Genomic DNA, 112,700 nt, shown 5'->3' with positions numbered 1-112,700 from the left:
ACGTCCGGTCTTCCTGGAGCAGCACCCGCGCCGACGCGTTCGTGAACCCGTAATAGAACGCCGTGCCGCACGCCCCGACCGCGAACGCCGTGGACGTCGGCAACGCCAGGAACGCCACGGCGGCCAACGCGACCGAGACGACCTCCAACGGCCACTGCGCCCGGATGTTCGGCAGGTCGCCGTGCTCCACCAGGCCGACGAGCGTCCGCCGCGCCCCGCCCAGCACGAACACCAGCACCGACACCGCCGCCACCGCCGCGCCGATGCCCAGCACCGGCACCAGCGCCCGGCCGTCCGCCGCCACCAGCGCGTCCCGCAGCGGAGCCGGCGACAGCGCCAGCCGTGCGGGCCCGAGCTGGTGCAGAACCGCCGCGCCGAGCCCCAGCACGACCACGAACACCACGCCGACCAGCACCGGGACGGCCACCTTGAGCACCGAGGCGGAGAACACCCGCTCCCCGCGCGCCGGCGCGGTGATCCGCTCGAAGCCGGTGAACGCGGCGAACATCAGCCCCGCCGCGCCCATGATCCCGTCGAACCCGGCGGGCTCGACCGGCCCGCCCGGCACCACCGGACCGGCCGCCGGCGTCACCGAGAAGCACACCAGCACGACCACCGCCAGCACCGCGACCACCACCAGCACCGACGCCCAGCCGACGTACCCGGCCAGGTGCCGCCCGACGACCGCCGTGAGCACCAGCACCCCGAGCCCGGCCAGGACCCGGTCCGCCGGGAACGCGTACGCGCCGAACGCGCCGGCCACCGCCGCCGCCAGCCCGGCCCGGCCGACCAGGTGCGCGCTCGCGCCGATCCGCGCGGGCCACGGCCCGAGCTGGTGGCGGATGTAGGCGTAGCCGCCGGCCGCCTCCGGGTACGCGCGGTGCTGGTCGGCGGTGGAGTAGGCGCAGCACAGCGCGGTGAGCGCGGCGAGCATCAGCGCGAGGAGGAACCAGGGACCCGCGACGGCGGCGGCCGGGGCGAATCCGACGAGGATTCCGGCACCCAGGGTCGCGCCGAGAGCGAGTACCACGGCCCCGGCACGGGGCGTGACAGTCACCGCTACACCGTCCCATATAGCCCGCGCGACAACTAACGCCCGGCCGGTCGACCCACGATCGTGTTAATTGTTACTCCCCGCTATCGAAGGTGCGGCGGCCCCCTCTCTGAACAAGACCTTTAGCATTCGTCACGATCCACCCCACCCACGTTCCCGCCGCACGACCAGGAAGTGCCGGGAGGACCCCCGTCAAGGAGCCGCAGTGACCGCCCCCAAACTGGCCATCACCGACAGTGACCTGAGCACCACAGCCGTAGACGCGGTGGTGGTGGGCACCACCCAGGGACCCGACGGCCTCGCCCTCACGGGTGCCGCCGAGGCGGTGAACGCCGCGTTCGACGGCGGATTGCTGGACGTCCTCGCCACCCTGGGCGCGACCGGCAAGGCCGAAGAAGTCGTCGCCGTCCCCACGTTCGGCAAGCTCGCCGCGCCCCTGGTGATCGCCGTGGGCCTGGGCAAGCCGACCGGTGACGAGGTCGGCGAGGAGCAGGTGCGCCGCGCGTCCGGTGCCGCCGTCCGCGCCCTGACCGGCAAGAAGCGCGCCACGTCCACGCTGTCCGCGATCCACCTCGGCGCGGCCGTCGAGGGCACGCTGCTCGGCGCGTACCAGTTCACCGCGTACAAGTCGTCGGCCGGCGAGGAGCCGGTGGCCCGCGTCGACCTGGTCGCGCCCGCCGAGGGCACGGCCAAGGCGCACCGCGCGACGGTGAAGGCGTCCACCGCGATCGCGGAGGCCGTCGCCGCGACCCGCGACCTGATCAACACCCCGCCGAACGACCTGTTCCCGGCGTCCTTCGCGGAGCGGGCGACCGCGCTGGCCAAGGGCATCGACGGGCTGGAGGTCGAGGTGCTCGACGAGAAGGCGCTGCGCAAGCAGGGCTTCGGCGGCATCCTGGGCGTCGGCGGCGGCTCGTCCCGCCCGCCGCGCCTGGTCCGGGTGACCTACCGGGGGCCGAAGGCCGGCAAGAAGGTCGCGCTGGTCGGCAAGGGCATCACCTTCGACACCGGCGGCATCTCCATCAAGCCGGCGGCGGGCATGGACGAGATGACCTCGGACATGAGCGGCGCGGCGGCGGTCGTGGCGACCGTCGTGCTGGCCGCGAAGCTGAAGTACCCGCTGGAGGTCACCGCGTGGGCCCCGCTGGCGGAGAACATGCCGTCCGGCACCGCCTACCGGCCCGGTGACGTGCTCACCATGTACGGCGGCAAGACCGTCGAGGTGCTCAACACCGACGCCGAGGGCCGCCTGGTGCTGTCCGACGCGATCGTGCGGGCGTGCGAGGACCAGCCGGACTACCTGATCGAGACCTCCACGCTGACCGGCGCGCAGGTCGTGTCGCTGGGCAAGCGGACGGCCGGCGTCATGGGCTCCGACGAGTTCCGCGACCGGGTGGCCGCGCTGGGCCGCGCGGTCGGCGAGAACGCCTGGGCCATGCCGCTGCCGGACGAGCTGCGCGGCGACCTCGACTCGCGGGTCGCGGACCTGGCCAACGTCGCCGGGCACCGGTTCGGCGGGATGCTGGTCGCCGGGATCTTCCTGCGCGAGTTCGTCGCCGACGGCGTGCCGTGGGCGCACGTCGACATCGCGGGCCCCGCGTTCCACAGCGGTGGGCCGCACGGGTACACCACCAAGGGCGGCACCGGCGTCCCGGTCCGCACGCTCGCCGCCGTCCTCGCGGACATCGCCGCGAACGGCTGATCTCTTCTCCCGACCACGAAGGGGCCCCCGCCGCGGGCCCCTTCGTGCTTTCTCCTCCCTGTTCGCCGACCCCCGCCCGCACCGCACCGGGCAGCCCTCGGGTCAGTACCCGATCGCGATCGCCTGCCCTGCCGTGGACGGGTCTTCGAGGCAGACCACGATCAGGTCCGCCAGGTCGGCGCGCGAGATGTTGTTGCCCCGCCGCAGGTTCGTGCCCACCGCCGTGCGGTACTTCCGGGTGTGCGCGCCGCCGGTCAGCCGGGGCGGCCGGACGATCGTCCACTCCAGACCGCTCGCCCGGACGAGCCGCTCCATCCCGGCCATGTCGCCCCAGGCATCCTTCAGCAGCCGCCGCAGGAGGGGTTTGACCAGGTACCGGCTCGGCACGGTGTCCTGGTCGTCCACGGTCATGCCGCTGTTGCTGACCGCGATCAGCCGCCGCACCCCCTGCTCCCCCATCGCCGCCACGATGTTCGCCGTGCTGTCGGTCTGCACGCTGGTCGGCCCGCGCCCGCGCGCCCCGATCGCGGTCACCACCGCGTCCGCGCCCGCGATGGCCGCGCCGATCGACGCCACGTCCGCCACGTCGGCCACCACGTCCCGCCCGTTCGCCGTCCGCACGACGGCCGTCACGTCGTGCCCGGCCGCCCGCGCCTGCGCCACGACCTGCGCGCCGGTGCCCCCGCTCGACCCGAAGACGGTGATCTTCACGTTGAACCCCCTGCAGTGGTTGGTGAGTACTCACTAACCACTATGATTACCACATGACCACACGCGACCGCATCCTCGACGCCGCGGCCCACGTGATGCGGACGAAGGGCCTCGCCCGCACCACGACCAAGGAGATCGCCAAGGCGGCGGAACTGTCGGAAGCGGCGCTGTACAAGCATTTCCAGGACAAGACCGGCATGTTCCTGGCGGTCCTGAAAGAACGCGTGCCGAGCGATCTCGGCGCACTGCTGGCGGGCCTGCGCGCGGGCGCGGGCGACGTCCGGGAAAATCTCGTGGAAGTCGCCCGGACCGCACTCGGCTTCTACGCCGACACGTTCCCGATCGCCGCGTCGGTCTTTTCCGAGCCGACCCTGCTCGCCGCGCACAACGACCTGCTCAGGCAACGCGGCGCGGGCCCGCACGTGGTGGTCGAGGCGCTCGCGCGCTACCTCGCCGAGGAACAGGAAATCGGCAGGCTGCCGGCCACGGCGCAGCCCCGCGCGGTGGCCGCGATGCTGCTCGGGGCGTGCCACTACGACGCGTTCCTCGGATTCTTCACCGAGTGGCCCGCCGACCCCGACGAAATCGTCGGCACCCTCTACTCGGGGCTCTCCTGAGTCCGCGCGGCCGCACCGCGCGGGACGCTCAGCCGTTCTGGTTCTTGCGGCGGGAGTACTCGCGCATCCGCTTCGGGTAGCCCACGATGCCCGCGTCGTAGATCGGGATGCCCAACTTCTTCGCGAGTTTCTTCGCCGCGTCCGCGCCCTCGATGCGCCGGCGGGTCCACTCGCCGTCGTGCGCGACCAGCACCACCGTGGTTTCCGTCACGGTCGTCTTGGGCTCCACGTACGCCTCGACACCGCGCCGTTGCGCCGCCCACTTCTCCAGGTGGCCGGCGTCGGTGGACGTGGCCGACCGCAGCACTCCCGGGCGCTGCTTCCTGCGAAAACGGTCGAACAGGCCCACCGGGCCACCTCCTGACGCGACTCCTGGCGACCATGGTGCCGGCGTCGGTGTGAAGGTGTGGGCAAATCCTCCCAAGAGGACACCGCGTCGCCGCCCCCCGTGAAGTAGTGACAAGATGGCAATCACCCGCGCGCACCCGCGCGATGTAAGGCAACAAGCTCTCCAGGGAGATCCCGTGACCGACACCTCCGCCGACCTTGTGATCCTCGGTGGCGGCTCGGGCGGCTACGCCTGCGCGTTCCGCGCGGCCGAGCTCGGCCTGTCCGTCGTCCTGGTCGAGAAGGACAAGCTGGGCGGCACCTGCCTGCACCGCGGCTGCATCCCGACCAAGGCCCTGCTGCACGCGGCGGAGGTCGCGGACAACGCCCGCGAAGGCGACCAGTTCGGCGTGAAGTCCTCCCTTGAGGGCATCGACATGGCCGGCGTGAACTCCTACAAGGACGGTGTGATCAGCCGCCTCTACAAGGGCCTGCAGGGCCTGGCGAAGGCGAACAAGGTCACCCTCGTGGAGGGCGCGGGCACGTTCGTCGGCCCGAACACCGTCGAGGTGGACGGCGACCGGTACACCGGCAAGAACGTCGTGCTGGCCACCGGTTCCTACGCGCGCAGCCTGCCCGGCCTGGAGATCGGCGGCCGGATCATCACCAGCGACCAGGCGCTGAACCTGGACTACGTGCCGGAGAAGGTCGTCGTGCTCGGCGGCGGCGTGATCGGCGTGGAGTTCGCCAGCGTGTGGGCCTCGTTCGGCGCGGACGTGACCATCGTGGAGGCGCTGCCCCGCCTGGTCCCCGCCGAGGACGAGTACGCCTCCAAGCAGCTGGAGCGCGCGTTCCGCCGGCGCGGCATCAAGTTCAAGACCGGCGTGAAGTTCACCGGCGCGACCCAGACGGAGTCCGGCGTCTCGGTGACCCTGGAGTCCGGCGACGTGCTGGACGCCGACCTGCTGCTGGTCGCCGTCGGCCGGGGCCCGAACACCGCGGGCCACGGCTACGAGGAGGCCGGCGTCAAGATCGAGCGCGGCTTCGTGATCACCGACGACCGGCTGCGCACCAACCTGCCGAACGTCTACGCGGTCGGCGACATCGTGCCCGGCCTCCAGCTCGCGCACCGCGGGTTCCAGCAGGGCATCTTCGTCGCGGAGGAGATCGCCGGGCAGAACCCGAAGGTCATCGACGAGGCGGGCATCCCGCGGGTCACCTACTGCAAGCCCGAGGTCGCCTCGGTGGGTCTGTCGGAAACCGCGGCCAAGGAGAAGTACGGTTCGGTCGAGACGTTCGTCTACGACCTGGCGGGCAACGGCAAGTCCCAGATCCTCAAGACCGCCGGCGGCGTGAAGCTGGTCAAGGCGCCCGACGGCCCGGTGGTCGGCATCACCCTGGTCGGCGAGCGGGTCGGCGAGCTGATCGGCGAAGCCCAGCTGATCTACAGCTGGGAGGCTTACCCCGAGGACGTGGCTCCGCTGATCCACGCCCACCCGACCCAGACAGAAGCCCTCGGCGAGGCCTTCCTCGCCCTGGCCGGCAAGCCGCTGCACGTGCACGGCTGACCGTCGCACCCCAGTCAGCCGATCCCCGACCCACGCACGAGGAGTCAGCGAACGATGGCCTTCTCCGTCCAAATGCCCGCACTCGGCGAAAGCGTCACCGAGGGCACGGTCACCCGTTGGTTGAAGCAGGAGGGTGACCGCGTCGAGGTCGACGAGCCGTTGGTGGAGGTGTCCACCGACAAGGTCGACACCGAGATCCCGTCCCCGGCGGCGGGCGTGCTCCAGAAGATCGTCGCCCAGGAGGACGAGACCGTCGAGGTCGGCGCGGAACTCGCCGTCATCGGTGACGGCGACGCCGCCCCGGCGCAGGAGTCCGCCCCGCAAGAGCAGGCCGCCCCGGAGCCGCAGGCCCCGGCCGAGCAGGCCGCGCCCGCCCAGGAGCAGGCCCCGGCGCAGGAGTCCGCCCCGGAACCGGCCCAGGAGCCGACCCAGGAGTCGGCACCGTCCGGCGGTGCCGCCGAGGGCACCCCGGTGACCATGCCGGCGCTCGGCGAGAGCGTCACCGAGGGCACCGTGACCCGCTGGCTCAAGCAGGTCGGCGACTCGGTCGAGGTGGACGAGCCGCTGCTGGAGGTGTCCACCGACAAGGTCGACACCGAGATCCCGTCCCCGGTCGCCGGCACCCTGCTGGAGATCACCGCGGGCGAGGACGAGACCGTCGAGGTCGGCGGTCGGCTCGCGGTCGTCGGCTCGGGTTCGCCCGCGCCGGCCGCCGCCCCGAAGGCCGCGCCCGCCCCGGAGGCCAAGCCCGCCGAGGCCCCGAAGCCCGCGCAGCAGGCCCCGGCCCAGCCCGCGCAGCCCGCCCAGGCCCAGCCCGCCCCGGCCCAGCCGGCGCAGCCCGCGCAGCCGCCGGCCCAGCCCGCCCAGCGGCCCGCCGCGTCCGACGACGCCAACGGCGCGCCGTACGTGACGCCGCTGGTCCGCAAGCTGGCCTCGGAGAACGGCATCGACCTGGGGTCCCTCAAGGGCACCGGCGTCGGCGGCCGGATCCGCAAGCAGGACGTGCTGGCCGCGGTCGAGGCCGCCAAGGCCCCGGCTCCCGCGCCGGCCGCCGCCCCGGCCCCCTCCGCCCCGGCGCAGCGGGTCGCGACCACGCCGGCCGTGGACACCAGCGGCAAGCGCGGCACCGTGCAGAAGCTGCCCCGCCTGCGGCAGATCGTGGCGCAGCGCACCCGCGAGTCGTTGCAGGTCTCGGCGCAGCTCACCCAGGTGTTCGAGGTGGACGTCACCAAGATCGCCCGGCTGCGCAACCGCGCCAAGGCGGCGTTCGAGCAGCGCGAGGGCACCAAGCTCACGTTCCTGCCGTTCTTCGCGAAGGCCGCCGTCGAGGCGCTCAAGCAGCACGCGGTGCTCAACGCGTCCATCGACGAGGAGAAGAAGGAGGTCGTGTACCACGGTGCCGAGCACCTGGGTATCGCGATCGACACCGAGCGCGGCCTGCTCAACGCGGTGATCGCGAACGCGGGCGACCTCAACCTGGCCGGCCTGTCGCACAAGATCGGCGACTTGGCGGCGCGCGCCCGCAGCAACAAGCTGACCCCGGACGAGCTGACCGGCGGCACGTTCTCGCTGACCAACCTGGGCAGCAACGGCGCGCTGTTCGACACCCCGATCATCCAGCAGCCGCAGGTCGGCATCCTGGGTGTCGGCGTGGTCAAGAAGCGCGCCGTGGTGATCACCGACGAGAACGGCGACGACACCATCGCGATCCGCTCGATGGCCTACCTGGCCCTCACCTACGACCACCGCCTGGTGGACGGCGCGGACGCGGGCCGGTTCCTCACCACGATCAAGAACCGCCTGGAAGAGGGCGCGTTCGAGGCCGACCTCGGCCTCTAGGCACCACCTGTCGCCGAAGCCGCCCCGGGCACCGCCCGGGGCGGCTTCGGCCGTCGCGGGGCGGCTCCCGGCCGTCGCGAACGCGAGTGGCGCGCGCTACACCGGGGCCGCTGTGCACCGGGTCGGTCACTGCGAGACGATCAACCCATGCGGGTAGTGGTCGCGGGTTCGTCCGGTTTCATCGGCACCAGTCTGGTCGCCGCGCTGCGCGGCGCGGAGCACGAGGTCGTCCGCCTGGTCCGCCGCCGGCCGACCGCGCCGGACGAGCGCGGCTGGGACCCGCCCGCCGGGCACCTCGACCCCGGTTCGCTCGACGGCGCGGACGCCGTGGTCAACCTGTGCGGCACGGGGGTCGCGGACAAGCGCTGGGACCACGCCCGCAAGCAGGTGCTGCTGGACTCCCGGACGGTGCCGACCGAGGTGCTCGCGGCGGCGGTCGTCGAGCACGGCGTGCCGACCCTGGTGAACGCGAGCGCGGTCGGCTACTACGGCGACACCGGCGACGAGGTGGTGGACGAGTCCGCGCCGTCGGGCACCGGGTTCCTCGCCGACATGTGCCGGCAGTGGGAGGCGGCCACCGAGGCGGCGGCGTCGCAACGGGTGGTGCGGCTGCGCACCGGTCTGGTGATCAGCCCGTCGGGCGGGCTGTTCGGCAAGGTCAAGCCGCTGTTCCAGTTCTTCCTCGGCGGGCGGCTGGGCGACGGCCGGCAGTACATGCCGTGGATCTCGCTGGACGACGTGATCTCGGCGATCCAGTTCGTGCTGGAGCACGACGACGTCGAGGGCCCGGTGAACCTGACCGCGCCCGGCCCGGTGACCAACGCCGAGTTCACCCGCACGGTCGGCCACGCGCTGCACCGGCCGACGCCGTGGGTGGTGCCCGCGTTCGCGCTCCGGGCGCTGCTCGGCGAGATCGCCGACGAGGGCGTGCTGGCGGGCCAGCGCGCGGTGCCGAAGGTGTTGGAGCGCCACGGTTTCCACTTCCTGCACCCGGCGCTGGGCGCGGCGGTGGCGGCGGCCGTCGCCGGATGACCGACCGCCCGCGCGCGGTGCGGGGCGCGGCCGTCCGGCTCGGCGCGGTCGGCGTCGGGCTGGTGCTGGCCTCGGTCGTGCTGGGGATCGCGGTGCGCGCGACCCCGCCGGCGCTGGACGTCGTGCTGCGCGACCACGCCCGCGGGCTCGCCCCGGCGTTCGGGCGGGCGGCGACCGCGATCAGCTTCGTGCTCAGCCCCGGCCTGGCGGTGATCGCCCTGGTGTCGCTGGTGCTGCGGGCGGTCTTGGCGCGCGAGGTGCTGGTGTTCAAGGCCGCGGTCCTGCTCGCGGTCTCGTGGTGCGCGCTGCTGGCCCGGTTCGGGTACGGGCGGGTGCGGCCGGTGGCCTACGACCTGCCCTCGTACCCGAGCGGGCACGTGACGGCGGTGACCGCGGTGGCGTTCACCGGGGTCGTGCTGTGCGCCCACCTCGCCCGCCGGCACCTGCGCGAAGCCGTGGCGCTGGCGGTCGTCGCGGTGGTCCTCGTGGCGGCGAGCCGGGTGGTGCTGACCGTGCACTGGTTCACCGACACGGTGGGCGCGGTGCTCGCCACGACGGGCGTCGGCCTGCTCGCGGCCCTGGCCCTGCGGCTGCTGCCGGCAGGCGTAGGGTCGAGGCGTGAGCAGTCCTGAACTCTCCTGCCGCACCTCGACGGACCCGATCGACGTGCGTGAGCTGGGCACCATCGACTACCTGGCCGCGTGGGACCTGCAACGCGAACTCAACGACGCCCGCGCGGACGGCGACATCGGCGACACCATGCTGCTGCTGGAGCACCCCCCGGTCTACACCTGCGGCCGGCGCACCGAGGACGAGGAGCGGCCCAGGGGCGGCGACATCCCGGTGATCGACGTCGACCGCGGCGGCAAGATCACCTGGCACGGTCCCGGCCAGCTGGTCGGCTACCCGATCATCGCGCTGGCCGAGCCGATGGACGTGGTGCAGTACGTGCGGCGCCTGGAGCAGGCGCTGATCCACGTGTGCGACCAGCTGGGCGTGCGCACCGGCCGGGTGGACGGCCGCAGCGGCGTGTGGATCGCGGCGGACGACCGGGGCGTGGAGCGCAAGATCGCGGCGATCGGCATCCGGGTGCAGCGCGGCGTGACCATGCACGGCTTCGAGATCAACTGCGACGCGGACCTGGCCGGGTTCGGCGCGATCATCCCGTGCGGGATCCGGGACGCGGGCGTCGCGTCGCTGTCGCGCGAGCTGGACCGCGAGGTCACCGTGGACGAGGTGCGCCCGCTGGCCCGCCAGGCGGTGATCGACGCGCTCAACGGCGATCTGCCGTTGACCGACCGCACGCTCATCCGTGAACAACCGGTCGCGGCCGGCGTCACGTTCGCGGTGCGAACCTCCTGACAACCCCGAATCGCCCCCTCTAGTATTCCGGAATTACGGACTACCAGAGGGGAGATTCGTCGTGCTCCTGACTCGACGGCACCTGCTCTCCGCCTGTGGTGTGGCGGGCGGCACCCTGCTGCTGCCCGCCCTGCCCGCGGCGGCCGATCCCGCCCCCGACGACTGGCCGGGGTGGTTACGCGCGAACCGCGGGCACGTCGCCGCGGTGTTCGACGACGGCAACGGCGGCCGGCTCGCCCACCGCCCCCACGCGCGGCAACCCCTGGCGTCGGCGGTGCAGGCCGTGCACCTCGCCGGCTACGACCTCGCGGTGCGGCGCGGCGAGGCCGACCCGGGCGAGCGCGTCCGCGTCGGCGACTGGGAGGCCCACCACCTCGGCCCGGACGACGGCGCGCACCAGCGGTCCCTGCGCACGCTGAACCTCAAGTCCTCCGGCGGTCGCACCGCCGACGACCCGAACGCCGCGATCACCCTGGACGACCTGGCGGCGGTGACCGCCCGGCACGGCGACCACGCGGCGGCGGACTACCTGCGGCACCGGCTGGGCGAGCGGACCCTGCGCGCGGCGGCGGTGCGCGGCGGCTGGCCGGACGCGCCGGTCCCGTCGCTGCTGGGCGAGCGGCTGCGGTTCGTGCTCGGCCGCGAGGTCGACGTCCGGCAGTACCTCGCCGACCCGCGACTGCAGCTGGAGGTCATCGGCCGGCTGCCCGGCGCGCCGGCCGACTACGAGGGACAACGCCCGTTCGCGCGCACGACCTGGCGCGGGACGGCAGCCGGCCTGCACCGGCTGCACCGCAACCTGGACCGGTTCCCGCGCGCGTCGGCGCACCTGGAGCACGGCCGGACCGGGCCGGACGGCGTGGCCGGCATCGCGGTCATGGGCGGTGCGCTGCCCGGCGTGCTCACCATCGGGTCCCGGGTCCGGTGGCGGGACGGTCGGATCGGCACCGCCGCCGTGCTGGTCGAGGAGGTCGACCAGGCCGGGTCCGACGCGGCCGGGCGGCTGGTCGACCTGGTGGTCCGAGCCCTGCTGGACCCCGCTGCGCTGGGGGTATTCCAGGTGAGCCTCTCGTAGGATGACCACGGTGGACCTGGTGCAGCGACTTGCCGAGCTGGAGCAGCGCGTGGCGGCCCTGGAGGGCGACGAGCGCGAGACCGAGGTGCTGCCCGAGACCGAGGACGGCGGCGGCGCGTTCGGCTACGGCGGGCGGGTGTCGCTGGGCGGCGGGCGGGTGACGTGGCAGATGGACGTCACGCCGGAACGCGCGCTGTCGCTGGCCGACCGGCCCCGGATCGAGGTGCTGGCCGCGCTGGCGCACCCGGCGCGGGTGGACATCGTGCGGTCCCTGCTCGCGCAGGGCCCGCAGCCGGCGGCGGTGCTCCAGGAGGCCGCCCGGCTCGGCTCGACCGGCCAGCTCTACCACCACCTGAAGGCGCTCACCGGCGCCGGCGTGGTGGAGCAGGACAAGCGCGGGAGCTACCGGCTGCGCGGTGCGGCCACCATCCCCGTGCTCGTCCTGCTCACCGCCGCGTCCGACGTCGCGGGTCAGCTGCGCAGCTGAGGCGCGACCTCGGCCGCCACCAGCTCCAGGTGGTCGAGGTCGGCCAGGTCCAGGACCTGCAGGTAGACCCGGCTGATCGCGGTCCCCTCCCGCCACCGGCCGAGCTTCTCGACGACTTCGGCGGGCGTGCCGGCCAGGCCGTTCTCCTTCAGCTCGGCCACGTCGCGGCCGATCGCCGCGGCCCGGCGCGCCACCTCGGCGTCGTCGCGGCCCACGCACAGGACCAGACCCGCCGACCGGGTCATCGTGGCCGGGTCGCGGCCGATCTCCCGGCACGCCGCGTCGACCCGGGCGAACTGCTCGGCGGCGAACCCGGGGTCCACGAACGGCAGGTTGAACTCGGTGGCGTACCGGGCGGCCAGCGCGGGCGTGCGCTTCGCGCCCGTGCCGCCGACCACCACCGGGACCCGGGACTGCGCGGGCTTGGGCAGCGCGGGCGAGTCGGCCAGGGTGTAGTGCTTGCCCTCGAAGGAGAACTTCTCGCCGACCGGCGTGCCCCACAGGCCGGTGATGACCGCCAACTGCTCCTCGAACAGCTCGAACCGCTCGCCCAGCGACGGGAAGCGCAGGCCGTAGGCGGTGTGCTCGTCCTCGAACCAGCCGGACCCGAGGCCGAAGTCGACCCGGCCGCCGGACATCACGTCGACCTGCGCGACGGCGACCGCCAGCGGGCCGGGGTGCCGGAAGGTCGCGGCGGTGACCAGCGTGCCCAGCCGGATGGTCTTGGTCTCGCGGGCCAGGCCCGCCAGCGTGATCCACGCGTCGGTCGGGCCGGGCAGCCCGTCGCCGGGACCCATCCGCAGGTAGTGGTCCGACCGGAAGAACGCGCCGTAGCCCGCGTCCTCGGCGGTGCGGGCGACGCGCAGCAGGTCGTCGTAAGAAGCCCCCTGCTGGGGCTCGGTGAAGATGCGAAGCTCCAGTTCCACGGCTCAACGCTAATCGCAGCCCGCCGGTGCCCGCGATCCGACGCCCGCGAACCGCGCCCCTCGGCCCCGGCCCGGGACCGCCCCCTGCGCGTAGTCGTCCAGGTGGCGGGCCGCCCACAACGTGAACGGCACCGTGGCGTGGGCGGCGGTGCAGCGGCCGTTGCCGAGTTCGTGCAACGGCGATCGCCGGCGACGGCACGTGCGCCTGGCCCGGTGACCCCCGGCTCGGCACCTGGTCGAGGAAAGACGCGGGTGCCGGCGGGTCGAGTTGCGCGGCCAAGGCGACGGCGACCGCATCGGCCACCCCGTCCGGGTCGTCGGCGAACCCGGCCCCGGTCGAAGTCGTGGCGGGCGGAGCCTGCGGCCAGGCGTTCCTGGTCCAGCACGGCGAAGACGGAGAACTCCGGAGCCCGGCGCGTCGCCGAGGGCGAGTCCGTGCCGGCGGTCGAGCGCGGTGGGTCAGCGGCGGCGGGAGCGGGAACGGGGGTCGGGGGTCACCCGGGGCGGGGGCTCGGTGACCCGCAGGCCCTCGACCACCCGCACGATGGTGCGCTCCACCTCGGCACTGGCCTTGCGCGGGTCGGCGGCGCCGGCGATCGTGCTCGCGCCCGCCGACAGCGCGCCGAACAGCAGCCGCGCCATGGTCTCCACCGGCAGCTGCTCCAGCTCGCCGTTGGTGATCAGCACCTCGATGGTGGAGCGCAGCAGGCCGTAGCTGAAGTGCTCCTCGGCCTCGCGCCACCGCTCCCAGCCCATCACCACCGGGGCCTCGTGGATGACGATGCGCTGGTAGGAGGGCTCCAGGCAGACCCGGACGTAGGCGCGCAGGCCCGCGATCGCGGTGTCCCACGGGTCGCCGGGCGCGCTGACGATCTCGCCGAGCTTGCGCATGAACGCGTTCTCGACCGAGTCGAAAGCCGCCTCGAACAGCGCCTGCTTGCCGCTGAAGTGGTGGTAGAGCGCGCCCTTGGTCAGCCGGGCGCGCTTGGCCACCTCGTCCAGCGACGTGCCCGCGTAACCGCGTTTGGTGAACAACTCCACGGCGCTGTCCACGAGGGCCTGCCTCGTGGACTCGGAGTAATCCACCCGCCTCGACCGCACTGTCACCACGTTCACAACCGTACGACATACCGACGGTACGTACCCGTGGTATGTTCGCCCCATCGGCCATACCACCGGTATGCCAAAGACCTGGGGTATGCCGCCGGCCACGAGAGAGGGAGGCGTGATCATGAGCTGGAACGACTTCTACCGACGGCGCGACGCCCTGGACGCCGTGCTCCGCACCGCGACCCCCGAAGCTCCCCTGACCTTCGACCGGGACGTGTTCGCCACCGAGGACGAACTGCTCCTGGCCCTGCACTACCGGTGGATGCGGCAGCTCACCGGCCGGCTCGGCGTCGCCTTGGAGGACGGCGACGACCGCGTCGAGATCGTCACCCGGACGTGGCGGACCCTGGCCGCCCGGCAGCCCGTGCTGCGGGCCGTGCTGGACGAGCACCTGACCTCCGCCGAGGCGGTCGGGCGCGAGCAGCGCCTGCTGGCCCTCACCGCCGGACTGGCCGAGCTGTCCGAGCCCGCCGACGAGATCACCCGGGTCGGCGCGGCGTTCGCCACCCTGATCCGCACCGGCCCGGCCGACCGGGTCGAGACCCGCAAGCTCGCCAAGAGCGCCTGACGCCGGTTAGGTGGTCACCATGAAGTGGACCGAAGCGGACATCCCCGACCAGACCGGGCGCACCGCGCTGGTGACCGGGGCGAACTCGGGCCTGGGCCTGCGCACCGCCGAGGTGCTCGCCGGCAAGGGCGCCCGCGTGCTGATGGCCTGCCGGTCCGCCGAACGCGGCCAGCGCGCGCTGGAGCGCGTGCTCGCCGGCGGTGGCGACGCCGAAGTCGTGCCGCTGGACCTGGCCGACCTGGCCTCGGTCCGCGACGCCGCCGCCGAGGTGGCCGACCGCACCGACCGGCTGGACGTGCTGGTCGACAACGCCGGCGTGATGGCCTGCCCGCTGGAGCGCACCGCGGACGGCTTCGAGCGCCAGTTCGGCACCAACCACCTGGGCCACGCCGCGCTGACGTGGCGGCTGATGCCGCTGCTGCGCGCGACGCCGGGGGCCCGCGTGGTGATCGTGTCCAGCCTCGCCCACCAGCAGGGCGCGGTGGACCTGGCCGACCCGAACTACGAGGTGCGCAAGTACTCCGCCTGGCGCGCGTACGGCCAGTCCAAGCTGGCGAACTTGCTGTTCATGAGGGAGTTGGACCGCCGCTGCCGGTTGGCGGGCGCGGACGTGACCTCCGTCGCGGCGCACCCCGGCCTGACCGTCACCGAACTCAGCTCCACGATGGCCCGCGCGCAGCGCAGCCCGCTGCTGGCGGCGGGCGCGAAGATCACCGCGCTGGTGTCGCAGGACGTGGCGATGGGGGCGTTGCCGCAGCTCTACGCCGCGACGTCGCCCGACGTGGAGCCCGGTGGCTACTACGGCCCCGGCGGGTTGGGCGGCACCAGGGGCCACCCGGCCCGCGCGGGCTCCACGGCGGCGGCCCGGGACGACCTCGCGGCGGGCCGGCTGTGGGACCTGACCGCCGATCTCACGGGCGTCACGCCCGACCCCTCGTGACGTAGGGTTGGGGACGTGACCGTCGTACCTGAGGGTCGGAAGCTGCTGCGGCTGGAAGTGCGCAACAGTCAAACGCCCATCGAGAAAAAGCCCTCGTGGATCAAGACCAAGGCGAAGATGGGCCCCGAGTACCGGGAGCTCAAGGGCCTGGTCAAACGCGAGGGCCTGCACACGGTGTGCGAAGAGGCCGGCTGTCCCAACATCTACGAGTGCTGGGAAGACCGCGAAGCCACCTTCCTGATCGGTGGCGAGCAGTGCACCCGCCGCTGCGACTTCTGCCAGATCGACACCGGCAAGCCCGCCGACCTGGACCGCGACGAACCGCGCCGGGTGGCCGAGTCCGTGCAGGCGATGGGCCTGCGGTACTCCACGGTGACCGGTGTGGCGCGCGACGACCTGGCGGACGGCGGCGCGTGGCTGTACGCGGAGACCGTCCGGCAGATCCACGCGCTCAACCCCGGCACGGGCGTCGAGCTGCTGATCCCGGACTTCAACGCGGTCCCCGCGCAGCTCGCCGAGGTGTTCGAGTCCCGGCCCGAGGTGCTCGCGCACAACCTGGAGACCGTGCCCCGGATCTTCAAGCGCATCCGCCCGGCGTTCCGCTACGAGCGGTCGCTGGAGGTGATCACCAAGGCCCGCGAGGCGGGGCTGGTCACCAAGTCCAACCTGATCCTGGGCATGGGCGAGACCCCGGAGGAGGTCGCCGAGGCGCTGCGCGACCTGCACGACGCGGGCTGCGAGATCATCACGATCACCCAGTACCTGCGGCCGTCCCCGCGCCACCACCCGGTCGAGCGCTGGGTGAAGCCCGAGGAGTTCGTGACCCACAAGGAGACCGCCGAGGGCATCGGCTTCTCCGGCGTCATGGCGGGCCCCCTGGTCCGCTCCTCGTACCGCGCGGGCAGGCTGTACGCGCAGGCCGTGCAGAAGCGCGGCGACGTGCTCCCGGACAACCTCCACCACCTGCTGGAGGCCGGCAGCGCGGCCCAGGAGATCACCTCCCTGCTGGCCCGCTAGCCCACCGCTTCGCGAACGCCCGGCCTCGACCAGGCCGGGCGTTCGCGCTGTCCGGGGCGGCGACTCAGAGCTTCACCACCGCCGACCGGCCCGCGCCGCGCCTGATCAGGACGCCGTCGAGGACCTGCGGGCAGTCCACGACCCCCGCGTCGACGTCGAGCTGCCGGCCGGTGGCGAGGTCGAGCACGGCGTACTGGTTGTTCGCGACCACGTAACCCTTGCCCCGGTGGCTGCCGCACCAGCGGCCCGCCAACGGCAGTTCCCACACCTTCTCGCCCGTCCGCAGCGACAGCGCGACCAGCTCCGACGTCGTGGTGAGCGCCACCCCCGCCGTCTGGTCGACGGCGAAGTGCTGGTCCGCGATGCCCGAGGCGCTGCGCCGCCACCGCTCGACGCCCTCGGGCACCCCGTAGGCGGTGATGTCGTCGGTGCTGAGCACCGACCGCGCCACCAGCAACGTCGACCCGTCCGGCGACACGGAGCGACCGCTGCGCTCCCAGTCCCCCGCCACCGCGCCGGGGACGCGGCCGACCGGGACCCCGTCCGACAGCCGGACCAGCTCGACGTGGTCGACCTCCCCGTACGGGAAGGGCTTCGTGCGGTGGTCGACCACGACGTGGTTGCCGACGAGCAGGCCGCCGGGCTGAGGTCGGGTCGCGCCGGTGGCGAGGTCGACCGCGTACAGGTCGCCGTGGTCGACGAAGCGCAGCCACGCGTACCGCCTGTCGGCCGAGATCTGCCGGTCGGACAGCTCATCGCCGCAGACCGTGCTGCGCTCCCGCACCACCTGCCCCGGCAGCGGGCGCTCGAACGCCGCCGTCGCCCAGACCTGCGCGCCGTCCTGGGCGCGGCGGGCGAGCAGGCGGGAGGACTCCGTCGGCGGGACCACGCCGACCGCGGGCCGGACCTCCTTCTCCACCAGGACCACCAGGTCGGTGCCGTCCGGCGACCTGAGCACCGAGTAGTGGCAGAACGACGAGCCGATGCCGGGTTCGGCTCGCAGGTCGCGGCGGAACCCGCCCACCGTCCGGCCGGTCGCGATGTCGATCGTGGAGAGCACCAGCCCGTCCCGCCGCCGCACGTCGGAGACGACCACCACGTGGCCGTTCGACGCCCCGAACAGGTCCTCCTCGGCGGTGTGGAGTTCCGCGCCCGCGCGCGCCGGCACCCCGGCCGCCACCGGGGTGGCCGCCGGCGCGGTGACCGGGGAGCCCGCCACGACCTCGCCGCCGCCGGCGCCGGACACCACGACGAGCGCGACGACCAGCGCGGCCACCGAGCCGAGCACGACGAGACCGGTTCGGCCACGGGCGCGGTGGACGTTGTGCACCCGGTCGCCGATGTGGTTGCCGGATCCGGTGACCGCGTCCCGGCCCGCCTGCACCACCTCGACCGGGCCCGCCTCGGCGACGACCTCGGCCCGCAGGCTCACCGAGGGTCCGCGCCCGGCCCGCAGCCGGTCGAGCGCCGCCGCCAACCCGGCGGCGAACTCCTCGTCCCGCACCGCCCGGCGCAGGCACTGCCGGAACAGGTGCTCGCGGTCGTCGTCACCGGGCGCGCGGCGGACCTGGTCGATCGCGGCCGCGAGTTCCGGCACCTCGCGCACCGAATCGAACAACGCCTCGATACCCGGATCCGCCGGCGACTGCCCTCGGACAAAACCAAATAACTCGTCCGCCGCATCGTCGGCGACCGCCATCGCTGACCTCCCGAGCCTGGCTCGCATTCACCGTCACCCGCCGATACCGCGCTCGCCGGCGCGACCGCCGGACACCGGTGCCGGTTCGGGTGCGGGACCGATCAATTGCGCCCCCGCGTCCCGGACGCCCCAGAGTTCCAGCAGGCTGGACACGGCGTCCCGGATGCCCTCGTAGCTCTCGCGCGGCAGGTCCGACGGGAGCTCGACGTGTAGCTCCGGGTTGGGCATGAGCCCAGCGTTCCGGCAGACAGACGGTCACGCAATGCCCCGATAGTGGAATCACGAATGATTGATCGGGCAATAAGCAAATGCGCGGAGCGACCTACCGGACAGATAACGGCGGGATTTCGATCGAATCGGACCGAAGGTGAACCCGAACACAGTGGTGGGCGCGACAGGATTCGAACCTGCGACCGCTCGGGTGTAAACCGAGTGCTCTTCCGCTGAGCTACACGCCCGGGACGCCGACCCCGACTCGGGGCGGCGCCGGAAACGCTATCAGGACTTCAGCGCGGCCACTGCCTTCTTCCACGCCTCCTGGTCGCGCGCCTCACCGGGCGCGTTGACCTCGGCGTAGCGCACCACGCCGGCGGTGTCGATCAGGAACGTGCCCCGGTTGGCCAGGCCCGCCGTCTCGTTGAACACGCCGTACCGCGCCGCGACCTCGCCGTGCGGCCAGAAGTCCGACAGCAGCGGGAACGTGTAGCCCTGCTGCTCGGCCCACGCCTTGAGGCTGAACGGCGTGTCCACGGACACCCCGACGACCTGCACGTTCTCGTCCTCGTACGCCGCCAGCTCGTCCCGCACCTGGCACAGCTCGCCGGTGCAGATCCCGCTGAACGCGAACGGGTAGAACACCAGCAGCACGTTGCGCTCGCCGCGGAACGACGACAGCGCCACCGGCTGCTTGTTGTAGTCGTTGAGCGTGAAGTCCGGAGCCTCCGAACCGACCTCGACCGCCATGCCACACCCTTCCGCGCACCCACTCGGGACGACGGGCTCCACGCCTGCGGAGCCCGCCGCCGAGCCTAGCGGCAGCGCGGTCGGGTGGTGCTCAGCGCTTGGTCTTGGCCGACTTCGGGGACACCAGTCTGGTGGCCGTCCAATCGGAACTCGCGGTGATGTTGGAGGTCTGGGCGAGCCCCGCGGTGGACACGCTCTCGGCGATGTCACTCGGCTCGACGTGACCCTCGCGCCCGGTCTTGGGCGTCAGGACCCAGATCACGCCGTCGTCGGCCAGTGCCGTCGTGGCGTTGATCAGGGCGTCGGCCAGGTCGCCGTCGTCGTCGCGCCACCACAGCACGACCACGTCCATGACCTCGTCGGAGTCCTCGTCGAGCAGATCACTGCCGATGCGTTCTTCGATCGCGGCACGCAGGTCGTCGTCGACGTCCTCGTCCCAGCCGATCTCCTGGACCACGCTGCCCGGTTCGATCCCGAGCCTGTCGGCGACACCGATCTTGCCGGCGTCTTCCGCGGCGACCACGGCTTCCACTCCTCCAAGTACACAAGAGCGGCAGCCGGGTTCGACTGCCGCGCGATGTCACTACCAGTCGCGGTTAGCGAACACTGTCGGGCCTGCTAAGCGCAACCGTAACAGCCGAGACACGCCGCATCGGGTACCCCGGGATGCGTTCCTCCATCCGGATGAGGCACGCTGTGCATACCTCCTATTCGCGCGCGCGAGGAGCACGATCCAGAACTACTCACGGGTAGCACTGCCCGGATCGGGCACCTCGGGTGACGATGGGAGTCAGAGACCCCGGAACGAGGAGATCCCTTGAGCCCCCAGAACACTCCCGAACGGGTGCACGTCATCCGTGACGGCCTGGCCGCCCACCTCCCGGACATCGACCCGGAGGAGACCGCGGAGTGGCTGGAGTCGTTCGACGCCGCGCTCAAGGGCGGCGGGCAGCAGCGGGCCCGCTACCTGATGCTGCGGCTGCTCGAACGGGCGAGGGAGAGCCACGTCGGCGTACCGTCGCTGACCAGCACGGACTACGTCAACACCATCCCCACCGAGCGGGAGCCGTGGTTCCCCGGTGACGAGGAGGTGGAGCGCCGCTACCGGGCGTGGATCCGGTGGAACGCCGCGATGACGGTGCACCGCGCGCAGCGGCCCGGCGTGGGCGTCGGCGGCCACATCTCGACCTACGCCTCCTCCGCGAGCCTCTACGAGGTCGGCTTCAACCACTTCTTCCGGGGCAAGGACCACCCCGGCGGCGGCGACCACGTGTTCATCCAGGGCCACGCCTCCCCCGGCGTGTACGCGCGCGCGTTCCTGGAGGGCCGGCTGTCCGCCGAGCAGCTCGACGGGTTCCGCCAGGAGTACTCGCACGCCGGCCCCGGCGGCGGCCTGCCGTCCTACCCGCACCCGCGGCTGATGCCGGACTTCTGGGAGTTCCCGACCGTCTCCATGGGCCTGGGCCCGATGAACGCGATCTACCAGGCCCGGTTCAACCGGTACCTGCGCGACCGGGGCATCAAGGACACGTCCGACCAGCACGTGTGGGCGTTCCTCGGCGACGGCGAGATGGACGAGCCGGAATCGCGCGGCCTGCTCCAGATCGCCGCGAACGAGCAGCTGGACAACCTGACCTTCGTGGTCAACTGCAACCTCCAGCGCCTCGACGGCCCGGTGCGCGGCAACGGCAAGATCATCCAGGAGCTGGAGGCGTTCTTCCGGGGTGCCGGCTGGAACGTCATCAAGGTGATCTGGGGCCGCGAGTGGGACTCGCTGCTGCACGCGGACCGCGACGGCGCGCTGGTCAACCTGATGAACCAGACGCCGGACGGCGACTACCAGACCTACAAGGCCAACGACGGCGCATACGTCAAGGAGCACTTCTTCGGCCGCGACCCGCGGACCAAGGAGCTGGTCGCGCCGATGAGCGACGACGAGGTGTGGAACCTCAAACGCGGTGGTCACGACTACCGCAAGGTCTACGCGGCGTACAAGGCCGCCACCGAGCACCACGGCCAGCCGACGGTGATCCTCGCCAAGACCATCAAGGGCTACGGCCTGGGCCCGCACTTCGCCGGGCGCAACGCCACGCACCAGATGAAGAAGATGACCCACGAGGACCTGAAGCTGTTCCGCGACAGCCTGCGCATCCCGATCGCGGACGCGGACCTCGACCCGTACCTGCCGCCGTACTACCACCCCGGCAAGGACTCCCCGGAGATCCAGTACCTGCTGGAGCGCCGCAGGCAGCTCGGCGGCTACGTACCGGAGCGCCGCACCAAGTCCAAGGCGCTGGTGCTGCCCGGCGACAAGGTCTACGACGTGATCCGGCGCGGCTCGGGCAAGCAGGAGGTCGCCACCACGATGGCGTTCGTCCGGCTGGTCCGGGACCTGGCCAAGGACCCGGAGATCGGCAACCGGATCGTGCCGGTGATCCCGGACGAGGCGCGCACGTTCGGCATGGACTCGATGTTCCCGGCGCAGAAGATCTACAACCCGAACGGCCAGCTCTACACCTCCGTGGACGCGCAGCTCATGCTGGCGTACAAGGAGTCCGAGCAGGGCCAGATCCTGCACGAGGGCATCAACGAGGCGGGCTCGACGGCGTCGTTCACCGCGGCGGGCACGTCCTACGCCACGCACGGCGAGCCGATGATCCCGATCTACATCTTCTACTCGATGTTCGGGTTCCAGCGCACCGGTGACGGCCTGTGGGCGGCGGCCGACCAGATGGCGCGCGGCTTCGTGCTGGGCGCGACGGCGGGCCGCACGACGCTGACCGGCGAGGGCCTCCAGCACGCCGACGGGCACTCGCTGCTGCTCGCGCACACCAACCCGGCGGTGGTCGCCTACGACCCGGCGTGGTCGTTCGAGGTGGCGCACATCGTGCGGGACGGCCTGCGGCGGATGTACGGCGAGAACGCCGAGAACATCTTCTACTACATGACCGTCTACAACGAGCCCTACCAGCAGCCGGCCGAGCCGGCGGACCTGGACGTGGACGGCCTGCTCAGGGGCCTGTACCGGTACCAGGTCGCGCCGGGGACGGGCCCGCGCGCCCAGGTCCTGGCCTCCGGCGTGGCGATGCCGTGGGCGCTCAAGGCGCAGCGGCTGCTGGCCGAGGACTGGGGCGTGCAGGCCGACGTCTGGTCCGCGACGTCGTACTCCGAGCTGCGCCGCGAGGCCGTCGAGGTGGACCGGCACAACCTGCTGCACCCCGACCAGGAGCCGCGGCTGCCTTACGTGACCCAGGCGCTGGCCGAGGCGGCCGGGCCGGTGGTCGCGGTGTCGGACTGGATGACCGCCGTGCCGGACCTGATCCGGCCGTACGTGCCGACCGACATGACGACGCTGGGCACGGACGGCTTCGGCTTCTCCGACACCCGCCCGGCGGCGCGCCGGCACTTCCTGGTCGACGCCGAGTCGATCACGGTCGCCACGCTGGCGGCGCTGGCCAAGCGCGGCGAGGTCCAGCAGTCGCTGGTCGTGCAGGCGGCGCGCAAGTACCGGATCGACGACGTGAACGCGGCGGGCCCGTCCACCTCGGACGCGGGTCTGGCGTAGCGGCTGTGCCACGCCGGGCCGGCTCGCGCCGGGTCGGGGTGGTGTTCGGCGAGGCGTGTGGGGCTCCACCCGATCGGGTCGGGCCCCAAACGCCTTTTTGCGGTCTTCCGGGTGGGGGTCGCTCCTACGATCTGCGTCACGGATCCCCGGTGTAGGGGCCGGCGGGTCCGCGTGACGCCCGTAGTGGCCCCTGAGAAGGCGCTCAGGCCGCGCGTGGCGGTGGGGGCGGGCACCGGGGAGGGATCGGCCGCCACCGGGCCTCTCAGCGGCGGTCAGGCGTGGGCCGCGGTCGGGCGGCGGTCGGGCGTTGCGGCCGTTCCGCCCGCGCCGATGTGATCCGCGCCATAGAATCGGCGGAAGAGTTCCGACGAGGGGGGCAATGGGGACGCCGCGGCCCGCGGTCCACCGGACGATGCTGGCGGTGGACGTCTCGGGGTTCGGCGCGCTCGGGCACAGCCAGCAGCGGGCGGTGCGGCACGGGCTCTACGGGGCGCTGGAGGCCGCGTTCGCGGAGTGCGGCGTGCCGTGGGACGACGACTGGGACGGCACCTACCACGAGGACCGGGGCGACGGCCTGTTCGTGCTGGTGCCCGCCGGCGTGCCGAACAGCCGCGTGGTCACCGCGCTGCCGCACGCCCTGGTGGGCCAGCTGCGCCGGTACAACGCGATGTTCCGGCCACAGACCGGCATCCGGCTGCGCGCCGCGATCACCGCGGGCGAGGTGCTCAACGACGGCAACGGTGTCATGGGCGACGGGCTGGTGCTGGCGTTCCGGCTGCTGGACTGCGCCGCGCTGCGCGACGAGCTGAAGCGGCGGCCGGGCGAGCTGGCGCTGATCGTGTCCGACCGGTTCTACCAGGACGTGATCCGGCAGGACGCGGGCTGCGACCCGGATTCGTACCGGCGGGTCGTGGTGGCCGTGAAGGAGGTGCACGGCGCGGCGTGGATCAGCCGGCCCGACCACCCGCGCACGCCGCCGAGGACCAGGTCCCGCCCGGTGCTGCCGCGGGTCCGGTGGGCGGTGCCGGTGCTGTGCGCGCTGCTGGCCGCGCCGCTGTCCTGCGACGCGCTGCTGGGCGCGCCCGCGCCGGAACCGCCGTGCCCGGACCCGGTGCAGCTCAACGTGCTCACGTCGGCGGAGAAGGCGGACGTGGTGCGCACCGTGGCGGCCGAGTTCGAGGACCGGTCGCGGACCTTCGACGACACCGGGTGCAAGCAGGTGGACGTGCACGTCGCGGTGGGCGTGTCCGAGCGCAGCGTGGCCGCGCTGGGCCGGGGCTGGCCGGACGGCGACGTGGCCGCGTTGAGCCCCGAGCCGCACGTGTGGCTGCCGGACACCCGGTGGGAGGTGGAGGAGGTGCGCGGCATCCTCGCGGGCAGCGGACGCACCGACGTCGAGCTGGTCGACCGGGGCCCGGTGGCGTACTCGCCGCTGGTCCTGGGCGTCGCGCCGGAGCGGGTGCGCGACGGCGCGTTCGAGTGGCGCGAACTGGCCTCGTTCCGGACCCTCGCGCCGGTCGACGCGGCCGGGTCGGGCGCGGGGCTCGCGGCGGCGGTCGCGCTGACCCGGACCGAGCTGGGCGGCGACGTGCTGGACCCGGCGGTGCTGGGCGGCGCGGACGTGGCCCGCAGGCTGCGGGACGTGGTGCTGCGCACCGCGCCGGAGCCGGCCGAGGTGTGCCCGGCGGCGGACCGGGCGGTGCTCGGCTCGGAGAAGGCGATCCGCGACCTGCCGTGCCTGCGGCCGGTCTACCCGGCCGAGGGCACCGTGCACCTGAACCACCCGTTCGTGTCGATCGTGCGGCACGACCGCCCGAACGCCCGGCGGGACGCGGTCGTGGCGCGGTTCCTGGAGCACCTGCGGGACGGACCCGCGCAGGAGGCGTTCCGGCACGCCGGCTTCCGCGACCGGGACTGGCGGCCCGAGCCGCACGACGGGATCCGGCCGGAGCGCCCGCCGGAGCTGCCGCTGCGGGTGGACGCGGCGGCGGTGCGCGCGGCGTGGCAGGCGGCCGACCGGCCGAGCCGGGTGGTGCTCGCGGTGGACGGGTCGGAGCGCGCGCGCCGGCTGGCGGACCGGCTGGCCGAGCGGGTCGCGCCGCGCGGCGAGGTGCGGCGGCTGGAGTTCGCGCCCGGCGAGCTGGCGGACGTGGTGGAGCGCGGGGTGGCCGAGTTCGGGTCGGAGCTGCCCATCGTGATCCTCAGCGGCACGGTGGGCGCCGCGCCGGTGCGGCCCGCCGTGGCGGCCTCGCCGGTGACCGTGTTCGGGGTCGGGTTCGGCGAGGGCGCGTGCTCGGCGGTCAGCCAGCTGGGTGTCTTCCGGGCCGCGTACCGGGGGAACTGCTTCGCCGAGCAGGACGTGGACCGGGCGCTCGACCTGGTCGCGGACGGGTTGTGGGGCACGCGTGGCTGAACGGCCGGTCGGGGGTGGCGGGGTGGCGGGGTTGGTGGCCCGGGTGGCGGCCGGGCTGGTGGCGGTGCTGGTGGCGGTGCTGGTGGCGGGGTGCGCCGCGCCGGTGGTCGACCCGGCGCACGACGGGCAGGGGCGGATCGCGTTCGTGGACAGCCAGGACCTGTCGAACCGGCAGATCAAGCAGCGGGTGGACGAGTGGAACGCCCAGGCCGGGCGGCACGAGCAGGTGACGTACCTGCCGCTGCCCTCGCCCACGGACGCCTACCGGGCCCAGCTGATGGCGCGGGCGCAGGACCTGGTCGGCGCGCGGGGCGACGTGCAGGCCCAGTGCTACGACGTGATGACGCTGGACGTGGTGTGGACGGCGGAGTTCGCCGAATCGGGCTACCTGGCCCCGCTGAGGCCCGACGAGTTCGGGACCGACCGGTACCTGCCGGCGTCGGTGCAGTCCTCGACGGTGGACGACCGGCTGTGGGCGGTGCCGTGGCGGGCCGACGTCGGGGTGCTCTACTACCGGTCCGACGTGCTCGCCGCCGAGGGCGTCGGGTGGCCGACGACGTGGCCGGAGCTGGAGCGGCTGGCCCGGCGGCTCGGGCCGAAGTACGGGATGGCCGGGTACCTCGGGCAGCTGGACCGGTACGAGGGGCTGACGGTCAACGCCCTGGAAGCGGTGTGGGCGCAGGGCGGCGAGACGGACGTGCGGTGGGATTCGCCCCGGGTGCGGGCCGGGATCGGCGCGCTGGTGCGCGGCGTCGAGGAGGGCTGGATCCCGCAGGAGGCGCTGGCCTACCAGGAGTCGGGCAGCCTGAAGGAGTTCCAGGAGGGGCGGGCGCTGTTCCTGCGCACCTGGCCCTACGCGCGGGTGGTGCTGGAGTCCTCGCCGCTGAAGGGGAAGTTCGGGATGGCGGCGCTGCCCGGACCGGGCGCGCTGGGCGGGTGGAACGTGGCGGTGTCGCGGTGCTCGAAGCACCAGGCGACGGCCCGCAAGTTCATCCGGTTCCTCACCGGGGAGGACAGCCAGCGGGCGCTGTTGGAGCAGGCGGGCTACCCGCCGACGCTGCGGGCGCTGTACCGGGAGCCCGGGTTGAACGCCCGGCTGCCGCACCTGGGGGTGTTGCGCACGGCGGTGGACCACGCCCGGAACCGGCCGAAGTCGGCGCACTACGACGAGGTCACCCGGGTGGTGCAGGGGGCGGTGCACGCCAGTCTGCGCAATCCCGGGTCGATGGACGCGGAGCTGAGACAGCTGGCGACGGACGTGAGCAGGGCTATGAGTGGCCGGTGACCTCGTGGGGTCGGGCGGTCGGGTTGGGCGGTGGGGTGCGGAGGTGGGTTGGGTGGGGTGGTGGTTGGGTGGTGGTGGTCAGCGGGCCGCTAGAGCTGCTCGTTTGGCTTCGCGGTTCCAGTCGATCCAGCCTCGGATCACGAGGACGGCGAAGACGGTGTAGATCGCGGCGCTGAAGTACAGGCCCGAGTGGAGTTGCAGCGGCACGCCGATCGCGTCCACCAGCAGCCAGACCAGCCAGAACTCCACCAGGCCGAGCCCCTGGAGGGAGAACGCCAGGACGGTGCCGACGAAGATCGCCGCGTCCGGCAGCGGGGCCCACGAAGCGTCGAGGGCGTCGAGGACCAGCGCGAAACCCGTCGTGCCGAGCACGAAGACCCCCGCTACGACGAGCCGTTCGCGCAGCGTGCCCTTGCGGACCACCACGCCGAACACCGGGTCGCGCCGCCGCGTCCACGCCCACCAGCCGTACACGGTGATGAGCGCGATCACGACCTGTCGCGCGGCGGTGCCGCCGAGGTGGGCCGACATGTAGACGACGAACAGCAGCGTGACCGAGACCAGTTGCACGGGCCACGTCCAGAGCGTCCGGCGTTGCGCCAGGTACACGACGACCAGCGCGAACACCTGGCCGATGAACTCGGCGTAGGACACGAACTGGCCGAACACCGTGAAGCCGTGGTCCATCAGGGCCCGCATCGCGTTCTCCCATCGTCTCTTCGCGGGGAACACCCGGCCAGGTCATCGGATTCCCGACGTAACGCTGACCACAGCTCTCGTGGACACCTTGACTTCAACCGGAGTACACCGCCGGGCCCTACCTTCCCACCGCATGAGAACCGTCGCTTTGGCCTTGGTTGCTCTTCTTTCCGCCGCCGTCCCGGCGACCGCGTCCGCGTCGGGTGGCGGGTCCGGGTCCGGGGGTGGGTCCGGGGGTGGGGGTGGGCACGGGGGTGTGGTCGTGCCGGTCGCCCAGACTCGCGGGTTCGTGGACGACGCGTCGGGCGACCCGGCGAACGCCGACGCGGACGACCCGGCGATCTGGGTGCACCCGCGCGTCGCGGAGCGCAGCGTGGTGCTGGGGGCGTTGAAGGAGGGCGGGCTGGCGGCGTTCGACCTGAAGGGGCGGACGCTGGGCCTGTACCCGGCACCGGCGGCACCGGGCCCCGGCGCGAAGCCCGGCCGGTTCAACAACGTCGACGTGCTGAGCCGGGTACCGGTCGGCGGGCGGGCGCGCGACCTGGCGTTCGTCAGCGACCGGGGACGGGACCGGGTCCGGGTGTACGAAGTGGACGGTCGTGGGGCGGCGGCCGGACCCGCGGTGGTGCGGGACGTGACGGATCCGGCGGCGCGCCCGGTGTTCTCCGCGTCCGAGGCGGAGGTGGACGAGCAGCACACGGCGTACGGGCTGGCGTCGGGGTTCGTGGGTCGCACGCCGGTCGTGGTGGCGAACCGGCGCAGCGAGACCCGCGTCGCCCTGCTGCACGTGGTCCCGGCGGCGGGCGGCGCGGTCGGCACCCGAGTGGTGTCCACTGTGGACCTGCCCAGCCGGTTCACGTTGCCGGACGGGACGTCGTGGACGCCGTGCGGCGAGCCGGGCGAGCGTCCTCAGCTGGAGGGCATGGTCGTGGACTCGGCGCACGGCGTCCTGTACGCGGCGCAGGAGGACGTGGGGATCTGGCGGATCCCGTTGCGGGCGGACGGGTTCGGGTCGCCGGTGCTGATCGACCGGGTGCGGTCCTACGGGGTGCCGCAGACCTACGACCCGGAAACCGAGGAGTGCTCGGTGTCGGGGGCGGACCCGGGCTTCGGCGGGCGGCACCTCACGGCCGACGCGGAGGGGCTGACCGTGGGCGACGGGTACCTGCTGGCGTCCAGCCAGGGCGATTCGCGGTTCGTGGCGTACGAGCGCGGTGGGCGCAACGGGTACGTGGGGACGTTCACGGTGGGCGCGGGACGGGGCAACGATTCGGTGGAGCACTCGGACGGGGCGCAGGTCGTGACGGCCGACCTGGGCGGCGAGTTCCGGCGCGGGCTGCTGGTGGTGCACGACGGGGAACGGCGGCCGGCGGTCGGCGGTCTGCCCACCACGGGGTTCGCCTACGTGAGTTGGGGTGACGTGCTCAAGACGGTGGGCTGAGCGAGAGCGGCGGCAGGGCGAGTCCGTGGGCTGAGCGGGAGCGTGGGCTGAGCGAGTCCGTGGGCTGAGCCAGTCCGTGGGCTGAGCGAGAGCGGGAGGGAACCAACGAGCCCTCCGCCTGGGGCCAGGCGGAGGGCTCGTTGACTTCCGCTGTTCGGGTGAGGCTGGAAGGCCCGCGAAATCAGTCGTTCGAGTGGCTGTGGGCCGTCAGCGGTCGGTCGGCGGCATCTGGATGCCGGCCGGCGGGGTGGGCGCGTCCGACGACACCGGGCGGGAGGTCGGCCGGGCCGACGCCGTCGCCGACGCCGTGGCCCGGGGCTGGGACACCGGGTCCTGGGACTGGCGCGGGGCGGGGGCGTGGCCGGTGGTCTCCTGCTGCATCCGCTGGAGCCAGCCCTCCCACCGCTGCTGCATCGGCCGCACCAGGCCGCCGCCGACGCCGATCACGATGACGCCCGCCACCGTGGCCAGCACGGTGATCAGCACCGGCATGGTCACCGAGACGGCGATGCCGAGCTGGTTCAGCGCCGCGATCACGCCGAGCGCCACGATGAAGCCGTAGGTGATGCCGCCGAGCATCTTGGTGTACGACCGGTTGCCGAGCGCGCCGGTCACCAGGCCGCGCAGCGCCTTGCCGATCGCCGCCGCGACCAGCACGAGCACCATGGCCACCACGATCCGCGGCAGGTACGCGATGACGTCGTTGAGCAGGACGCTCACCGCGTTGCCGGTGCCGAACACGCCGAACGCCAGTTGCAGCGCGATCAGCAGCACGAAGTAGTAGACGATCTTGACGATCAGGCCGGACGCGTCGATCGGCGAGCGGGACATCGCGCCGCCCAGGCCGGACCTCTCCACCAGGCGGTCGAAGCCCACCCGCTTCAGCAGGAACTCGACCCCCTTGGCGAGCGCCTTGGCGATGAGCCAGCCGACGAACAGCACCAGCAGGAAGCCGAGGAGTTTCGGTACGAACGTGGCGATCATCGCCCACGCCTGTCCGAGTCCTTCGGTGATCTGGGAGCCCACGACGCCCCTCCTCGCATATCGCCCGATGTTGCCTGGAGAGATCGTTTCCCAGGCCGCATCACCCGGCAACCTGAAGCGGTGGCACGAAAGAGTGACTGACGTGGCGCGGAACGCCGGGACAGTCCAGAGTGGAATCACCGGTGGGGACCGGGGAGAGGGAAACGCCCGATGCGCTTCTGGCGCGTCGGGCGTTTCCGGTTTTCGGGCCGGGTCCGCGCCGGGTCGCGGAGCGGGGGCCGGGTGTTGGGGCCGGGGTGCGGGGGCCGGGTCTAGGGGCGTGGGCGGGGTGGGCGGGGTGCGCCCGGCTTGGTCCACGCGGTGGCGAGGCGTCCGTCCAGATAGGACTGGATGTTCGTCGCGGCGGTGTCGGGCCGGGTGGAGTTCGTCGGGGTCGAGCCGGTGTCGGTGGGGCGTGGATCGCCGGGGCAGTTGGAGCTGCTGTCCGGCAGGATGCCGTTTACCAGGTAGAGGTTCACGGTGTCGTTGACGCACTTGTTGCCGGTGCCGTAGAGGCCGTGCTTGCCCTCGTCCTTCACGGTGACGAGGCTGTGGCCGAGCCGGGACGCCATCGCCGGGCCGCTCTCGTACTGGGTCTGGGTGTCGCCCTCGGCCTGCACCACGACCCCGATCGGGTAGCCGTCGCGGCGGAGTCGGACCGGCGGCTCGGGCGGGGTGAACGAGCGGTAGGTGCACGTGGTGGGTGCGGCGCGGACCACCCCGAAGCCGTAGGGGTAGCGGTCGCGGAAGACCCTCATGTCCTCGTAGTAGGTCTCGATGTCGGTCGGCCAGTCGACCTCGCAGACGACGGTGTTGAACACGCCGGAGACCAGGTCGTCCTGCGCGGCGCGGGCCATGGTGTCGAGGGAGGACGGGGCTGCGGGCCACGGTTCCGTCGCCGGGGTGCCAGTCGACGGCGGTGAGGGGTTGTCGAGTTCTTTGACGTCGCCGGCGAGTTCGGCCCACAGCGGGCGGTAGCGGGTGCCCACGCCGACGGCGGAGTCGAACGTGGTGCGGGTCTGGCGGGGTGTCGGGTTGGCTGCCAGGCGGGCGGCGATCCGTTCCACGGAGGCGACCACGTCGGCGGCGGACTTGCCGAGGGAGTACTTCGAGTTGTGGGCGGCTACCCACTCGGACCACTGGTCGACGTTGCGGCGCATGGCGAACGCCTGGGCCCGGAACTGTCCGCGCCAGATCCAGTCGGGGTGCACGGAGGAGTCCAGGACGCTGCGGTCAAGGCGGTTCGGGAAGAGGCTGCCGTAGACCGCGCCCAGGTAGGTGCCGTAGGAGTAGCCCAGGTAGTTGAGCTTCTCCTCGCCCAGGACGGTGCGGATGACGTCCAGGTCGCGGGCCGTGTTCGGGGTGTTGATGTGCGGGCGGATCGCGCCGCCGGAGCGTCGGCACGCGTCCTCCGCGTCCCTCGCCTCGGCGGCCCACTTGGGGAAGTCGGCGTCGGAGGGGCGGGTGTCGGCGGTCGCGAACTCGGGTGACGTGCGGCAGTTGAGGGCGGTCGACGCTCCGACGCCGCGCGGGTCGAACCCGATCAGGTCGTAGACGGCGGCGGGGGCGGACTGCGCGAGGAACGACGGCATGGACAGGCCGGATCCGCCCGGACCTCCGGGGTTGAGGACGAGGATTCCGCGTCTGGTGGCCGGGTCGGTGGCCTTGCGGCGGCTGATCCGGACGGTGATGTGGTCGGTGGCCGGGTTGCGGTAGTCGAGCGGGAGGACCACGTCGGCGCATTCGAGGGTGTTCTCGCAGGGGGTCCAGGTCGGTTTCTGGGTGGTGAACGGTGTCAGGTCGGGTGTGTCGGGCGTCGCGGTCGCGGTCGTGATTGTGGGGAGTGGGACGGACAAGGCGGTGACTAGGACCAATCCGACTGACACGTGCCTGCGCACGGAAGACCTCCCGGGTGGTGGCGGATGGCTACCCGAACGTAGGGCGGTTGAGGGCGGCTGGTCAGGGGGTGTCACTCGTTTGTGTGTTGGTGCGGCGGGGGGAGGTGGGTGAAGAGAAAGCGAATGGGTAAAGGTGTAAAGACAAAAGCGCGCTCGCCGCTGGGCAGGCCGCCGGGGGAGGAAAAGAACGTCGTGTTCTCCCCGTACGGCCTGGTCGGGAGACAACCACCCTTGAGTTGGGAGTGCAAGCGAAAAGCGTGCTTGCACTCCCAACTCAAGCGCGGTTCGCTGCGCGCAGGCCATAGGGTTACCCGCATTTAGTTGTAGACCTGTGACCTGCGGTGACGCCCATTGTCGATCTACGAAGGGCGTCACCGCACGGGGCCGGGGAGCCCTCAGCCTGCGTCAGCACCGGGCGCGCTGTGCAGGTGTGGGCAGTCTGCGGGGATGTTTCCATCGGTCGTAAGGTAGATCTCCAGTACCTCGGCCACGATGGTCAACGGCACTTCATGGCTGGCTGGAACCTCTCGCGCCCGGCCTTCGAATCTGTAGATCGCCAGCGTGGAGTCGCTACTTGCGTCTCCACGTGTGAGCCTGGCCGGACCATCATCGCTTGCGACGTGAACAAAGCCGCGTTTCCCATCACTGCTGATTCCGACTTCTAGAATCTGATGGTCGTACGCTGATTCGCTCGTGACGACTTCCATCATGAAATTCTCACCGGCACGAGTGGCGTCAATGGTGACGGACCCAATAAACTCGCTGAGTTCGCCGACATTCTGGACCGCCTTCGGGTGTTCCGCCGATTCTGTCGTGGTGGCGGACCGCTCGTTATAGATGAACTGAATCGCCATCGAACAAACCCCTTATGCAATCGTGGACTCTACGAGCCTAGCCTTCTGCCGTGGCTCTGCGCCGTAGAGGGAGGTAGACCTTAACCGGCCCACCGGGCATGGCCGCTGACCTGCGGTGTAGCAGCGTAGACCGGCCACGTCGCCCAGATGGCTTGGGCGCGCTTCCTTCGGATCTCACCACGAGGCGACCCACTCTCGCGGTGCGACGTCTACGGCAAATGATGTCTTTGGTCCCGCTGGGGCCGTGTGCCCGAAGTCGACTTTTACGTTGCCGACGGTACGACCTCAAAAAGGTCTTCGAAGGCCATCGGCTTGAGCGCGGTCAACGCTCCCGCGATGAAAGTGCCCCCTGGGCGTAGGTTCCCTGCGAGGACGCGTGCCACAGTCGACCGGTTGACGTTCATTGCTTTAGCCAAGGCATATTCCGAACGGAGTCCTGCAAGATTCGCGGCCCTGCGGAACGTTTCGGTACGGAGTCCGATGGTCTGCATCCGTTATCCCCACCCGTGAGGGCTTTGGGTTCATATCATGAGGAGGGAAAGTTGTTCGCCGGTCATCAATGCCTCGCAGTCGGCCATCGGCGACAACCAACTTACCTCACGCCCTTCGACCACCGAGGGTGGCAGCGGGACTGTAGCGCCGATGGGAAAGATCTCCTCACGGCTCAACCCGCGTGATGAGGACAGCAGGAAGACCGCTGGCCGCTCGAAGGCTGGAACTACAACCACCGGAGTCGGGTCCGCCGTGAACGCCTCGCGCTTGACGAGGTGTTCCGCCCGGTCCAACTCCAAAGCAACCGCAACGAGATTTTCTACGGTCACGACCAAGGTGGAACGCATTAGGCGACTAGGCAACACCGGCCACCAAAGCCGAACCAAGTCCTCGTCGGTGACCGCCATGTCCGCCGGGCACAACTCCAACGACTCCCACTCGCGTCCGAATACCGGATCCATGTAATTGTCGTTGTGCCACAACGCACCTGGGACTACCGGCCAACCGCGCTCGACGCACGCCAGCGCACACTCCAAGCCGTTGGTCACCGTTCCACCTCAATCCTCGTGCCATCCATATCCGAAGCCCACACCACACGAGTCGTGACACCGGGTGCCGCGAACCAGCGCAACGCATCGTTCGCCGAACGAACACCCATGCGAAACGTACCTTCGATGGAGATCACCTCCGCACACTCCGGGAACTCCAACCCCCACGCGCCCACCCGTGCGTCCTCACGTTCTCCGTAAACCTGCACGACAGCGAACAAACGAGGAGCGGTATCCGCAACCATTCCGCTGATCGATTCCTCGAACTCCACCTCTGGGATAGAAGGAGAGTCGCCCTGCTCTCTCACCTCTTCACGGGTGTTCTCAGTCATTTTCACTGCCATGAGCTTTTTCCGCTTCGAGATTGCTTCGACCCGTGGAGGTCAATCGGTTTTCGTTACGTCTAATAACCGTCATAGGGCATCCATTCGATACACTTGGGCCGCTGGCGCGTCTCAATCCATTCCATTAGGGCTCGCCGTGCGTCGGATATCAAGATTGCGGCCGATCGAGGGAACAGCGCGCCCGTAGTTCCATTAAAAATGAGCGACAGGTCTGGCCGTGGCCGCTTCGGATTGTATGAGTTCGCTACCGGCATCTCCAGATCGTCATTGTCCAGATAATTGATGGCGGCGAAGCCCGCTGCCGAATCGACACTTATTCGGAGCTGATGATTCGGAAACGGACCTCCGTCCCGGTCCTTCCTGTACTCCATGTCACCGATCGACAGTGTCGATTCCCACTGGATTTCGTTTGCGACAAGGATCCTGTCGATCAGTAGCACGCACTCCGATTTTCCGGACGCAACGCACGCCGTCCCATTGGCTAGCAATGCTGTGACGATCATTTCATACCCAGGGTCATTTCTGAACAATCATTCCTTAGTTGGATCGAGGAGTCGCAGTGCGTGCGGTCGTTGTCTGCGCACAAGTCAGACATGAGGCAAGCGCGACGTCTATATCAAAGTCGGAATGTCGCATCCCCCACCGCGCATAGATGCAGGTCAGAGGCTTGACACTGGCGGGTGCAGTCACCCAGTGGTGGTAGTCACATGTCGGATGTACGCTGGTCAGAGGGGGTGAGATCGCGGGTACCGCCGAACGCAGCTCGGTCAGGGGGAATATGACGACCACGGACCATTCCGGGAGTTGGACTCCGGATCGTGGGAGGTGTCGCGGGTGCAACGCGCCACTGGCAAAGGACAACACTGCCAGTCTGTGCGGTCAGTGCCACCGTGAACAGCGTGACGCACTTCGCACCCCACCGGCCCACTTGAGGCAGGATTTCTTCGAGACTGACGACTTCAGTGCGGCCTTCGACGCTCACCACATCGGCCACGCCATCAAGGCGTACAGAACTCACCCACGCTGGACGAAACTATACGGGAGGGCTCTCAAGCAAGAAACTGTCGGGCGCTGGTTGGGCCTCAATCAGGCGCAAGTCAGCAGGGTGGAGAACGGCAAGCCGGAGAAGAACCTAGACACACTGAGGGCATACGCGGAAACCTTGCACTTCCCCCGGCACCGGCTCTGGTTTCTGTTTCCTGGCGAGAGTCGCCTAATTCTTCCCGCTTCGATCGTTGACAATAAGGGCGACCTGGGCGACATCGATGGAAACGATGGAATTCTAGTCGCCAACCCTGCTGGCATGGCTTCATTCTTCGTTTCAGGCGAAGCCTCCATGCTCGATGTCGCTTCCTTGAACGATGCTCGTAACCACTTTGAAGTGATGTATCGCAATCTCGGCGGCCCAGTGACTCAGGACAGACTGACGCGGTTCCTGTCTGAACGAGTTTCACCGCTTCTGGCACAAGCTCAGTCCCAAGAGAATCCGCAACAGTTGTACCGCGCTACAGGCGGCCTAGTAGCACTCGCCGGTGTGTGCGCCTACGACAGCGAGAACCACGGCGCTGCACAACGCCATTTCCAAGACGCCCTCAGGCTGGCGGGAAAGGCTGGCGACTCAGGGTTCCGGGCCTACGTTCTAGCGCTGATCGTAAACCAGGCTATCGCACTCGGAGATTCCCGGCGTGCAATTGGTCTTTCCGAATTGGCGCTCAAGGTGGATGAGAGCCTATCCGGTGCACTCCAAGCTGATCTCTACGGGATGCAGGCCAAGGCATATGCACAGCTTAGGGACACCGAAGCGACCTATCGCTCCATGTCTCTAGCGGAGGCATCTGCGGCCGGAATCGACTCAGGGGTCGGGCCCGCAGAAATCGGTTATATCCAAAAGGGGCTGACAGAAGCACACTTTGTCGACGCATTGACGGAGTTGGGCGACCTCGTGCCAGCACAAAGATATTCAGAGCAAATATTCAGCATCCCGACACACGCCCGTGGCCGCGTAAATAGACTCGCCTCATTGGCTACCTTGGAATTGCGACTAGGTGAAGCTGAGCGAGCATCCGCCCTGATTTCCGAGATGGTCGACAGCGCACAGGGCATGGAGTCGCGCCGACTCAATACCAGGTTCAGGGCGATTCGGTCCAGTCTCAACAACCTGTCTTCCGTCGATACCTCTAACGCCACCGAGCAGATTGATCGGTTCTTGACAATTTCGCCATGGTAAAGTGACGCCACCATGACCACTGCTCGAAAGGTACCTGGCCCAATGGAGTGGGAGAATCTGGGCGAACGGCCCGTCTATGAAAACCCCTGGTTCCAGGTCAATCTCGCCGATGTCGTACTTCCCGATGGGCGTCACCTCGATCATTTCGTCATCCGGCAACGTTCTGTGGCGCTGACAGCAGCTGTTAACGATGCCAACGAGGTTCTACTACTATGGCGACACCGGTTCATCACGGGAACATGGGGATGGGAACTACCTGCGGGCGTGATCGAGGCTGGGGAGACACCGGAGCAGGCCGCAGCACGTGAAATGCTCGAGGAGTCCGGATGGAAAGTGGGCCCACTTCGGCATCTGGTGACGGTCGAGCCCTCAAATGGACTGTCCGATTGCCTGCACTATGTCTATCAAGCAGATGGTGCCGAGTACGTAGGCCACCCGGAAGACGACTTCGAGTCCAACCGGCGTGAATGGGTTTCGCTCAAACTTGTACCCGAACTCATCCGCAACGGTGAGATCCGGTCCGCGAACACAGTGGCCGCACTTCTGATCTTGCACAACGCGAAGCTGTAAGTCACCCACCGTCCGGCATACGTGGGCCTGCGCCCGCACACATCCTACGGAAGAATATCTGGCTGGTAGACATTCTGTCTCAGAATATCGGGTATGCCGCCGGGGCCTCCGACCAGCAACATTCCCGGCGCGACATGCGCGTATTCCGGATTTGATATAGATACTTCCGTCGCGCACCTCCCTACTTGATGGCAGCGGCTCGTGAGCCCACGAGTCGCCACCATCGAGCAAGGGATCAAACGATCAACATGGACACCGTCTACCAGTTGCAAGCTCGGATCTTTCACCTTGCCTACTTGGCGGAGGAACTTCCGGAAGCGGCACAGCAAGACGTTGGCAGTTGGATTTACCGCCAGATCGCACGAGAGGCCCTGGCGGTTCTGTCGAGCGTGACGGAGTACATCGCCGTTGACGAACAAACCAGGCGCGTCAGGATCGGCCACACGCCGAACGATCCAATCCTAGGCGCGTCTTGGGATGAGAGTGCGTCTCGTCGCGGTGGTGGTGTTCTTTGACCGCTCTGAGAGAGGTGCTCCACGCTGCGCTGCGGCTGCCTACAGGTTGCATGAACGCCGTACGTCGCGTGTGGTTGTGGGTGGCGCGGCCTTTGGTCCGCGCATGGCGCGAGTTTCCGTTGGCCGCCCGGATCGCGGCCCGTACCAAGGCGTTGGCGGTAGGGCTGTGCCGTTGGGTGGTCGCCTGGCGTATGCGGGTGCCGGCGTGCCAGCTCGGGCGTGACGCATTGGGATGGATGCGGCATCGAGCGCCGGGCCTGGCTGGCCGAGGGCTGGTGTGGATGCTCCGGCGTGCCCCCCGGTGGGGCTGGTGGGTCGGTTCCCGTGCCGTGATCGGTGCGTGGTGGTTGGTTTCCCGGTCGGTGCGGTGGTGTTCGGCGTGGCAGGTGTATGCGCCGTTGGTGTTGCAGTTGCGGGATGACCATCGGCACGGCACGGCCCGGAGGGTGCGCGGGGAGTGGACTCGGGCGGTTGTGCTGCGGTCGGTCGGGGTGTGCGCCGTGTGGGTGGCTGCGGTCGTCGGCTGGCTCGCGGTCGCGGAGCGTTGCGGCCGGCCGGTGGCGGTGGTCGTGGTCGTGGCTGTGGCGGCTGCGGTAGGCCGGATGGTCCGTCCGCCGATCGACACGGAAGCGGACCCTTCCGGGGCCGGTGAGGTCGTGGGGCGGCCGGATGACCCGTTTCCGTTGGCGGATGCCCACACCCGTGCGGAGGCGTCGGACGCGGTCGCGCGGGCACTGCGGTCCGAAGGTGTGGACGTTCGGATGGTCGGTGAGGCGTTCCGTCAACCGTGGGGCTGGGAAGTGTCGGTGATCCTGCGGAAGGGCACGCCGGCACAGGTGGTCGACCGGCTACCGGGTCTGGAGACCGTGCTGGATCTTCCTGCCGGTGGCGCGATGGCCGCGCCGGACCGGGCACGCCGGGCGCGTGTGGTGATGCGTCTTGCGGAGCGTGACTCGTTCGGGTCGGAACCCGTTGCGCTGCAACGGAAGCCGGGCTCGGTCTCCATTCTGGACCGGCTGACGGTGGGCCGGTTGATCACCGGTGTGGACCTGTCGTTGATCCTGGCGGGGGTTCACGGGGTGGTGATCGGTACCAGCGGTTCGGGCAAGTCGTCGGTACTGCGGGTGGTGGGTGACGCGGTGACCGCGTGCTGTGACGCGGTGCTGTGGGATCTCGATCCCGCCGGGGTCGGTCTCGATGTGCTGGGGCCGGCGGTCGACCGGGTCGAGCGGACCGGACCGGGTATCGAGTCCGCGTTGGCGGACGCGGTCGCCATGGCGGAGATCCGTCCCCGGATCGCACGCGAGTTGGGCATGTCCGGTCCTGATTGGACGGTCTCTGCGGACCGCCCCGCGGTTGTGGTGATGGTGGACGAGTATCCGCGATTGTCCTTGCGTGCCAAGGCTTTGGCGGTCGAGCTGCTCCGAATTGGACGTAAGGGTCGGGTGTCGCTGCTGTTGGCTTCCCAGGAAGCCACGAGTGACACGTTGGGTGATGCGATCGCGGACACCACGGCGTTGAAGATCCTTCTGCCGTGCCGGCACAGCGATGTGCGCTTGGTGTTGGGGCCGGCGATGACGGGTGAGGGGTGGCGGCCGGACCGGTTGAACCCGGCTACCTCGGACAGTCCCGAGGATGCCGGTAGCGGCTACGTCTACGCCGCGCACCACCGTGACCCGGTGCTGGCGAAGTTCGCGGCTTTGTCGGACGACGTGGCGCACGACCGGGCGGTGCAGCGGGCACTGCACCGCCCGGTGGTCGACACCACGACGTGGGACCGGGTCCGCGTGCACCAGGCGGGCACCGCGAACGCGTCGGCGGACGTCCGGCCGGTACTCGACCGGGCGGCCGTGGCGGACGTCCTGGCGGTCATGGGGACCGATCACCGGGTGTGGACGGCTGATCTCCTGACGCGTCTGGCGGGCCGCAATCCGGGCCGGTACGGGAAGTGGGGGCCGGAAGACCTGGCGGACGCGTTGCGGCCCCTGAACGTCTCTCCGGTCCAGATCCGGCGGGACGGGCGCAACCGCAACGGCTACACCCGTGAGGCGCTGACAGGCGCTCTCAGCGCCCTTAACGGCGAAGGGGGGAGGTGATCGCATGGTGACCCAGTCGGTGACGATCGCTGTCCCCCTGCTTCTGGTGATCGTGATCCTGTACGCAATCAAGCACAGGAAGACGAAACTCGGGGGTCTGGTGTTGGGCTTCCTGTTGGGAATCAGCCTGACTCCGACCGGTGTGTCCGGCCTGATCGCGGACAAAGTCGTATCGCTTGTCGTGTACCTGGTCGACGCGGTGTCCGGGGTGTTCGTATGACCGGTCCCCGTTTGGTCGGAGAGGGCCGGCGGTGACCGTGACCATTCCCGAACAGAGATCAGGAGGTGAACGCCCGAAACACTATTTCAGCGAAGATGAGCGTTGCGGGCTCGTCAAGTGGCGACGGATAGTCGCTGCCCTGCCGCCCATGGCACCCGACGAAATCGAATCGGCGGCACTGGCGCTCAACGAATTGGCGGCACTGGCGCGAGAGACGGAGTAGGCACGGTGAAATGCAACTGCGTGCGGCACGTCGGCTGATCGGTCGGCAAACGTCTGCGACCCCATGTCCCGGTCCGGGGCATGGGGTCGCAGACGTGCGAGGGGCCGATGCCGGCTATGCGTCGAACGGGTCGGTCGCCTGGTGCACCCGCACCCGGTCCGGCGTGAACCGCTTGTCAGGCTGAGGGTGGATCCTGATCTGCACATCGGTCCCCAAAGCGCTTTTCAGCAACTTGCGTCGAATCTGGACCCCCTTCTCCACCTCCGACTCGGGCAGGAGTGTGGACTGGTCCCACTGTTCGGCGACTTGTTCGGCAGTCAACACTTCGCCGGGATTCGCCGACACCGAACGTTCCTCAAGCTCCTTCAGCTCTTTCTTCAGACGCTGGATATCGGCGTTCAGCGGCCGGTTGGCGGCATCGAACGCCGATTCGGTGATCTCGCGCCGACCCAATCGTTCGGAGATGCGATCCTGTAGCGCGGTCGCGTTGGCGAGTTCCGTACGAACCTCGGTCAGACGGGGGTCGGCCTGCGACCTGCTGTGAGTGAGCGCGTTGACCACTCGCGGGTCGGACAGCCGTGCGATCACGAACAGACGCAACTCCGAATCGAGTGCCCGCATGTCGATACTCATCCGTCCGCATCCCCGATGGGATTTTGCGCAGTAGTAGTCACGACGGGTCTGCCCGTCCGGGTAGGCTCCGTTGTAGTTCGGCTTGCCGGACAACTTGTTGCCGCACCGGGCGCAGTGCACGTGACCACTGCCCACGTAGCGATTGGTGAACGGTGCGCCACGCCGGCGACCGAGGATGATGGCGCGCATCTTCCGCCACTTGTCAGGCGGCGCGATCGGCCTGCCGTCAAGCATCCCGACCTCTTCACCCTCGTATTCGATGATTCCCGCGATGGTCGGACGCATCAGCGTGTTGCGCACCCCGACCTGAACCCAGGTCTTACCTTCCACGGTCCGCAAGCCCGCATCGTTCCACGTACGTGCGACCTCGGATGCGGTGGTCGTTCCGTCCGCGATGCCGATCACCGCTTTGCGGATCGCGGCACGTTCGCGCTGAATCTGCGTATCGGGCAGCATCGGGCGGTCACTCTCGCGCTGACGACGACTTGGCTTCCACCCACGGTCTTTCCGGGGGAACCCGAAACCGGGCTTCCCTCCGGTCGTTCGCCCTTCCGCACGGAAGCCGATGAAACGCTTCCTGATGCGCCGCGACGAGTCATCGCTGGACTTGGCGGCGGCGGCCACCAGTCCCCGTAGTTGGAAGAGGTCTTCAGGGTCGGTCAGGTCGAAGGAACCGTACGTGCTAATCACGCGGAACCCGCGACGCGCGAGATCGATGAGCCGCTCTAGGTCGCGAGGCTGACGAAACAACCTGTCCACGTGCCAAACCGCGATACCCTGACTGATGCCCGATTCCGCACGCTCGATAGCGGTCTCGAAGTCCTTGCGGACGGCGTTGCGTTTCCAAGCCGACTTGCCGTCCCACAGTTCCAACCCCACGACCGCGCCGGCGCTCTTGATCGTCTTCCGGTTGTCCGACTGCTGGGTTTCGATCTTCTCAAGGTCGCCCGTGTCCGGGTTCCACGACAGGCGCGCGTAGGAGTCGATCACGTGCGCTGCGCCGGCGACCAGCGGGTTCAGCGGCCCTCCTTCGGGCCGCTGACCAGCAGGAACACGCTTTGAGGTAGGCATGTCACCACGGTAGGTCACCAAATGACGGTAACCCTACGGGGAGAACACGACTCGCGGGTGCGGGACTGTGTTGGGTGGGAGGGCTGGAGGGGGAAGGGGTGGGTGGGGGGTGAGTGGGTGGGGGGGTGAGTGGGTGGGGTGAGTGGGGGGTGAGTGGGGGGGTGAGGGGGTGAGAGGTGAGCGGGGGTGGGTGGTCGTTGGGGGCATGGGTGTGGAAGGGGTGGGGTGCGGAGGGTGCTGGAGGCGGAAGGGGTGGCTGCGAGGGCTGGGGTGAGAGGCGGGGCAGGGCTGGGGTGAGGGCTTGGGGCGGGGGCGTTTGGGCTTGTCCGGGAGGTGTTTTGGGTGGTCGTTGGGGGCGTGGGCGGGAGCGCGTGCGATCGTGGGGGTATGAGCGGGTCTGGCGAGGTGGGGGCGGCGCTGTCCCGGGAGACGTTGCGGAGTTTGCAGCGGGCTTCCGGGGATCTCGCGGCGGCCAGTGTGGCCGAGATGGAGGAGCGGTTGCCCTGGTTTCGGCGGATGCCCGCCGATCAGCGGGCCGGGGTTTTGTTGCTGATCCAGAACGGGGTGGCCGGGTTTGTTTCCTGGCTGCACGATCCGCAGCAGGCCATTCGGTTGACCGCCGAGGCTTTTCGGGCGGCGCCCAAGGACCTTTCCCGGTGGGTCAGTCTGCGGCAGACGGTCGAGTTGGTCCGGATCGCGCTTGAGTTGTTCGAGCAGTTGTTGCCGAAGTTGGCCGACGGGGACGCCGAGCGGGCTTTGTTGACCGAAGGTGTGCTGCGTTATGGGCGGGAGATCGCCTTTTCCGCGGCGACGTCCTACGCGGCGGCTGCGGAGGCTCGGGGGGCCTGGGACGCGCGGCTCGAAGCCCTTGTGGTGGACGGGATCGTTCGTGGCGACGCCGAGGAGTCGTTGTTGTCGCGTGCGACGGCGCTGGGGTGGGATCCGGCTGCGGAGGCGACGGTGTTGGTGGGCAACCCGCCTTCGGACGATCCGCCTGCTGTCGTCTTCGAGGTGCGGAGTCGGGCGGCCCGGATTTCCCGGCCGGTGCTGCTGAGCGTTCAGGGGTCGCGGCTGGTGGTGGTGCTCGGCGGGGAGACCGAGAGCGGGGACGCGCTGGTTCGGCTGGCGGACGCGTTCGGGGCCGGGCCGGTGGTGGCGGGGCCTTCCGTGTCGAGCCTGGCCGACGCCCATCGCAGCGCCAGTGACGCGTTGTCCGGGTTGCGGGCGGTGGTGGGGTGGCCGGCCGCGCCCCGGCCGGTCCGGTCGCTGGACCTGCTGCCGGAACGGGCGCTGGCGGGCGATCCGGAGGCGGAGTGGCAGCTGGTGGACCGGGTGGCCCGGCCGCTGGAGGACGCGGGCGGTGCGCTGCTGGAGACGGTCGACGCGTTCCTGGAGGTCGGGGGGGTGTTGGAGGCGTGCGCGCGGCGGCTTTTCGTGCACCCCAACACTGTTCGTTACCGGCTTCGGCGGGCTACCGAGCTGACTGGGAGGAACGCCAACGACCCCCGTGACGCTCTGGTGCTGCGGGTGGCGCTTTCCGTGGGACGGCTGGCGCGGGCTCGCGGGTTGTGGTGACGCCTGATCGGGTGTGATGGAAAACGCACGTCCCATTTGGCCTTTTATCGGCCGCCCTCCACAACACGGGACGTCGTTCGACGTTCATCTTTGAGTCACATTTGTAGACACCCTACAAACGTTGCCCGCTCGTTTCGTCTGTGGCGGCATCCCGGGAGACCGCCGAAAACGTGTTCAGTGGGCGGGTGATCGCGCTCCTCGCCCCCGGACAGGGGTCCCAGACGCCCGGCATGTTCACCCCTTGGCTCTCGGTCGAGGGGGCGGACGAGCGCGTCCGGGCCTGGTCCGAGGCGACCGGGCTGGACCTGCTGCGGCTGGGCACCACCGCGGAGGCCGAGGAGATCAAGGACACCGCCGTCACCCAGCCGCTGGTCGTGGCCCTGGCGCTGCTCGCGTTCGAGGAGCTGCGCCGCCGGGTCTCCGTCCCGGTCGAGACCGTGGTGGGCGGGCATTCGGTGGGCGAGCTGGCCGCCGCCGCCATCGCGGGCGTGCTGAGCACCGACGACGCCGTGGCGCTGGCCGCCGTGCGGGGGGCCGAGATGGCCGCCGCCTGCGCGCTCGCGCCGACCGGCATGGCCGCCGTGCTCGGCGGCGAGGAGGACGTGGTGCTGGCCCGGCTCGACGAGTTGGGCCTGGTCGGCGCGAACCGCAACGGCGCGGGGCAGATCGTCGCCGCCGGATCGCTGGACGCGCTGGACAAGCTGGTCGAGAACCCCCCGGAGCGGGCGAAGATCCGCAGGCTCCAGGTCGCGGGCGCGTTCCACACCGAGTACATGGCGCCCGCCGAGGAGGCGCTGCGCGCCCGTGCCGCCACGATCTCCGTGGCCGACCCGGCGCTGCCGCTGCTCTCCAACGCCGACGGTGCCGTGGTGACCTCCGGCGCCGACGTGCTGAACCGACTCATCTCCCAGGTGACCCGCCCCGTGCGGTGGGACTCCTGCCAGGCGACGCTGGGCGCGCGCGCCGTGACCGCGGTGGCCGAACTGCCGCCCGCGGGCACGCTGACGGGCCTCGCGAAGCGCGAACTGAAGGGCACCCCCACCTTGGCAGTGAAGACCCCGGACCAGCTCGACGCGCTCGTGGAGCTGCTGGAGGCGTCCGCATGACCTCCCTCGCCGCCCACTCCGGGCCCGCCGGCACCCGAATCCTCGGTCTGGGCAGCTACCAGCCCGAGACGATCGTCAGCAACGACGACCTCGCGCAGACCATGGACACCTCCGACGAGTGGATCCGGGACCGCGTCGGGATCGCCAACCGGCGCTTCGCCAAGCCGGACGAGAAGCTCGTCGACATGGCGATCTACGCCGGCCAGAAGGCGATCGCCGACGCCGGGCTGGAGCCCGCCCAGATCGACGCGGTGCTGGTCGCGACCTGCACCATGCCGTCGATGATCCCGAACGCGGCGGCGCAGGTGGCCTACCGGCTCGGCGTCCAGGCCGGTGCCGCGTTCGACCTCAACGCCGCGTGCGCGGGCTTCTGCTACGGCCTGGCCACCGGCTCCGACCTGGTCCGCGCGGGCACCGCGAAGCACGTGCTGGTGATCGGCGCGGAGAAGCTCACCGACTGGGTGAACCCGGTCGACCGGTCCACCGCGATCATCTTCGGCGACGGGGCGGGCGCGGCGGTCGTCGGGCCGTCCGACGAACCCGGCATCGGGCCGGTGGCGTGGGGCAGCGCCGGCGACCTGTCGGAGATGATCCAGGTGCCCGACCGGCACTCGTTCATCTTCCAGGAGGGCCAGTCGGTCTTCCGCTGGGCCACCACCCAGATCGCCCCCATCGCGCTGCGGGCGGTCGAGCTGGCCGGCGTCGAGCTGTCCGAAGTGGACGTGTTCGTGCCGCACCAGGCGAACCTGCGGATCATCGAGGCGATCGCGAAGCGGTTGCGCGCCAAGGGTGCGCGTGAAGACCTCGTGATCGCGCGTGACATCGTGGACTCGGGCAACACCTCCTCCGCCTCCATCCCGCTCGCGCTGGACCACATGCGCGCCGCGGGCGAGGTGCGCAGCGGGGACGTCGCCCTGCTCGTCGGCTTCGGTGCCGGCCTGTCCTACGCGGGACAGGTCGTCCGACTGCCGTGACCCGACACCAGACTCCGGTGGGACAGCCCGGCCGGCGGAAGCAAGAAGGAAGGGATTTTCAGTGAGCAACGAGGACATCCAGAAGGGGCTTGCGGACATCGTCGAAGAGGTCGCCGGTGTCGAGGCGGCCGACGTGACGGTCGACAAGTCCTTTGTGGACGACCTGGACATCGACTCGCTGTCCATGGTGGAGATCGCCGTGCAGGCCGAGGACAAGTTCGGCGTGAAGATCCCGGACGACGAGCTGGCCAACCTCAAGACCGTGGGCGATGCGGTGAACTACATCGCCAGCAACGCATGACCACTTCCAACGACGTCGTCGTCACCGGGCTGGGTGCCACCACCCCGCTCGGTGGCGATGTCGCCTCCACCTGGGATGCTCTGCTCGCCGGCCGCAGCGGTGTGACGCCGCTGGTGACGGACTGGGTGGAGCGGTTCGAGCTGCCCGTGCGGATCGCCGCGCGGCTGGCGGTCGAGCCGACCGAGATCCTGCCGCGCGTCGAGGCGCGCCGACTGGACCGCTGCGAGCAGGTCGCGGTGGTCGCCGCCCGCCAGGCGTGGGCGGACTCCGGGCTCGGTGAGGACGGCGTGGAGCCCGAGCGGCTCGGCGTGATCGTCGGCACCGGCATCGGCGGCGCGATGACGCTGCTGGAGCAGGACGACCTGATCGAGGCGTCGGGGCTGCGCAAGGTGTCCCCGCTGACCGTGCCGATGCTCATGCCCAACGGCCCGGCCGCGCACGTCGGCCTGGACCTGAAGGCCCGGGCGGGGGTGCACGCGCCGGTCTCGGCGTGCGCGTCCGGCGCGGAGGCGCTGGCCTGGGCGTGGCGGATGCTGCGCGCGGGCGAGGCCGACGTGGTCGTGGCGGGCGGCGCGGAGGCGTGCATCACCACGATCACCATGGCGGGCTTCATCCAGGCCCGGACCATGAGCACCCGCAACGACGACCCGGAGCGGGCCTCCCGCCCGTTCGACGTCAACCGGGACGGCTTCGTGCTCGGCGAGGGCGCCGGGATCCTGGTGCTGGAGCGCGGCGACTTCGCCCGCGCCCGCGGCGCGCGGATCTACGGCACGCTCGCGGGCATCGGCACCAGCTCCGACGGCCACCACATCACCGCGGCCGACCCGGAGGGCCTGGGCCAGTCGCGGGCGATCGCGACGGCGCTGCGCAACGCGGACGTCGCCGCGTCCGACGTGGGCCACGTCAACTGCCACGCCACGTCCACCCCGGTGGGCGACGTGATCGAGCCGCAGGCCGTGCGCCGGGCGATCGGCGACCACCCGGTGCTGACCGCGCCGAAGGGCAACCACGGTCACCTGCTCGGCGCGTCCGGCGCGGTGGAGGCGATCACCACGCTGCTCTCGGTGCGCGACGGCATCGTGCCGCCGACGCTGAACCTGGAGAACCAGGACCCGAAGGTGCAGTTGGAGGTGGTCACCGGCGAGCCGCGCAAGATCGACCTGGTCGCGGCGGTGAACAACTCGTTCGGGTTCGGCGGGCACAACGTGTCCCTGGTGTTCACCAACCCCTGAGGTCCGGCGGGGGTTGTCGCGGTGCGAGGGGTCGTCTCCAGTGGGGGCGGCCCCTTTTCGCGCCGGCAGGTGGTGAACCGCGAGCTGTCGACAGGGGGTGGGCTGCGAGCTGTCAGCAGGGGGTGGGCTGCGAGCTGTCAGCAGGCGGTGAACTGGGAACTGGAGCCCTCGGTGCCGAAGTCGACCCTCAGCGTGCCCGCTTCCTCCTGCACGGGGTAGACGACCCGCCAGCGGATGCAGTCGGCCTGGAGGTCGGCCGGGGCCTTGGCGAGGTCCTGGGTGCTGATGAACGTCATCAGCACGCGCAGCCGGGTCGGTGACACGGTCTCCACGCGGTGCACCAGGATGGTGCCGTTGCGGGTGGTCTCGTAGTCGGACTCCCAGCGGGCGCGGGGGGTGCGGGCGACGCGTTCGGCGGTGACGGCGCCGGCCCACTGGTCGTAGTCGCGGTCGTTGATGGCGTCGAAGTAGCGCTGGAGCAGGGCGCGGACGCGCTCGCCGTCCGGGTGCAGGGCGGCGTCCGGGCTGCGCTGCACGGTGGGGCTGCCGGGCTGGTCGGCGCGCGGCACCGGGGACGAATCGGACGGCAGGGCGATCCGGTCGCCGACTGCCTGCGCGGGCCGCTGGTAGACCTCGCGGGCCAGCGCGCCGGTGGCGGCGGTCAGCGCGGCGACCACCAGCACCGCGGGCAGCAGCAGCCGGGAGGACACACCGATCAGCGTGCCATATGCCGCCGAACGCAGGAGTGGCCACCCGATCGGCGCAGCGCGGAACCCGATCCGTGCGGGTACGGCGGCTCCCGACCAGGAGCGATAATTGGCCAAACCCGAACTTCGGCCCATATTCAACACCCCTTCGGACGATTAAGACGTTTAATCGCCGAACCCCGCCCCGATAGGACCAGACCACCACGCCCGGTGACCGAATCCGCAAAACAGCGGAAATTCAGCCGATTCCGCAGGCTGCCCCCACGGGCGAAGGTGAACGATCCGGTGCCGTTTAGCGGCGACACCCCCGGACCCCCATACAGAGCAGTGCCAAACATGGCATCCGGGTGGTTCCTCTGCATCCGATACAACCGAAAGTGCCTGATCGAGCAGTACCCGGCCGCACGAATGGCCCAGCCAACTCCCCGATCTGGCGGATTGGCCTCCACCGGACCCCCGTGCGGGAATATGCCGGTCCCAGAAATAACCAGGAGGCGAATTCCCGTGGATCTCCGCTATGAGGCTTACTGCTTCGCGGACCGTCTCTTCTACGACGTGCAAAGCTCCACGGAAACCGCTGCCGACGATTTCTCGCAGGTGCTCCCGGAGCTGCCGGCGGACTGGGCCCGGGCTGATCTCACGATCTGGCGCTACCTCCAGCCGGCCGGTGCGGTGCTGCCCCGCCAGGGCTGGAAGATCCACGTTTCGGCCACCGTCCGGGAGGCCGCCGAGGTGCTCCTGGCGTGCTACGACCACCTGGTCGAGCGGCGCATCCCGTTCAAGTACCTGCGCACCAAGTCGATCGTGCTGGCCCGGAACTCGAAATACGCCCCGCGCGAGGCGAGCGGCAAGCTGATCACCATCTACCCGGCCGACGAAGCCCAGTTGGAAACGACTCTGCGGGAGCTGGACGAACTGCTCGGCGGACGTCCCGGCGCGTACATCCTGAGCGATCTCCGGTACTCCGCCGGCCCGTTGTTCGTCCGTTACGGCGGTTTTGTCGAGCAGTGGCTGGAGGTCGACGGCAAACGCGTGCTGGCGATCGAGGGGGCGACCGGCGAACTGGTCCCGGACCAGCGCAAGCCGACGTTCTGGGTGCCCGACTGGATCACCTTGCCGAAGTGCCTCGAAGAACACCTGGCGGCCCGCAGGGCGGGTGACGCCGACGCGTTCCCCTACCGGGTGACGCAGTCGCTGCACTTCTCCAACGGCGGCGGCGTGTACCGGGCGACCCGCAAGTCCGACGGCGTGGAAGTGGTGCTGAAGGAAGCGCGCCCGCACGCCGGGCTGGACCGCGACGACGTGGACGCGGTCGCCCGGCTGCGCCGCGAGCACGACGTGCTCACGCTGCTCTCCGGCGTGCCCGGTGTGCCCGAGGCGCACGAGCGGTTCTCCGCGTGGGAGCACGAGTTCTTCGCGATGCAGCCGGTGCCGGGCCGCCCGATCGGCCAGTGGCTCGGGCAGCACTACCCGCTGACCCACTACGACGTCGGCGACGTCTCCGAGTACACCGCGCGGGCGCTGGCGATCGTGGCCGACGTCGAGCGGATCGTGGCCGACGTGCACGGGCGCGGCGTGGTGTTCAGCGACCTGCACCCGTTGAACGTGCTGGTGGACGAGGACGACTCGGTGTCGCTGATCGACTTCGAGCTGGCGTTCCGGGTCGAGGAGGACCGCAAGCCCACCCTCGGCTCCCCCGGTTTCCAGGCCCCGCCGGACCGGTCCGGGTTCGAGATCGACGAGTACGCGCTGGCCGCGCTGCGGCTCTACGTGTTCCTGCCGCTCAACGCGGTGATCGAGCTGTCGCCCGCCAAGCTGCGCCACCACGTGGAGTTCATCCGCCGCCGGTTCGACCTGCCGGACGAGTACTGCGACCGGATCGTGGAGGTGCTCACGCCGCGCGTCGACCCGCCGGCGCGGCTGTCGACCGCGCTGGACGAGCCGACGCCGGACTGGGCGGTGGTGCGCAAGTCGATCGCCTCGGCGATCCTGGCGAGCGCCACGCCCAAGCGCCACGACCGGCTGTTCCCCGGCGACGTGGAGCAGTTCGAGGTGGGCGGCGCGTGCTTCGCCTACGGGGCGGCGGGCGTGCTGCACGCGCTCGACGTCGCGGGCGAGGGCCGCTACCCGGAGCACGAGCGGTGGCTGCTGGACTCGCTGCGCCGCGACCCGCCCAAGGAGCCCGGTTTCTACACCGGCGCGCACGGCATCGCCTACGTGCTGGAGAACTTCGGCTACCACGACGAGGCCGACGAGCTGGTCCGCGCGTACGCCGAGCTGCTGCCCGAGACCAAGGACCACGGGCTCAACGCGGGCCTGTCCGGGATCGCGCTGAACCTGCTGCACTTCGCGGGCACCCGGGACGACGAGTCGTTCGCGGACCGGGCGTTGGCGCTGGGCGACCGGCTGACCGGGATGCTCGCCGACGCCCCGCCGCCCGGCGACAAGGCCCGCGCGGGCCTGCTGCACGGCTGGTCCGGCCCGGCGCTGCTGTTCACCCGGTTGCACGAGCTGACCGGCGAACAGCGGTGGCTGGAGCAGGCGGAGCGCGCGCTGGACCGCGACCTCGCGGAGTGCATGACCGCGCTGGACGGCTCCACCCAGGTCCGCGACGGCAACCTGCGCACCCTGCCCTACGTCGGCATCGGCAGCGCCGGGATCGCGTTGGCGCTCAACGAGTTCGCCCGGGTCGTCCCGGACGCCGCGTGCTCGGCCCGGCTGCCCGAACTGGTCTCCGGCCTGACCTGCGAGTTCGTCATCCAGCCGGCGTTGATGCTGGGCCGGGCGGGGCTGCTGGCCACGCTCGCCCAGGCGGGCGGCACCCGCGAGTCGGTCGACCGGCACCTGGCCGCGCTGGCCTGGCACGCCGTGCCCTACCGGGAGGGGCTGGCGTTCCCCGGCATCCAGCTGCGCCGGCTGTCGATGGACCTCAACACCGGCGGGGCGGGCGTGCTGCTCGCGCTCGCGTCCGCCGTGGACGGCGTGCCCGCACTGCCGTTCCTCAAAGCCCCGGCCCTCGCGGGCCGGTTGCAGTAACCCGTTTCCCCCAAGGTTCCATCCGACGATCCCTAGGAGTCGACATGGATTTCATCCTCGACCTTCAGGACATGGACACCCCCGAGGTCCAGTCCAACGCGATGGCGAGCGGCGGCAGCAGCGGCGGTGGCGGCGGCAGCACGACCGCGTCCAGCGCTTCCCTGCTGCTCCCGTGCAGCCACTCCTCCGCGAGCCTGCTGCTCTGCTGATTCCCGCCCGCGGATGAGAACGCCGGTGAGCGGCGCAGGCGAAGTGCGCCGCTCACCGGGTCCCACGAGGGTCCGGCCGCGGTCTCCCGGTTCACAGCCGGGTGGCCCGCGCCGGGCCCTCGCCCATGATGCCCCCCGCCTGGCTGGAGCACCCCGTGTTGCTGAGAACGGTCGTCCTGCGCGATCCGCGCTGGCTGCTGCTGGCCGGCAACGCCCTGCTCGCCACCACCGCCGGGCTGCTGCTGCCGACGGCGCTCGCGGGCGCGGTGGACGTGGCGTTGGCGGGCCGGCCGGACCCCGGCACCGTGCTGTGGCTCGCGGGCCTGGTCGGCGTGGAGGTGGTGGGCGACGCGATCGGCGTGGTGCTGGCGGCGTCGATCGCCGCGCGCGGCACGGCGTTCCTGCGCCGCAAGGTGATCGCGAAGCTGGCCGCGCTGGGCCACCCGGGCCGGTTCGAGGCCGGTGACGCGGTCAGCCGGCTGACCGGCGACAGCGCGATCGCCGGGAACTTCGCGGTGCTGCTGGTCAACCTGGGCATCACCGTGCTGACCGCGTGCGGCGCGGTGGTGGCGTTGACCCTGCTGGACTGGCGCTTGGCGGCGGTGTTCCTGCTGAGCGTGCCGTTGGCGTTGTTGCTGGTGCGCTCGCACATGAAGCTGACCGCCGACGACGTGGCGACTTATCAAGAGGTGTCGGGCGAGCTGTCGGCGCGGCTGCTGGACGCCGTGGGCGGTCTGCGCACGATCGCCGCGTCCGGCCGGGCCGACCAGGAGGCCGACCGCGTGCTGCGGCCGCTGCCCCGGCTCGCCGCGGCGGGCGTCGGGATGTGGCGCACCCAGGCGAAGATGATCTGGCGGGCCGGGCTGCTGCTGCCCGCCGTGGAGCTGGCGGTGCTGACGGCGGCCGGGTTCGGCGTGGTGGCCGGGCGGCTGACCGTCGGCGACGTGCTGGCCGCGATGGCGTACGCGGCGCTGGGCCTGACCGTGGTGGGGCAGGCGGCCGTGCTGACCGCGGTGCAGCGGGCGCGGGCGTCGGCCGTGCGGATCGACGAGGTGCTGGCCGAGGAGCCGGTCGCGGCGGGCACCCCCGGCTATGCGCCGCCGGGCGCGGTGGAGCTGCGCGGGGTGGGCGTGCCGGGCGCGCTGCACGACGTGGACCTGCTGGTGCCCGCCGGGGTGTTCCTGGCCGTGGTCGGGCGTTCCGGGTCGGGTAAGTCGGCGCTGGCGGCGGTGATCGGCGGGCTGACCGCGCCGTCGTCCGGGCAGGTGGCGCGCGGCGGGTCGGTCGGCTACGCGTTCGAACGGCCGGCGCTGCTCGGCTCGACCGTCGCGGACAGCGTCGCCTACGGGACGTCGGCGGGCCGGCCGGAGGTCGAGCGGGCGTGCCGGGCGGTGCGGGTGCACGACGTGGTGGTCCGGCTGCCCGACGGCTACGACACGCCGATGGCGGACACGCCGCTGTCCGGTGGTGAAGCGCAACGGCTCGGGCTCGCGCGGGCGGTGGTCCGCGACCCGCAGGTGCTGGTGCTCGACGACGCGACGGCCAGCCTGGACACGGTGACCGAGTCCGCCGTGGAGCGCGCGGTGGCCTCCGCGCTGCCCGGCCGGACGCGGGTGGTGGTGACCCACCGGGCGGCGACCGCGCGCCGGGCGGACGCCGTGGTGTGGCTGGAGGACGGGCGGGTGCGCGCGATGGCCTCGCACCTGTCGCTGTGGGAGAACGCGGAGTACCGGGCGGTGTTCGGCTGATGGGGCCGTACTTGCGCGCGCTGGCCGGGCGGCGGCGCGCGGTGCTGGCGCTGCTGGGCTGGTCGGTGCTGGAAGGCGTGCCGGCGCTGCTGGGCGGCCGGCTGGTCGGGCTGGCCGTGGACCGGGGGTTCGCGGTCGGCGACGTGTGGACCGGCGTGTGGTGGCTGGTGCTGTTCGCGGCCCTGGCGGTGCTCGGCGGGTTCGGGCTGCGGCAGGTGTTCACCCGGCTCGGTGACGTCGTGGAACCGTTGCGGGACGGGCTGGTCACCGCGATCGTGCGGGGCGTCCTGCACGACGGCCGGTCGCACCGCAGGCAGCCCGACGCGAGCGCGGTCGCCCGGATCACCCGGCACGTCGAGGTGGTCCGGGACGCGACCGCCGGGCTGTTGATCCAGGCCCGCGCGCTGCTCGTGACGACCACCGCGGCGCTGGTCGGCCTGGCCACCGCGGTGGCCTCGCTGGCGTGGCTGGTGGTGCTGCCCGTCGTGGCGGCGCTGGTGCTGTTCGGCGCGCTGCTGCCGTCGCTGGCCCGTGGTCAGCGGGCGCTGGTGGTGGCCGACGAGGACGCCGCCGAGGCGGCCGGCACGGTGCTGCTGGGGATGCGGGACGTGGTCGCGTGCGGCGGGCGGGAGCGGGCCGCCCAGGACGTCGGGCGGCAGGTGGACCGGCAGGCGCGGGCCACCGTGCGGATGGCGTGGTCGACCGCGCTGCGCGGCGTGGTGATCTCGGTCGGCGGGTTCCTGCCGCTGGTGCTGCTGCTGGTGCTCACGCCCGGCATGGTCGCGGCCGGCGCGCTCACCGTCGGCGAGGTGCTGGCCGCCGTGGTGTACCTGGGCACCAGCGTGCAGCCCGCGCTGCGCCGGCTCGCGGACACCACCAGCACGGTCGTGCTGCGGCTGGCGGTGGCGCTGCGCCGGCTCGCCGAGGCCGCGCCCGAGGTGCCGCCGGAGACCGGCGAGCTGGTGCCCGGCGACGGCGGGGTCGTGCTGCGCGGCGTGACGTTCGGGTGGGGCGAGCACGCCGAACCCGTCGTGCGCGACCTGGACCTGGAGTTGGCGCCCGGCGCGCACCTGGCCGTGGTGGGGCCCAGCGGCATCGGCAAGTCGACGCTGGCCGGCCTGGTCACCGGGCTGGTCGCGCCGCAGGCCGGGACGGTGCTGCTCGGCGGCGTCCCGGTGCGCGAGGTGCGGCCGGCCGAACGCCACCGGCGGATCGCGCTGGTGCCGCAGGAGACGTACCTGTTCACCGGGACCGTGCGGGAGAACCTCGCGCTGTTCGCGCCGGGCACCGGCGACGACGAGCTGCTGGCGGCGGTGGCGGCGGTGGGCGCGTCGGACGTCGTGGCGCGGCTGGGCGGGCTGGACGGGGCGCTCGGCCACGCAGGCGGCAGCCTGTCGACGGGCGAGGCGCAGCTGCTGGCGGTGGCGCGGGTCTACGCGTGCCCGGCGGACGTGGTGATCCTGGACGAGGCGACGTCCAACCTGGACCCGGCGGCGGAGGCCGTGGTGGAGCGGGCGTTCGCGGCGCGGGGCGGCATCCTGGTGGTGATCGCGCACCGGCTGTCGTCGGCGCTGCGGGCCGGGCAGGTGCTGGTGATGGACGGCGGGCCGGCACTGCTCGGGACGCACGAGCGGCTCGTGGAGCGGTCCCCGACCTACGCGGACCTGATGGCGGCCTGGCAGCCGATCACCGCCCGCTGACACCGCAGAAATCGGAGAACCCGAATAGTGGGGATTACCCGGCGATAACACCACGACCACGTTCCGAGTTTCTCCGGGAGTTACCGGGAAACAGTGTCTAACCTGTGGGCAGCCATCCCCTCCCGACAGGTCGAGGCACTGCCATGCATTCCTGGATCAAGCCCGCCGTGGCCCTGCTCCTGTGCGCCGCCACGGTCACCGCCTGCGCGAAGACCGACGAGATCGGCGACGTGGCACCACCGGTGCCCGGCGAGAACGGCCTGCCCGCGATTCCGGAGAAAACCGAAAACGGCGGAAAGGCACCGGTCGGCCACATCGCCTTTCAGCCGCCCGTGGTGCCGATCGCGTTCGAGATCAACACCAAGGGCGAGATCTCCGTGGTGGTCAGCACGGAAATCGTGACCCCGATCGGCACGGTGAAGGTCGGGGTGAGCAGCCGGCTCAACGACGACACGGTCACCGACGACCACGACCGGGAACTGCCCCCGCCGCCGGCCGACGAGCGCGAGGTGATCATCTGCCCGACCGAGCAGACGCCGTCGCGGTGCGAGCGCTACACCATCCACACCGGGCGCAAGCTGCGGATCGCCATCGACGGCCGGGTCGTCCAGCACATCGACAACCGCCGCCAGGTGCTGCTCGCCGCGCCCGGCACGAAGATCAAGGTGACCGACGACGGCCAGGCCCCGCTGACCGGCACGCCGGGCCCGGCGCGGATCGACATCGAGGAGTTCAAGTTCCACTCCACCGGCCAGGACACCGAGGTCGACCTGGAGCGCTCGCAGTCCGGCTACCGGACCGACCTGGCCTACAACCACATCAGCGGCGAGCTGAAGGCGATCAACGGCGCGCGGATCGGCCGGGTGGAGAACTACGGCGTGAAGGACATGTGGGGCAACCTGGACGCCGAGCACCTGCCGGGCGAGAAGGAGTGCGGCGAGACCGGCGACTGGCGCGAGGGGTTCACCGACGAGGACTTCTCCGACGACCTGACGGTGGCCTGCGTGAAGACCGCGGAGGGCGACCTCGGCTACGTCGTGCTGGGGCGACTGGCCGACCGCAGGCCGGTGGCGTACCGGGTCTACGCGCACACCTGGGTCCGCTGAGACCGGGGACGCGGGGCCGGCGGGGAGGACGCGCGGGAGCGGGACCGTGCGGGTCCAGGCCGGGGGGGCGCGGGGCGGGACCGTGCGCGGTCCAAGCCGGGGCGCGCGGGGTGAAACCGTGCACGGTCCAGGCCCGGATGGTCAGGCCCAAGTGGTCGGACCCGGATGGTCGGGCACAGGTGGTCGGGCACAGGTGGTCGGACCCGATGGTCGGACTTGGGCGCCGGCGGGTTCGCGGGTGATCGGCGGGCGGACCGGGGCGTGGCCGGGCCGGGACCCGGGTCGTACCGGGCCCCGCCGAGCCGGGGCCGACCGCGTCCGGGGTGGACGCGGTCGGGTCAGCCGACGCGGTGCAGCCAGGTGACCGGCGCGCCGTCGCCCGCCCGGCGGAACGGTTCGAGCGCGTCGTCCCAGGCCGCGCCCAGGATCTCGTCCACGCCGTGCGCGAACGACTCGCCGCCGCGGCTGCGCGCGGCGAGCGCGCGCAGTTGGTCCTCGGACACGACGATGTCGCCGTTGGCGCTGGTCCGGGCGTGCCACAGGCCCAGCACGGGCGCGAAGCAGTAGCGGACGCCGTCGACCCCGGGGCTCGGGTCCTCGGTGACCTCGAACCTCAGCATCGGCCACGCGCGCAGCGCGGACACGAGTCGTGCGCCGGTGCCGGCGTCACCGTCCCAGGCGCATTCGGCGCGCAACTGGCCTGGAGCGGCGGGCTGTGCCGCCCACTTCAGGTCCGCTCGCTCACCGAGGGTGCCCGAGATCGCCCACTCGACGTGCGGACAGACCGCAGACGGCGACGAGTGGACGTAGACCACGCCACTGGTGCTGCGGGTGCTCACAGCTGACCTCCGCTACTCGACGAGGGACGTCTTCCCCTACGGCCTGTCGAAGCGGACGATCTTGTGAATTCCCGACATGGTCATTCTGCCCGCTGTCGGAGCGGTCCGCCAGAAGAACCAGCACGTTCATCACCCGGGTGGGTCAGATACAGGACTTTCGACCCTAAAGCGCGACCTCGGACCCCACAGACGGGGCAGCGGCATCACATTCCGAGATCATTCCGTCACGCTCGCGTGATCAACCCGGACCCGAACCGGTAGCACCACGACCGGCCGGTGGACCTCGCCCCGGGGCACGGCCATTCCGGTGGTCGTGGATCCCGGTCGGGTCCCTCCGCCGATCCACGGGGCAGAGCCACCCCCGGCGGCGCTACCGTGTTCGACCGTGTGGAACGGTGTGATCTTGTGCGGCTGATCCGGCTCGGGGCCGAGCCGACCCAGATCGGTGTGGACGTGCGTGCCGCGCTGAGCACGTGGGGCACCGGCGACTCCGTGCTGGGCGGGGTGGCCATGCTCGGCGTGACCCCGCCGGACTGCCCGCGCACCCTGGACGCGGTGGTCGTGCTGCCGCGCGGCGTGCTCGTGGTGGTCGGCGTCGACCTGCCGGACCCGGCGATGCGCCTGGAGGCGCCGCTGGCCGGCCAGTGGAAGATCGACGGCTGGCCGCTGACCCGCCCGGACGGCGCGACCAGCCCGGCCGCCGAGGCGCTGGAGGCCACCACCGCCGTGGCGCGGCGCATCCAGGAGATGCGCGGCGAACCCCTGCCGGTGACGACGGTGGTCGCGGTGGGGCCTTACGTGGCGCACGTCGTGCAGCCGACCAGCGACCTCAACCGGGGCGTGCGGGTGCTGCACCCCAAGCCCACCACGCTGCTCGCGGCGGCCCGTGAACTGGCCACCAGCGACCGGCCGTGCTCCACCGAGCACGCGGCCAAGCTGCTGGCCGTCCTCGCACCCACCGGCACCCCGCCGGACGCCCGGCAGCTGCGCGCCGAGGGGTTCCCGGACCGGGCGGCCGACCTGGCGTCGGCCAGCACCATGCTGCTGCCCAAGGTGCGGCCCGCGAACCGCCGGCCCAGGTGGCTGCCGTACGCGGCGGCGGCCGTGGTCGCGGCGCTGCTCGTGGTGGGGCTGGTCGTGACGCTGACCTCCGGCGGCGCGTCCGAGGCGACCCCGTCCGCCGACACCACCCCGCAGCCGACGACGGTGGTCGTGGACGGCCGGAACTTCTCCCCCAAGGGCGCGGACCGGACCGAGGAGTGCGCGAAGCACGCGTTCGGCGACGTGCAGGTGTGGCTGTCCGGGCACATGTGCATGCAACTGCGGCGGGCCCAGTACGAGACGGCGGTGGACGGCCGCAAGGTCGGCGTCGCGGTGTCGGAGCTGAACCTGCCGGACGCGGCGCGCGCGGCCGAGCTGCACAAGCTCGCGTCGGCGGCCGGGTCGGGCGGGGTGACCGCGCTGGTCAAGGAGGGCCGGACCTGGCCCGGCGGACCGCCGTCGTTCGACCGCTCGGCGATCAAGGCGACGACGAAGACCAACCAGGTCCGCATCGCCCAGGTGGTGTGGGCCGAGGGCGACTCCGACCCGGCCGACCCGGCCTTGGCCGCACTCGTCGACCAGGCCCTGCGCCTGCCGGTCACCCAGTAGCCGCCGCGCCCGGGAGCCGCCGCGCGCCGGCGGTGCGGGCGTGCCGATGGTCCGTTGAGGTGACGGGCGGTTGCGCCGTTCGGGAAGGCGACGAGAGCGCTCCGGGCGGTCCCGGCCCGGTCAGCGGCCGGTGCGCAGGAGCCCGATCGCGATCAGGCCGAACGCCACGTGCAGCACGATCGCCAGGCCCGCCACCGTGCACAGCATCTCGGTGCCCGGCCGGCCGGTCAGCGCGCCGCAGGAGAACAGCCACCCCGCGACCGCGACCGCGAAACCCAGGCTCAGCAGCGGTTTCGGCACGTGCGCCAGGCACAGCAGCGCGCTGGACCGGGCCCGCAGCAGGGTGAACAGCACCACCGGCGCGACCAGGAAACCCGGCAGGTGCACCACGATCGGCGCGAACTCCGGCCCGCCCGGCGTCAACGTGGTGCCGATCAGGAAGGCGCACCAGAGGACCGCCGCGGTCGCGAGCGCAACAGTTCCTCTGGTCACTGTCGCAGTGTAATGAAGCAGACCGCGAAATTTCGGGTCTGACACCCAACGGGGCAGCCGGTGTACGGCGCTCGGCGGATGCGCTGACGTCGTTGCGTGAGCGGCGGTCTACCGGCGGTCAGAGACCGTACGCCTCCAGCAGCCGCAGCCACACCTCGCTGATCGTCGGGTACGCCGGAACCGCGTGCCACAACCGGTCCACGGTCACCTCGCCGACGATCGCGATCGTCGCGGCGTGCACCAGTTCGGCGGTGTCCGGGCCGGCGAACGTGACGCCCACCAGCGTGCGCCGCCGCTCGTCGACGATCATCCGGGCCTTGCCCCGGTAGCCGTCGGCGTGCAGCGACGACCCGGCGACCGCGATGTCCAGGTCGACCACCCGGACGTCCAGGCCCGCCTCGCGCGCCTCCGCCTCGGTCCGGCCGACCGAGGCGACCTCGGGATCGGTGAACACGACCTGCGGCACGGCGGTGTGGTCGGCGGTCGCGACCGGCGCGGTCCACGGCTCGGGATCCGTCGCGCCGGTGACGATGGCCGTGCCGACCGCGCGGGCCGCGTACTTGCCCTGGTGGGTCAGCAGGGCGCGGCCGGTGACGTCGCCGGCCGCGTAAAGCCAGTCCACGCCGTCCACCCGGCCGGTGTCGGCCACGGGCAGCGCCTCGCCGGCGGTGAACCCGAACCGCTCCACGCCCAGGTCGAACGTCGCGGGCTGCCGGCCGGTGGCGACCAGCAGGTGCGCGCCGGCGACCGACGTGCCGTCGGACAGCGCCACCGCGATGTCACCATCCACAGTGGACACCCCGGTGGCCTTGACGCCGGTCCGCACGGTCACGCCGTCCTCGCGCAGCCCGTCGAGCACCAGCTCGCCCGCGAAGTCCTCCATCCGGGGCAGCGGACGCGCGCCGGACACGATCAGCGTCACCGCCGAGCCGAGCCGGGCCCACGCCTGCGCCATCTCCACGCCGACCACGCCGCCGCCGAGCACCACCAGCGACGACGGGACCTCCTGCGCGGAGGTGGCCTCGCGCGACGTCCAGTACGGGACGTCGGCGAGTCCGGGCAGGCCGGGGATCCGCGGCACGCTGCCGGTGCACACGACGACCGCGCGGGACGCCGTCAGCACCCGCCCGTCGACCTCGACCTGCCGCTCGCCGACCAGCCGGCCCCGGCCGCGCACGACCTCCAGACCGGCCCCCTCGGCCCACTCCACCTGGCCGGAGTCGTCCCAGTTCGACGTGAACCCGTTGCGCCGCTTGAGGACCGCGGCGGCGTCGAGCCGGTCGCCCACGGGCACGCCGGGGACCCGCCGGGCGGCGGCGAGCGCGTGACCGGGCCGGAGCAGCGCCTTGCTCGGCATGCAGGCCCAGTACGAGCACTCACCGCCGACCCGCTCGGCTTCCACCAACGCGGTCTTCAGGCCCCCGGCGGCGGTCCGGGCGGCGGCGTTCTCGCCCACCGGTCCGCCGCCGATCACGATCACGTCGAAGTCGCTCACCGGTCCACCCCACACCACCTGGACCGGTGCGGCAAGTCACGCCGGGTCGAACACCCCGGACAGCATGCGCAGTATCACGCCGTCCGCGGTGCGGAGAACGACCGTGCGCTCGGCGGGTTCGACCCGTTCGGCCAGCTTGTACATCGCGTCGGCGGTCTGGGTGGCCATCCGGAACGTCAGCGCGACCGGCGCGTCCCCCCGGACGCCGAAGCGGTTGACGAACAGTTCGCGGAGCCGTTCGGCCATGAGTTCGTACTGGTCGACGCTGGCGTCGAGGTGGTGGCCGTCGAACAGATCGCTGAACCGCACCCGGCCGAAACCGGGCAATTCGACCAGCATCCGCAGGTAGACGTCGACGACTTGCTGCACCGCTTCCCGCCAGTTCGCGGCCAGCTGACCTTCGTTGAACAGTGTTTCGACCCGGCTGAGGTACTGCTCCATGCCACGCAGCGCCAAGGCGTGCACAACAGAACGCTTGTCCGGGAAGTATTGGTAGAACGATCCAATTGGCACGCCGGCCAGCTCGACGATCCGGGCTGTGGTGATGTCGTCGTAGTCGTACTCGTTCAGCAGCCGCGCGCACGCATCGACAATGGCGGTCACCGTGGCGGCACCCCGCTGCTGGACAGGCTGACGGCGCATCACCTTGGCTAAGCGGTTTTCGGCGGGATTTTCATGCACTCGCACATCTTGATGGATACGGACCAGTAAGCCCAAACACTGGATTGGGACAGCTTCATCACGGATCGTCGCACGTACGCGCAGGACTGCGGTCACCACGTGAGCACCGCTCACTTCCCGAGTGGGGCGTCCCGAATGGACTTGGCGGGTAAGCCGCAGGTCGCAGAGTAATTACCGGCGAAACGATTGTCAGCCGGACAATCGTCGGTACTCGCGGGTAACAGCGCTAGCCCCCGTCCTGCCCCGAACTCGCGCCCAGCGGGGCGCGCGGGGCCGGGCGCGGAGCGGGCAAAGCGTGATCGAAACTTGACTTCGTCCACTGTTCTTTCGGTTCAGAACGCGAGCGTGGCGGCCTCGTCACATAGGGTTTCAGCAATCCCGCGATCACCACGCCGGGAGCGATCAACGGCACCACCGCCGACAACGCCACCGACGTGGCGGCGGCGCGCGCGACGTCCTTCGGGATGATCGCGATCCGGTCCACCACGAACGCCCGCCGGCCGGGAATCGACAACAACCCCACGACCACCAGAAACACCGCGAAGGTCAGCAACGCCCGGTGCACCGCCCCATATCCCACCGACTCGGCCGCGAACATCACCGCGAGCCAGCCGAACAAGGCCGACAACTGCTGGCGGGCGGTGGTCATCGCCCACAACAACCCCCCGGCGACCGCCAACCACCCGGTGCGCCCGGCACACCACGAGCCGACGGCGTCCACCCACCCCACCGGAACCCCGGCCCACCCCAACGGCCCCCGCACGACGTCCAACGGCCCCACCCCGCCGAACGCCTGCCCCACCACCCAGCCCAACGACCACACCGACACGAGCAGAGCGAACCCGAGCTGCCACGGCGACCGGTCCACCACGACCCGCCCAAGCCGGACCAGCTCACGACGATGTTCCTTCACGTTCCCCAGCGTGCCGGGTCCCCCACCCACCCGCCCGACCATTCACCCACGTGCCCGCCGAGTGCCGCTCATCGAGTGCACCCCTGACACCCACCCCTCACCCGCCGTACCGCACACCTCGCACGCTGGCCCCCACACCCGCACGCCGGCCCCCACACCCGCACGCCGGATCCCCACACCCTTCGCGCCGTACCTCCAAGCCGTACCTTCGCGCCGTACCCCCACGCGCCGCAGTCCTTACCGCACACCTGTCAGGCCGTTCCGCACACCTCGCACTCACCCGCCGCACTCACCACCCACCCGTCACACTCCCTACCCACCACCAATCCCCTACCAAGCTCACCCATCAAGCTCGCCAGCCACGATCACTCACCACGCCCCCTGCCGCACTCACGCCTCCCGCCGGCACCCAGCCCCAACCGACGCCCACCTCCAGCCCCCACCCGACACCCACCGGCCTCCGACACCCACCGGCTGCCGACACTCCGGCAACCGGCCGCATGGCTGCCCGCGCCGCGCCGTCGACCCCCGCACGCCACCAACCCGCGTGGTCATCCGACCACCCTCGGCCCCGCACCTTGCCCTCGCACGCCCTGCCCGCTCTCGCCCTGCCCGCGCACGCCACCAACCCGCGTGGTCATCCGACCGCCCTCGCCCCGCACCTGCCTGCTCTCGCCTTGCCCGCGAACGCCCTGCCCGCGCGGGCTTTCACCCGCGTGGGCTTGCGACCATGCCGGTTCCGCTGGTGCCGCCGGTTGCCTCGTTGTGCCGGTCGGCGACCGTGGAGGGCTGCCGCTGGTACCGGTTGGCGGAGCGGTCGGCCGGTTGGGGTCGTCGGTGTGCTGTCCGGCGCTGTGGGTCGCCTGGGCCGCCTCCGTGCCTATTTAGGCTCATGCTTTGAACCCCTCGCTGGGTTGTCACGATCCATGAGCTTCGCCTGAATGTGTGATCAAAGCCGGACTCGGCTGATCGCGGTCCCGGTTGGTGGGGCTGGGGCTACAGGGTTGGTGGGGCTACTGGGGCGGCGAGGTTGTGGCGGCGGGTGTCGGGTCGGGTCGGGCGGTCGGGTCGGGCGGTCGGGTCGGGCGGTCGGGTCGGGCGGTCGGGTCGGGCGGTCGGGTCGGGCGGTCGGGTCGGGCGGTCGGGTCGGGCGGTCGGGTCGGGCGGTCGGGTCGGGCGGTCGGGTCGGGCGGTCGGGTCGGGCGGTCGGGTCGGGCGGTCGGGTCAGGCGGTCGGGTCAGGCGGTCGGGTCAGGCGGTCGGGTCAGGCGGTCGGGTCGGTGCGGTCGGGTCGGGCGGTCGGGTCAGGTCGGGGCGAAGCGGTGCGGTCGGGGCGAGGCGGGGTCGGGTGAAGTGGTGTCCGGGGTGGGGCGGCAACGGGTGGTACGAGCGGACGATCAGTGGTGATTGTCGCGGGTCAGTGCCTGGTAAACCTGGTACACGCCGCTGTGGTCGTCGTCGCCCAGGCCGAGTGCGCACATTGCCGTGTACATCTGGCTCACGGCCGCTGTCACGGGAAGCGGGACCTCCGACTCCTTCCCGGCTTCCAGCGCGAACGCCAGGTCCTTCAACTGGTACCGCGCCCGACCTCCGGGGCTGAAGTCGCCCGTCAGCCACTTCTCCCTCTTGACGTCCAACGCCGCGCCACCCGCCAATCCCCCGCCCAACACGTCCAGCACATCCGCCGGGTCCAGCCCGTTGGCGACCGCGAGCGCCAACGCTTCCGACACCGCGTTCAACACCGTGCCCACCACGATCTGGTTGCACGCCTTCGCCAGCTGCCCCGTCCCCAACGGGCCCATGTGGCGGACCGTCGTCCCCAGCACGCTGAAGTACGGCTGGAGCCGCAGCACGTCGTCCGCGTGCCCGCCGGCCATGATGCTCAACGTCCCGGCCTCCGCCCCGACGTCGCCGCCGCTCACCGGCGCGTCCACCAACCGCACCCCGGTCAGCCGCTCGCCCAACGCGCGGACGTCCGCCGGCGAGTGGGTTCCCATCAGGACCAGCAGCGGCTGGTCGACCTCGCGCCACCCGGCCAGCAGGCCGTCGGGCCGCTCCAACACCTCGACCACGTCCGCGAGGTCCGGCAGGACGGTGATCACGACCGGCAGCGCGGCGTCGGCCGGGCTCGCCGCGGACACCGCGCCCGCGGCGCGGACTTCGCCGTCGCGGCCGGGTGTCCGGTTCCAGACGGTGACGGGGAAGCCGGCGCGGGCCAGGTTGCGGGCGATCGGGCGGCCCATCGAACCCAGGCCCAGTACGGCGATCGGATCGTGGCGCATGTGCGCATCCTGGTCCGCGCGTCGCCGTGACGCCAAGCAGGTCCGGGCACGAGCGGCACCGGGGGCACGGGTGGGTGTACGGGGAAGGAGCGGCAGGAACGGCGGCAGAACGCGGTGGGCGCGGGCCTCGGGGTGGGTGCGCGGCCGCGACCCCGGCAGCCCCGCCGGCGGGCCGGGGAAAGGGTCACAGGTGGAGGCGCGCTGACGAAAGACCGTGTAGATTGAACTTTCTGCGCGCACAGAGAGGCGTCAGGCGAAAAGCGGCACAGCCTGATAAAACACGCTATCCAGAAATGAGGCACGTTGTCAAGCCCCTCCGACGACCTCCGACTCGCGGACATCGAGTCGGAGCAGGAATACGTGTCGATGCTGTACGGCAGGCTGGACGACCTACGCGAACTCAGCTCGAAGCGGCTGGCCGGGGCGCTGCGGGAAACCGGCGGCACCCACCAGATGCGGTCCGAGCGGGACACTTCGGTGGCCATGTACTCCGACCAGTTGGCCCAATACAGCGCGGTGGAGAACGGGCTGTGCTTCGGCCGGTTGGACTTCCACACCGACGACCGCTTCTACATCGGCCGGATCGGCTTGTTCGACGAGGACAAGGAGTACGAGCCGCTGCTGATGGACTGGCGCGCGCCCGCCGCGCGGCCGTTCTACCTGGCCACGGCCGCCGCGCCGGACGGGGTTCGGCGCCGCCGGCACCTGCGCACGAAGCAGCGCCGGGTGGTGGGCTTCGACGACGAGGTGCTGGACATCAACTCGGTGGACCCGTCGCGGCACACCGAGGGCCTGACGGGTGAGGCGACGCTGCTGGCCGCGGTGAACGCGAGCCGCACCGGGCAGATGGGCGACATCGTCGCCACGATCCAGGCCGAGCAGGACCGGATCATCCGCACCGAGCTGAACGGCGTGGTCGTGGTGCAGGGCGGGCCGGGCACCGGCAAGACCGCGGTCGCGCTGCACCGCGCCGCCTACCTGCTCTACACGCACCGCCGCCAGCTCGCCAAGCGCGGGGTCCTGGTGGTCGGCCCGAACTCGACGTTCCTGCGCTACATCGGCCAGGTGCTGCCCTCGCTCGGCGAGACGGGCGTGCTGCTGTCGACGGTGGGCGAGCTGTTCCCCGGCATGACGGCGGTCGGCCGGGAGCCGGCGGCCGCGGCGGCGTTGAAGGGCCGCATCGAGATGGCGGACGTGGTGGCGCACGCCATCAAGGACCGCCAGGAGGCCCCGGCGCTGGTGGAGGTGCCGTTCGAGCAGGACGTGCTGCGCCTGGACCGCCGGGCGATCACGGCGGCGCGCGGCCGGGCCCGCCGGTCCCGCAAGCCGCACAACGAGGCGCGCCGGACGTTCGCGCGGGAGATCGTCTCGACGTTGGCGTCGCAGGCGGTGGGCCGGTTGGGCCGGCACCTGCTGGACCAGGCCGACATCGACGACATCCGCCGCGAGCTGCGCGAGGACGCCGAGGTGCGGGCGGCGATCGAGCGGCTGTGGCCGACGTTGACGCCGCAGAAGCTGCTGGAGGACCTGTACTCGTCGCCGAAGCGGCTGGCGAAGGCGACGCCGAGGCTGTCCGCCGAGGAGCGGGCGCTGCTGGTGCGGCCGCGCGGCTCGGAGTGGACGCCGGCGGACGTGCCGCTGCTGGACGAGGCGGCCGAGCTGCTGGGCGAGGACGACACCGAGGCGAAGGCGCGCGCGGAGCGGCAGCGGCGGCAGGCGATCGACTACGCGCAGGGCGTGCTGGACATCCTCGACCTGGAGGACGACGCGGATCCGGACATCCTGATGGCGACGGACCTGGTGGACGCCTACCGGCTGGCCGAGCGGCACGGCGCGGAGCGCTACGAGACGGCGGCGGAGCGGGCGGCGGCGGACCGGACGTGGACGTTCGGGCACGTGATCGTGGACGAGGCGCAGGAGTTGTCGGCGATGGCGTGGCGGACGCTGATGCGGCGCTGCCCGAGCAAGTCGATGACGGTGGTGGGCGACATCGCGCAGACCGGGGACATCGCGGGCGCGTCGTCGTGGCACGAGGTGCTGTCCCCGTACGTGATGGACCGCTGGAAGCTGACCGAGCTGTCGGTGAACTACCGGACGCCGTCGGAGATCATGGCGGTGGCGGCGGACGTGCTGGCGAGCGTGGACCCGGAGTTGGTGCCGCCGACGTCGGTGCGCGACAGCGGGAGCGAGCCGTGGAGCGCGCGGGTGCCGTCGGCGGCGCGGGCGCTGCCGGAGCTGGTGTCGGCGGAGGTGTCCGCGATCGGCGACGGGAAGCTGGCGGTGATCGTGCCGGCGGCGCGGGTGGCGGCGCTGCGGGCGGTGGTGCCGGGCGCGTCGGACGACCTGGACGCGCAGGTGGTGGTGTTGGGGGTGACCGACGCGAAGGGCCTGGAGTTCGACTCGGTGCTGGTGGTGGACCCGGCGGGGATCCTCGGCGAGTCGCCGCGCGGGGCCAGTGACCTGTACGTGGCGCTGACCCGGGCGACGCAGCGCCTGGGCGTGGTGCACGAGGGCGACCTGCCGGCGGTGCTGGGCCGGCTCAAGAGCGGGTGAGCAGGTAGCCGGCGGCGGCGGCGCCGACGCCGGCGAGGAGGCTGACCGCGACGTTGGCGAACGCCTGCCGGTAGGCGCGGTCCTCCAGCAGCCGGACGGTTTCGAAGCTGAACGTGCTGTAGGTGGTGAGGCCGCCGCAGAAGCCGGTGCCGAGCAGGGCGGCCCAGGCCGGTGCGGCGCCCGCCGCGCAGCCGAGCACGAAGGAGCCGACGACGTTGACGGTGAGCGTGCCCCACGGGAACCGCGAGCGGTGCCGGGACTGGACGGCGCGGTCGGTCAGGTAGCGGGCGACCGCGCCGACGGCCGTGCCGCAGAACACCAGGAGCGCGGTCACCCGATCACCTTCCGGGTGAGGGCGAGGCCGGTGGCGGTGGCGGCGAGCGCGCCGAGCAGGGTGCCGACGAGGTAGAGCGCGCCGACCGCGGGGCCGAGCCGGACGACGTCGAGCGCGTAGGCGGAGAAGGTGGTGAACCCGCCGAGGAACCCGATGCCGAGCAGTGGCCGGGCGAGCGGGTGCAGGCGGGGCACGAGGGCCATCAGCACGCCGATCAGCGCCGAGCCGAGGACGTTGACGGCGACGGTGCCGGCGACGCCGAGCCCGCCGCACGCGTAGCGGGCGAGCCCGCCGAGGCCGCCGCCGAGGGCGATGGCGGCGAGCACGGCGGGCGAGACCTCGCGCGGCGGGACGGGTGCGTCGGAGTCGACGGGGTCAGCTGGCACGCAGATGGTCTACCAGGTGGTCGAGGGCGGACAGGGCGCGGACCACGTCGGCGCGCTCGCCGGGGTCGAGCCGGTCGAGGGCGGAGCCGATGCGCTTCTCGTGGGCGGCCTGCCAGACGGCGAGCTGCTCGTGGCCCTGCGGGGTGACCGAGAGCCGGGCGACCCGGCGGTCGGCGGGGTCGCCGCCGCGGGCGACGAGGCCGCCTTCGATGAGCTGGCCGACCAGTCCGCTGACGGTGTTGGGGGCCAGCCGCAGCTCGGCGGCGAGGTCGCCGACCCGCATCGGCGGGCGTTCGGCGAGGGTCTGGAGCAGCTCGACCTGGGCCATCGGCAGCGAGTCCCACGGCCATTCGGACCGGATGCTGGTGCGCAGGGCGCGGCGCAGCCTGGTGACCACGTCGGTGAGCGTGCGTGCCTCGTCTGACATGCGCGAATGGTACTGAGTTCCAGGCCCGCGAGGCGCTTTGTCCGCATCGCGGGACGGCGGCCGGCGCGGGTGCGCTCCCGGTCGCGCGCGCCGCCGCCCCCGGTACGCCGTTCGGGGAGAAGCGCTCGCGGGGACTCCCGATCGGGGGATCGGCTCAGTACCCTCCACGCGCGGGCACCGGGTCCGGTCGCCCGCGCGTGGAACAGGGGTCGTGGCGTGGTGGAAGGCTCGGGCTGGGTCCCGGACGGCGTGGACACCGGCCTGCCCAGCGCGGCCCGGCTGTACGACTACCTGCTCGGCGGTGGCCACAACTTCGCGGCCGACCGGGCGCTGGCCGGGAAGTTCCTGCGTGCCCAGCCGAACGCGCGGTCGATCGCGCGGTTGAACCGGGCGTTCCTGCGGCGGGCGGTGCTGCACCTGGTGGCGCGGGGTGTGCGCCAGTTCCTGGACCTGGGCTCGGGCATCCCGACGGTGGGCAACGTGCACGAGGTCGCCCGGCGGGCGGATCCGGGGTCGCGGGTGGTGTACGTGGACTTCGAGGACGTGGCGGTGGCGCACAGCCGGTTGCTGCTGGAGCACGACGAGCGGGCGACGATCCTGCAGGAGGACCTGACGGACCCGGAGGCGGTGCTGGCGGCGGCGCGGGGCACCGGGCTGCTGGACTTCGCCGAGCCGGTCGGCGTGCTGGCCGTGGGGGTGCTGCACTTCGTGCCGCCGGAGCGGGACCCGGCGGGGCTGGTCGGGGTCTACCGGGACGCGGTCGTGCCGGGCAGCGGGTTGGCGGTCTCGCAGTTCACCGCGGACCTCCAGCCGGCGGAGATGGCGGGGGTGGTCGAGGTGATGAAGAAGAGCATGAACCCCATGTTCCCGCGCTCGCACGCGGAGATCACCGGGCTGTTCGCGGGGTTCGACGTGGTCGAGCCGGGGGTGGTGCCGCTGCCGCTGTGGCGTCCGGACGACGGCGCGGTGGCGGAGGGCGATCCGGGCCGGGCGGGCATCCTGGCCGGGGTCGGTCGCAAGAGGTGAGACGCCGGGACGCCGGTCTGCTCGCGGCGGCGCCCCCGGCCGGCGCGACGAGGCCGAGCGGGCGCTGATGACGGCGAAGCGGCAGGTGACGAGGGTGCTCAGGGTCGGCGAGGCGCGGTTCCACGAGGTGTTCACGACCGCGGCGTTCGGGATCGCGGTCACCGACCTGCACGGCGTGTGCGTGGAGGCGAACGAGGCGCTGGGCGAGCTGGTGGGCGTGCCGTGCGGCGCGCTGGCCGGGCGGCGGCTGCTCGGCCTGTTCCACCCGTCGGACGTGGAGTCGCTGGCGGCGATGTACCGGGCGGCGGGCGCGGGCCGGGTGGACCGGTTCCGCGAGCAGCGCAGGCTGGTCCGCGAGGACGGCGAGCCGGTGTGGGTGCACTTGGCGGTGTCGCTGCTGCGCGACGCCGAAGGCAGGCCCGCCTACCACGTGACGATGGTGGAGGACGTCACCGAGCTGCACCTGTTGCAGAAGAACCTCGACCACCAGCTGCTGCACGATTCGCTGACCGGGCTGTCCAACCGGCAGCACTTCGCGACCCGGCTGGAGGCGATGCTGGGCGCGTCCCGCGACGGGATCACCCTCTACCACCTGGACCTCGACGCGTTCTCGGTGGTGAACAACGGGCTGGGGCACGCGCTGGGCGACCGGTTGCTGCGCGAGGTGGGCGTGCGGTTGGCGGCGGCGGTGTCCGGCGAGGACGCGGTGGTGGCCCGGATCGGCGGCGACGAGTTCGCGATCGTGGTGGCCGGCGGGCCGAAGGTGCCGGACGTGGTGGCGCGGATCAACGACGCGCTGGCCGAGCCGATGGACGGCGGCGTGGCGGTGTCGGCGAGCGTCGGCGTGGTGGACCGGCCGGCGGCGGACTGGGGCGTCGACGAGCTGATGCGCGCCGCGAACGCGACCCTGCACCGGGCGAAGGCGCACGGCAAGCGCCAGTGGCTGCCCTACGACCGGCACGAGGACGCCCGGTCGCGGGCGTGGCTGGCGCGGGCCGCGCGGATGCCGGGCGCGCTGGCCGACGGCGCGGTGGAGGTCGAGTTCCGGCCGGTGGCGGACCTGGGGTCCGGTCTCGCGGTGGGCCACGTGGCGTTGCTGCGGTGGGAGGAGCTGGGGCACGACGAGTGCGTGGAGCTGGCCGAGGCGAACGGCTTGTCGCAGGCGCTGGGCCAGTGGGCGCTGCGCGAGGCGGCCGAGGCGGCGGCGGGCTGGTCGGCGGGCCCGCTGCACGTGGTGCTGTCGCCGACGCAGTCGCGGGACGAGGACCTGGTGGGCACGGTGAAGCGGGTCCTGGACGAGACCGGCCTGCCCGGGGCCGGGCTGCGGGTCTTCCTGGACACCCGGTCGATGCTCGCCGAGGACGGTGACAACGCGCAGGTGCTGCGGGACAACGGGATCGCGGTCGGGCTGGCCGGGTTCAACGGCGGCCAGGCCGAGCTGTCGCTGGTCGGCGAACTGGGCGCGGACGCGCTGCTGCTCGCGCCGTCCGCGGTGCGCCGGCTCGCCGGGCAGCGCGAGTCCTTACCGCACAAGGCGATCGGCGCGATGGTGCGGACGGTCCGGGAGGCCGGGATCGCGGTGTTCGTGCCGGACGTGCCCACCCCGGAGCTGGCCGGCTGGTGGCGCGGGGTGGGCGTGGACGGCGCGTTCGGCCCGTTCACCGGGCCCGCCGTCCCCGGCTACGACCTCTAGACCTGCTTCACCGCGGCCAGCAGCTTGGTCAGCGAGTCCTTGGCGTCGCCGAACAGCAGGGTCGTCTTCGGGTGGTAGAGCAGGCTGTTGTCGACGCCCGCGAACCCGGGCCGCATCGAGCGCTTCATGAACACCACGGCCTTGGCCCGGTCGACGTCGAAGATCGGCATCCCGTAGATGGGGCTGGTCGAGTCGTCGCGCGCGCCGGGGTTGACCACGTCGTTCGCGCCGACCACCAGCACCACGTCGACGCTGCCCATGCCGGGGTTGACGTCGTCGAGTTCCTTCAGGTTCTCGTAGGGCACGTCCGCCTCGGCCAGCAGCACGTTCATGTGGCCGGGCATCCGGCCCGCGACCGGGTGGATGCCGTAGTCGACGCTGATCCCGCGCGTCTGCAGCAGTTGCGCCAGCTCCCGGGCCGCGTGCTGCGCCTGCGCGACGGCCAGCCCGTAGCCGGGCACGACCAGCACGGAGTGCGCGTAGCCGAGCAGGATCGCGACGTCCTCGACGGTGCCGGAGCGGACGGTCCGCTGCTCGCCGGACACCGCCGCCTGCGGGACCGCCTTGAACGCGCCGAACAGGATGTTGGCCAGCGAGCGGCCCATCGCCTGCGCCATCAGCCGGGTCAGGATGGTGCCGGACGCGCCGACCAGCGTGCCCGCGACGATCAGCAGCGTGTTGCCCAGGACGTAGCCGGACGCGGCGACCGCGAGCCCGGTGAACGCGTTGAGCAGCGAGATGGCGATCGGCACGTCCGCGCCGCCCACGGGCAGCACGAACAGCACGCCCAGCGCCAGCCCGGCCACCGCCAGCAGCACCAGCACCGCCGTCGAGCCGGTGAACAGCGTCGCCAGCGCCAGCGCGGCGCTGAGCCCGGCGACGCCGATGCCGATCCACTGCCCCGAGGGCAGCAGCACCGGGCGGGTGGTCATGATCTCCTGGAGCTTGAGGAAGGTCACCACGCTGCCGGAGAAGCTGACCGACCCGATCAGCACGGTCAGCACGGTGGCGATCAGGAACAGCGCGCCCGCGTCGCCGCCCTCCAGGAACTCGGCCAGCGCGACGATCGCCGCCGCCGCGCCGCCGACCCCGTTGAACAGGGCCACCATCTGCGGGATGGCGGTCATCTTGACCTGCCGCGCGGCCGGGACGGCGACGACCGTGCCGAGCACCACGGCGAGGAGGATCAGCAGCGAGTTGGCCTCGACGGTGGCGAACGCGGTGACCACGGCGAGCGCCATGCCGCCCGCGCCGACCAGGTTGCCCAGCCTGGCGTGCTTGGGCGTGCTCAGGCCCTTGAGCGCCAGGATGAAGCACAGCGCGGCGGCCAGGTAGGCGAACTGGACCCACGTCATCGCTTGTGCCCCTTGAACATCTCCAGCATCCGGTCGGTCACCACGAAGCCGCCCACCACGTTGACCGTGGCGAGGAAGACCGCGAGCAGGCCGAGGACGAGGGTGAGGGCGTCGTGGGCCTGGCCGGTGATCAGGATCGCGCCGACCAGGATGACGCCGTGGATGGCGTTCGCGCCGGACATCAGCGGGGTGTGCAGGATCGTGGAGACCTTCGAGACCACCTCGAAGCCCACGAACACGGCGAGCACGAAGATCGTCAGCAGCTCGATCACAGCAGCTCCCTGGTGGGCGCGTGGCGGACTTCGCCGTCGTGGGTGAGGCACGCCCCGGACAGCACCTCGTCGGACAGGTCCGGGCGGACCACCCCGTCGCGGGTCATCAGCCCGAGCAGGTTGGCGACGTTCTTGGCGTAGAGCCGGCTGGCGTGCACGGGCATGCTGCTGGGCAGGTTGCGCGCGCCGTGCACGAGCACGTCGCCGACCCACACGTCCTCGCCGGGCGCGGACCCGACGACGTTGCCGCCGGACTCGGCGGCCAGGTCCACCACCACGGAGCCGGGCGGCATCGCCTTGAGCATGTCGGTGGTGACCAGGACGGGCGCTCTGCGGCCCGGCACGGCGGCCGTGGAGATGACCACGTCGCTGGCCGCGACCCGTTCGGCGATCAGCTCCCGCTGGCGTTCCAGGAACGCCTCGGACTGCACGGCCGCGTACACGCCGTCCTGGGATTCGAGGTCGAGTTCCAGGAACTTCGCGCCGAGGCTGCGCACCTCCTCGGCGGCGGCCTTGCGGACGTCGTAGGCCTCCACGACCGCGCCGAGCCGGCGCGCGGTGGCGATCGCCTGGAGCCCGGCCACGCCCGCGCCCAGGACCAGCACCTTGGCCGGGGGCACGGTGCCCGCGGCGGTGGTGAACATCGGCAGGAAGCGCGGCAGGTGCCCGGCCGCCACCAGGACGGCCCGGTACCCGGCGACCAGGGCCTGCGACGACAGGGCGTCCGCGCTCTGCGCGCGGGTCACCCGGGGCAGCAGGTCGAGGCTGAAGGCGGTGACCTTGCGCTCCGCGAGGACGCGGACGAGGTCGGGTTCGGTGGCTGGTTGGAGGAAGCCGACGGTGATGTCGCCCTCGCGCAGCAGCCGGGCCTGGTCCAGGTCCAGCGGCTGCACGGTCAGGACGACCTCGGTGCTGCCGGCGGGGTGGTCGGGGATGATCTCCGCCCCGGCCGTGCGGTAGGCGTCGTCCGAGGCGTGGGCGTGACGACCCGCCCCGGACTGCACGTCCACCGCGAGACCGGCGCCGATCAGCGAGGTCACCGTTTCCGGTAGACCGGCCACGCGGCGCTCGGCGGGCCGCGACTCCGCGGGAATGCCCACTCTCACGAGAACGCACGGTAGTCGATCAAAGGTGATCCACACCACACCACGCCGTTGACGTTGACCGTACGGCCGTACTCCAGCCCGGTCAGTGGATCACCGGGCAGACGCCCCTCGTGTCGGCGGGGAAGAAGTTCGGCACCAGTTCCCGCCGGTCGTAGTAGCGGTGGAACACGCTGGTGATGCCGCCGGACATGGGCGGCACGATCCACGTCCAGTCGGCCGGGCAGGACCGCCCGGCGGCCTCCTCCTTCTGCACGTGGGTGAGGAACCGGTCGGACTCGGTGTGGTGGTCGGTGATGGTCACCCCGGCCTCGGCGAACGAGTGCAGCACCGCCCGGTTCAGCTCCACCAGCACCCGGTCCCGCCACAGGGTCTGCACCCGGGAGGTGTCCAGGCCCATCCGGCGGCCGAGGTAGGGCAGCAGGTCGTAGCGGTCGGCGTCGGCGAAGTTGCGGGCCCCGATCTCGGTGCCCATGTACCAGCCGTTGAACGGCGCGGCCGGGTAGTCCACGCCGCCGATCCGCAGCCGCATGTTGCTGATCACGGGCACCGCGTGCCACTTGAGCCCGAGGCCGGCCAGCCACGGGAGTTCGGGGTGGCTCATCGGGACTTCCAGCACGGCCTCGCGGGGCAGCTCCACCAGGGCCGGTTCGGCGTCCTCGCGCTCCACGACCAGCGGCAGCAGGTCGAACGGCCCGCGCTCGACGGGCGGGCGCCAGCCCTGCGCCAGGGCGTGGTCGGTCAGCTCGGCGTTGCGGCGGTCGCCGAGCACCCCGCCGTCGCGGCCCCGGTAGCCGGCGTAGCGGATCAACTGCTCGTTGCGGATGCGCGGACCCGGCTGACCGGGTTCGTCGGGTGCGAAAACGGTGATGACGGGACGCACTTTCCCGTCGTTGGTGGCGAGTTTCAGGTGTTCGACGCACTCGTCCGCGACCTCTTTCGGATCGCGCAGGTCGCGCAGGTCGCGGACTTTCAGACTGCGCCAGTACAGGCGCCCGATGCAGCGCGCGCTGTTGCGCCACGCGACCCGCGCGCCGAAGGCCAATTCGGCCGGCGTGTGCCGGTAGGTGCCGGTCGCGGCGACCTCGCCGTGCACCTCGGCCAACCGGTGCTCGACGGGTCCGACCTCGGGGTGCTCGAAGTGGTGCAGGCGGATGAACTCGTCGGCCTCCGAGAGGTCGACGGCGCTGGTACGACGGGGGATGGCTTCAGTCGGACAGGCGGGGACGGGGGCCATGGCGGGACACCGTAGTTGGACCCGGCGGGAAACGGCACCGCCGTGCCGGGCACCGAAGGCCCGGCACACCCGGCGATCGGTATCACACGGTGATTGCTTGATCCGGCGAAAGAGTGACGAATCCTGCGAAAACGAGTGATATTGGATTGTTATCCGCTCGAATCACGGCGGTGATCCGTGATTTACGTCACGGTCGATATTTCACCGATCGAGTGACGCCTCCGGCGGCCGCCACCCGGTGAACCGCTCGGCCCCCTTCACCACCGCCCACCCCGGCACCGCGCGCAGGGCGAGATCCCGAACCGCGACCGCCACCGGATTGCGAACCCGGAACCCCAATCTCCCCGCCATTCGAGACGCCCGGGAGACCGCCTGGGTGCGCGGTCGACGCACCCGGTCGTAAGCCGCGAGCGCCTCGCCCACCGTGGCGAACCGGGCACAGGCATCGGCCAGCACCACCGCGTCCTCGAACGCCATGCACGCCCCTTGCCCCAGGTAGGGCGTCATGGCGTGCGCGGCGTCGCCGAGCAGGACAGCACGCCCGGCCACGTAAGACGGCAACCGCGACCCCAACTCGTAGATGTCGTGCCGCAGCACCGCGGCGGCGGGCGTCGCGTCCAACACGGAGCCGATCGGCGCGTGCCAGCCCTCCACCAACCCCCGGACCGCCTCCAGCCCGTCCGCCCCGCCCCCGCCCGCCTCGGCCTCGGTGGCCGCGTACCAGCAGACCCGCCCGTCCCCCAGCGGCAGGACCCCGAACTCGACCCCGGCCCCCACCGTCTGGGAGATCACCAGGTCCGGCGGGAACCGCGCCTCGGTGACGCTCCGCCACGCCGTGACGCCCGCGTACACCGGTCCGGTGACACCCGGGAAGATCGCGTCCCGAAGCCGGCTCCGCACACCGTCCGCAACCACCACGAGGTCACCGTCGAGCGCGGAGACGTCGTCCACGGTGACCGAGCCGACCAAGCACGACGCCGGCAACGCCGAGCGCAGCACCCGGTGCAGGTCGGCCCGGTGCACCGCCACCACCCGCCCGGCGGCCGACTCCCGCGCCACCCGGGCCAGTGGCGCCCGCGCGGATCCAGCACCCGCGCCGCCACCCGGGGCGTCCCCACCCGCCGGACCTCGTCGGCGAGCCCGAGCACGGCCAAGGCCCGCAGCGCGTTGGGCAGCACCCCGATCCCGGCCCCGACCTCCGCGAACGCCGGCGACCGTTCCAGCACCACGACTTCCCACCCGATCGCCCTCAGCGCCACCGCCGCGGCGAGCCCGCCGAGCCCGCCCCCGACCACCACGGCCCGCCGCCCGCCCATCCCGGCCACCTCGCCCCACCAGCCTTCTACACCTGTAGAGACCGGTACTCTACAGGTGTAGAAGGAGGCTCGGAATGACCGACCGCGTGACGCTCATCGCCGACACCGCCATCGACCTGGTGGCGACCAGGGGCATGCGGGGCCTGACCCACCGGGCCGTGGACGCGGCGGCGGCGCTGCCCCAGGGCTCCACCTCCGCCTACTTCCGGACCCGGAAAGCCCTCGTCGAGGCCGTGGTGGCCCGCCTGGCCGAGCTGGACCTGCGGGAAGCCGCGGCGGCGGACCTCCCCGGCACCCCGGACCCCGACCTGCTGGCCCCCGCCCTGGCGGCGGTCCTGGACCACTGGACGACCACGGCCCGCAACCGCACCCTGGCCCGCTACCAGTGCCTGCTGGAAGCCACCCACCACCCGGAACTGCGCGGCGTCCTCGACCACGGCACCGAGGTCAGGGCCCGGGTGGGACGGCTGCTGCGACGCGCGGGGATCCCCGACCCGGACCGCCCGGCCCGGGCCCTGGTCGCCTACCTCGACGGTCTCCTGTTCGACCGCCTGGTGGGCGCCGGAGCCGTCCACGCCCCCACCCCCGGCACGGCCGAAGCCCGCCAGGAGCTGACCGAGGCCGTCCACGCGGCCCTGACCGCCGTCCTGGCCGCCGCCCCCGGATCGCGCCCCCGCCGCTAAAGTGGATCTCGTGCACCCGTACCAGGTCTTCTACCTCTGATTCCGGCTCAGCCGTCCGCCCCCGCGCCGCACCGCGCGACGGGGCCACCGAGCCATCCCCGGAATCAGCGGAGAAAACCTTGTCGCACATCGCTTTCCTCAACATCCCCGGCCACGGCCACGTGAACCCGACCTTGCCCGTGGTGACCGAGCTGGTCGCCCGGGGCCACCGGGTCACCTACGCCGTCCCCGAGGACTTCGCCGAGGCCGTGGCGCACGCCGGCGCGACGCCCGTCGTCCACCCGACCACCCTGCCCACCGCGGCGCAGGAGTGGCCGACCGACCTGGCCCCGGCCATGCGCCTGTTCCTGCACGAGGCGCGGCAACTGCTGCCGCTGCTGGCCGCCGCCTACCGCGCCGACCGCCCGGACCTGGTCGTCTACGACATCGGCGCGTGGCCGGCCCGCGTCCTCGCCGAGCGCTGGGGCGTGCGGGCGATCCAGTTCTCCCCCACCTTCGTGGCCTACGAGGGGTGGGAGGAGGACATGGGCGGCATCTTCGACACGCCGGAGGCGGCGGCGGTCTACCGGGAGATCGACGCCTGGCTGCGGTCCGAGGGCTGCGCGATCGACGCCAGGACCTACGTGGGCCACCCCGACCGGGCCGTCGTGGGCATCCCGAGGTCGTTCCAGTACAACAGCGACTCCGTCGACGGCAAGTACACCTTCGTGGGCCCCTGCATCGGCGACCGCTCGTTCCAGGGCACCTGGCGGCCGCCGCAGGGCGAGCGCAGGATCCTGCTCGTCTCGCTGGGCTCGGCCTACACCGACGACCCGGAGTTCTACCGGAACTGCCTGGAGGCGTTCGGCGACCGCGACGACTGGTACGTGGTCCTCAACATCGGCAAGAAGGTCGACGAAGCCGACCTGGGCGAGATCCCGGACAACGCGGAGGTCCACCACTGGATCCCCCAGCTGGAGATCCTCTCCCACGCCACCGCGTTCATCACCCATTGCGGCATGGGCGGCACCATGGAAGGTCTCCACCACGGCGTGCCGATGGTGGGCGTCCCCACCCTGGGCGAGCAGACGATGAACGCCCTGCGCCTGGAAGAACTGGGGGCGGGCAGGCACCTGCCCCGTTCCCGGGCGACCCCGGAAGCCCTGTTCGAGGCGGTGGAAGCGCTGATCACCGACCCCGGGACGGCAGCCGCCCTGGCCAGGATGAAGCACGAGATCGCCGACGCCGGCGGAACGAGGAAGGCCGCCGACGTGATCGAGGCGTCCCTCTAACAGCCCGAAACGCGCCCTACGGCGCGTTCTCCCCGTATGGCCCGCGCGGGCCATACGGGGAGGTGTTCCGCACCCGGAACCGAACTCAAGCGGACTGCGACGAACTGCCCAGCCGGGGAAACGGCTCGGTCGAGAACACGACCTCCACCGACACCTCGAAGTACCGCGCTATGCGCAGCGCCAGGTAGAGGCTGGGGCTGTACTCACCACGTTCCAGGTACCCCACGGTCTGGTAGTGGATCCCCAAGGCCTCGGCCAGCTGCCGCCGCGACACCCCGCGCTCGGCACGCAGCATCGCGATCCGGTTGAAGACGGTCTCGCTCACCCCACGCCCCTCTGGAGCGCGGCGTTGCGCCGCTGCTCCATGTCCGCGCCCGATTCCCGCCGGGCCATCCGACGCAGAATCGTAGGCGCGAGCAGGATCCCGACCACCGCCCACACCCCCAGCACGCCGAACATCTCCAGCGACCGCCACGACCCGCCGATCTCGGCGGCCGCCGCGGAGTCCGGCAGGACCGCCGACCGCGTGCCCAGCCCCAGCCAGTAGACCGGGAACGCCTGGGCCACGACCTGCAACCAGCCCGGGATCGCCGAGATCGGGTAGAAGATCCCGGAGATCGCCACGATCGGCATCATCGGCAGCATGGTGACGCTCATCGCGCCCTGCGGCGACTTGGCCAGCGACCCGACCACCGCGCCCCACGGCAGCGTGGCCAGCATGCCCAGCGCCAGCACCACCAGCAGGTACACGAACCCGCCGAAGCCGACCCCGGACAGCCCGCCGATCAGCAGCGCGCCGGGCAGCATCACCACGGTCAGGCTGAAGAACGTGTCCAGCGAGGTCTGGGTGACCCGCCCGACCAGGTAGCCGGTCATCCCGTTCGGGACCGCCTTGGCGCGCAGCAGCGTGCCGTCCTCGCGGTTGACCGACAACGCGCCCGCGGGCCCCACCAGGCCGCCGAACGCGACCAGCATCCCGAGCATGCTGGGCAGCGTCAGCGACGCCAGCGACATCGACGAGCCGTCCACCGACGAGTCGCGCTGGAACCACAGCACCACCAGGAACCCGACCGCCGTGAACAGGTTGAAGAACTGGTCGGAGCTGGTCAGGGACTGGCGGAACTCCAGCCACCCCCGGCTGAGCCCCAACCGCATCGCGTACAGCGTGGCGTTCACCGCGACACCACCTCCGCGACCCTGCCCGCGACGCCGCTCTCGTACTGCTGGACCAGCGTCAGGTAGGTGTCCTCCAGCGTGCTCCGCCGGACCTCCAGGTCCGAGATCCCGCTGCTGTGCTGGGAGAACAGCTCCCGCACGAACGCGGTCGCGTCCTCGGTCGCGTGCACGTGCCGCTGCCCCTCCCGGGTCCAGCGCACCTCGGTCTGCCCGGCGACCTGCCGGCTGAGCTGGTCCGGGCTGCCGTCGGCGATGATCCGCCCGCCGGCCAGCACCAGGATCCGGTCGGCGAGCTTCTCCGCCTCGGCCAGGTCGTGCGTCGTGAGCAGGATGGTCATGCCCTCCAGGTCCGACAGCCGGTGCACCAGGTCGTGGAACTCGCGCCGCGCGTGCGGGTCGAAGCCCGCCGTCGGCTCGTCCAGGAACAGCAGTTCCGGCTTCCCCACGATGCCGATCGCCACGTCCAGCCGGCGCCGCTGCCCACCCGACAGCTTCATCGCCTTCTTGTGCGCGTGCTCCTCCAGCCCCACCGTCTTGATCAGCTCGTCGGTGTCGAACGGCCGGGACCGGTCCGGCGTGCTGTACGGGACGTAGTACCGCCCCAGGTGGTCGAGCAGGTCCCGCACCTTCCACCGGGCGTGGTCGCGCCACGACTGCAGGACCACCCCCAGCTTCGCCCGCCACACCTCGTCGCCCTTCGCCGGATCCACGCCGAGCACGCGGACGTGCCCGGCGGACGGGATCCGGAACCCCTCCAGGATCTCGATCGTGGTCGTCTTGCCGGCCCCGTTGGGCCCCAGCAGCGCGACCACCTCGCCCCGCTCGGCGGTGAAGTCCACCCCGTGCAGCACGTCCGCGGTGCCGTAGCGCATCCGCAGATCGCGCACCTCGATGACCAAGGCACACCCCCACTTCCAGAACCGCCGGATCCCCCGCCCGATTTGCGTCCGGCCCATCCGACTTGTCGAGCAATGTGTAGCACACCTGCTATCTCTCGTACTAGCAAGCCAGTCAAATCCGCTCTTACGTCTTATTTACTTCACGACTTCGTGAATCTTCTGTAGCTTGAAAAACAGGTCCCCGAACGCACTGGGAGGTGTGCGAGATGACCGAGAAACTGCACCCCGACGAGAGGTCGCACGACGACGTGGCACCACACCGAGGGCTGCCCACCGAACGCGGTGCCGCGCTGGACCCGCCGGCCCGACTGGGGGAACTGCGCGCGACCGAGCCGATCAGCCGGCTGCGCTACCCGGACGGGCACGAGGGCTGGCTGGTGACCAGCCACGAACTGGCCCGCGCGGTGCTGGCCGACCGCCGGTTCAGCAACCGGGCCGAACTCCAGCACGCGCCGATCCCGGTGGGCGGCAAAGCGGTGCCGCAGGGGCCGCCGGCGAAACCGGGCATGTTCATCAACATGGACGGCCTCGACCACTCGCGGTACCGCAAGCTGCTCACCGGCCAGTTCACCGTGCGCCGGATGAACCAGCTCATACCCCGGATCGAGCAGATCGTGACCGAGCACCTGGCCGCGACGCGCGCCCTGGGCCAGGGCGTCGACCTGGTCGAGGCGTTCGCGCTGCCGGTGCCGTCCATGGTGATCTGCGAGCTGCTCGGCGTGCCCTACGACGAGCGCCAGGCGTTCCAGCGCGACACGAGGAAGGGCTTCAGCCTGGACAACGACTTCGAGGAGATCATGGCCGCGTTCCGGCGGATCGAGGACTACGTCGCCGAACTGGTCGCGCGCAAGCGGGAGCACCCCGGCGACGACATGCTGTCCGGCCTGATCGAGACCGGCGAGCTGACCGACGAGGAGATCGCCAACATGGGCCTCCTCCTGCTCATCGCCGGGCACGAGACGACCGCGAACATGCTGGGCCTGGGCACGCTCGCCCTGCTGGAGAACCCCGACCAGCTCGCGGCGCTGCGCGCCGACCCGTCGCTGGTCGACAACGCGGTCGAGGAGCTGCTGCGCTACCTCTCGATCATCCAGATCGGCCCGGTGCGGGTCGCCCTGGAAGACTTGGAGGTCGGCGGGGTGCGGGTGAAGGAGGGGGAGAACGTCACCATCTCGATCCCCGCCGCGAACCGCGACCCGGAGCGGTTCGCCCACCCGGACCGGCTGGACGTCCGGCGGCCGGCCTCGGGCCACGTGGCCTTCGGGCACGGGGTGCACCAGTGCCTCGGGCAGCAGCTCGCGCGGATCGAGATGCGGGTGGGGTACAACGCGTTGATCCGCGAGTTCCCGCACCTGCGGCTCGCGATACCGGCCTCGGAGGTGCCGATGCGCAAGGACATGGGGATCTACGGCGTGCACAGCCTGCCCGTGGAGTTCTGATGAGGATCGAAGTCGACCCGGACCGCTGCGCCGCGTCCGGGATGTGCGCCCTGACCGACCCCGCGGTGTTCGACCAGAGCGAGGACGACGGCACCGTCGTGCTGCTCGACCCGACCGCCGCGGGTCACGAACGGGAGGCCCGCGAAGCGGCACACCTGTGCCCGGCTGCGGCCATCACGGTGATCGACTGACACCCGGAGCGGTCGCCGGGGAAACCCGGCGGCCGCTCGCCCCGCGCCGGCTCACAGCGCGAGGTGCACCCGCAACGCCTCGTCCAGCTTCTTGAGCACGGCGGGCGGCAGCTCCCCGATCCGCGCGCGCAGCCGCGCCGCGGCGACCGTCCGCACCTGCTCCGCCTGCGCTTTGGAGTCCGCGCCGAGCCCGCAGTCCTTGGCCGGCAGCAGCACCTGGAAGGGGTAGACCCGGGCGGTGTTCGAGGTGATCGGCACGATGGTCACGACACCCCGGCCGGCACGCCCCGCGGCCCGGTTCGCCGCGTCGTTGCTGACGACCACGGCCGGTCGGATCTTGTTCGCCTCCGCGCCCACGGACGGCTCCAGATCGACCCAGTAGATGTCACCTCGACGCATCGACGACACCGTCTGGCGCAGTCACTTCCCACATCTCGGCTTCACCGTCGGCTTCCCACTCGTCCCACGCGTCGGCGTAGGCGTTTTCCAATCCGGCATCCCGCAACAACGCGATCGCCTGGTGGATCACCGACGACCGTGAGGCACTGCGATGTTGCAGAAGGTAGTGATCAACGAACTCTACGTCTTCCTCCGGCAGACTCACACTGATTTTCACACCACCGATGCTACCTCCAGTGCTACCACCCGACCACCGCCCTCACCCCCTGCCCCCACCCCCTGCCCTCACCCCCGGGCCCACCTCACCCGGCCGGCCGCGCCGCCAGCCCGGCCCGGCCGATCGCGCCGCCGGCCCACCTCACCCAGCCGATCGCGCCGCCAGCCCGGCCCGGCCGGCCGACTGCCACCGCACCGGCGTCCCGTGCAACGCCGTGACCAGCGACTTCACCACCACCAGGTACGTCAGCTGCCGATACGCCACCTGCTGGAGCGGGAACGTCCAGAGCGGCTTCAACGACTCCCCGTCCAGCCGCAGCGCGTACCCCGCGCTCAACGTCTGCATCGCCAGGAACACCGCCCACACCACCAACGCCCACGGCGCGTCCGCGATGAACGCCCCGTACAGCACGAAGACGTCCAACGCCGGCGCGAGCAACGGCAGCACGACGTGGAACGCCAACAGGTACGCCAGCCCCAGCCGCCCCATCCGGCCACGCGCCGCCCGGTGCTTCCACATCGACTGGAACGTCCCGTAAGACCACCGGTACCGCTGCTTGTACAGCCCCCGAACCCCCGTGGGCACCTCCGTCCACGCCCGCGCGCCCGGCTCGTAGACGACCTTCCACCCCGCCCGCGTGATCGCCATCGTCACGTCGGTGTCCTCGGCCAACGTGTCCGCGCTGATCCCGCCGACCTCGTCGAGCGCCGCCCGCCGGAACGCCCCGATCGCGCCCGGGATGGTCGGCAGGCAGCCCAGGGCGTTGAGGATCTGCCGGTCCAGGTTCGACCCGGCGCAGTACTCCAGGTGCTGCCACCGCCCGAACACCCCGCGCCGGTTGGCGACCTTGACGTTGCCCGACACCGCGCCGACCCCGTCCGCGCCCAGCGGCCGGACCACCTTCGACACCGTGTCGGCGTCGAACACCGTGTCCCCGTCCACCAGCACCAGGACTTCGTGCCGCGCCAGCGCGATCCCCGCGTTCAGCGCCGCCGGCTTGCCCGCGTTCTCCTGGCGGTGCACCCGCACGCCCGGCAGCCCCAACGCCTCGACCAGGTCGCCCGTGCCGTCCACCGACCCGTCGTCCACCACCACCACTTCGACGTCGGCGCCGTGCGCTGAGGACGCGATCGAGCGCACCGCCGCCACGATGTTCGCCGCCTCGTTGTACGCCGGCACCACCACCGACACGTCCGGCGCGTACTCCAGCCCCACCACCGCGTCGTCCCGCCGCAACCGCCGCGAGGTGTGCGCCAACCCCAGTTGCAGCACGGTCCGCAGCAGCGCCAGCACCGCCACGATCCCGCTCAACACCGCCAGCACCACCGCGATCGTCCCGCCGTGCCACTGCGCGAACGCCAACGCGTGCCCGGTGGTCTTCGCGCCGATCCCCGCTTGCTCGCCCCCGCCCGCCGCCGCACCGGCGCGCGCCTGCGACAGCGGCACGAAGCGGTGCTCCGCGAACCGCTGCGCCAGCAGGTCCACCACGTCCGGCGCGCTGCTGTTCACGTGCAGCCGCACGACCTGGCGCACGTCCGTGCCCGCCACGATCGCCGGCGGGTCGCGCACGGTCAGGTCGAGGGTGTCCGGATCCGGTTCGGACAGTCCGGTGTGGACACCGGCCGCCGCCGCCAGGGCGGCCCGCGCGAACGCCGGGTCCAACGCCCCGTCCGGACCCGCCCGGAACGTGCCGACGCCGACCTCGTGGCCCTCCTCGACCATCCGCCGCACCAACTCCGGGTGCGCGTTGACCGCCGCGCCGACCACGAAGAACGTCGCCCGGACCCGCCGCGCCGCCAACCGGTCCAGCAGCCGGGGCGTGTACCGCGCGTCCGGCCCGCCGTGGAACACCAGCGCGACCACGCCGTGCGGCACCGGCTCCGCGACCGCCGCCGGGCGCGGCGACTTCGGGGGGATCGCGGTCGCGTAGGCGTGGAACGCCAACGCCGCCAACAACAACGCCAACCCGACCAGCAACGAGACCCAGTGCGCCCTCACGGCAGGTGCTCGAACACCGTCGCCACGATCACCCCGGCGAACCCCAGCAACCCGGCCGCCAGCGCGACGCCGAGGACGGCCATCAGTCCCCGGCGTCTGCCGCTCTCGTCGACGAAGACCTGCTTTGCCACCACTTTCCCCCCACCCGCACCGCCGCGACGGCCACCCCCGCCCCGACCGCGACCGCCATCGGCGGGAACCCGCGGATCACCAGCGGCGCGGCCGTGACGGCCAGCTCGCGCAACGACTTCCCCCCAGCGGCGGCCACCCCGACCACCAGCCCCACGCACAGCAGCGGAGGTGCGGGCACCACCGTCCACAACCCGACCGGCCGCACCACGGCGGTCGCGAACACCGCGCCCGCCACGAGGAACCCGCCGAACAGCCACCCCGGCTGCCCGCCGTCCAGCCAGTAACCCGCCCCGGCGAGCACCGCGGACACCCCCAGGGCGGCCAGGCTCGGCAGGTGTGAGATTCGGTCGACCACGCAGCCCCCAGCGTCTGAACAGCCCTAGGCTACGCGACCGGGGGGTGGGGATGGTGCGGGAGTTATCGCTGATCGTGATCAGGATCGCGTGGATCACGACGGCGGTCGCGGTGCTGGTCGCGTCCGGAGTGGCCTGGACCACCTATCACGACCTGGACAGCGGTGTGCGCCGCTCGCGGGCGATCGCGGACGACGACGCGCGCTCGACCGACGGCTTCAACGTCCTGCTGATCGGGCTCACCACGCGCCGAGACCTGGACGGCGGCGCGCCCTCCGACGAAGTGCTGGACCGGCTGCACGCCGGCGACGTGGACCGAGGCGGCTACAACGCCAACACGCTGATCCTCGTGCACGTGCCCGGCGACGGGCGGCCGGCGACCGCGATGTCCGTGCCGCGCGACAACTACGCCGAGCTGCACGGCGTCCCCGGCACACCCCGGGAGAAGATCAAGGAGGCGTACGGCCGCGCCAAGGAGGCCGAGGAGGAGCGCCTGGTCCAGGAAGGCGGGCACGCCCCGGCCGAACTGGAGTGGCTCGGCCGCGAAGCCGGCCGGCGCGCCCAGGTCGCGACCGTGCGGGAGTTCCTGGGCGTCCCGGTGGACGCGCTCGCCGAGCTGAGCCTGGCGGGCTTCTACCACCTCGCGGACGCCCTGGGCGGCGTGGACGTGTGCCTGAAGCAGGCCACCGCCGACCACGAGTTCTCCGGCGCGGACTTCCCCGCCGGACGCCAACGGCTCGACGCCGCGCAGGCGCTTGCCTTCGTACGCCAACGGCACGGCCTGCCCAACGGAGACCTGGACCGGACACGCCGCCAGCAGGCGTTCCTGACCGCCGTGCTCAACCGGGCCAAAGAACAGGGCGTCGCCGCACTCGGCCCCGTGGTGTCGGTGGCAAAGCAGAACGTCGTGCTGTCCGAGGGCTGGGACGTGCTCGACCTGGGCGGCCGGACCACCGGCGTGCACTTCCTGACCCTGCCGCTAACCGGCCACCCAGACCACGACGGCCTCCCTGCGATGCGCAACGCCGTGGACGTCGCCCTAGGCCGCGCAGACCCGCCAAAACCCGCTCCGGCCAAGCCCGGCACGCCACCACCACCACCCGCCAAGCCCCCCAGCACCGTCGACGGCATCCCCTGCGTGGACTGACCACCCGCACCCGACCTCCAGACCACCTACCCCTCAGACCTCCCAACCTCCAGACCTCCAGACTTCCAGACCGGCCTGGACCAGATCCCCAGAAATCTCGGCCAGACCGGTCACATCCGCAACGGCCGATCCGTCAGGGAAGCATGGAACCCAGGATGAAGAACCCGGCCCTGCTCCTCCCCGAGGCCATGAAGGGCATCGGCAGCCTCTACAAGGCGATGCACTCCGGCGGTGTGCCGCAGTCCACCCTCGAACTGGTGCACCTGCGCGCCAGCCAGATCAACGGGTGCAGCGCCTGCGTGGACGCCGGCATGCGCAACGCCCGCAAGGCCGGCGAGGACGTCGACCGCCTGCTGCTGCTCGCGACGTGGCGGGAAACCGACAAGTTCACCGACGCCGAACGCGCCGCGCTGGAACTCACCGAGGCCGCCACCCGGATCGCCGACCGCCCGAACTCCGTCACCGACGAGATCTGGGACGGCGCGGCCGACCACTTCGACGAACAGGGCCTGTCCGCGATCATCCTCATGATCGCCGTCACGAACATGTTCAACCGCATCAACACCACGATCCGCGAGCCCGCAGGCGCGGTCTGGTCCTGACGCCGACAGGCGGCCCCTCCCCGGGCCGCCTCCCCCGGCACGCCCAGCCACGCCGACCATCGCTCGACCACCACCACCCACCGGCGACCACCAACCACCACCGACCACCAACCACCACCGACCACCGACCACCGACCACCGACGACCGGCTTCACCAAATCGAAGTCCCGAACCGCCACGGGATGAGCGAGACTCGCGAAAGCAGCCCCAGACCAAGCCACCGCAAGGAAATCTCTCACCTGAACGTGTGAACGCAGCGGATTCCGACCCACAACGGGGTTGACAGTCGGCACCATGGTGCGCCATGCCGGACCACGCTGCCGACCGAGGCCGGGCGGAGATCCGCTCCGCCGGGCGGCTCGCGCCGTTCCACAAGGGCGACCGGCTCATCACCGCCGGCACCCACAGCGACGAGGTGCTCCTCGTGGAAGCCGGCCTGCTCAAGGCCCTGCTGCCCGGCCCCGAGGTGGAACCCCTGGTCAGCCTGATAGGACCGGGTGACTTGATAGGCGAGATCGGGGTCATCAGCGGCCGACCGCGCAGCGCGCACGTGATCGCGCTGTGCGCGGGACGGGCGGCGCACCTGGCCGCCAGCGCGTTCCTGAGGCTGCGCGCGCAGAGCGAGGACGTACGGGCGCTGGTCGACCAGACGAGCCTCAGACGCCTGCGCGACGCCGACGAACGCCAACTAGCGCACACCCGCGACGTGCCGCTGAGGGTAGCCGCAGTACTTCTCAAATGGGTGACCGAACGCGGGCACCGCACCGAAGCCGGGCTTCGCCTGGACGGCCTGAGCCAACGCGACCTGGCGGACGCCGTGGCGGCGTCGGAGAAAAGCGTAGAGACCGCACTGGGCGGGCTGCGCGCCAAGGGGTTGCTGCGCACCGCGCGGAAGAGCTTCACGCTCACCGACCCACGAGCCCTCGCCCGATTGTTGGACGCCTGAACCGCAATTCCAGGGAGTGGCACCCCTCCCGATCGGTGACAATCGGCCGGCATGGAGCTACCTGAGCACCGGGCGCTACTCGGCGTGGACGTGATCGGTTCCGCACGCAACGAGGGCCACCACCTGGAGCCCGTGCGGATGGCCGTGGACGCGCTGGTCCGCGCCGCCCTCGCCGACGCCGGCATCCTCCGCTCCGACGTGGTCGAGTGGGAACCGACCGGGGACGGCGCGCTGATCACGTTGCCCGGCAGGCGGTTGGGCCAGGTGCTGGACGCGACCCACCACCTGGAAACCCTGGTCGACGACCACAACCGCCGACGACGTCCCGACATCCGCCTACGCCTGGCCGTCGAAAGCGGCGCAGTAGGACCACACCCCGGCCTGTACGCGCCGAAGATCTCGCTAGGCAGGCTGCTGAACGCGACAGCGTTCAAAGACCTGTCGTCCAGGTGCACCGGGATGAACACCGCAGTCATCGTCTCCGGTGGGGCTTTCGCTGCCGCGTTCGGCGGCGACTACACGAAACACGTAAGGCGCACCCACTTCAGCTCGCTGAACGTGCAAGAGAAGGAGTACAACGCCACCGCGTGGGTCCGCGTCCCCGGCTTCGACACCCGAAACCCCACCCCACCCGTTTCCGCCGACCCCCCAACCACCCCTACCCCCACACCGCCCAACTCCCCCACCCCACCCAACTCCACTCCACCCAACTCCACTCCACCCGACGCCGATCCACCCGACGCCGACCCGCCCAACTCCGACCCACCCGTACGAATGGTGAACGTGGTGCAGGGATCAGTCCACGGCATACAGGCAAGCGTCATCCACGGCGGCATAACCCTCCACTACCCCAAACCCTGACCCGCCGCCGCCGACGACACCCACACCCCCCAAGCGCGCACTCGCCGTCAGCAACAAGAACACCCCACACACCAAACGGAATCCCGATCAAAGACCGAATAAACGCACCACCCCGATGATTCCGCCACTTCGGTCAACGCAAAAGAGGGGCTCCGTGTCATCCCGTCGACCTGGCGCAGCCCTATCGCGTGAGCCGGGGGCCTGCGACATGCCACCCAACCCGGCGCTTCCAATCCCAGGCTCGCAGGTCCCCGGCTCACGTGATAGCCCTTCGGGAGGTCGACGGGATGACACGGACCCCCGGTCCCCCGCTGGGTCAGGAGCAGACCACCCATGCCGGTCATCCTGTTGGCCAGCCGCGCGGCGAGCGCTCGTTCGATCTTCGCGTCCACCGAAAGCGCTTAAACGAAGCAGTACCGCACGTAAAGCGGTTGTCCGGCGGTGATCTTGAGGCGACCACCGCACGACCTTCGTCGACCAGGGCGAGTGGTGGGGCGGGTGGGGTTCGAACCCACGACCTGACGGATTATGAGTCCGCTGCTCTGACCAGCTGAGCTACCGCCCCCTGATGTGCGGTTCAGGAGAGTACAGATCAGCGGTCCGCGCGTCTCGGCAACCCGGCAGCACGTGACCAACCCGTGTGCAAGCTTCTACGGGGCTCCGAGGTCCGACGGCTGGTACCCGGCCGGGTAGCCGGGGTACGTGCGGTTGCCCGGATCGTTGGTCAGGCGCGGGGCCCGGCGTGGCGGGAGGCGGCGGACCACCCGCGCGCGCAGCCGCAGGGCCTGGCGTTCGAAGGCCCCCAGCCACGGCGGGGGCGCGGTGAAGCCGAACGCCCGGATCATCCGGTCGTCCAACAGCGCCAGCACCGCGCGCGACGTGACGGCTCTGGGTGCCGGGTACCAGGAGCAGAACAGGTCCAGGGTGTACTGACCGATCCGGCGGTTCGTCTCGTGGTGGACGAACTCCCGCTCCTCGTACGCCTGTTTGAACGCCCGGAACTCGTCGTAGTCGTCCGGCACGTCACGGATTGCCATTCGGGTGCCCACGGCGCGGTAGAAGTGGAACGCGCCCAGCCGCTCCTGCGTGGTCAAGGGTCGCCAGCCATAACGCTCAAGCCAGTCGATCGGCTCGTACACGAACGTCGAGAGCACGTACTTCATGTCGTCGTTCGCGATGGCGTACCGGCCGTGCAGCCGGTTCACCACACGCAGCGCCTCCTTGCCGCGCGACGAGTCGTAACCGTTGTCGACCAGCTCGGCCATGAGGAGCGCGGTGTCGTCGTAGCGCTTCTGCGTCCGGCGCTCGAACTCGCCCGTCTTGGCCAGCAGCCCCGAGATCGAGGGCACGCAGTAGGTCTTGAAGAGGGCGAACTCCAGTGATCGCACGTAGTCCCACGGGAACTCGTAGCCGGACGACACGCGCATGATGCGCTGGTGGTCGCGCACGGGGTCCAAGGACTCGATCAGCCGACGGTTGGCGAAGCGATCCGACATGGGGAAAGCGTCCCGGCGCCGGCAGCATCGCAAGATACGGCGAACGGGTGATCTTCCGGTACCGCGCGCCCGGCCCACCTCGGCCACCCAGCACACCTCGGCAACCCGGCACACCTCGACCACGCCCGGCACCTTCCGAAGGGACCACCTGACCGGGTGAACCTTGGCGCGGGCACCGGAGACCTGCGGCAGGTTTCGGGGGTGAGGGTGGTGGTCACCCTGGGGCTGGACCGCGACCACGGCGGAAGAGGGCAGGCGATGACCGGCAGACAGCTCGGCCCCCGTCCACATCGGACGGGGGCCGGACCGGGAAGATGCTCCCCCTACTGGATTCGAACCAGTAACCCTTCGATTAACAGTCGAATGCTCTGCCATTGAGCTAAGGGGGAATGTTCGGTTGTCTCGCCGGGCCTCGTCGGCCTGACGGGACATAACTCTAGCGCATCCGGAACAGTGCTCGCGCACACCCCCCTCCCGGTCCGGCAGGATGGGACGTGACCAGGCACTTTGGCAGCAGAGGAGACCTCATGAAGGGCATCCTGTTCGGGGCGGCCGTCGGCTACGTCCTCGGGGCCCGCGCGGGCCGGGCGCGATACGACCAGATCGTGCGCGCCTACCGCGCCGTGGCAGACCACCCCGCGGTGCAGGGGGCCGCCGGGATCGTGCGGGCCAAGGTGAGCGAGAAGACCGGGTTCGGCCGCTCGGCCGCCAAGCCCACCAACGGGCACCACGACCCCTACCGCCGCGACCCGGTGATCCCCCGGGCCAACTGACGCCCACGCCGCACCGCCGACACCGCACCGGACCGCACCTGGCGGACGCGGCCACCGCGAAGATCAACGAACGCGGGCCACCGCGAAGATCCGGCGGAACGGGAACCACGTCGTGCCGTCCGGCCGTTGCGGGTACTCCGCGCGCAGCAACGGTGCCAACTGGGCCCGGAAGTCGGCCCAGGCGGCGTCGTCCAGCGCCGCCCGCACCGGGCGCAGGGCGGTCCCCGTGATCCACTCCAGCACCGCGTCGGCCCCGGTCAGCCGCTGAAGGTAGGTCGTCTCCCAGGCGTCCACCTCGGCGGCGGCCAGGACGTCCGCGTAGCCCTCCGGGTCGAGGACCGGGGACACCCGCACCAACCCGGCCAGCGCGGGCCACGAGCGGGCGATCAGGGCCCGGGTCACGGCGTGCGACGGCCCGTCGAAGTTGCCGGGCACCTGCATCCCCAGCCACGCCCCGGACGGCAGCGCGTCGACCCACCGCCGCAGCAGCTCCTCGTGCCCCGGAACCCACTGCAAGACCGCGTTGGTCACCACGACGTCCGTGTCCGCGGCGGGCATCCACGTCGTGACGTCCTGCACCCGCGCGTCCAGGCCGCGCTCACGCGCCGCGGCGACCATCTCGGGCGACGAATCCAGGGCCTCCACGACCGCCGTGGGCCACCGCGCGGCCAACGTCCCGGTCAGGTTGCCCGGCCCGCACCCCAGGTCCACGACCCGCCGGGGCGAGGCCGCCCCGATCCGGGCCACGAGTTCGTGGAACGGCCGCGACCGGTGATCCGCGAACGCCAGGTACTCCACCGGATCCCACATGCGACGCACCCCCATTGCGGTACCACCCGTTGCGGCACCACCCGATGCGGTACAGCGATCTGCGGCACAGCCCGTTGCAGTACGGGCGTACTGCAACCACACCCGTACAGTACGCGCGTACTGCTAGGAGTCAACCCTCAGCGAGGCGAGCTTCGCCGCGGCCTCCGCCGCGATCTCCCGCACCCGCGCCACGTCGGCGCCGGGGTCCGGCCGCACCTGCAACACCACGCCGTCGCGCCCCGGCACCTTGCGCTGGAGGAACCACGCCCCGGGGTCCTCCTGCCGGTGCCGCGACCGGATCGAGCCGGTCACCCGGGCGTGCACCACCTCGGGCACCTTCCCGGGCGTCGCCAACGGGTACCGCACCGCCGGCAGGTCGCGCAGCAGCACGGCCCCGCCCGCCGTCCCGTCCTCCTCGGCCTCGACCACGCTCAGCGCGTTGCCGCTCCAGGACGCCTTGGACACCAGGTGCCAGCCGAGCCGGCGCGGCCCCGGCAGCCACAGGCCGAGCGTGGTCGCGACGAGGAACCCGTCCCCGGTCGCGGCCGACGCCAGCACGTGCTCGTCCTCGGCCAACCCGCCGGTGAACCCCTCGGGCGCGCCCGAGCCGAACAGCCTGCGCCAGATCCCGGTCACCGCCGGATCCCCATCACTGCCAGATCTCCCTCACCGCCGGTCCCCGATCAGAGCCCGCCGACCGACTGGTCGCGCAGTTCCTTGTTGTACTCCTCCAACGCGATCAGGTCGCCGAACAGCGCCCGGTACTCGTCGGCGTCCTCGACCGGCGACACCCGCCGCAGCCGGGACTTGATCTCCACGATCTGCGAGCCCACCAGCCGCTGCTGCAACCTCGCCAGCACGCCTTGCACGTACCGGTACTCGTCGGCGCGCACCTGCAACGCCTCCACCGACAGCTCGGTCAGCACCGACCGCACCACCTGCTGGTCGCACCGCTGACTGACCGCGTCCACGAACACCGGCCCGGACAGGCCGCCGGACACGCCGCCCGCGTCCCGGATCGCCCGGTGCAGCGCCTGGTAGACCGGGTGCGTGAACACCTCGTCGGGCAGCGAGTCGTAGCTCGGGCCGGCCATCTCGGGCAGTTGCAGCGCGGCCTTCAACGCCTCCCGCTGCGGCAGCAGCTCCGGGTCGCGCGGGTCCGGCCGGGCCGGGCCGTCCACCTCGACGGCGAGCGCGCCCTGGTTCGGGTCGACCGGGCGCGGCCTGCCCTTCGCGGGTGCCCGGCCGGTCGCGGTCTCGCGGACCCGGCGCACCACGGCCGACTCGTCGTCCCAGCCCACCCACCAGGCGAGCTTGGTCGCGTAGCCGTCGCGCTTGGCGCGGTCCTTGATCTGCGCGACGAACGGCACCATCTTCTTGAGCGCCTCGACCCGGCCGTCCACCGAGTCCAGGTCGTAGCCCTGCAACTGGGTGCGGATGGCGAACTCGAACAGCGGGGTGCGCCGGGCCACCAGGTCGCGCACCGCGACGTCGCCCTTGTCCTGGCGCAGCTCGCACGGGTCCATGCCGTCGGGCGCGATCGCGATGTAGGTCTGCGCGGAGAACTGCTGCTCGCCCTCGAACGCCTTGAGCGCCGCCTTCTGGCCGGCCGCGTCGCCGTCGAAGGTGAAGATCACCTCGCCGTTGAGGTCGTCGTCGATCAGCAGCCGGCGCAGCACGTTCATGTGCTCCGCGCCGAACGCGGTGCCGCAGGACGCGACCGCCGTGGGCACGCCCGCGAGGTGCATGGCCATCACGTCGGTGTAGCCCTCGACCACGACGGCCTGCCGGCGCTTGGCGATCTCCCGCTTGGCCAGGTCCAGCCCGAACAGCACGGTGGACTTCTTGTAGATCGGGCTCTCGCTGGTGTTGAGGTACTTGGCCTGGATCTGGTCGTCGTCGAAGATCCGCCGCGCGCCGAAGCCCACCACGTCCCCGCCGAGGTCCCGGATGGGCCACAGCAGCCGGCGGTGGAACCGGTCGATCGGGCCCTGCCGGCCCTCCTTGGCCAGCTGCGCCTTGATCAGCTCGGTCAGCTCGAAGCCGCGCCCCAGCAGGTGCTTGGTGAGCCTGTCCCAGCCGGCCGGGGCGAACCCGCAGCCGAACGTGCGGGCCGCGTTCTCGTCGAAACCGCGCTGGGCCAGGAACTCCCGCGCGGGCATCGCCTCGGGGGAGCCGAGCTGCTCGGCGTAGAACTCGGCGGCGGCGCGGTGCGCCTCCAGCAGCCGGGAGCGGGTGCCGCGGTCGCGCTGGACCGTAGCGCCGCCGCCCTCGTAGGTGAGCTGGATGCCGGCCCGGTCGGCGAGGCGCTCGACCGCCTCCACGAACCCCAGGTGCTCGACCTTCATCACGAAGGCGATCACGTCGCCGCCCTCGCCGCACCCGAAGCAGTGGTACGTGCCGTGGGTCGGCCGGACGTTGAAGCTCGGCGACTTCTCGTCGTGGAACGGGCACAGGCCCTTCAGCGCGCCGCCACCGGCCCGGCGCAGCGACACGTGGTCGCCGACGACCTCGTCGATCCGGCTGCGGTCACGCACCAACGCGACATCGCTGTCCCGGATTCGTCCTGCCACGGTCGCCGAGTCTAGTGCCGGCAGACTGGAGGCCGTGACCGCCGCCGAACAGAGCCTGGCCGCCGCCTTCACCGGACACCGCGCGCACCTGGTCGGCGTGGCCTACCGGCTCACCGGCAGCGTCGCGGACGCGGAGGACGCGGTGCAGGAGGCGTGGCTGCGGCTGTCCCGGCTGTCCGACCAGGGCCGGGCCGGGATCGTGGACCTGCGCGGCTGGCTGACCACCGTGGTGGGGCGGCTGTGCCTGGACCGGCTGCGTTCGGCGGCCGTGCGGCGGGAGCGCTACGTCGGGCAGTGGCTGCCCGAGCCGCTGGTCACCTCGTTCGAGGACGACCCGCTGGAGGTGGTGGTCCGGGACGACGGCGTGCGGATGGCGGCCCTGGTGCTGCTCGACCGGCTCACGCCCGAGCAGCGGGTGGCGTTCGTGCTGCACGACGCGTTCGGGGTGCCGTTCGAGTCGATCGCCGAGACGCTGGGCTGCACGCCCGCCACGGCCCGCCAGCACGCCTCGCGGGGCCGCCGGGCCGCCTCCGCCGCTCCCCCGCCGCCGCGGGTGGCGCTGGACGAGCAGCGCGAGGTGCTGGAGAAGTTCCTGGCCGCGCTGGCCGCGGGCGACGTGGACACGGTGGTCGGGTTGCTGCACCCGGAGGTCGTGATGATGGGCGACAGCGACGGCAAGGCGCGCACCGCGCTGAACGTGATCACCGGCCCGGACAAGGTCTCCCGCTTCCTGTTCGGCCTGATGCGCCGGTACGCGGGCCTGCCCGGCGGGGTGCCGGTGCTGGTCAACGGCGACTTGGGGGTCCGGTTCGCGGCGCAGGGCGACCTCGCCGCGCGGGTCACGGCGTTCGCGTTGCGCGACGGGAAGCTGGCCGCGCTCTACGACGTGGCGAACCCGGACAAACTGACCCACGTGCGGTTTTGATCAGCCGCACGGCCACGCGGAGCAACCAACCCGCCACTGGGAGTGAACTGAACGGTAGATCCGTGGTTGTCTAGACCTGGATAGCGTTGACGGTGCCGCCTTTCTCATCGGAAAGGAAACGCCTTACATGACCGAAAAGCTCAACGACGACGGCACCACACGTCGGTCGTTCATCGCCACGGGCACGGCCGCCACGGCAGCCGTGGCGCTGACCGCCGCGGGCGTGGGCTTGGCCGGCAGTTCCCTGGCGGAGGGGCAGACCCTGCCGCTCACGCCGCAGTGCACGGACGGCGATGACACCCCTCCCGTCATCGAAGGCCCGTACTTCCGGCGCAACTCGCCGCTGCGCACCAACCTGCGCACGGCGGGCGTGACCGGCGTCCTGCTCAGCCTCACCGGGTTCGTGTACGACCTGCGGTGCAAGCCGCTGGCCAACGTCCTGGTCGACTTCTGGCAGGCCGACCAGCGCGGCGCGTACGACAACAGCACGAGCGCCTACCGGGGTCGCGGCCACCAGTTCACGGCCGCGAACGGCTCGTTCACGCTGGAGACGATCGTCCCGAACGAGTACCCGGGCCGGACGCCGCACATCCACGTGAAGGTGCAGGCCCCGCGCGGTCCGATCCTCACCACGCAGCTCTACTTCCCGGACGACACCAAGGCGTACGGCGTGAACTTCGGCGCAGCGAACCGCCGTGACGCGTACTACCTCCGCGAAACGGTGATCCCGCTCGGCCCGCTCACCGCCAACCGGTACCAGGGCAAGTTCGACTTCGTGGTGCGCACCGCCTGATCCGCGGCGGATGGCCGTCCGGGAGACACGGCCATCCACCCGGGACCGGATCACGGCAGCGGGATCACGGCAGCGGCACGCGGCACGCGTCGCCGGAGGTGAAGCCCTGGTCGGTGATGCCGAACGCCGAGTTGAACCGCCCGCGCTGGTTCTCCAGCGCGATCAGGTAGGTCAGCTCGACCAGGCCCCGGTGGCCGAGCCGGCGATCGAGTTCGGCCACCTGCTCGTCGGTCACGGTGACCGGAGTGCCGGTCATCGCGTCGGCGTAGGCGAGTGCCAATTTCTCGATTTCGGTGTACTTCTCCGAGGATTGGTACACGTCGATCTCGCGCAGCCGCTCCACGTCGAGGCCCTGGTGCTTGATCAGCATGGTGCCGAAGTCGACGCACCACGAGCACCCGAGCTTCACCGCCGTCGCGTAGACCACCAGGTCCCGCAGCGACGCCGGCAACGCCTTCGCGGCGCGTTCGACGGCCAGTTCGTGCTTCGCGCCGGCCAGCAGCAACCGGCCGTGGTGCGCGGACACCGCGATCGGCTCCGGCACCGCCCCGTACCGCCTCCTGGTCATCCAGTACGCGAGCTTGACCAGCGGGTTCGCCTGCTTCGTGGTGAGCGCGGGAATCCTCGGCATGTGCCCTCCTCGTTCCGGGTCGCACTTCCCGGACGAGACGGCACCGGCGAACGTGACACCTTCGGGTGACTGGGTCGGGGGTGACGAAGGGCATAGCGTCGAACCCCACGACCAGCCTCACCCTGGAACTCGACCCCGAAGCCGCCGGAATGCTCGCGGGCACCCTGATGAGCGGCGAGTCGTGCGCCGTCCGGGCCCGCCACGGCGAGCGCGGCCCGGTGCTGCTGTGCGCGCTGCCCGGCCGCGACGGCGAGGGGATGCGGCTCCGGCTCCGGTTCCCGGATCAGGGCGCGACGACCTGGGCCAGGAAGTAGACCGCGCCGGTCCGCTGGTGGCGCACCAGCAGCAGGTGGGGGCGGTCCACCCGGACCGTCCGGGCGGGCGGGTGCTCGACGATCGACGTCAGCCGCATCATCACCGCGGTGGCCGCCGCGCCCTCGAAGCCCTGTTCGTCCAGCCGCAGCACGGCCTCGTGCAGCACCTCGTCCACGTAGAGCCGGGGGTCCGGGCTTAGCCCGGTCAGGTCGGCGTCCCGGGTGAACAGCGCCCGCACGCCGACCTCGCGCAGCGGCGCGCCCAGCGTCGTCGGCACGGTCAGCGCGAGCTTCGGCAGGAACAGCTCGATCCGTTGCGGCTCCAGGGTTTCCAGCAGCGCGGGCACGCCCGCGAGGTCGCCGAGCCCGTCGTCGGGCAGCAGCACGACGGCCTCCACGCCGCCGTGCGCGGGGATCGCGACGGCTTCCCAGCCGGGGGCCTTCCCGTGCCGCAGCGTGGCTTCCAGCCGCATGGTCGGCACCTCGCCCGCGCCTCGGAACGGCCGGGGCGCGGTGTCGTCCGCCGGGAACTCCTCGTTCCACGCGCACTTCAGGTAGAGCGCGTTCACCAGCGACGCGACCGTGTCGCTCTTGACCGCGCCGGCCGGGAGCAGCTCGGGGATCAGGCCGCGGGTGGTGTCCGCGACGTCGGCGTTGATCAGCTTGCGCGCGCCCTCGGGGTCGTCGGTGAACGGCGCGGAGCGCACCTGCCCGCCGGGCCACCGGGCGAGTTCGGCCAGGAAGCCGTCGACGAGCGGCAGCGCGTCCCACGCCCAGAGCGTGTTGGCCACCGCGAACTCCGCGTCGTCGCCGACCTCGGAGTCGCGCAGCAGGTCGGCGTTGCCCGCGCCGAGCAGCGCGTCCAGCTCGCGCCGCGTCCCGCCGCGCGCGGCGTGGGCGACCATGCCCAGCGCGCCGGCCACCGAGTACGGCGACCAGACAGCGTTGCGGGTCCGGTCGGGTGCGATGGCGTCGTGCAGGGACAGGACGAAGTTCAGGTGCGCTCGATCGGGCACGGGGTCTCCTCGGGGATCGGGCGGGCACGGTCGAGTGTGCCACCGCTCACCCCGTGACGCCCTGGGCCGCATGCCCGGGCCCGCTCGCGCAACACCGACGACCTCGACCCTGCTGAGCCCACAACCACCTCGCGGCACCCAAGCCCCAGCCCGCAGCCGCGAAACCCGAGCCCACGTGCCCGGCTGCCCGCCTGTGACCCCGTTGACCGCGTGCCAGACCAACGCATCTGCGCCGATCGGCAACCTCCGAGCACGGCGTGCCTTCCGAGCCCACGGACCCGACCCCGCAGCAGAACCGAACGCTGTGCCATCGCACCCCCGCCACGAAACCGCGTCAGGCGCACGTCCCCAGCACCCGGCAAGCTCGGCCCGACCACCATCCGTGCCGCCCGAACCCGGCAGCACGACCGAACCCCACGCCCAGGACAAGCCGCCTCAACACGAAACCCGAGCCCACGTCCCCGACGCCCATCGACGATCAGCCGGCAACGCCCTTGGCCGCGTGCCAGGCCAACGCCTGCGCGTCGGTCAGCAACGACACCTGGTCCACCACCACCCGCAACCGCGCCGCGTCGTCACCGGCCAGCAGCCACGCCGGCACGAACGCCGGGTCCAGCGAGTCCGGCGCGCCCGCCAGCAGCCCCGCCGCCAACTCCGCGATCACCTCGCGCTGCCGGCGTTGCAGCCGCAGCCGCACCGGGTCGCTCATCACGTACCGGACCGCCATCGCCTTGAGCAGGGCGACCTCCGCGGCCACCAGGGGCGGCACGACGAGGTCGGCGGCGTAGCGGGACAGCGGGCCGTCGCCGTGCTCCGCCCTGGTCGCGCCGACCGCCGCCGACGCGAAGCGGCCGACCAGCTCGCTGGTGAGCCGCTTGAGCGCGACCTGCGCGCCCAGCGACCCGTCGTAGGTGGCCAGTTCCGCGATCACCGGCAGCCCGGACAGCTCCTGCGCGGTCGCCTCCAGGTCGGCGACCGACTCGGCGGAGAAGTGCTTGGCGGCCAGTTCGGCGATCGCCGCGCGTTCCTCGGCGTCGCCCAACGACGACAGCGCGATGCGGTGCGCGAGCACGCCGTCCTCCACGTCGTGCACCGAGTAGGCGACGTCGTCGGCCCAGTCCATCACCTGGGCCTCCAGGCACCGCCGACCCTCCGGCGCGCCCTCGCGCACCCACTGGAAGACGTCCAGGTCGTCCTGGTAGACGCCGAACTTCGCGGTTCCGGCGCGACGCGGCCACGGGTACTTCGTGGCGGCGTCCAGGCACGCCCGGGTGAGGTTGAGGCCCCGGTCGGTCTTGGGTTCCAGGCGGGTCAGGATGCGCAGGGTCTGGGCGTTGCCCTCGAACCCGCCGCACGGGCCCGCGAGGTCGTCGAGCGCGCGTTCCCCGTTGTGCCCGAACGGCGGGTGGCCGATGTCGTGCGCGAGACCGGCGGTGTCCACGACGTCCGGGTCGCAGCCGAGTTCCTCGCCGATGCCCCGGCCGATCTGGGCGACCTCCAGCGAGTGGGTGAGCCGGGTGCGCGGCACGCCGGTCACCTCCGCGCCCTCGCCGGGCCCGACCACCTGGGTCTTGCCGGCCAGCCGGCGCAGCGCGGCGGAGTGCAGCACCCGGGCCCGGTCGCGGGAGAACGGCGTGCGCCGCTCGCCCGTCACGCCCGCCAGCACCGCGCCCTTGGGCTCCTCGGCCAGCAGCCGCGCGGAGTCGAAACCGGTGTACCCGCCGCTCATCCGCACAGCGTAAGGAACGCGGGCGCGTTCAGAGCACGATGCCGTCGAACGCGTCCACCGGGGCCTTCATCAGGTGGTAGTACAACAGCGCCCCGGTCTCGCGCCGGATGTAGAAGAACTGGGTCTCGCGGGTCTGCACGTTCGGGCCGCTGCGGGTGGGCGACGCCCACGCGTCCAAGCCCTCGTCCTCGGCCATGGTGCGGGCGCGCAACGAGTGCCACGGGTCGGACACGATCACCGCGGTCTTCAGCGACTTGGCGCGCGCCTTCTGGGCCAGCGCGTGGATGCTGCCCAGGGTGTCCGTGCCCTCGCCGATCTCCAGGATGCGGTCGGTGGGCACGCCGTTGGACTCCAGCCACATCCGGCCGGCCTGGCCCTCGGTGAAGTTGTCGCCGGGCTGGCGGCCGCCGGTCGTGGCGATGTAGTTGACCACGCCCTGCTCGTAGAGCCGGCGGGCGTGCTCCAGGCGTGCCTCCAGCACCTCGGAGGGCACGCCGTTGTACTGGGCGGCACCGAGCACCACGGCCATGTCGGCGTGCGTCCGGTCGTCCTCGCGGGCCACCTGCCACACCCGGAACGCCGTCCCGCCCACCACGAGGAACCCGACCACCAGGGCACCGATCAGGGTTCGTTGGACCAAGCGGCGGATCCGGGCCAGGAAGGTCACCCCACGATGATTCCACACCGGCCGCGCGGGCTGCGAGGATCACGCAATGCCCGCAGAGCAGCCCACCATCCTGGCCACCTCCGGCGGTTTCAAGGCCGGTTCCCGCACGAACCTCGAATTCCACCGGCTCGTCCACTTCGCGGTCGAACTCTCCGGCGCGGCGAAGCCGAAGGTGTGCCACGTCGGCACGGCCGCCGGCGACCAGCGCGCGTTCCAGGCCGACCTGGACGAGGCCGCGCGGCTGGCCGGCTGGGAGTTCAGCCACCTCAACCTGTTCATGATGCCCTCGACCGACGACGTCGAGGGCTTCCTGCTGGAGCAGGACGTGGTGTGGGTCGGCGGCGGCAGCGTGGCGAACCTGCTGGCCGTGTGGGACGTGCACGGGGTCGGCGAGGCGATGCGCCGGGCGTGGGAGGCGGGGGTGGTGCTCGGCGGGGTCTCGGCGGGCTCGATCTGCTGGCACACCGGCGGCGCGACCGACTCGTTCGGACCCGATCTGCGGGTGGTCACCAACGGCCTCGCGCTGCTGCCTTACGGCAACGGGGTGCACTATGACTCCGAGGCGTTGCGCCGGCCGACGATCCACGCCGCGGTCGAGGCCGGCGTGCTGCCCACGACGTACTGCACCGACGACGGCGCGGGCGTGCTGTATCGGGGAACCGAACTCGTGGAGGCGGTGTCCGAGAGGCGCAACGGCGGGGCCTACGTGGTGGTACGTGACGGGTCTTCAGGAATCGCACAGGAGGAATCGCTCGACATCCGGCGGCTGTGAAACGGACTCTGGAAACGTGGCAGGAAGACGGTGGGTCACCGGGCTCGCGCTGGTCGTCGTCGTGACGACGGCGTGCACCGCGACGAGCCCGACCGCGCCCGCCGGGACACCGGCGCCGACGACCACGTCCGCGGACACGCCGCGGCCGGCCGTGCCACGCGCCGCCGAGTCCACCGCCCCGGACCTCTCGGCGGCCGTGGCGCGGGCGGTGGACGGCAGCGCCGGGGTCGACCTGGCGGTGGACGTGCTGGACCTGACCACCGGCAAGTCCGCCGGCTACCGCGACGACGTGCCGTTCCACACCGCGTCGTTGAGCAAGCTCCTGGTGGCCGTCGACCTGCTCGGCTCGGGCGAGGTCGACGACGCCGACCGGGACCGGTTGCGCCGGGCGCTGAGCGACAGCGACGACGAGGCCATGAACGAGCTGTGGACCGAGCGCGACGGCATGGGCGCGGTGGGCCGGGTGGCCGCGCTGGCGGGCCTGGTCGAGACGCACGCGCCCGAGGACCCGTCGCAGTGGGGCGACGTCGAGATGTCCGCCGACGACCTGGTGCGGCTCTACCAGTACGTGCTGACCAGGCTGCCGGAGTCGGCGCGCACGTTCGTGGTGGACGCGCTGTCCTCCGCCCCGGCGACCGCGGCCGACGGCTTCGACCAGGCGTTCGGCCTGCTCACGCCCGGTGTCGGCGGCTACGCCAAGCAGGGCTGGATGTGGTACTACCCGACCGACCTGTACCTGCACTCGGCGGGCGTGGTGGCCGACCGGTACGTGGTCGCGCTGCTGTCGGTGCAGAGCAGCATCTCGCCCGACGACGCGCGCGGCCACCTCGACGACATCACCCGCTCGCTGCTGTCGACCCTGGTCCCCGGCAGCTGACCCCGGCGGTCCGGGGGACCGCGCTGTCCCCCGGACCGTGCGATCAGACCGACGCGGGCCGGATCAGGTCGACCGTGCGGCCCGCCGTGCGGTGGGCCGCCGCCCACTGCTCGATGGCCTGCCGGCACGCCTGGTCGAGGTGGCGCAGGCCGCGCAGGTCGACCCGGACGTGCTTGGTCACCGGCAGGGCCTCCAACGCCTCCAGCAGCCTGGGCAGCTTCAGGAACGTGGCGTTGCCGCGCAGGGTCACGTGCTCGTGCTCGCCGCCGTCCGGCGTGACGGTCACGGTCAGCCGCGACACGTCCCACGCCGTCTTCACCACGGCCGCCAGCACGCCGACCAGGGTGCCGGTGAGCAGGTCGGTGGTGACGATCAGCCCGGCGGTGAGCAGCAGCACCGCGCTCTCCGCCCGGTCCGCGCGGGCCAGTTCCAGCACCCGGCGCGGTTCCAGCAGCTTCCAGCCGGCCTGCACCAGGATCGCCGCCAGCACCGCCAGCGGCACGTAGGACAGCACGCCGGGCAGCGCCACGACGAACACCAGCAGCCACACGCCGTGCAGCACGCGGGACGCCTTGGTGCGCGCGCCGGCCTGCACGTTGGCCGCGCTTCGGACGATGACCGCGGTCATGGGGAGCGCACCCAACACGCCGCACACGGTGTTGCCGACGCCCTGGGCGACCAGCTCGCGGTCGTACCGCGTGCGCGGACCGTTGTGCATCCGGTCCACGGCCGCCGCGCTGAACAGGCTCTCCGCCGAGGCGACCAGCGCGAACGTCACGGCCGCGCCCAGCACGCCCGCGTCGACCAGGGAGAAGTCGACCAGCCGCACGACGTCGGTCAGCGGGCCGACCTCGATGCGGGCCAGCGGCAGGAACACCCCGACCCCGGCGGCCACCACCACGGCGACCAGCACGCCGGGCACGGCGCGGAACCTGGTGCGCTTCCACAGCGCCGCGACGACCAGGGTCAGCACCCCGACGCCGACGCCGGCGGGCGACGCGACCGCGGCGACCACCAGCCCCGGCAGGCCGGTGAACTTCTCGGCGGTCGTCGCGGGAGCGGCGAGGCCCGCCAGCGGGTAGAGCTGGCCGAGCACCAGCACCAGTCCGATGCCGGCCAGCATCCCCTGCACGACGGCGGGCGAGATGGCCCGGAACCAGCGGCCCAGGCGCAGCAGGCCCAGCGCGACCTGGATCAGGCCCGCGCCGAGCACGATGACGCCCAGCGCCGCGAGGCCGTGCCCGGCCACCGTGTCGGCGACCAGCACGGTGAGGCCGGCGGCGGGGCCGCTGACCTGCAACGAGCTGCCGGGCAGCAGGCCGACGACGAGACCGCCGACCACGCCGGTGACGATGCCCAGCTCGGCGGGGACGCCGGAGGCCACCGCGACGCCGACGCACAGCGGCAGCGCCACCAGGAACACCACGATCGACGCCCCGACGTCCGGCCACCAGGAGGTCCCGCCGGGCGAGCGGGACACGGGCTCTTCGATGTGCATGGTCACGCCACGACTCCTAGAGCGGCTGGAAGCGGTCGGCGGCGAAGGCCGACACGTCGCCGGACTCGATGTCGTAGAACCAGCCGTGCACGCGCAGGTCGCCGGAGGCGATCCGGTCCCGCACGAACGGGTAGTCCTCCAGCGCGCGCAACTGCGCCAGGACGTGCTCCATGCCCTCGGCGCGCAGGCCGTCGGTGGGCGTGCCGGTCCGGAACGGGGCGTGCGTGGCGAGCCAGCGCAGCATGGTCGGCAGGTGGTCGAGCGCGGGCCGGCCGGAGTGCAGGGCGTTGACCGCGCCGCAGTGCGAATGCCCGCACACCACGATTTCGGCGACGCCCAGCTGCACGACGGCGAATTCGATGGTGGCCATCTCGCTGGAGGCCGAATGCGGGCTGAACGCGGGGATCACGTTGCCCGCCGTGCGCAGCTCGAACAGGCTGCCCGGTTCGGCCCCGGTGATGGCGGCCGGCTGGATCCGGGAATCGGCGCAGGTGATGAACAAGGCCGTCGGTGACTGCCCGGCCGCGAGCCGCCGCCCCGTTTCCGGGGAGCGCCGCTGCGAATGCGTCCGGGCATGCTGAACTAGGTGACGGAATTCCACGGGATTCCTCACAGGTCAGTAGTGGCGAGGATGCGGTTGTGGCACAGCGGTGGGATCAGTTCCGGAACACCTGGAGCGCGGACGGTGTCGGCCGGCCGGGCCGGTGACCCGTGGCGAGCGGCGCGGGCTCGGGGTGCCGGGCGCGGCAGGCCGCCGGGCGGACCGGCGGCTCGGCCGGGCGGTCGGGCCCGATCCGGTGGGGCGAGGCGGAAAACGCGCGCGTCTCGGGTAGCTTGCGGCTCTCCCGGTTGGGGTCCTCTTCGGACAGCGCCTCGGCCACCGGCACCCGGTGGGCGGTCACCGCGAGGTCCGCGACGTGACCGGGCCCGCTGGGCGCCGGGGTGAGCACCGCGAGCAGTGCCAGGAGCACCGCCGTTACCGCGACACGCGCCATGACACCCCCCGATGATCGCGCCGGTGCTGTCAGTTTCCCAGTGCGGGATGACATCGGGGTTAATGGTGCCGCCTGATCGGGGTGCCGAACGGGATATTCACTCGTTTGTGCGTGAGCTAGATCATTCGAAATCGTGAAAACTACTCATCGTGACAACTAGGAGAGCTGCGTTGCGGCCAACGTGAACGCCAGCGCGGCACCGAGACAGGTGATCGCCCGGACGTGGTTGCCGGGCACCCATTCACGCAAGTAGCGCGCCCAGTACTCGGTCGTGCCCTCGCGCTCCAAGGCGTTGTTGCGTGGAATGTGATATGCGGCGGTGAACACGACGCCGCCCAGCAGGTAGAGCGCCGCGCCGACCCAGCCGGCCACCGTGCCGCCCAGCGCCGCCGCCACCGCCGACACCGCGCCGGTACCCAGGAAGACCAGCAGGAACACCGGGTTGACCACGGCGATGTTGATCGCCCGCATCGCCGCCGCGCCCTCGGCCGGCGCGGCCCGCCGCAGACCGGGCATGACCATCGCGGAGAACGCGAAGAAGACGCCCGCCATCAGGCCGCAGCCCAGGGCCGCGATGATCGTCAAGGTGAACATGGGGACAGTCAAGTCGACCCGGGCGAGACTTTCCATGGCCCAGGGGCTCGATCCCATGTCCGATCGTCTCTAGGCTGGGCAACCGTGGACGCACTGGCCGGGCTGCTCGACGGACCCCGCGCACGAGGGGCGTTCCTGCTGCGCACCGTCCTGGACCCGCCGTGGTCCCTGCGCATCCAGGACCGCGCGCCGCTGACCGTGGTGGCCGTGGTGCGCGGCGACGGCTGGGTGCTCCCCCACTCCGGCGACCCCGTGCGGCTGCGCGCGGGCGACGTGGCGGTGCTGCGCGGCCCCGACCCGTACACGCTGGCCGACGACCCCGGCACGCCCGTGCAGGCCGTCGTGCACCCCGGCGAGATCAGCACCACCCCCGAGGGCGCGGCGCTGTGCGAGCGGTGGGACCTGGGCGTGCGCACGTGGGGCGGCGACCCGGACGGCCCGGTCGTGCTGCTGTCGGGCACCTACCAGCTCGACGGCGAGGTGAGCCGCCGGCTGCTGTCCGCGCTGCCGCCGCTGCTGGTGGCCCCCGAGTCCGACCTGCCGCTGGTGCCGCTGCTGGCCGGCGAGATCGACAAGGACGAGCCCGGTCAGGAAGCCGTCCTGGACCGCCTGCTGGACCTGCTGCTGATCTCCGTGCTGCGCTCGTGGTTCTGCCGGCCGGAGGCGAACGCACCGGGCTGGTACCAGGCGCACGGCGACCCCGTGGTGGGCCGCGCGCTGCGCCTGCTGCACGCCGACCCGGCCCGGCAGTGGACCGTGGCGTCGCTGGCCGCCGCCGCCGGCGTCTCCCGCGCCGCGCTGGCCCGCCGGTTCACCGAACTGGTCGGCGAGCCGCCGATGTCCTACCTGACCGACTGGCGGCTCACCCTCGCCGCGGACCTGCTGCGCGAACCCTCCGCGACCCTCGCCGCGGTGGCCCGCCAGGTCGGCTACAGCACGCCGTTCGCGCTCAGCGCGGCGTTCAAGCGGGTGCGCGGCGTGAGCCCGTCGGAGCACCGCACCCGCGAAGACCCGGGCGCCTGAGGCCCGCGCCCGGTCAGGCCCGGTCGAGCCAGCCGAGCAGGTCGTCGGTGACGAACTCGCCGTCGAGCGCCACGTTCTCGTCGACCGCGCCCAGGTCGAGCCGGTACACCGAGACCCGGTCGCGGCCGTGCCGGCGCATGAAGAACCCCGCGCCGCCGCTGTCGTCGCCGACCAGCACCCAGTTCGGCGCGTACCGCGCCACCTCGAACGCCTCGTTGCGCTCACGGATCGCCTGCGGGCCGTAGAGCAGCACGCCGTCGGCCCGCAGCACGCCCGGCGTGGACCGCCACAGCGCGGCGACGGTCGGGTTCGGCCCGTCGCGCAGCCCGGCGGCACGCGCCTCGCTCACCGCCAGGAACCCGGCGAACGACTCCGCCACCGGCTCGTCCTCGCCGGTGAACGGGTCCCGCTCCACCACCCGGTGCTCGCCGTCGACCACCGCGTCCAGCGCGAAGCCGTACCGGTGGCCGCACGGCTCGGCGCAGAACCACAGCCGCGTCCCGTCCAGGCCGTCGACCAGCCCGTCCGAGGTCTCCTCGAAGTCCTCGGGCGGCTCGCCCGAGGGCGGCGGCGCGGCGATCGGCATCCCGTCGACCGTGCCCGTCCCGTACTCGGCGAGCCACCACCGGAACGACGGCGACAGCGGCCCGACGACGGCCTCCGCCTCGGCGATCGCCGCCGCGCCGACACCACCGGGCCGGGCCTCGACCGCCGACCCGTGCTCCACCAGTTCGCGCAGCAGGACCAGGTCGGGCCGCACGGCCGTCAGGACCCGATCAGGCGGGCCGCCAGGTAGGACTCCAGCTGGTCCATCGACACCCGCTCCTGGGACATGGTGTCGCGCTCCCGCACGGTCACCGCGTGGTCGGTGAGGGTGTCGAAGTCGACCGTGACGCAGAACGGCGTGCCGATCTCGTCCTGCCGGCGGTAGCGGCGGCCGATCGCGCCCGCGTCGTCGAACTCGATGTTCCAGTGCCGGCGCAGCGCGTTGGCCAGGTCCTTGGCCTTGGGCGACAGGTCGGCGTTGCGGGACAGCGGCAGCACGGCGGCCTTGACCGGCGCGAGCCGGCGGTCCAGCCGCAGCACGACCCGCTTGTCCACGCCGCCCTTGGCGTTCGGGGCCTCGTCCTCGGTGTAGGCCTCCAGCAGGAACGCCATCATCGGCCGGCCCACGCCCGCGGCCGGCTCGATCACGAACGGCCGGTAGCGCGAGTTCGTCGCCTGGTCGAAGTACGACAGGTCGACACCCGAGTGGTTCGAGTGGGTGTTGAGGTCGAAGTCGGTGCGGTTGGCGATGCCCTCCAGCTCGCCCCACTCCTGGCCGCCGAACCGGAAGCGGTACTCGATGTCGACGGTCCGCTTCGCGTAGTGCGACAGCTTCTCCTTCGGGTGCTCGAAGTGCCGCAGGTTCTCCTTCGAGATGCCCAGCTCGGTGTACCAGCGGGTGCGCTCGTCGATCCAGTACTGGTGCCACTCCTCGTCGGTGCCGGGCTCGACGAAGAACTCCATCTCCATCTGCTCGAACTCGCGGGTCCGGAAGATGAAGTTGCCGGGCGTGATCTCGTTGCGGAAGCTCTTGCCGATCTGGCCGATGCCGAACGGCGGCTTGCGCCGGGACGTGGTCTGCACGTTCAGGAAGTTGGTGAAGATGCCCTGCGCGGTCTCCGGGCGCAGGTAGTGCAGGCCCTCGTCGGTCTCCACCGGGCCGAGGTGGGTCTTGAGCAGGCCGTTGAACATCTTCGGCTCGGTGTACTGGCCCCGGGTGCCGCAGTTCGGGCACGGCACGTCGGACACGTCGCCCTCGGCCACCTGCTTGCCGGTGCGCTCGGCGTACTCCTCGACCAGGGTGTCCTGCCGGAACCGCTTGTGGCACGAGTTGCACTCGACCAGCGGGTCGACGAACGCCTCGACGTGCCCGGACGCCGTCCACACCTCGCGCGGCAGGATCACCGACGAGTCCAGGCCCACCACGTCCTCGCGGCCCCGGACCATGTAGTTCCACCACTGCCGCTTGATGTTGTCCTTCAGCTCGACGCCGAGGGGACCGTAGTCCCAGGCCGACCTCGTCCCGCCGTAGATCTCGCCGCACGGGTACACGAACCCGCGGCGCTTGCACAGGCTGACGACGGTCTCGATGCGATCGGCTGCCACGGACAACTCCATCGGAGGGGCGGGGTAAACGGGGTTGCCAGGGTAGTCCTCGGGGTCGCGCCTCCATCGGGCGACCACAGCCCCGACGTGCCCGACCCGCGCGGACGGCGGACGAGCCGCGCGCGACGCGGGGCTTCCGCCGGCCCGCCGGGCCGGGCGGCTAGCGCGGGGTCGCGGGGCCGGCGGCTTCGCCGAGCCGGACGGTGCCGGCGTCGGCGGCGACCAGGCTGGTCAGCCGCTCGACCGCGCCGCCGTCGGCGACCAGCAGCGGCTCGAAGGCGGCGGGTTCGGCCACGGCCTCGGACAGCAGCGGCACGACGTGCTCGCGCACCTCGAACGGCGACAGCGCCCGCCGGTAGGCGACCACCGAGTCGAACTCGACGGTCAACACGAACAGGTCCTCCTCGTCGGTCGACCGGCCCAACGACCCCCGCCGGCAGCCCGGCCGAGCGGTCAACAGCTCCAGGGCCCGGCCGACGCGCGCGGTGAACGCCGGGACTTCGGACACGGGCACGGTGAACCGGCACACGAGCAGCACGGTGCAAGGATGCCACGGTGGCGGAATCGAAGCGGACGCTGATCCCCGGTGCCGGACCGTTGGCCAAGGTGCCCGCTCCGGCGGTGTTCCTGCTGGTGCTGGGCCTGTTCGGGGCGGGGGTGTGGGTGCGCGGCACGGTCGGCGCGCTGCTGCTCGGCCTGCTCGTGCTGGGGGTGGCCGGTCTGCTCGCGGCGACCTGGCGGTTCCTGACGCCCAGCGCGCGCGTGCTGCGGCTCTTGGTACTTGCGGTTCTTGTGCTTGTGACCTGGTCTGTGCTGGGAACGTAGTATTGGTGCTGAAAATCCATTCCACGTGGTCGGAGGCGCCGTGACGGTCGAAGTGCGGAGCGAGCACGTGCACTCCCCGACGCGCGGCGCGGCCCAACCCGTGCCCCCGCGCCCGGCGCACACGCTGTCCGCCGCCGGGGAGCTGCTGCGCGCCCTGGCCGCCCCGGTGCGCATCGCGATCGTGCTCCAGCTCCGCGAGGCCGACCGGTGCGTGCACGAGCTGGTCGAGGCGCTGGGCGTGGCCCAGCCGCTGATCAGCCAGCACCTGCGGGTGCTCAAGGCGGCGGGCGTGGTGCACGGCGAGCGGCACGGCCGCGAGGTGGTCTACCGGCTGGTGGACGAGCACCTCGCGCACATCGTGGTGGACGCCGTCACACACGTCGACGAAGGTCCGCGTGGTATCAACTCCGCAGTACTCGGGACGGAGGAACTGTGACCACGAGCGAGCGCCCCAACACCAACGTGCCGGGCCTGCGTTCCACCAAGCAGCGCACCGCCGTGTCGCGGCTGCTCGACTCGCTGGACGACTTCCGCTCGGCGCAGGAGCTGCACGAGGAGCTGCGCCGGCGCGGCGAGGGCATCGGCCTGACCACGGTGTACCGCACGCTCCAGTCGCTGGCCGACGCCGGCGAGGTGGACGTGCTGCGCACCGACTCCGGCGAGGCGATCTACCGGCGCTGCTCGTCGCACCACCATCACCACCTGGTGTGCCGCACCTGCGGGCGCACCGTCGAGGTGGAGGGCCCCACCGTGGAGCGGTGGGCCGACCGGGTGGCCGAGGAGAACGGGTTCTCCGAGGTCAGCCACACCGTGGAGATCTTCGGCACGTGCGCGGACTGCGCCAAGGCCGCCAAGCCCTCCTAGCGGCCGGTCCGCGCGCGAGCGCTAGCCCTCGTAGGTGTCCTCGGGCGGCACGATCGGCGTGACCTCGCCGACGGTGAACGTCGGCACGTAGGCGTTCTCCCTGGTCGCCGAGCGGGGCACGACCCGGCCGACCACCTCGACCCACTGGTCGGTCGGCAGCGCGGCGAAGTCCTGGCCGGTGAGCAGGGTCTTGACCGGGGCGGCGTCGGCGGCGCAGCACGAGATGGTGAGCCGGGCCAGATAGACGTTGCGCTCCTTGCGCACGATGAACCCGGTCAGCTTCACGGTCCGGTCGTCGAGCGAGCCCGAGTCGTCCCACGCCGTCCGGGTGACGAACTCGCCGATGGTCAGCGGGACCACCTCGTCCCCGGGCAGCGGCGCGAACCCGTTGCCCGCCTTGGCCTCCTGCGCCGCGTTGCGGTCCGACCGGTTCACCGTGTCCGCGCCCAGCGCGGGCGGGCTGATCAGGAACACCGCCAGCACCGGCAGCAGCAGCATCCACGGGCTGCGGGAACTGCCGTGCTCGTGCCCGTCGTGGTGGTGCGCGCCGCCGTGATCGTCCTCGACCGGCTCCCCGGCCGCGCCCTCGGCCGGGTGCGGGACCTCGACCGAGCGCCCGCGCCGCAGGTCCTGGACGATCGCCACCACCGCGAGCACGATCATGACCGAGCCGGTGACCACCAGCCACGGCTGCAGCGACTCCTTGACGTACCGCAGGTAGGTGCCGCTGAGCGCGAGCTTGAGCAGCGCGCCGCCGAGCAGCACCAGCAGCACGTTCTGGGTTTCCCGCCGCATCAGCTCTCCCGCCTCACCGCAACGTCCACCGCGACACCCGCCCGGCCGCTCACAGGAACACCGCACCCGCGACCAGCGCGCACGCGATCGCCACCACGAACGTGACCGGCGCGAACCGGGCCGCGAAACCCCGGCCGAACGCCCCGGCCTGCAACGCGACCAACTTCACGTCCACCGCCGGACCGACCACCAGGAACACCAGCCGGGGCAGCAGCGGCAGCGCGGACATCGACACCGCGACGAACGCGTCCGCCTCGCTGCACAGCGCCAGCACCACCGCGAGCAGCGCCATCACCAGCACCCCGAGCACCAGTTGGCCGCCCAGGGTCTCCAGCCACTCGGCCGGGACCAGCACGTTGAACGCCGCCGCGAACACCCCGCCGAGCACCAGGAAGCCACCGGCCTCGACCAGGTCGTGCCGGGCGGTCTCGGCGAACACCAGCCAGCGCGACGTGCCGTCGCGGTCCGGCAGCCGGCGCAGCGCGCGTTCCGCGATCCACCCGGCCTTGCCGAACCGGGTCCACAGCCAGCCCATCACCACGGCGGTCAGCAGCGACCCGAGGAACCGGGCGGGCACCATCAGCGGCGCGTCCCGGAACGCCACGGCCGTCGACACCAGCACGATCGGGTTCACCGCCGGCGCGGCCAGCAGGAACGACAACGCGACCGCCGGCGCGACGCCCTGCTGCATCAACCGGCGCGCCACCGGCACCGAAGCGCACTCGCAGCCCGGCAGCGCGATCCCGGCGACACCGGCCACCGGCACCGCCAGCGCGGTCTTCTTCGGCAGGAGCCTGCGCAGCGCGCTCGGCGGCACGAACGCCGCGATCGCACCGCTGATCAGCACCCCGAGCACGAGGAACGGCAACGCCTGCACGCACACCGCGACGAACACCGTGGACGCCGTGCGCAGCACCGGCACGTTCAGCGCCGACACCAGCCAGTCCTGGAACAGGAGCGCGAGCACCAGCACCACGCACAGGATTTCCAGCGACGTCACCCGGAAGCGGGGCGGCGTGCGGCGCGGGCGTGACCCCCGGATTTCGCCAGTGATTGTCACTGTCGAGATGATGCCAGGTGCCGCCCGCGCCGCCGAACCGACCTACGTCGGGTCTTCGACCTCTTCGCGCAGCTCGTCGATCGTGGACAGCACGTCCATCGCGCTGCGCACCGGCAGCAGCGGCTCCACCACGGCCGTCACGCCCCGGCCCTCGGCGATCACCGACTCCGCCAGCGCCACCGCCTCGTCCCGCTCGTACGGGCCGCACACGAACGAGTCCCAGTCCTCGCCCGCCGACGCCTCGAAGGTGATCGCCCACGGCAACCCCTCGACCTCCGCGTCGTCGTCCGGCTCGTACACGATCACCCCGGCCACGTCACGCACCGCCTTCCGCGCCCGCCAGCAGCTCCGTGCGCAGCTGGGACGCCGTAGAGACCACCAGCATGAGCAAGGTGCTCAGCGGTTCGGTACGCAGCCCCTCGGCCGGGAACGCATACCGCAGGGTCACGTCGACCCCCCGCTCGGTGTGCACCACACCGAGCGTGCCGAACAGGCCCTGACCTGCTCGTTCAGCCGCCGAAGCGGCCAGGTCCGGGTTCTGCGGGAGGTCCCACGCCACCACGCAGGTCAGGCTCAGCACGGTCAGCCCCTCGGCCAGCCGCATCGCCTGCACCGCGCACGGGACGTCGCCGTGCCGGAAGCTCAACGCCCCGTCGTCGTCCACGTGCACCTCGTGGAACAGCTCCAGCGCCTCCCGCGCCGAGGTGAGCAGCCGCGCGGTCACCGCCGCGTCGTCCGCCTCGGTCGCGGCGGGATCGGTCGCCGCGGGATCGGTCACGGCGTCCTCGGGCGCGCCGGGGTCGCCGGTCGCTGCGGGATCGTCGGTCACTCGTTCTCCTCGTCCACATCGGGCTTGTCCACCGCGCCGCCGAACCGCCGGTCCCGCCGCGCGAACGACTCGCACGCCCGCCACAGGTCCAGCCGGTCGAAGTCCGGCCACAGGATGTCCTGGAACACCAGCTCCGCGTACGCCGACTGCCACAGCAGGAAGTTCGACGTGCGCTGCTCCCCCGACGGCCGGATGAACAGGTCCACGTCCGGCATGTCCGGCTGGTACAGGTACTTGCCGATGGTCCGCTCGTCCACCTTGTCCGGGTTGATCCGGCCGGCGGCGGCCAGCCGCGCGATCTCCCGCGCCGCGTCGCCGACCTCGGCCCGTCCGCCGTAGTTGATGCACATCGCCAGGTTCAGCACCGCGTTGTCGCGGGTGCGCTCCTCGGCGACCTCCAGCTCGTTGATCACGCTGCGCCACAGCCGGGGCCGCCGGCCCGCCCACCGGACCCGGACCCCCAGCTCGTCCAGCTCGTCGGTGCGGTGGCGGATGACGTCACGGCTGAAGCCCATCAGGAACCGGACCTCCTCGGGGCTGCGCCGCCAGTTCTCGGTGGAGAACGCGTAGAGCGACAGCCACTTCACGCCCAGCTCGATCGCGCCCTTGGCCGCCTCCACCACCACGGCCTCACCGCGCTTGTGCCCCTCGATGCGGGACAGGCCGCGCTGGTTGGCCCAGCGGCCGTTGCCGTCCATCACGATCGCGATGTGCTTCGGCACGAGGTCGGCCGGGATCGACGGCGGGACGGCGCCGGTGGGGTGCGGGTCCGGGGGTCGGGGAACGCGCGCGACGCGTTCGGCCCGCCTTCGGCGAAGCATGTGGGCAGAGTCCTCTCGGAGATCGGGTCCCCGGCGCGGGCCGCCGGTGCGCCGCACGGCGTGCCGCACCCGCGGTGCCACGAGTGCCGTGCCACGACCGGCGGCCACGCGGGCAGCGGGGAAGTTCGGTGCGGCTGGCGACTCTATCCGTCCGCCAAGGGCGCCTTGCGCTCGACCAGCGGCAGCGACCGGAGCCGGCGCTCCAGGTGCCACTGGAGGTGCGCGGCCACCAGGCCGCTGGCCTCGCGCCGGGGCGCGTTCGGGATGCCGTCCACCACGTCCCAGTCGCCGTGCAGCAGCGCCCCGAGCAGCCGCAGCGTCGCCTCGTTGGGCTGGGAACTGCCCGGCGGACGGCAGTTGTGGCACACCAGCCCGCCCACGTGCACGTTGAACGCCCGGTGCGGACCGGGGTCGCCGCACCGCGCGCACTCGTTCACCGCCGGGGCCCAGCCCGCGAACGCCATCGCGCGCATCAGGAACGCGTCCAGGATCAGCGACGCGTCCCGCTCCTTCGCCGCCAGCGCCCGCAACGCGCCGGTGACCAGCAGGTAGAGCCGCAGCACCGGCTCGCCCTCCTCGGCGGTCAACCGGTCGGCGGTCTCCAGCACCGCGCACGCCGCCGTGTAGCGCTGGTAGTCGTCCACCAGGACCACGCCGAACGCGTCCAGCGTCTGCACCTGGGTGACCACGTCCA

Annotated in this window: 115 protein-coding genes, 3 tRNA genes and 1 pseudogene (2 of these 119 only partly in view); 54 read left to right on the top strand and 65 right to left on the bottom strand. The window is 71.7% G+C overall.

All coding sequences use genetic code 11. The features are described 5' to 3' along the window. On the bottom strand, nt 1-1,057 hold the 5' portion of the coding sequence (locus AC0HI0_RS44025; protein WP_480929390.1) for an APC family permease. It extends 149 nt beyond the left edge of the window; only the first 1,057 of its 1,206 coding nucleotides appear in the window; its start codon is at nt 1,055-1,057; its stop codon lies off the left edge, out of view. A 202-nt stretch (nt 1,058-1,259) separates the two neighbouring features. On the opposite strand from AC0HI0_RS44025, the gene AC0HI0_RS44020 reads away from it, so the two are divergent. After that, entirely contained in the window at nt 1,260-2,756 is a 1,497-nt protein-coding gene (locus AC0HI0_RS44020; protein WP_480929389.1) for a leucyl aminopeptidase, read from the top strand. 102 nt (nt 2,757-2,858) lie between these two features. Here the strand turns inward: AC0HI0_RS44020 and AC0HI0_RS44015 are convergent, their stop codons facing one another. Then, on the bottom strand, nt 2,859-3,467 hold the full coding sequence (locus AC0HI0_RS44015) for an NAD(P)-dependent oxidoreductase (protein WP_480929388.1): 609 nt from the start codon (nt 3,465-3,467) through the stop codon (nt 2,859-2,861). Nucleotides 3,468-3,520: 53 nt separating this feature from the next. Between AC0HI0_RS44015 and AC0HI0_RS44010 the strand changes: the two genes are divergently transcribed. Next, a complete protein-coding gene (locus tag AC0HI0_RS44010; RefSeq protein WP_480929387.1) occupies nt 3,521-4,084 on the top strand; it encodes a TetR/AcrR family transcriptional regulator in 564 nt (187 codons plus the stop codon). Between the two features lie 28 nt (nt 4,085-4,112). Here the strand turns inward: AC0HI0_RS44010 and AC0HI0_RS44005 are convergent, their stop codons facing one another. Next, the gene (locus AC0HI0_RS44005; RefSeq protein ID WP_480929386.1) at nt 4,113-4,433 is read right to left on the bottom strand and encodes an oxidoreductase; all 321 of its coding nucleotides are present in this window, start codon (nt 4,431-4,433) and stop codon (nt 4,113-4,115) included. 175 nt (nt 4,434-4,608) lie between these two features. Here AC0HI0_RS44005 and lpdA point away from each other — a divergent pair, with 175 nt between their 5' ends. The 7 genes from lpdA (at nt 4,609) to AC0HI0_RS43970 (ending at nt 11,774) form a co-directional block, all read left to right on the top strand. Then, a complete protein-coding gene (gene lpdA / locus AC0HI0_RS44000; protein WP_480929385.1) occupies nt 4,609-5,979 on the top strand; it encodes a dihydrolipoyl dehydrogenase in 1,371 nt (456 codons plus the stop codon). Between the two features lie 54 nt (nt 5,980-6,033). After that, a complete protein-coding gene (gene sucB / locus AC0HI0_RS43995) occupies nt 6,034-7,818 on the top strand; it encodes a 2-oxoglutarate dehydrogenase, E2 component, dihydrolipoamide succinyltransferase (RefSeq protein WP_480929384.1) in 1,785 nt (594 codons plus the stop codon). Between the two features lie 147 nt (nt 7,819-7,965). Next, nucleotides 7,966-8,850: a TIGR01777 family oxidoreductase gene (locus tag AC0HI0_RS43990; RefSeq protein ID WP_480929383.1), complete on the top strand. Its 885-nt coding sequence runs from the start codon at nt 7,966-7,968 to the stop codon at nt 8,848-8,850. After that, nucleotides 8,847-9,482: a phosphatase PAP2 family protein gene (locus AC0HI0_RS43985; RefSeq protein ID WP_480929382.1), complete on the top strand. Its 636-nt coding sequence runs from the start codon at nt 8,847-8,849 to the stop codon at nt 9,480-9,482. Before AC0HI0_RS43990 ends, AC0HI0_RS43985 begins: the two co-directional genes overlap by 4 nt. After that, nucleotides 9,469-10,212: a lipoyl(octanoyl) transferase LipB gene (gene lipB, locus AC0HI0_RS43980; protein WP_480929381.1), complete on the top strand. Its 744-nt coding sequence runs from the start codon at nt 9,469-9,471 to the stop codon at nt 10,210-10,212. Before AC0HI0_RS43985 ends, lipB begins: the two co-directional genes overlap by 14 nt. Before the next feature lie 61 nt (nt 10,213-10,273). Then, entirely contained in the window at nt 10,274-11,287 is a 1,014-nt protein-coding gene (locus AC0HI0_RS43975; RefSeq protein ID WP_480929380.1) for a hypothetical protein, read from the top strand. 1 nt (nt 11,288) lies between these two features. Beyond that, the gene (locus AC0HI0_RS43970) at nt 11,289-11,774 is read left to right on the top strand and encodes an ArsR/SmtB family transcription factor (protein WP_480929379.1); all 486 of its coding nucleotides are present in this window, start codon (nt 11,289-11,291) and stop codon (nt 11,772-11,774) included. Here the strand turns inward: AC0HI0_RS43970 and AC0HI0_RS43965 are convergent. Together AC0HI0_RS43965 and AC0HI0_RS43960 are read right to left on the bottom strand one after the other, a co-directional pair. Continuing rightward, nucleotides 11,759-12,694, bottom strand: a complete 936-nt coding sequence (locus AC0HI0_RS43965; RefSeq protein ID WP_480934524.1) for an LLM class F420-dependent oxidoreductase — start codon at nt 12,692-12,694, stop codon at nt 11,759-11,761. The genes AC0HI0_RS43970 and AC0HI0_RS43965 overlap by 16 nt on opposite strands. Before the next feature lie 465 nt (nt 12,695-13,159). Beyond that, nucleotides 13,160-13,801, bottom strand: coding sequence for a TetR/AcrR family transcriptional regulator (locus AC0HI0_RS43960; protein ID WP_480934523.1), 642 nt, complete (start codon nt 13,799-13,801; stop codon nt 13,160-13,162). A gap of 130 nt (nt 13,802-13,931) precedes the next feature. On the opposite strand from AC0HI0_RS43960, the gene AC0HI0_RS43955 reads away from it, so the two are divergent. The 3 genes from AC0HI0_RS43955 to lipA are packed head-to-tail and all read left to right on the top strand — an operon-like array spanning nt 13,932 to nt 16,335. Then, nucleotides 13,932-14,378, top strand: a complete 447-nt coding sequence (locus AC0HI0_RS43955; RefSeq protein WP_480929378.1) for a hypothetical protein — start codon at nt 13,932-13,934, stop codon at nt 14,376-14,378. 19 nt (nt 14,379-14,397) lie between these two features. After that, nucleotides 14,398-15,318: an oxidoreductase gene (locus tag AC0HI0_RS43950; RefSeq protein ID WP_480929377.1), complete on the top strand. Its 921-nt coding sequence runs from the start codon at nt 14,398-14,400 to the stop codon at nt 15,316-15,318. 15 nt (nt 15,319-15,333) lie between these two features. Beyond that, nucleotides 15,334-16,335, top strand: coding sequence for a lipoyl synthase (lipA, locus tag AC0HI0_RS43945; RefSeq protein WP_480929376.1), 1,002 nt, complete (start codon nt 15,334-15,336; stop codon nt 16,333-16,335). A 64-nt stretch (nt 16,336-16,399) separates the two neighbouring features. Here the strand turns inward: lipA and AC0HI0_RS43940 are convergent, their stop codons facing one another. The 5 genes from AC0HI0_RS43940 to AC0HI0_RS43920 all read right to left on the bottom strand — a co-directional run bounded on the left by AC0HI0_RS43940 (nt 16,400) and on the right by AC0HI0_RS43920 (nt 19,520). Beyond that, nucleotides 16,400-17,941: an outer membrane protein assembly factor BamB family protein gene (locus AC0HI0_RS43940; RefSeq protein WP_480929375.1), complete on the bottom strand. Its 1,542-nt coding sequence runs from the start codon at nt 17,939-17,941 to the stop codon at nt 16,400-16,402. 126 nt (nt 17,942-18,067) lie between these two features. After that, the gene (locus AC0HI0_RS43935; protein ID WP_480929374.1) at nt 18,068-18,262 is read right to left on the bottom strand and encodes a hypothetical protein; all 195 of its coding nucleotides are present in this window, start codon (nt 18,260-18,262) and stop codon (nt 18,068-18,070) included. A gap of 155 nt (nt 18,263-18,417) precedes the next feature. Continuing rightward, a tRNA-Val gene (locus AC0HI0_RS43930) sits at nt 18,418-18,492 on the bottom strand. A 40-nt stretch (nt 18,493-18,532) separates the two neighbouring features. Then, nucleotides 18,533-18,997 (bottom strand): peroxiredoxin, encoded by a 465-nt coding sequence (locus AC0HI0_RS43925; protein ID WP_480929373.1) that lies wholly within the window; start codon nt 18,995-18,997, stop codon nt 18,533-18,535. Nucleotides 18,998-19,088: 91 nt separating this feature from the next. Then, the gene (locus AC0HI0_RS43920) at nt 19,089-19,520 is read right to left on the bottom strand and encodes a DUF3052 domain-containing protein (RefSeq protein ID WP_480929372.1); all 432 of its coding nucleotides are present in this window, start codon (nt 19,518-19,520) and stop codon (nt 19,089-19,091) included. A gap of 294 nt (nt 19,521-19,814) precedes the next feature. Between AC0HI0_RS43920 and aceE the strand changes: the two genes are divergently transcribed. The 3 genes from aceE (at nt 19,815) to AC0HI0_RS43905 (ending at nt 26,260) form a co-directional block, all read left to right on the top strand. Then, a complete protein-coding gene (gene aceE / locus AC0HI0_RS43915; RefSeq protein WP_480929371.1) occupies nt 19,815-22,562 on the top strand; it encodes a pyruvate dehydrogenase (acetyl-transferring), homodimeric type in 2,748 nt (915 codons plus the stop codon). A gap of 379 nt (nt 22,563-22,941) precedes the next feature. Beyond that, a complete protein-coding gene (locus tag AC0HI0_RS43910) occupies nt 22,942-24,975 on the top strand; it encodes a substrate-binding domain-containing protein (RefSeq protein ID WP_480929370.1) in 2,034 nt (677 codons plus the stop codon). Continuing rightward, complete coding sequence (locus AC0HI0_RS43905) at nt 24,968-26,260, top strand: ABC transporter substrate-binding protein (RefSeq protein ID WP_480929369.1); 1,293 nt, start codon at nt 24,968-24,970, stop codon at nt 26,258-26,260. Before AC0HI0_RS43910 ends, AC0HI0_RS43905 begins: the two co-directional genes overlap by 8 nt. A 78-nt stretch (nt 26,261-26,338) precedes the next feature. Here AC0HI0_RS43905 and pnuC read toward each other — a convergent pair whose 3' ends face one another. Beyond that, complete coding sequence (gene pnuC / locus AC0HI0_RS43900) at nt 26,339-26,959, bottom strand: nicotinamide riboside transporter PnuC (protein ID WP_480929368.1); 621 nt, start codon at nt 26,957-26,959, stop codon at nt 26,339-26,341. Nucleotides 26,960-27,221: 262 nt separating this feature from the next. Here pnuC and AC0HI0_RS43895 point away from each other — a divergent pair, with 262 nt between their 5' ends. Next, nucleotides 27,222-28,400, top strand: a complete 1,179-nt coding sequence (locus AC0HI0_RS43895) for a phytase (RefSeq protein WP_480929367.1) — start codon at nt 27,222-27,224, stop codon at nt 28,398-28,400. Nucleotides 28,401-28,607: 207 nt separating this feature from the next. Here the strand turns inward: AC0HI0_RS43895 and AC0HI0_RS43890 are convergent, their stop codons facing one another. The 6 genes from AC0HI0_RS43890 to AC0HI0_RS43865 all read right to left on the bottom strand — a co-directional run bounded on the left by AC0HI0_RS43890 (nt 28,608) and on the right by AC0HI0_RS43865 (nt 34,062). After that, nucleotides 28,608-29,426, bottom strand: a complete 819-nt coding sequence (locus tag AC0HI0_RS43890) for a mechanosensitive ion channel family protein (RefSeq protein WP_480929366.1) — start codon at nt 29,424-29,426, stop codon at nt 28,608-28,610. A 269-nt stretch (nt 29,427-29,695) separates the two neighbouring features. After that, nucleotides 29,696-31,156, bottom strand: coding sequence for an alpha/beta hydrolase (locus AC0HI0_RS43885; protein WP_480929365.1), 1,461 nt, complete (start codon nt 31,154-31,156; stop codon nt 29,696-29,698). Nucleotides 31,157-31,716: 560 nt separating this feature from the next. Next, nucleotides 31,717-32,175, bottom strand: a complete 459-nt coding sequence (locus AC0HI0_RS43880) for an Imm1 family immunity protein (RefSeq protein ID WP_480929364.1) — start codon at nt 32,173-32,175, stop codon at nt 31,717-31,719. A 521-nt stretch (nt 32,176-32,696) separates the two neighbouring features. Next, nucleotides 32,697-33,215, bottom strand: coding sequence for a bifunctional DNA primase/polymerase (locus AC0HI0_RS43875; RefSeq protein WP_480929363.1), 519 nt, complete (start codon nt 33,213-33,215; stop codon nt 32,697-32,699). Continuing rightward, a complete protein-coding gene (locus AC0HI0_RS43870) occupies nt 33,212-33,547 on the bottom strand; it encodes a hypothetical protein (protein ID WP_480929362.1) in 336 nt (111 codons plus the stop codon). The genes AC0HI0_RS43875 and AC0HI0_RS43870 overlap by 4 nt, the downstream gene beginning before the upstream one ends. 71 nt (nt 33,548-33,618) lie before the next feature. Beyond that, entirely contained in the window at nt 33,619-34,062 is a 444-nt protein-coding gene (locus AC0HI0_RS43865; RefSeq protein ID WP_480929361.1) for an Imm1 family immunity protein, read from the bottom strand. Nucleotides 34,063-34,487: 425 nt separating this feature from the next. Between AC0HI0_RS43865 and AC0HI0_RS43860 the strand changes: the two genes are divergently transcribed. From AC0HI0_RS43860 to AC0HI0_RS43835, 6 genes are all read left to right on the top strand, one after another. Continuing rightward, nucleotides 34,488-35,786 (top strand): helix-turn-helix transcriptional regulator, encoded by a 1,299-nt coding sequence (locus tag AC0HI0_RS43860; RefSeq protein WP_480929360.1) that lies wholly within the window; start codon nt 34,488-34,490, stop codon nt 35,784-35,786. Between the two features lie 42 nt (nt 35,787-35,828). Further along, nucleotides 35,829-36,356: an NUDIX hydrolase gene (locus AC0HI0_RS43855; protein ID WP_084672639.1), complete on the top strand. Its 528-nt coding sequence runs from the start codon at nt 35,829-35,831 to the stop codon at nt 36,354-36,356. Nucleotides 36,357-36,604: 248 nt separating this feature from the next. Further along, nucleotides 36,605-36,871, top strand: a complete 267-nt coding sequence (locus tag AC0HI0_RS43850) for a hypothetical protein (RefSeq protein WP_480929359.1) — start codon at nt 36,605-36,607, stop codon at nt 36,869-36,871. A 506-nt stretch (nt 36,872-37,377) separates the two neighbouring features. Then, nucleotides 37,378-38,967 (top strand): hypothetical protein, encoded by a 1,590-nt coding sequence (locus AC0HI0_RS43845; protein ID WP_480929358.1) that lies wholly within the window; start codon nt 37,378-37,380, stop codon nt 38,965-38,967. A gap of 4 nt (nt 38,968-38,971) precedes the next feature. Next, on the top strand, nt 38,972-39,187 hold the full coding sequence (locus AC0HI0_RS43840) for a hypothetical protein (RefSeq protein WP_015100018.1): 216 nt from the start codon (nt 38,972-38,974) through the stop codon (nt 39,185-39,187). 31 nt (nt 39,188-39,218) lie between these two features. Further along, on the top strand, nt 39,219-39,410 hold the full coding sequence (locus AC0HI0_RS43835; protein ID WP_480929357.1) for a hypothetical protein: 192 nt from the start codon (nt 39,219-39,221) through the stop codon (nt 39,408-39,410). A 114-nt stretch (nt 39,411-39,524) separates the two neighbouring features. Here the strand turns inward: AC0HI0_RS43835 and AC0HI0_RS43830 are convergent, their stop codons facing one another. Beyond that, entirely contained in the window at nt 39,525-41,132 is a 1,608-nt protein-coding gene (locus AC0HI0_RS43830) for a recombinase family protein (RefSeq protein ID WP_480929356.1), read from the bottom strand. A 369-nt stretch (nt 41,133-41,501) separates the two neighbouring features. Between AC0HI0_RS43830 and AC0HI0_RS43825 the strand changes: the two genes are divergently transcribed. The 5 genes from AC0HI0_RS43825 to AC0HI0_RS43805 all read left to right on the top strand — a co-directional run bounded on the left by AC0HI0_RS43825 (nt 41,502) and on the right by AC0HI0_RS43805 (nt 46,302). Next, nucleotides 41,502-42,689, top strand: a complete 1,188-nt coding sequence (locus AC0HI0_RS43825) for a PucR family transcriptional regulator (RefSeq protein ID WP_480929355.1) — start codon at nt 41,502-41,504, stop codon at nt 42,687-42,689. Between the two features lie 185 nt (nt 42,690-42,874). Further along, nucleotides 42,875-43,795 carry an ACP S-malonyltransferase gene (locus AC0HI0_RS43820; protein ID WP_480929354.1) on the top strand — a complete coding sequence of 307 codons (921 nt, stop codon included), beginning with the start codon at nt 42,875-42,877 and terminating at the stop codon, nt 43,793-43,795. Continuing rightward, nucleotides 43,792-44,769, top strand: coding sequence for a beta-ketoacyl-ACP synthase III (locus AC0HI0_RS43815; RefSeq protein ID WP_480929353.1), 978 nt, complete (start codon nt 43,792-43,794; stop codon nt 44,767-44,769). Before AC0HI0_RS43820 ends, AC0HI0_RS43815 begins: the two co-directional genes overlap by 4 nt. A 61-nt stretch (nt 44,770-44,830) precedes the next feature. Further along, a complete protein-coding gene (locus AC0HI0_RS43810; protein WP_015099009.1) occupies nt 44,831-45,070 on the top strand; it encodes an acyl carrier protein in 240 nt (79 codons plus the stop codon). Continuing rightward, complete coding sequence (locus AC0HI0_RS43805) at nt 45,067-46,302, top strand: beta-ketoacyl-[acyl-carrier-protein] synthase family protein (protein WP_480929352.1); 1,236 nt, start codon at nt 45,067-45,069, stop codon at nt 46,300-46,302. Before AC0HI0_RS43810 ends, AC0HI0_RS43805 begins: the two co-directional genes overlap by 4 nt. A gap of 137 nt (nt 46,303-46,439) precedes the next feature. Here AC0HI0_RS43805 and AC0HI0_RS43800 read toward each other — a convergent pair whose 3' ends face one another. Beyond that, complete coding sequence (locus AC0HI0_RS43800; RefSeq protein ID WP_480929351.1) at nt 46,440-47,012, bottom strand: hypothetical protein; 573 nt, start codon at nt 47,010-47,012, stop codon at nt 46,440-46,442. A gap of 501 nt (nt 47,013-47,513) precedes the next feature. On the opposite strand from AC0HI0_RS43800, the gene lanKC reads away from it, so the two are divergent. The 5 genes from lanKC to AC0HI0_RS43775 all read left to right on the top strand — a co-directional run bounded on the left by lanKC (nt 47,514) and on the right by AC0HI0_RS43775 (nt 54,808). Then, on the top strand, nt 47,514-50,045 hold the full coding sequence (lanKC, locus tag AC0HI0_RS43795; protein WP_480929350.1) for a class III lanthionine synthetase LanKC: 2,532 nt from the start codon (nt 47,514-47,516) through the stop codon (nt 50,043-50,045). A 44-nt stretch (nt 50,046-50,089) separates the two neighbouring features. Beyond that, the gene (locus AC0HI0_RS43790; protein WP_480929349.1) at nt 50,090-50,254 is read left to right on the top strand and encodes a SapB/AmfS family lanthipeptide; all 165 of its coding nucleotides are present in this window, start codon (nt 50,090-50,092) and stop codon (nt 50,252-50,254) included. Between the two features lie 128 nt (nt 50,255-50,382). Continuing rightward, on the top strand, nt 50,383-52,002 hold the full coding sequence (locus tag AC0HI0_RS43785) for an ABC transporter ATP-binding protein (protein ID WP_480934522.1): 1,620 nt from the start codon (nt 50,383-50,385) through the stop codon (nt 52,000-52,002). After that, a complete protein-coding gene (locus tag AC0HI0_RS43780) occupies nt 52,002-53,702 on the top strand; it encodes an ABC transporter ATP-binding protein (RefSeq protein WP_480929348.1) in 1,701 nt (566 codons plus the stop codon). Before AC0HI0_RS43785 ends, AC0HI0_RS43780 begins: the two co-directional genes overlap by 1 nt. Nucleotides 53,703-53,845: 143 nt before the next feature. Beyond that, nucleotides 53,846-54,808 (top strand): hypothetical protein, encoded by a 963-nt coding sequence (locus AC0HI0_RS43775; RefSeq protein ID WP_480929347.1) that lies wholly within the window; start codon nt 53,846-53,848, stop codon nt 54,806-54,808. A 338-nt stretch (nt 54,809-55,146) separates the two neighbouring features. On the opposite strand, the gene AC0HI0_RS43770 is transcribed toward AC0HI0_RS43775, so the two are convergent. Beyond that, the gene (locus tag AC0HI0_RS43770; protein ID WP_480929346.1) at nt 55,147-55,647 is read right to left on the bottom strand and encodes a DUF3145 domain-containing protein; all 501 of its coding nucleotides are present in this window, start codon (nt 55,645-55,647) and stop codon (nt 55,147-55,149) included. Nucleotides 55,648-56,052: 405 nt separating this feature from the next. Here AC0HI0_RS43770 and AC0HI0_RS43765 point away from each other — a divergent pair, with 405 nt between their 5' ends. Next, nucleotides 56,053-57,297: a hypothetical protein gene (locus tag AC0HI0_RS43765; RefSeq protein ID WP_480929345.1), complete on the top strand. Its 1,245-nt coding sequence runs from the start codon at nt 56,053-56,055 to the stop codon at nt 57,295-57,297. Nucleotides 57,298-57,417: 120 nt separating this feature from the next. Here the strand turns inward: AC0HI0_RS43765 and AC0HI0_RS43760 are convergent, their stop codons facing one another. The 5 genes from AC0HI0_RS43760 to AC0HI0_RS43740 all read right to left on the bottom strand — a co-directional run bounded on the left by AC0HI0_RS43760 (nt 57,418) and on the right by AC0HI0_RS43740 (nt 63,159). Next, entirely contained in the window at nt 57,418-57,789 is a 372-nt protein-coding gene (locus AC0HI0_RS43760; protein WP_480929344.1) for a hypothetical protein, read from the bottom strand. Between the two features lie 118 nt (nt 57,790-57,907). Next, nucleotides 57,908-59,284, bottom strand: a complete 1,377-nt coding sequence (locus AC0HI0_RS43755) for a dihydrolipoyl dehydrogenase family protein (protein ID WP_480929343.1) — start codon at nt 59,282-59,284, stop codon at nt 57,908-57,910. 36 nt (nt 59,285-59,320) lie between these two features. Beyond that, nucleotides 59,321-60,061: a TetR/AcrR family transcriptional regulator gene (locus AC0HI0_RS43750; protein ID WP_480929342.1), complete on the bottom strand. Its 741-nt coding sequence runs from the start codon at nt 60,059-60,061 to the stop codon at nt 59,321-59,323. A gap of 130 nt (nt 60,062-60,191) precedes the next feature. Further along, nucleotides 60,192-60,686 (bottom strand): hypothetical protein, encoded by a 495-nt coding sequence (locus AC0HI0_RS43745; RefSeq protein WP_480929341.1) that lies wholly within the window; start codon nt 60,684-60,686, stop codon nt 60,192-60,194. 1,588 nt (nt 60,687-62,274) lie between these two features. After that, nucleotides 62,275-63,159 carry an NAD(P)-dependent oxidoreductase gene (locus tag AC0HI0_RS43740; RefSeq protein ID WP_480929340.1) on the bottom strand — a complete coding sequence of 295 codons (885 nt, stop codon included), beginning with the start codon at nt 63,157-63,159 and terminating at the stop codon, nt 62,275-62,277. Nucleotides 63,160-63,462: 303 nt separating this feature from the next. On the opposite strand from AC0HI0_RS43740, the gene AC0HI0_RS43735 reads away from it, so the two are divergent. Continuing rightward, complete coding sequence (locus tag AC0HI0_RS43735; RefSeq protein ID WP_480929339.1) at nt 63,463-65,712, top strand: HelD family protein; 2,250 nt, start codon at nt 63,463-63,465, stop codon at nt 65,710-65,712. Here AC0HI0_RS43735 and crcB read toward each other — a convergent pair. Genes crcB through AC0HI0_RS43720 form a run of 3 tightly spaced genes read right to left on the bottom strand, consistent with a single transcriptional unit; the run spans nt 65,699 to nt 66,859 of the window. Further along, nucleotides 65,699-66,046 carry a fluoride efflux transporter CrcB gene (gene crcB, locus AC0HI0_RS43730; protein WP_480929338.1) on the bottom strand — a complete coding sequence of 116 codons (348 nt, stop codon included), beginning with the start codon at nt 66,044-66,046 and terminating at the stop codon, nt 65,699-65,701. The genes AC0HI0_RS43735 and crcB overlap by 14 nt on opposite strands. Beyond that, nucleotides 66,043-66,432: a fluoride efflux transporter FluC gene (locus AC0HI0_RS43725; RefSeq protein WP_480929337.1), complete on the bottom strand. Its 390-nt coding sequence runs from the start codon at nt 66,430-66,432 to the stop codon at nt 66,043-66,045. The genes crcB and AC0HI0_RS43725 overlap by 4 nt, the downstream gene beginning before the upstream one ends. Further along, nucleotides 66,422-66,859 (bottom strand): MarR family winged helix-turn-helix transcriptional regulator, encoded by a 438-nt coding sequence (locus AC0HI0_RS43720; protein WP_015098991.1) that lies wholly within the window; start codon nt 66,857-66,859, stop codon nt 66,422-66,424. The genes AC0HI0_RS43725 and AC0HI0_RS43720 overlap by 11 nt, the downstream gene beginning before the upstream one ends. Before the next feature lie 216 nt (nt 66,860-67,075). On the opposite strand from AC0HI0_RS43720, the gene AC0HI0_RS43715 reads away from it, so the two are divergent. Both AC0HI0_RS43715 and AC0HI0_RS43710 read left to right on the top strand, forming a co-directional pair. Further along, a complete protein-coding gene (locus tag AC0HI0_RS43715; protein WP_480929336.1) occupies nt 67,076-67,885 on the top strand; it encodes an SAM-dependent methyltransferase in 810 nt (269 codons plus the stop codon). A 67-nt stretch (nt 67,886-67,952) separates the two neighbouring features. Continuing rightward, on the top strand, nt 67,953-69,578 hold the full coding sequence (locus AC0HI0_RS43710) for a diguanylate cyclase domain-containing protein (protein ID WP_480929335.1): 1,626 nt from the start codon (nt 67,953-67,955) through the stop codon (nt 69,576-69,578). Here AC0HI0_RS43710 and AC0HI0_RS43705 read toward each other — a convergent pair. The 6 genes and pseudogenes from AC0HI0_RS43705 to AC0HI0_RS43680 form a co-directional block, all read right to left on the bottom strand. Beyond that, nucleotides 69,575-70,933: an NAD(P)(+) transhydrogenase (Re/Si-specific) subunit beta gene (locus AC0HI0_RS43705; protein WP_480929334.1), complete on the bottom strand. Its 1,359-nt coding sequence runs from the start codon at nt 70,931-70,933 to the stop codon at nt 69,575-69,577. The two genes, AC0HI0_RS43710 and AC0HI0_RS43705, sit on opposite strands and share 4 nt — an antisense overlap. Then, nucleotides 70,930-71,205, bottom strand: a complete 276-nt coding sequence (locus AC0HI0_RS43700; RefSeq protein ID WP_041312230.1) for an NAD(P) transhydrogenase subunit alpha part 2 — start codon at nt 71,203-71,205, stop codon at nt 70,930-70,932. Before AC0HI0_RS43700 ends, AC0HI0_RS43705 begins: the two co-directional genes overlap by 4 nt. Then, nucleotides 71,202-72,311, bottom strand: coding sequence for an NAD(P) transhydrogenase subunit alpha (locus AC0HI0_RS43695; RefSeq protein WP_480929333.1), 1,110 nt, complete (start codon nt 72,309-72,311; stop codon nt 71,202-71,204). The genes AC0HI0_RS43700 and AC0HI0_RS43695 overlap by 4 nt, the downstream gene beginning before the upstream one ends. Before the next feature lie 82 nt (nt 72,312-72,393). Next, entirely contained in the window at nt 72,394-73,545 is a 1,152-nt protein-coding gene (locus AC0HI0_RS43690) for a nitric oxide synthase oxygenase (RefSeq protein ID WP_480929332.1), read from the bottom strand. Nucleotides 73,546-73,746: 201 nt separating this feature from the next. Next, nucleotides 73,747-74,604, bottom strand: coding sequence for an FAD-dependent monooxygenase (locus tag AC0HI0_RS43685; protein WP_480929331.1), 858 nt, complete (start codon nt 74,602-74,604; stop codon nt 73,747-73,749). Nucleotides 74,605-74,702: 98 nt separating this feature from the next. Next, nucleotides 74,703-74,861, bottom strand: a pseudogene (locus AC0HI0_RS43680) (NAD(P)-binding protein); the annotation flags it as partial. A 74-nt stretch (nt 74,862-74,935) separates the two neighbouring features. On the opposite strand from AC0HI0_RS43680, the gene AC0HI0_RS43675 reads away from it, so the two are divergent. Both AC0HI0_RS43675 and AC0HI0_RS43670 read left to right on the top strand, forming a co-directional pair. Continuing rightward, on the top strand, nt 74,936-75,544 hold the full coding sequence (locus AC0HI0_RS43675; protein ID WP_480929330.1) for a TetR/AcrR family transcriptional regulator: 609 nt from the start codon (nt 74,936-74,938) through the stop codon (nt 75,542-75,544). Between the two features lie 119 nt (nt 75,545-75,663). Further along, complete coding sequence (locus AC0HI0_RS43670; protein ID WP_480929329.1) at nt 75,664-76,815, top strand: macrolide family glycosyltransferase; 1,152 nt, start codon at nt 75,664-75,666, stop codon at nt 76,813-76,815. Between the two features lie 85 nt (nt 76,816-76,900). On the opposite strand, the gene AC0HI0_RS43665 is transcribed toward AC0HI0_RS43670, so the two are convergent. Genes AC0HI0_RS43665 through AC0HI0_RS43655 form a run of 3 tightly spaced genes read right to left on the bottom strand, consistent with a single transcriptional unit; the run spans nt 76,901 to nt 78,863 of the window. Further along, complete coding sequence (locus AC0HI0_RS43665; RefSeq protein WP_480929328.1) at nt 76,901-77,140, bottom strand: helix-turn-helix transcriptional regulator; 240 nt, start codon at nt 77,138-77,140, stop codon at nt 76,901-76,903. Then, the gene (locus tag AC0HI0_RS43660) at nt 77,137-77,991 is read right to left on the bottom strand and encodes an ABC transporter permease (protein WP_480929327.1); all 855 of its coding nucleotides are present in this window, start codon (nt 77,989-77,991) and stop codon (nt 77,137-77,139) included. The genes AC0HI0_RS43665 and AC0HI0_RS43660 overlap by 4 nt, the downstream gene beginning before the upstream one ends. Further along, nucleotides 77,988-78,863 (bottom strand): ABC transporter ATP-binding protein, encoded by an 876-nt coding sequence (locus AC0HI0_RS43655; RefSeq protein WP_480934521.1) that lies wholly within the window; start codon nt 78,861-78,863, stop codon nt 77,988-77,990. The genes AC0HI0_RS43660 and AC0HI0_RS43655 overlap by 4 nt, the downstream gene beginning before the upstream one ends. 233 nt (nt 78,864-79,096) lie before the next feature. Between AC0HI0_RS43655 and AC0HI0_RS43650 the strand changes: the two genes are divergently transcribed. Further along, on the top strand, nt 79,097-80,329 hold the full coding sequence (locus AC0HI0_RS43650; RefSeq protein WP_480929326.1) for a cytochrome P450: 1,233 nt from the start codon (nt 79,097-79,099) through the stop codon (nt 80,327-80,329). After that, entirely contained in the window at nt 80,329-80,520 is a 192-nt protein-coding gene (locus AC0HI0_RS43645) for a ferredoxin (RefSeq protein WP_480929325.1), read from the top strand. The genes AC0HI0_RS43650 and AC0HI0_RS43645 overlap by 1 nt, the downstream gene beginning before the upstream one ends. A 51-nt stretch (nt 80,521-80,571) precedes the next feature. On the opposite strand, the gene AC0HI0_RS43640 is transcribed toward AC0HI0_RS43645, so the two are convergent. The 5 genes from AC0HI0_RS43640 to AC0HI0_RS43620 all read right to left on the bottom strand — a co-directional run bounded on the left by AC0HI0_RS43640 (nt 80,572) and on the right by AC0HI0_RS43620 (nt 83,621). Then, nucleotides 80,572-80,919, bottom strand: a complete 348-nt coding sequence (locus AC0HI0_RS43640; protein WP_480929324.1) for a type II toxin-antitoxin system PemK/MazF family toxin — start codon at nt 80,917-80,919, stop codon at nt 80,572-80,574. Beyond that, a complete protein-coding gene (locus tag AC0HI0_RS43635) occupies nt 80,906-81,136 on the bottom strand; it encodes a ribbon-helix-helix domain-containing protein (RefSeq protein WP_480929323.1) in 231 nt (76 codons plus the stop codon). Before AC0HI0_RS43635 ends, AC0HI0_RS43640 begins: the two co-directional genes overlap by 14 nt. Nucleotides 81,137-81,277: 141 nt before the next feature. Next, the gene (locus AC0HI0_RS43630; protein ID WP_480929322.1) at nt 81,278-83,134 is read right to left on the bottom strand and encodes a bifunctional polysaccharide deacetylase/glycosyltransferase family 2 protein; all 1,857 of its coding nucleotides are present in this window, start codon (nt 83,132-83,134) and stop codon (nt 81,278-81,280) included. Beyond that, nucleotides 83,131-83,265, bottom strand: coding sequence for a hypothetical protein (locus AC0HI0_RS43625; protein ID WP_480929321.1), 135 nt, complete (start codon nt 83,263-83,265; stop codon nt 83,131-83,133). Before AC0HI0_RS43625 ends, AC0HI0_RS43630 begins: the two co-directional genes overlap by 4 nt. Continuing rightward, on the bottom strand, nt 83,217-83,621 hold the full coding sequence (locus tag AC0HI0_RS43620; protein WP_480929320.1) for a DUF6542 domain-containing protein: 405 nt from the start codon (nt 83,619-83,621) through the stop codon (nt 83,217-83,219). The genes AC0HI0_RS43625 and AC0HI0_RS43620 overlap by 49 nt, the downstream gene beginning before the upstream one ends. Nucleotides 83,622-83,671: 50 nt before the next feature. Between AC0HI0_RS43620 and AC0HI0_RS43615 the strand changes: the two genes are divergently transcribed. The 4 genes from AC0HI0_RS43615 to AC0HI0_RS43600 all read left to right on the top strand — a co-directional run bounded on the left by AC0HI0_RS43615 (nt 83,672) and on the right by AC0HI0_RS43600 (nt 87,175). Further along, the gene (locus tag AC0HI0_RS43615) at nt 83,672-84,766 is read left to right on the top strand and encodes an LCP family protein (protein ID WP_480929319.1); all 1,095 of its coding nucleotides are present in this window, start codon (nt 83,672-83,674) and stop codon (nt 84,764-84,766) included. Nucleotides 84,767-84,909: 143 nt separating this feature from the next. Continuing rightward, nucleotides 84,910-85,368 (top strand): carboxymuconolactone decarboxylase family protein, encoded by a 459-nt coding sequence (locus tag AC0HI0_RS43610; protein WP_480929318.1) that lies wholly within the window; start codon nt 84,910-84,912, stop codon nt 85,366-85,368. A 304-nt stretch (nt 85,369-85,672) separates the two neighbouring features. Then, nucleotides 85,673-86,314, top strand: a complete 642-nt coding sequence (locus tag AC0HI0_RS43605) for a Crp/Fnr family transcriptional regulator (protein WP_480929317.1) — start codon at nt 85,673-85,675, stop codon at nt 86,312-86,314. A gap of 51 nt (nt 86,315-86,365) precedes the next feature. Then, complete coding sequence (locus AC0HI0_RS43600) at nt 86,366-87,175, top strand: hypothetical protein (RefSeq protein WP_480929316.1); 810 nt, start codon at nt 86,366-86,368, stop codon at nt 87,173-87,175. Between the two features lie 487 nt (nt 87,176-87,662). Here AC0HI0_RS43600 and AC0HI0_RS43595 read toward each other — a convergent pair. The 3 genes from AC0HI0_RS43595 to AC0HI0_RS43585 form a co-directional block, all read right to left on the bottom strand. Continuing rightward, nucleotides 87,663-87,740 (bottom strand) — tRNA-Ile (locus AC0HI0_RS43595). Between the two features lie 85 nt (nt 87,741-87,825). After that, nucleotides 87,826-88,671: an oxygenase MpaB family protein gene (locus AC0HI0_RS43590; RefSeq protein WP_480929315.1), complete on the bottom strand. Its 846-nt coding sequence runs from the start codon at nt 88,669-88,671 to the stop codon at nt 87,826-87,828. 317 nt (nt 88,672-88,988) lie between these two features. Then, a tRNA-Asn gene (locus AC0HI0_RS43585) sits at nt 88,989-89,060 on the bottom strand. Nucleotides 89,061-89,198: 138 nt separating this feature from the next. Between AC0HI0_RS43585 and AC0HI0_RS43580 the strand changes: the two genes are divergently transcribed. Next, the gene (locus tag AC0HI0_RS43580) at nt 89,199-89,444 is read left to right on the top strand and encodes a hypothetical protein (protein WP_480934520.1); all 246 of its coding nucleotides are present in this window, start codon (nt 89,199-89,201) and stop codon (nt 89,442-89,444) included. Between the two features lie 63 nt (nt 89,445-89,507). On the opposite strand, the gene AC0HI0_RS43575 is transcribed toward AC0HI0_RS43580, so the two are convergent. The 3 genes from AC0HI0_RS43575 to dnaG form a co-directional block, all read right to left on the bottom strand. Continuing rightward, complete coding sequence (locus AC0HI0_RS43575) at nt 89,508-90,254, bottom strand: trans-aconitate 2-methyltransferase (protein WP_480929314.1); 747 nt, start codon at nt 90,252-90,254, stop codon at nt 89,508-89,510. A gap of 123 nt (nt 90,255-90,377) precedes the next feature. Then, nucleotides 90,378-90,890, bottom strand: a complete 513-nt coding sequence (locus AC0HI0_RS43570) for a hypothetical protein (protein WP_480929313.1) — start codon at nt 90,888-90,890, stop codon at nt 90,378-90,380. Nucleotides 90,891-90,937: 47 nt separating this feature from the next. Beyond that, nucleotides 90,938-92,827, bottom strand: a complete 1,890-nt coding sequence (dnaG, locus tag AC0HI0_RS43565; protein ID WP_480929312.1) for a DNA primase — start codon at nt 92,825-92,827, stop codon at nt 90,938-90,940. 25 nt (nt 92,828-92,852) lie between these two features. On the opposite strand from dnaG, the gene AC0HI0_RS43560 reads away from it, so the two are divergent. Together AC0HI0_RS43560 and AC0HI0_RS43555 are read left to right on the top strand one after the other, a co-directional pair. Next, the gene (locus AC0HI0_RS43560) at nt 92,853-93,752 is read left to right on the top strand and encodes a sigma-70 family RNA polymerase sigma factor (RefSeq protein ID WP_480934519.1); all 900 of its coding nucleotides are present in this window, start codon (nt 92,853-92,855) and stop codon (nt 93,750-93,752) included. A gap of 127 nt (nt 93,753-93,879) precedes the next feature. Next, complete coding sequence (locus AC0HI0_RS43555; protein WP_480929311.1) at nt 93,880-94,545, top strand: dioxygenase family protein; 666 nt, start codon at nt 93,880-93,882, stop codon at nt 94,543-94,545. Between the two features lie 64 nt (nt 94,546-94,609). On the opposite strand, the gene AC0HI0_RS43550 is transcribed toward AC0HI0_RS43555, so the two are convergent. Beyond that, nucleotides 94,610-95,176, bottom strand: coding sequence for a carboxymuconolactone decarboxylase family protein (locus AC0HI0_RS43550; protein ID WP_480929310.1), 567 nt, complete (start codon nt 95,174-95,176; stop codon nt 94,610-94,612). 80 nt (nt 95,177-95,256) lie between these two features. Here AC0HI0_RS43550 and AC0HI0_RS43545 point away from each other — a divergent pair, with 80 nt between their 5' ends. Next, entirely contained in the window at nt 95,257-95,490 is a 234-nt protein-coding gene (locus tag AC0HI0_RS43545) for a hypothetical protein (RefSeq protein WP_480929309.1), read from the top strand. On the opposite strand, the gene AC0HI0_RS43540 is transcribed toward AC0HI0_RS43545, so the two are convergent. The 3 genes from AC0HI0_RS43540 to AC0HI0_RS43530 form a co-directional block, all read right to left on the bottom strand. After that, a complete protein-coding gene (locus tag AC0HI0_RS43540; protein WP_480929308.1) occupies nt 95,460-96,506 on the bottom strand; it encodes a serpin family protein in 1,047 nt (348 codons plus the stop codon). The genes AC0HI0_RS43545 and AC0HI0_RS43540 overlap by 31 nt on opposite strands. A 478-nt stretch (nt 96,507-96,984) precedes the next feature. Then, nucleotides 96,985-98,235 (bottom strand): deoxyguanosinetriphosphate triphosphohydrolase, encoded by a 1,251-nt coding sequence (locus AC0HI0_RS43535; RefSeq protein WP_480929307.1) that lies wholly within the window; start codon nt 98,233-98,235, stop codon nt 96,985-96,987. Nucleotides 98,236-98,263: 28 nt separating this feature from the next. Next, nucleotides 98,264-98,902 carry a YdcF family protein gene (locus AC0HI0_RS43530; RefSeq protein WP_480929306.1) on the bottom strand — a complete coding sequence of 213 codons (639 nt, stop codon included), beginning with the start codon at nt 98,900-98,902 and terminating at the stop codon, nt 98,264-98,266. Between the two features lie 46 nt (nt 98,903-98,948). On the opposite strand from AC0HI0_RS43530, the gene AC0HI0_RS43525 reads away from it, so the two are divergent. Beyond that, a complete protein-coding gene (locus AC0HI0_RS43525) occupies nt 98,949-99,674 on the top strand; it encodes a Type 1 glutamine amidotransferase-like domain-containing protein (RefSeq protein WP_480929305.1) in 726 nt (241 codons plus the stop codon). Between the two features lie 16 nt (nt 99,675-99,690). Continuing rightward, a complete protein-coding gene (locus AC0HI0_RS43520) occupies nt 99,691-100,551 on the top strand; it encodes a serine hydrolase (protein ID WP_480929304.1) in 861 nt (286 codons plus the stop codon). A gap of 43 nt (nt 100,552-100,594) precedes the next feature. On the opposite strand, the gene AC0HI0_RS43515 is transcribed toward AC0HI0_RS43520, so the two are convergent. The 4 genes from AC0HI0_RS43515 to AC0HI0_RS43500 all read right to left on the bottom strand — a co-directional run bounded on the left by AC0HI0_RS43515 (nt 100,595) and on the right by AC0HI0_RS43500 (nt 103,638). Beyond that, on the bottom strand, nt 100,595-102,049 hold the full coding sequence (locus tag AC0HI0_RS43515) for a SulP family inorganic anion transporter (protein ID WP_480934518.1): 1,455 nt from the start codon (nt 102,047-102,049) through the stop codon (nt 100,595-100,597). Nucleotides 102,050-102,065: 16 nt separating this feature from the next. Then, nucleotides 102,066-102,551 carry a carbonic anhydrase gene (locus AC0HI0_RS43510; RefSeq protein WP_480929303.1) on the bottom strand — a complete coding sequence of 162 codons (486 nt, stop codon included), beginning with the start codon at nt 102,549-102,551 and terminating at the stop codon, nt 102,066-102,068. A 154-nt stretch (nt 102,552-102,705) separates the two neighbouring features. Next, on the bottom strand, nt 102,706-103,044 hold the full coding sequence (locus AC0HI0_RS43505; RefSeq protein ID WP_480929302.1) for a hypothetical protein: 339 nt from the start codon (nt 103,042-103,044) through the stop codon (nt 102,706-102,708). A 156-nt stretch (nt 103,045-103,200) separates the two neighbouring features. After that, the gene (locus AC0HI0_RS43500; protein WP_480929301.1) at nt 103,201-103,638 is read right to left on the bottom strand and encodes an anthrone oxygenase family protein; all 438 of its coding nucleotides are present in this window, start codon (nt 103,636-103,638) and stop codon (nt 103,201-103,203) included. Between the two features lie 84 nt (nt 103,639-103,722). Between AC0HI0_RS43500 and AC0HI0_RS43495 the strand changes: the two genes are divergently transcribed. Beyond that, nucleotides 103,723-104,661, top strand: coding sequence for an AraC family transcriptional regulator (locus tag AC0HI0_RS43495; protein ID WP_480929300.1), 939 nt, complete (start codon nt 103,723-103,725; stop codon nt 104,659-104,661). A 13-nt stretch (nt 104,662-104,674) separates the two neighbouring features. Here AC0HI0_RS43495 and AC0HI0_RS43490 read toward each other — a convergent pair whose 3' ends face one another. The 3 genes from AC0HI0_RS43490 to AC0HI0_RS43480 form a co-directional block, all read right to left on the bottom strand. Then, on the bottom strand, nt 104,675-105,421 hold the full coding sequence (locus AC0HI0_RS43490) for an SMI1/KNR4 family protein (protein ID WP_480929299.1): 747 nt from the start codon (nt 105,419-105,421) through the stop codon (nt 104,675-104,677). A 5-nt stretch (nt 105,422-105,426) separates the two neighbouring features. Then, nucleotides 105,427-106,812 (bottom strand): glycine--tRNA ligase, encoded by a 1,386-nt coding sequence (locus AC0HI0_RS43485; RefSeq protein WP_480929298.1) that lies wholly within the window; start codon nt 106,810-106,812, stop codon nt 105,427-105,429. Nucleotides 106,813-106,972: 160 nt separating this feature from the next. Continuing rightward, on the bottom strand, nt 106,973-107,350 hold the full coding sequence (locus AC0HI0_RS43480) for an antibiotic biosynthesis monooxygenase family protein (RefSeq protein WP_480929297.1): 378 nt from the start codon (nt 107,348-107,350) through the stop codon (nt 106,973-106,975). Between the two features lie 17 nt (nt 107,351-107,367). Here AC0HI0_RS43480 and AC0HI0_RS43475 point away from each other — a divergent pair, with 17 nt between their 5' ends. The 3 genes from AC0HI0_RS43475 to AC0HI0_RS43465 are packed head-to-tail and all read left to right on the top strand — an operon-like array spanning nt 107,368 to nt 108,501. Then, on the top strand, nt 107,368-107,637 hold the full coding sequence (locus AC0HI0_RS43475) for a hypothetical protein (protein WP_480929296.1): 270 nt from the start codon (nt 107,368-107,370) through the stop codon (nt 107,635-107,637). Between the two features lie 40 nt (nt 107,638-107,677). Beyond that, the gene (locus tag AC0HI0_RS43470) at nt 107,678-108,073 is read left to right on the top strand and encodes an ArsR/SmtB family transcription factor (protein WP_480929295.1); all 396 of its coding nucleotides are present in this window, start codon (nt 107,678-107,680) and stop codon (nt 108,071-108,073) included. After that, a complete protein-coding gene (locus tag AC0HI0_RS43465; RefSeq protein ID WP_480929294.1) occupies nt 108,070-108,501 on the top strand; it encodes a Fur family transcriptional regulator in 432 nt (143 codons plus the stop codon). Before AC0HI0_RS43470 ends, AC0HI0_RS43465 begins: the two co-directional genes overlap by 4 nt. Nucleotides 108,502-108,522: 21 nt before the next feature. Here AC0HI0_RS43465 and AC0HI0_RS43460 read toward each other — a convergent pair whose 3' ends face one another. From AC0HI0_RS43460 to recO, 6 genes are all read right to left on the bottom strand, one after another. Then, nucleotides 108,523-109,296, bottom strand: a complete 774-nt coding sequence (locus AC0HI0_RS43460; RefSeq protein ID WP_480929293.1) for a TIGR03943 family putative permease subunit — start codon at nt 109,294-109,296, stop codon at nt 108,523-108,525. Between the two features lie 49 nt (nt 109,297-109,345). Beyond that, nucleotides 109,346-110,356 carry a permease gene (locus AC0HI0_RS43455; protein ID WP_480929292.1) on the bottom strand — a complete coding sequence of 337 codons (1,011 nt, stop codon included), beginning with the start codon at nt 110,354-110,356 and terminating at the stop codon, nt 109,346-109,348. Between the two features lie 42 nt (nt 110,357-110,398). Further along, entirely contained in the window at nt 110,399-110,671 is a 273-nt protein-coding gene (locus AC0HI0_RS43450) for a hypothetical protein (RefSeq protein WP_360736420.1), read from the bottom strand. Between the two features lies 1 nt (nt 110,672). Next, nucleotides 110,673-111,134: a hypothetical protein gene (locus AC0HI0_RS43445; RefSeq protein WP_480934517.1), complete on the bottom strand. Its 462-nt coding sequence runs from the start codon at nt 111,132-111,134 to the stop codon at nt 110,673-110,675. 47 nt (nt 111,135-111,181) lie between these two features. Further along, nucleotides 111,182-112,006: an isoprenyl transferase gene (locus AC0HI0_RS43440; protein WP_480929291.1), complete on the bottom strand. Its 825-nt coding sequence runs from the start codon at nt 112,004-112,006 to the stop codon at nt 111,182-111,184. 143 nt (nt 112,007-112,149) lie between these two features. After that, a protein-coding gene (gene recO, locus AC0HI0_RS43435; RefSeq protein ID WP_480929290.1) for a DNA repair protein RecO crosses the window boundary here: on the bottom strand, nt 112,150-112,700 show its 3' portion. Its footprint extends 202 nt past the window's final position; only the last 551 of its 753 coding nucleotides appear in the window; its start codon lies beyond the right edge, outside the window; its stop codon occupies nt 112,150-112,152.

It is taken from the genome of Saccharothrix sp. NBAS 001 (assembly GCF_056640475.1).
This window is presented reverse-complemented; position numbering and strand designations above follow the sequence as displayed.

What these genes read in the sequence shown, in the direction of transcription:
- AC0HI0_RS43720 (WP_015098991.1), bottom strand. Translation starts at nt 66,859, where the DNA reads ATGTCAGACGAGGCACGCACGCTCACCGACGTGGTCACCAGGCTGCGC.
- AC0HI0_RS43990 (WP_480929383.1), top strand. Translation starts at nt 7,966, where the DNA reads ATGCGGGTAGTGGTCGCGGGTTCGTCCGGTTTCATCGGCACCAGTCTG.
- AC0HI0_RS43825 (WP_480929355.1), top strand. Translation starts at nt 41,502, where the DNA reads ATGAGCGGGTCTGGCGAGGTGGGGGCGGCGCTGTCCCGGGAGACGTTG.
- AC0HI0_RS43705 (WP_480929334.1), bottom strand. Translation starts at nt 70,933, where the DNA reads ATGACGTGGGTCCAGTTCGCCTACCTGGCCGCCGCGCTGTGCTTCATC.
- AC0HI0_RS43575 (WP_480929314.1), bottom strand. Translation starts at nt 90,254, where the DNA reads ATGTGGGATCCGGTGGAGTACCTGGCGTTCGCGGATCACCGGTCGCGG.
- AC0HI0_RS43500 (WP_480929301.1), bottom strand. Translation starts at nt 103,638, where the DNA reads ATGTTCACCTTGACGATCATCGCGGCCCTGGGCTGCGGCCTGATGGCG.
- AC0HI0_RS44010 (WP_480929387.1), top strand. Translation starts at nt 3,521, where the DNA reads ATGACCACACGCGACCGCATCCTCGACGCCGCGGCCCACGTGATGCGG.
- AC0HI0_RS43615 (WP_480929319.1), top strand. Translation starts at nt 83,672, where the DNA reads ATGGTGCGGGAGTTATCGCTGATCGTGATCAGGATCGCGTGGATCACG.
- AC0HI0_RS43605 (WP_480929317.1), top strand. Translation starts at nt 85,673, where the DNA reads ATGCCGGACCACGCTGCCGACCGAGGCCGGGCGGAGATCCGCTCCGCC.
- AC0HI0_RS43850 (WP_480929359.1), top strand. Translation starts at nt 36,605, where the DNA reads ATGGACACCGTCTACCAGTTGCAAGCTCGGATCTTTCACCTTGCCTAC.
- AC0HI0_RS43440 (WP_480929291.1), bottom strand. Translation starts at nt 112,006, where the DNA reads ATGCTTCGCCGAAGGCGGGCCGAACGCGTCGCGCGCGTTCCCCGACCC.
- AC0HI0_RS43710 (WP_480929335.1), top strand. Translation starts at nt 67,953, where the DNA reads ATGACGGCGAAGCGGCAGGTGACGAGGGTGCTCAGGGTCGGCGAGGCG.
- sucB (WP_480929384.1), top strand. Translation starts at nt 6,034, where the DNA reads ATGGCCTTCTCCGTCCAAATGCCCGCACTCGGCGAAAGCGTCACCGAG.
- AC0HI0_RS43910 (WP_480929370.1), top strand. Translation starts at nt 22,942, where the DNA reads ATGGGGACGCCGCGGCCCGCGGTCCACCGGACGATGCTGGCGGTGGAC.
- AC0HI0_RS43970 (WP_480929379.1), top strand. Translation starts at nt 11,289, where the DNA reads ATGACCACGGTGGACCTGGTGCAGCGACTTGCCGAGCTGGAGCAGCGC.
- AC0HI0_RS43580 (WP_480934520.1), top strand. Translation starts at nt 89,199, where the DNA reads ATGAAGGGCATCCTGTTCGGGGCGGCCGTCGGCTACGTCCTCGGGGCC.
- AC0HI0_RS43955 (WP_480929378.1), top strand. Translation starts at nt 13,932, where the DNA reads ATGAGCTGGAACGACTTCTACCGACGGCGCGACGCCCTGGACGCCGTG.
- AC0HI0_RS43880 (WP_480929364.1), bottom strand. Translation starts at nt 32,175, where the DNA reads ATGGCGATTCAGTTCATCTATAACGAGCGGTCCGCCACCACGACAGAA.
- AC0HI0_RS43550 (WP_480929310.1), bottom strand. Translation starts at nt 95,176, where the DNA reads ATGCCGAGGATTCCCGCGCTCACCACGAAGCAGGCGAACCCGCTGGTC.
- AC0HI0_RS43555 (WP_480929311.1), top strand. Translation starts at nt 93,880, where the DNA reads ATGACCGAAAAGCTCAACGACGACGGCACCACACGTCGGTCGTTCATC.
- AC0HI0_RS43645 (WP_480929325.1), top strand. Translation starts at nt 80,329, where the DNA reads ATGAGGATCGAAGTCGACCCGGACCGCTGCGCCGCGTCCGGGATGTGC.
- AC0HI0_RS43515 (WP_480934518.1), bottom strand. Translation starts at nt 102,049, where the DNA reads ATGCACATCGAAGAGCCCGTGTCCCGCTCGCCCGGCGGGACCTCCTGG.
- AC0HI0_RS43785 (WP_480934522.1), top strand. Translation starts at nt 50,383, where the DNA reads ATGCCCCCCGCCTGGCTGGAGCACCCCGTGTTGCTGAGAACGGTCGTC.
- AC0HI0_RS43840 (WP_015100018.1), top strand. Translation starts at nt 38,972, where the DNA reads ATGGTGACCCAGTCGGTGACGATCGCTGTCCCCCTGCTTCTGGTGATC.
- AC0HI0_RS43935 (WP_480929374.1), bottom strand. Translation starts at nt 18,262, where the DNA reads ATGCCCAACCCGGAGCTACACGTCGAGCTCCCGTCGGACCTGCCGCGC.
- AC0HI0_RS43535 (WP_480929307.1), bottom strand. Translation starts at nt 98,235, where the DNA reads ATGAGCGGCGGGTACACCGGTTTCGACTCCGCGCGGCTGCTGGCCGAG.
- AC0HI0_RS43505 (WP_480929302.1), bottom strand. Translation starts at nt 103,044, where the DNA reads ATGGCGCGTGTCGCGGTAACGGCGGTGCTCCTGGCACTGCTCGCGGTG.
- AC0HI0_RS43650 (WP_480929326.1), top strand. Translation starts at nt 79,097, where the DNA reads ATGACCGAGAAACTGCACCCCGACGAGAGGTCGCACGACGACGTGGCA.
- AC0HI0_RS43925 (WP_480929373.1), bottom strand. Translation starts at nt 18,997, where the DNA reads ATGGCGGTCGAGGTCGGTTCGGAGGCTCCGGACTTCACGCTCAACGAC.
- AC0HI0_RS43775 (WP_480929347.1), top strand. Translation starts at nt 53,846, where the DNA reads ATGCATTCCTGGATCAAGCCCGCCGTGGCCCTGCTCCTGTGCGCCGCC.
- AC0HI0_RS43460 (WP_480929293.1), bottom strand. Translation starts at nt 109,296, where the DNA reads ATGCGGCGGGAAACCCAGAACGTGCTGCTGGTGCTGCTCGGCGGCGCG.
- AC0HI0_RS43815 (WP_480929353.1), top strand. Translation starts at nt 43,792, where the DNA reads ATGACCTCCCTCGCCGCCCACTCCGGGCCCGCCGGCACCCGAATCCTC.
- AC0HI0_RS43525 (WP_480929305.1), top strand. Translation starts at nt 98,949, where the DNA reads ATGCCCGCAGAGCAGCCCACCATCCTGGCCACCTCCGGCGGTTTCAAG.
- AC0HI0_RS43950 (WP_480929377.1), top strand. Translation starts at nt 14,398, where the DNA reads ATGAAGTGGACCGAAGCGGACATCCCCGACCAGACCGGGCGCACCGCG.
- AC0HI0_RS43655 (WP_480934521.1), bottom strand. Translation starts at nt 78,863, where the DNA reads ATGCGCTACGGCACCGCGGACGTGCTGCACGGGGTGGACTTCACCGCC.
- AC0HI0_RS43865 (WP_480929361.1), bottom strand. Translation starts at nt 34,062, where the DNA reads ATGATCGTCACAGCATTGCTAGCCAATGGGACGGCGTGCGTTGCGTCC.
- AC0HI0_RS43640 (WP_480929324.1), bottom strand. Translation starts at nt 80,919, where the DNA reads ATGCGTCGAGGTGACATCTACTGGGTCGATCTGGAGCCGTCCGTGGGC.
- AC0HI0_RS43985 (WP_480929382.1), top strand. Translation starts at nt 8,847, where the DNA reads ATGACCGACCGCCCGCGCGCGGTGCGGGGCGCGGCCGTCCGGCTCGGC.
- AC0HI0_RS43855 (WP_084672639.1), top strand. Translation starts at nt 35,829, where the DNA reads ATGGAGTGGGAGAATCTGGGCGAACGGCCCGTCTATGAAAACCCCTGG.
- AC0HI0_RS43600 (WP_480929316.1), top strand. Translation starts at nt 86,366, where the DNA reads ATGGAGCTACCTGAGCACCGGGCGCTACTCGGCGTGGACGTGATCGGT.
- pnuC (WP_480929368.1), bottom strand. Translation starts at nt 26,959, where the DNA reads ATGCGGGCCCTGATGGACCACGGCTTCACGGTGTTCGGCCAGTTCGTG.
- AC0HI0_RS43690 (WP_480929332.1), bottom strand. Translation starts at nt 73,545, where the DNA reads ATGGCCCCCGTCCCCGCCTGTCCGACTGAAGCCATCCCCCGTCGTACC.
- AC0HI0_RS43870 (WP_480929362.1), bottom strand. Translation starts at nt 33,547, where the DNA reads ATGACTGAGAACACCCGTGAAGAGGTGAGAGAGCAGGGCGACTCTCCT.
- AC0HI0_RS43780 (WP_480929348.1), top strand. Translation starts at nt 52,002, where the DNA reads ATGGGGCCGTACTTGCGCGCGCTGGCCGGGCGGCGGCGCGCGGTGCTG.
- AC0HI0_RS43790 (WP_480929349.1), top strand. Translation starts at nt 50,090, where the DNA reads ATGGATTTCATCCTCGACCTTCAGGACATGGACACCCCCGAGGTCCAG.
- AC0HI0_RS43610 (WP_480929318.1), top strand. Translation starts at nt 84,910, where the DNA reads ATGGAACCCAGGATGAAGAACCCGGCCCTGCTCCTCCCCGAGGCCATG.
- AC0HI0_RS43740 (WP_480929340.1), bottom strand. Translation starts at nt 63,159, where the DNA reads ATGCGCCACGATCCGATCGCCGTACTGGGCCTGGGTTCGATGGGCCGC.
- AC0HI0_RS43675 (WP_480929330.1), top strand. Translation starts at nt 74,936, where the DNA reads ATGACCGACCGCGTGACGCTCATCGCCGACACCGCCATCGACCTGGTG.
- AC0HI0_RS43590 (WP_480929315.1), bottom strand. Translation starts at nt 88,671, where the DNA reads ATGTCGGATCGCTTCGCCAACCGTCGGCTGATCGAGTCCTTGGACCCC.
- AC0HI0_RS43805 (WP_480929352.1), top strand. Translation starts at nt 45,067, where the DNA reads ATGACCACTTCCAACGACGTCGTCGTCACCGGGCTGGGTGCCACCACC.